This is a genomic window from Lacrimispora sp. 38-1 (assembly GCF_049890855.1).
Taxonomy (GTDB): Bacteria; Bacillota; Clostridia; order Lachnospirales; family Lachnospiraceae; genus Lacrimispora.
Genome location: NZ_JBANEW010000097.1, coordinates 1 through 98,401 on the forward strand (window position 1 = coordinate 1; position 98,401 = coordinate 98,401).

At 41.5% G+C, this 98,401-nt stretch carries 79 protein-coding genes and 2 tRNA genes; 35 read left to right on the forward strand and 46 right to left on the reverse strand.

What is annotated here, in order from left to right:
* Positions 1-54: 54 nt before the first annotated feature.
* From V7D18_RS25150 to V7D18_RS25170, 5 genes are all read right to left on the reverse strand, one after another.
* The gene (locus V7D18_RS25150) at positions 55-1,590 is read right to left on the reverse strand and encodes a sodium/proline symporter (protein WP_426158538.1); all 1,536 of its coding nucleotides are present in this window, start codon (positions 1,588-1,590) and stop codon (positions 55-57) included.
* Between the two features lie 216 nt (positions 1,591-1,806).
* The gene (locus V7D18_RS25155) at positions 1,807-2,397 is read right to left on the reverse strand and encodes a TetR/AcrR family transcriptional regulator (RefSeq protein WP_426158540.1); all 591 of its coding nucleotides are present in this window, start codon (positions 2,395-2,397) and stop codon (positions 1,807-1,809) included.
* 155 nt (positions 2,398-2,552) lie between these two features.
* Positions 2,553-3,818: a serine dehydratase subunit alpha family protein gene (locus V7D18_RS25160; protein ID WP_426158541.1), complete on the reverse strand. Its 1,266-nt coding sequence runs from the start codon at positions 3,816-3,818 to the stop codon at positions 2,553-2,555.
* Positions 3,819-3,846: 28 nt separating this feature from the next.
* Positions 3,847-4,353: an L-2-amino-thiazoline-4-carboxylic acid hydrolase gene (locus V7D18_RS25165; RefSeq protein WP_426158543.1), complete on the reverse strand. Its 507-nt coding sequence runs from the start codon at positions 4,351-4,353 to the stop codon at positions 3,847-3,849.
* Between the two features lie 24 nt (positions 4,354-4,377).
* Entirely contained in the window at positions 4,378-5,679 is a 1,302-nt protein-coding gene (locus V7D18_RS25170) for a hypothetical protein (RefSeq protein WP_426158545.1), read from the reverse strand.
* 296 nt (positions 5,680-5,975) lie between these two features.
* Here V7D18_RS25170 and V7D18_RS25175 point away from each other — a divergent pair, with 296 nt between their 5' ends.
* Entirely contained in the window at positions 5,976-6,620 is a 645-nt protein-coding gene (locus V7D18_RS25175; RefSeq protein ID WP_426158547.1) for a GntR family transcriptional regulator, read from the forward strand.
* A 14-nt stretch (positions 6,621-6,634) separates the two neighbouring features.
* A complete protein-coding gene (locus V7D18_RS25180) occupies positions 6,635-7,612 on the forward strand; it encodes a phosphotransferase family protein (protein ID WP_426158549.1) in 978 nt (325 codons plus the stop codon).
* Between the two features lie 34 nt (positions 7,613-7,646).
* Here the strand turns inward: V7D18_RS25180 and V7D18_RS25185 are convergent, their stop codons facing one another.
* The 3 genes from V7D18_RS25185 to V7D18_RS25195 all read right to left on the reverse strand — a co-directional run bounded on the left by V7D18_RS25185 (position 7,647) and on the right by V7D18_RS25195 (position 11,999).
* On the reverse strand, positions 7,647-8,810 hold the full coding sequence (locus tag V7D18_RS25185) for a YibE/F family protein (RefSeq protein WP_426158551.1): 1,164 nt from the start codon (positions 8,808-8,810) through the stop codon (positions 7,647-7,649).
* Between the two features lie 95 nt (positions 8,811-8,905).
* Positions 8,906-10,414, reverse strand: coding sequence for a metallophosphoesterase (locus V7D18_RS25190; protein ID WP_426158552.1), 1,509 nt, complete (start codon positions 10,412-10,414; stop codon positions 8,906-8,908).
* 226 nt (positions 10,415-10,640) lie between these two features.
* Entirely contained in the window at positions 10,641-11,999 is a 1,359-nt protein-coding gene (locus V7D18_RS25195; protein WP_426158554.1) for a citrate/2-methylcitrate synthase, read from the reverse strand.
* Positions 12,000-12,253: 254 nt separating this feature from the next.
* Between V7D18_RS25195 and V7D18_RS25200 the strand changes: the two genes are divergently transcribed.
* From V7D18_RS25200 to V7D18_RS25220, 5 genes are all read left to right on the forward strand, one after another.
* Positions 12,254-12,907 carry a trimeric intracellular cation channel family protein gene (locus V7D18_RS25200; RefSeq protein WP_426158556.1) on the forward strand — a complete coding sequence of 218 codons (654 nt, stop codon included), beginning with the start codon at positions 12,254-12,256 and terminating at the stop codon, positions 12,905-12,907.
* A gap of 16 nt (positions 12,908-12,923) precedes the next feature.
* The gene (locus tag V7D18_RS25205) at positions 12,924-13,619 is read left to right on the forward strand and encodes a TIGR01906 family membrane protein (protein ID WP_426158558.1); all 696 of its coding nucleotides are present in this window, start codon (positions 12,924-12,926) and stop codon (positions 13,617-13,619) included.
* A gap of 85 nt (positions 13,620-13,704) precedes the next feature.
* Complete coding sequence (locus tag V7D18_RS25210; RefSeq protein ID WP_426158560.1) at positions 13,705-15,249, forward strand: serine hydrolase; 1,545 nt, start codon at positions 13,705-13,707, stop codon at positions 15,247-15,249.
* Positions 15,250-15,261: 12 nt separating this feature from the next.
* Positions 15,262-16,347 (forward strand): sensor histidine kinase, encoded by a 1,086-nt coding sequence (locus V7D18_RS25215; RefSeq protein ID WP_426158561.1) that lies wholly within the window; start codon positions 15,262-15,264, stop codon positions 16,345-16,347.
* Positions 16,340-17,050, forward strand: a complete 711-nt coding sequence (locus tag V7D18_RS25220) for a response regulator (RefSeq protein ID WP_426158563.1) — start codon at positions 16,340-16,342, stop codon at positions 17,048-17,050. Before V7D18_RS25215 ends, V7D18_RS25220 begins: the two co-directional genes overlap by 8 nt.
* Here V7D18_RS25220 and V7D18_RS25225 read toward each other — a convergent pair.
* The 10 genes from V7D18_RS25225 to V7D18_RS25270 form a co-directional block, all read right to left on the reverse strand.
* Positions 17,047-18,039, reverse strand: a complete 993-nt coding sequence (locus tag V7D18_RS25225) for an exonuclease domain-containing protein (protein ID WP_426158565.1) — start codon at positions 18,037-18,039, stop codon at positions 17,047-17,049. The genes V7D18_RS25220 and V7D18_RS25225 overlap by 4 nt on opposite strands.
* 13 nt (positions 18,040-18,052) lie before the next feature.
* Positions 18,053-18,265: a DUF3006 domain-containing protein gene (locus tag V7D18_RS25230; protein ID WP_426158567.1), complete on the reverse strand. Its 213-nt coding sequence runs from the start codon at positions 18,263-18,265 to the stop codon at positions 18,053-18,055.
* A gap of 29 nt (positions 18,266-18,294) precedes the next feature.
* Positions 18,295-19,383 (reverse strand): ComEC/Rec2 family competence protein, encoded by a 1,089-nt coding sequence (locus tag V7D18_RS25235; RefSeq protein ID WP_426158667.1) that lies wholly within the window; start codon positions 19,381-19,383, stop codon positions 18,295-18,297.
* 152 nt (positions 19,384-19,535) lie between these two features.
* A complete protein-coding gene (locus V7D18_RS25240; protein WP_426158569.1) occupies positions 19,536-20,483 on the reverse strand; it encodes a cell wall-binding protein in 948 nt (315 codons plus the stop codon).
* A 112-nt stretch (positions 20,484-20,595) separates the two neighbouring features.
* Positions 20,596-21,591 (reverse strand): aldo/keto reductase, encoded by a 996-nt coding sequence (locus V7D18_RS25245; protein ID WP_426158570.1) that lies wholly within the window; start codon positions 21,589-21,591, stop codon positions 20,596-20,598.
* A gap of 258 nt (positions 21,592-21,849) precedes the next feature.
* The gene (locus tag V7D18_RS25250; protein ID WP_426158572.1) at positions 21,850-22,659 is read right to left on the reverse strand and encodes an alpha/beta fold hydrolase; all 810 of its coding nucleotides are present in this window, start codon (positions 22,657-22,659) and stop codon (positions 21,850-21,852) included.
* A gap of 60 nt (positions 22,660-22,719) precedes the next feature.
* On the reverse strand, positions 22,720-23,244 hold the full coding sequence (locus V7D18_RS25255) for a permease (protein ID WP_426158574.1): 525 nt from the start codon (positions 23,242-23,244) through the stop codon (positions 22,720-22,722).
* Between the two features lies 1 nt (position 23,245).
* Complete coding sequence (locus tag V7D18_RS25260; protein ID WP_426158576.1) at positions 23,246-23,725, reverse strand: permease; 480 nt, start codon at positions 23,723-23,725, stop codon at positions 23,246-23,248.
* A 13-nt stretch (positions 23,726-23,738) separates the two neighbouring features.
* Entirely contained in the window at positions 23,739-24,200 is a 462-nt protein-coding gene (locus tag V7D18_RS25265) for a MarR family winged helix-turn-helix transcriptional regulator (protein WP_426158577.1), read from the reverse strand.
* A gap of 97 nt (positions 24,201-24,297) precedes the next feature.
* Complete coding sequence (locus V7D18_RS25270; protein ID WP_426158578.1) at positions 24,298-25,047, reverse strand: GntR family transcriptional regulator; 750 nt, start codon at positions 25,045-25,047, stop codon at positions 24,298-24,300.
* Between the two features lie 256 nt (positions 25,048-25,303).
* Between V7D18_RS25270 and V7D18_RS25275 the strand changes: the two genes are divergently transcribed.
* The 5 genes from V7D18_RS25275 (at position 25,304) to V7D18_RS25295 (ending at position 30,113) form a co-directional block, all read left to right on the forward strand.
* Entirely contained in the window at positions 25,304-26,329 is a 1,026-nt protein-coding gene (locus tag V7D18_RS25275; protein ID WP_426158580.1) for an alcohol dehydrogenase catalytic domain-containing protein, read from the forward strand.
* Between the two features lie 35 nt (positions 26,330-26,364).
* Positions 26,365-27,411 carry a DctP family TRAP transporter solute-binding subunit gene (locus V7D18_RS25280; RefSeq protein ID WP_426158581.1) on the forward strand — a complete coding sequence of 349 codons (1,047 nt, stop codon included), beginning with the start codon at positions 26,365-26,367 and terminating at the stop codon, positions 27,409-27,411.
* A 33-nt stretch (positions 27,412-27,444) separates the two neighbouring features.
* The gene (locus V7D18_RS25285) at positions 27,445-27,963 is read left to right on the forward strand and encodes a TRAP transporter small permease (protein WP_426158583.1); all 519 of its coding nucleotides are present in this window, start codon (positions 27,445-27,447) and stop codon (positions 27,961-27,963) included.
* Between the two features lie 9 nt (positions 27,964-27,972).
* Positions 27,973-29,265 (forward strand): TRAP transporter large permease, encoded by a 1,293-nt coding sequence (locus V7D18_RS25290; protein WP_426158585.1) that lies wholly within the window; start codon positions 27,973-27,975, stop codon positions 29,263-29,265.
* Between the two features lie 146 nt (positions 29,266-29,411).
* Positions 29,412-30,113 (forward strand): 4'-phosphopantetheinyl transferase family protein, encoded by a 702-nt coding sequence (locus V7D18_RS25295; RefSeq protein WP_426158586.1) that lies wholly within the window; start codon positions 29,412-29,414, stop codon positions 30,111-30,113.
* A 121-nt stretch (positions 30,114-30,234) separates the two neighbouring features.
* Here V7D18_RS25295 and V7D18_RS25300 read toward each other — a convergent pair.
* The 4 genes from V7D18_RS25300 to V7D18_RS25315 form a co-directional block, all read right to left on the reverse strand.
* Positions 30,235-30,308, reverse strand: a tRNA-Arg gene (locus V7D18_RS25300).
* Positions 30,309-30,391: 83 nt separating this feature from the next.
* A complete protein-coding gene (locus tag V7D18_RS25305) occupies positions 30,392-31,279 on the reverse strand; it encodes a DUF3881 family protein (protein ID WP_426158588.1) in 888 nt (295 codons plus the stop codon).
* Positions 31,280-31,457: 178 nt separating this feature from the next.
* Positions 31,458-32,792, reverse strand: a complete 1,335-nt coding sequence (gene gdhA / locus V7D18_RS25310) for an NADP-specific glutamate dehydrogenase (RefSeq protein WP_426158589.1) — start codon at positions 32,790-32,792, stop codon at positions 31,458-31,460.
* Between the two features lie 174 nt (positions 32,793-32,966).
* A complete protein-coding gene (locus V7D18_RS25315) occupies positions 32,967-48,389 on the reverse strand; it encodes a doubled motif LPXTG anchor domain-containing protein (protein ID WP_426158590.1) in 15,423 nt (5,140 codons plus the stop codon).
* 406 nt (positions 48,390-48,795) lie between these two features.
* Between V7D18_RS25315 and nudC the strand changes: the two genes are divergently transcribed.
* The gene (gene nudC / locus V7D18_RS25320; protein ID WP_426158592.1) at positions 48,796-49,662 is read left to right on the forward strand and encodes an NAD(+) diphosphatase; all 867 of its coding nucleotides are present in this window, start codon (positions 48,796-48,798) and stop codon (positions 49,660-49,662) included.
* On the opposite strand, the gene V7D18_RS25325 is transcribed toward nudC, so the two are convergent.
* Positions 49,663-50,295 (reverse strand): DUF3267 domain-containing protein, encoded by a 633-nt coding sequence (locus V7D18_RS25325; RefSeq protein ID WP_426158593.1) that lies wholly within the window; start codon positions 50,293-50,295, stop codon positions 49,663-49,665. It abuts the gene before it with no gap.
* Positions 50,296-50,364: 69 nt separating this feature from the next.
* On the opposite strand from V7D18_RS25325, the gene V7D18_RS25330 reads away from it, so the two are divergent.
* Positions 50,365-51,174 carry an MBL fold metallo-hydrolase gene (locus V7D18_RS25330; RefSeq protein WP_426158595.1) on the forward strand — a complete coding sequence of 270 codons (810 nt, stop codon included), beginning with the start codon at positions 50,365-50,367 and terminating at the stop codon, positions 51,172-51,174.
* 4 nt (positions 51,175-51,178) lie between these two features.
* Here V7D18_RS25330 and V7D18_RS25335 read toward each other — a convergent pair whose 3' ends face one another.
* A complete protein-coding gene (locus V7D18_RS25335; protein ID WP_426158597.1) occupies positions 51,179-51,652 on the reverse strand; it encodes a flavodoxin family protein in 474 nt (157 codons plus the stop codon).
* Positions 51,652-52,212 (reverse strand): PadR family transcriptional regulator, encoded by a 561-nt coding sequence (locus V7D18_RS25340; protein ID WP_426158599.1) that lies wholly within the window; start codon positions 52,210-52,212, stop codon positions 51,652-51,654. Before V7D18_RS25340 ends, V7D18_RS25335 begins: the two co-directional genes overlap by 1 nt.
* A 181-nt stretch (positions 52,213-52,393) precedes the next feature.
* On the opposite strand from V7D18_RS25340, the gene V7D18_RS25345 reads away from it, so the two are divergent.
* On the forward strand, positions 52,394-53,224 hold the full coding sequence (locus V7D18_RS25345) for a pentapeptide repeat-containing protein (RefSeq protein WP_426158600.1): 831 nt from the start codon (positions 52,394-52,396) through the stop codon (positions 53,222-53,224).
* Positions 53,225-53,305: 81 nt separating this feature from the next.
* On the opposite strand, the gene V7D18_RS25350 is transcribed toward V7D18_RS25345, so the two are convergent.
* The 7 genes from V7D18_RS25350 to V7D18_RS25380 form a co-directional block, all read right to left on the reverse strand.
* On the reverse strand, positions 53,306-54,583 hold the full coding sequence (locus V7D18_RS25350; protein WP_426158602.1) for a DUF4038 domain-containing protein: 1,278 nt from the start codon (positions 54,581-54,583) through the stop codon (positions 53,306-53,308).
* Between the two features lie 21 nt (positions 54,584-54,604).
* Positions 54,605-56,458, reverse strand: a complete 1,854-nt coding sequence (locus V7D18_RS25355; protein ID WP_426158604.1) for a beta-glucoside-specific PTS transporter subunit IIABC — start codon at positions 56,456-56,458, stop codon at positions 54,605-54,607.
* Positions 56,459-56,659: 201 nt separating this feature from the next.
* Positions 56,660-57,766 (reverse strand): LacI family DNA-binding transcriptional regulator, encoded by a 1,107-nt coding sequence (locus V7D18_RS25360; RefSeq protein WP_426158606.1) that lies wholly within the window; start codon positions 57,764-57,766, stop codon positions 56,660-56,662.
* Positions 57,723-59,195, reverse strand: a complete 1,473-nt coding sequence (locus tag V7D18_RS25365; protein ID WP_426158607.1) for an FGGY-family carbohydrate kinase — start codon at positions 59,193-59,195, stop codon at positions 57,723-57,725. Before V7D18_RS25365 ends, V7D18_RS25360 begins: the two co-directional genes overlap by 44 nt.
* Positions 59,192-60,136, reverse strand: coding sequence for a transketolase family protein (locus tag V7D18_RS25370; protein WP_426158609.1), 945 nt, complete (start codon positions 60,134-60,136; stop codon positions 59,192-59,194). Before V7D18_RS25370 ends, V7D18_RS25365 begins: the two co-directional genes overlap by 4 nt.
* Complete coding sequence (locus tag V7D18_RS25375) at positions 60,133-60,951, reverse strand: transketolase (protein ID WP_426158611.1); 819 nt, start codon at positions 60,949-60,951, stop codon at positions 60,133-60,135. The genes V7D18_RS25370 and V7D18_RS25375 overlap by 4 nt, the downstream gene beginning before the upstream one ends.
* Before the next feature lie 16 nt (positions 60,952-60,967).
* Complete coding sequence (locus V7D18_RS25380; protein ID WP_426158613.1) at positions 60,968-62,368, reverse strand: L-fucose/L-arabinose isomerase family protein; 1,401 nt, start codon at positions 62,366-62,368, stop codon at positions 60,968-60,970.
* A gap of 159 nt (positions 62,369-62,527) precedes the next feature.
* Between V7D18_RS25380 and V7D18_RS25385 the strand changes: the two genes are divergently transcribed.
* Positions 62,528-63,541 carry a LacI family DNA-binding transcriptional regulator gene (locus V7D18_RS25385; protein ID WP_426158615.1) on the forward strand — a complete coding sequence of 338 codons (1,014 nt, stop codon included), beginning with the start codon at positions 62,528-62,530 and terminating at the stop codon, positions 63,539-63,541.
* Between the two features lie 116 nt (positions 63,542-63,657).
* Here V7D18_RS25385 and adhE read toward each other — a convergent pair whose 3' ends face one another.
* Positions 63,658-66,273: a bifunctional acetaldehyde-CoA/alcohol dehydrogenase gene (adhE, locus tag V7D18_RS25390; RefSeq protein ID WP_426158617.1), complete on the reverse strand. Its 2,616-nt coding sequence runs from the start codon at positions 66,271-66,273 to the stop codon at positions 63,658-63,660.
* Positions 66,274-66,721: 448 nt separating this feature from the next.
* Here adhE and coaW point away from each other — a divergent pair, with 448 nt between their 5' ends.
* Positions 66,722-67,564 (forward strand): type II pantothenate kinase, encoded by an 843-nt coding sequence (coaW, locus tag V7D18_RS25395; RefSeq protein ID WP_426158619.1) that lies wholly within the window; start codon positions 66,722-66,724, stop codon positions 67,562-67,564.
* A 77-nt stretch (positions 67,565-67,641) separates the two neighbouring features.
* Here the strand turns inward: coaW and V7D18_RS25400 are convergent, their stop codons facing one another.
* The 4 genes from V7D18_RS25400 to V7D18_RS25415 form a co-directional block, all read right to left on the reverse strand.
* The gene (locus V7D18_RS25400) at positions 67,642-67,833 is read right to left on the reverse strand and encodes a hypothetical protein (protein ID WP_426158621.1); all 192 of its coding nucleotides are present in this window, start codon (positions 67,831-67,833) and stop codon (positions 67,642-67,644) included.
* A gap of 88 nt (positions 67,834-67,921) precedes the next feature.
* A complete protein-coding gene (locus tag V7D18_RS25405) occupies positions 67,922-68,428 on the reverse strand; it encodes a DUF4446 family protein (RefSeq protein WP_117419188.1) in 507 nt (168 codons plus the stop codon).
* Between the two features lie 24 nt (positions 68,429-68,452).
* On the reverse strand, positions 68,453-69,397 hold the full coding sequence (locus V7D18_RS25410) for a ParB/RepB/Spo0J family partition protein (RefSeq protein WP_426158623.1): 945 nt from the start codon (positions 69,395-69,397) through the stop codon (positions 68,453-68,455).
* A gap of 2 nt (positions 69,398-69,399) precedes the next feature.
* Positions 69,400-70,170, reverse strand: a complete 771-nt coding sequence (locus V7D18_RS25415; protein WP_117419186.1) for a ParA family protein — start codon at positions 70,168-70,170, stop codon at positions 69,400-69,402.
* 228 nt (positions 70,171-70,398) lie between these two features.
* Between V7D18_RS25415 and V7D18_RS25420 the strand changes: the two genes are divergently transcribed.
* The gene (locus tag V7D18_RS25420; RefSeq protein WP_426158625.1) at positions 70,399-71,349 is read left to right on the forward strand and encodes an alpha/beta fold hydrolase; all 951 of its coding nucleotides are present in this window, start codon (positions 70,399-70,401) and stop codon (positions 71,347-71,349) included.
* A gap of 70 nt (positions 71,350-71,419) precedes the next feature.
* Here V7D18_RS25420 and rsmG read toward each other — a convergent pair whose 3' ends face one another.
* The 8 genes from rsmG to rpmH form a co-directional block, all read right to left on the reverse strand.
* On the reverse strand, positions 71,420-72,151 hold the full coding sequence (gene rsmG / locus V7D18_RS25425; protein ID WP_426158627.1) for a 16S rRNA (guanine(527)-N(7))-methyltransferase RsmG: 732 nt from the start codon (positions 72,149-72,151) through the stop codon (positions 71,420-71,422).
* Between the two features lie 10 nt (positions 72,152-72,161).
* Positions 72,162-74,063 (reverse strand): tRNA uridine-5-carboxymethylaminomethyl(34) synthesis enzyme MnmG, encoded by a 1,902-nt coding sequence (mnmG, locus tag V7D18_RS25430; RefSeq protein WP_426158629.1) that lies wholly within the window; start codon positions 74,061-74,063, stop codon positions 72,162-72,164.
* Positions 74,064-74,086: 23 nt separating this feature from the next.
* Positions 74,087-75,466, reverse strand: a complete 1,380-nt coding sequence (gene mnmE / locus V7D18_RS25435; protein WP_426158631.1) for a tRNA uridine-5-carboxymethylaminomethyl(34) synthesis GTPase MnmE — start codon at positions 75,464-75,466, stop codon at positions 74,087-74,089.
* Positions 75,467-75,559: 93 nt separating this feature from the next.
* On the reverse strand, positions 75,560-76,225 hold the full coding sequence (gene jag / locus V7D18_RS25440; protein WP_426158633.1) for an RNA-binding cell elongation regulator Jag/EloR: 666 nt from the start codon (positions 76,223-76,225) through the stop codon (positions 75,560-75,562).
* A 12-nt stretch (positions 76,226-76,237) separates the two neighbouring features.
* The gene (locus V7D18_RS25445; RefSeq protein ID WP_426158635.1) at positions 76,238-77,518 is read right to left on the reverse strand and encodes a YidC/Oxa1 family membrane protein insertase; all 1,281 of its coding nucleotides are present in this window, start codon (positions 77,516-77,518) and stop codon (positions 76,238-76,240) included.
* A gap of 19 nt (positions 77,519-77,537) precedes the next feature.
* Positions 77,538-77,753: a membrane protein insertion efficiency factor YidD gene (yidD, locus tag V7D18_RS25450; RefSeq protein ID WP_117419179.1), complete on the reverse strand. Its 216-nt coding sequence runs from the start codon at positions 77,751-77,753 to the stop codon at positions 77,538-77,540.
* Positions 77,754-77,757: 4 nt separating this feature from the next.
* Positions 77,758-78,105, reverse strand: a complete 348-nt coding sequence (gene rnpA / locus V7D18_RS25455; protein WP_117419178.1) for a ribonuclease P protein component — start codon at positions 78,103-78,105, stop codon at positions 77,758-77,760.
* Between the two features lie 72 nt (positions 78,106-78,177).
* Positions 78,178-78,312, reverse strand: a complete 135-nt coding sequence (gene rpmH / locus V7D18_RS25460; protein ID WP_013274848.1) for a 50S ribosomal protein L34 — start codon at positions 78,310-78,312, stop codon at positions 78,178-78,180.
* 247 nt (positions 78,313-78,559) lie between these two features.
* Between rpmH and V7D18_RS25465 the strand changes: the two genes are divergently transcribed.
* The 6 genes from V7D18_RS25465 (at position 78,560) to V7D18_RS25490 (ending at position 85,087) form a co-directional block, all read left to right on the forward strand.
* The gene (locus V7D18_RS25465; RefSeq protein WP_426158639.1) at positions 78,560-79,444 is read left to right on the forward strand and encodes a glycoside hydrolase family 43 protein; all 885 of its coding nucleotides are present in this window, start codon (positions 78,560-78,562) and stop codon (positions 79,442-79,444) included.
* Positions 79,441-80,301, forward strand: coding sequence for an AraC family transcriptional regulator (locus V7D18_RS25470; RefSeq protein ID WP_426158640.1), 861 nt, complete (start codon positions 79,441-79,443; stop codon positions 80,299-80,301). The genes V7D18_RS25465 and V7D18_RS25470 overlap by 4 nt, the downstream gene beginning before the upstream one ends.
* A gap of 172 nt (positions 80,302-80,473) precedes the next feature.
* Positions 80,474-81,787, forward strand: coding sequence for an ABC transporter substrate-binding protein (locus V7D18_RS25475; protein WP_426158642.1), 1,314 nt, complete (start codon positions 80,474-80,476; stop codon positions 81,785-81,787).
* Positions 81,788-81,856: 69 nt separating this feature from the next.
* A complete protein-coding gene (locus V7D18_RS25480) occupies positions 81,857-82,762 on the forward strand; it encodes a carbohydrate ABC transporter permease (protein WP_426158644.1) in 906 nt (301 codons plus the stop codon).
* Positions 82,763-82,775: 13 nt separating this feature from the next.
* On the forward strand, positions 82,776-83,618 hold the full coding sequence (locus tag V7D18_RS25485; protein WP_426158646.1) for a carbohydrate ABC transporter permease: 843 nt from the start codon (positions 82,776-82,778) through the stop codon (positions 83,616-83,618).
* Between the two features lie 23 nt (positions 83,619-83,641).
* A complete protein-coding gene (locus V7D18_RS25490; protein WP_426158647.1) occupies positions 83,642-85,087 on the forward strand; it encodes an MGH1-like glycoside hydrolase domain-containing protein in 1,446 nt (481 codons plus the stop codon).
* 89 nt (positions 85,088-85,176) lie between these two features.
* Here V7D18_RS25490 and V7D18_RS25495 read toward each other — a convergent pair whose 3' ends face one another.
* Positions 85,177-85,806, reverse strand: a complete 630-nt coding sequence (locus tag V7D18_RS25495; protein WP_426158649.1) for an ECF transporter S component — start codon at positions 85,804-85,806, stop codon at positions 85,177-85,179.
* A 458-nt stretch (positions 85,807-86,264) separates the two neighbouring features.
* On the opposite strand from V7D18_RS25495, the gene dnaA reads away from it, so the two are divergent.
* The 11 genes from dnaA to V7D18_RS25550 all read left to right on the forward strand — a co-directional run bounded on the left by dnaA (position 86,265) and on the right by V7D18_RS25550 (position 98,216).
* Entirely contained in the window at positions 86,265-87,641 is a 1,377-nt protein-coding gene (gene dnaA, locus V7D18_RS25500) for a chromosomal replication initiator protein DnaA (RefSeq protein WP_426158651.1), read from the forward strand.
* Positions 87,642-87,899: 258 nt separating this feature from the next.
* Entirely contained in the window at positions 87,900-89,021 is a 1,122-nt protein-coding gene (gene dnaN / locus V7D18_RS25505) for a DNA polymerase III subunit beta (protein ID WP_426158653.1), read from the forward strand.
* A 68-nt stretch (positions 89,022-89,089) separates the two neighbouring features.
* On the forward strand, positions 89,090-89,296 hold the full coding sequence (locus V7D18_RS25510; RefSeq protein ID WP_104439514.1) for an RNA-binding S4 domain-containing protein: 207 nt from the start codon (positions 89,090-89,092) through the stop codon (positions 89,294-89,296).
* A gap of 114 nt (positions 89,297-89,410) precedes the next feature.
* Complete coding sequence (gene recF, locus V7D18_RS25515; RefSeq protein ID WP_426158654.1) at positions 89,411-90,496, forward strand: DNA replication/repair protein RecF; 1,086 nt, start codon at positions 89,411-89,413, stop codon at positions 90,494-90,496.
* Positions 90,497-90,520: 24 nt separating this feature from the next.
* Positions 90,521-92,434: a DNA topoisomerase (ATP-hydrolyzing) subunit B gene (gene gyrB / locus V7D18_RS25520; protein WP_426158656.1), complete on the forward strand. Its 1,914-nt coding sequence runs from the start codon at positions 90,521-90,523 to the stop codon at positions 92,432-92,434.
* 14 nt (positions 92,435-92,448) lie between these two features.
* The gene (gene gyrA / locus V7D18_RS25525; protein ID WP_426158658.1) at positions 92,449-95,022 is read left to right on the forward strand and encodes a DNA gyrase subunit A; all 2,574 of its coding nucleotides are present in this window, start codon (positions 92,449-92,451) and stop codon (positions 95,020-95,022) included.
* A 337-nt stretch (positions 95,023-95,359) separates the two neighbouring features.
* Positions 95,360-95,785 (forward strand): RrF2 family transcriptional regulator, encoded by a 426-nt coding sequence (locus tag V7D18_RS25530; protein ID WP_426158660.1) that lies wholly within the window; start codon positions 95,360-95,362, stop codon positions 95,783-95,785.
* A 117-nt stretch (positions 95,786-95,902) separates the two neighbouring features.
* Entirely contained in the window at positions 95,903-96,745 is an 843-nt protein-coding gene (locus V7D18_RS25535) for a fumarate hydratase (RefSeq protein WP_426158662.1), read from the forward strand.
* Between the two features lie 24 nt (positions 96,746-96,769).
* Positions 96,770-97,321, forward strand: a complete 552-nt coding sequence (locus V7D18_RS25540) for a Fe-S-containing hydro-lyase (RefSeq protein ID WP_426158663.1) — start codon at positions 96,770-96,772, stop codon at positions 97,319-97,321.
* Between the two features lie 8 nt (positions 97,322-97,329).
* Positions 97,330-98,043, forward strand: a complete 714-nt coding sequence (locus V7D18_RS25545) for a lysophospholipid acyltransferase family protein (RefSeq protein WP_426158665.1) — start codon at positions 97,330-97,332, stop codon at positions 98,041-98,043.
* A gap of 85 nt (positions 98,044-98,128) precedes the next feature.
* Positions 98,129-98,216: transfer RNA gene (locus V7D18_RS25550), tRNA-Ser, on the forward strand.
* The last annotated feature ends 185 nt before the right edge of the window (positions 98,217-98,401 follow it).

The window sequence follows — 98,401 nt, forward strand, 5'->3', positions numbered from 1 at the left end:
CAAAAGAGCTGCGCAGCCTGATATATCAACTGCACAGCTCTTCATACTGTCTTGCTATTTTCTAACTGAGTCAAATTCCTTATATATTTGACCATCAGGCTCAGGGGTTAACAAAGATACGATGATTATCGCCGCGCATGCGACGGTAAATGCAGGAAGAAGCTCATATATGTTAAAGATACCGCCCATGGGACGTACCAGATACTTCCATATGAATACCATCGCTCCGCCTGATATCATACCAGCAACAGCCCCATAATAATTACTTCTTTTCCAGAACAGGGCAAACAGCATGACCGGTCCAAAGGAAGCTCCAAAACCAGCCCAGGCAAAGGAAACAATGGTAAATACCGAACTATCCGGATTCCATGCTAGGAACACTGCTATCAGCGCCACTCCGATTACGGTCAGCCGGGCTGCCAGCATGGAAGTTTTATGGCTTACCTTAAGTTTTAAAAAGTCCTGCATCAGATTCTGAGATACTCCTGATGCGGCTGTTAAAAGCTGGGAATCAGCAGTTGACATGGTACATGCAAGAATACCTGCAAGCACTACACCTGCCAATACCGAAAAAATAAAACCATGGCTTCCCAGAAGACCAGCCAGTCTGATAATAACTGTCTCCGCTTCCGACCCGGAAGCAAATAGCGGAATATGACCTGCAACAGAAACACTGTATCCGATGATTCCAATAAGAATTGCCACAAACATGGAAATCACAACCCAGGTAGAAGCAATGCGTCGGGAAGTTGTAAGCTTTTTCTCATCGCCGATTGCCATAAAGCGAAGAAGTATATGGGGCATTCCAAAATAACCCAGCCCCCATGCCATAGTTGACACTATATTCAATACACCATAGGGAGAAGACGTCTGGTCTGCCATATTATGCGCTCTGCTCATACTTAAATACCCGTCCAGAGCACCTGCATTCTCCATAACCTTATCCCAGCCGCCAGAGACTGATATTCCGTAAAATACGATAATAACGAGAGAAATACTCATAACAATACTCTGAACAAGATCCGTAGTGGATACCGCCATAAAACCGCCCATTACGGTATATCCAACGACCACAATTGCGCCAAGAATCATGACAGTATGATAATCTACATGAAACAGGCTGTTAAACAACGTGCCAATGGCCTTAAAGCCGGAAGCGGTATATGGAATAAAGAATACCAGAATGATAACAGCAGATATACACATTAATACGTTTTTTTCATCCCGGTAACGCCGGGAGAAAAAATCCGGAATTGTAATGGTATTGCACACTACCGAATACCTGCGGAGACGTTTAGCAACCAAAAGCCAGTTTAAGTAAGTACCTGCTGCCAGACCAATTGCAGTCCAGCCCGCATCTGCAATTCCAGTCATATAAGCAACTCCCGGAAGTCCCATCAGCAGCCAGCTGCTCATATCAGATGCCTCTGCACTCATGGCGGTCACTAACGGTCCCAGCTTCCTTCCTCCCAGATAGAATTCATCAGCAGAGTCGCCTCCGCCCTTTTTGCTGTAATAAAATCCGATATAGACCATAGCCACCAGATAAACCAGAATGGCAGACAATATGCCAACTTGCCCTGTACTCATAACGTTCCTCCTCGTTACACATTTATTTCTGCTGCTTTTCTCATAAAACCCAACAACAATGGGTGTATTATAGCATCAACAAAAATAGAACGCAACGCAGAACGAAGTATAGACTAAATACTGTACTTTTTTATATAAAATGAAATTATTCTTTTATTTTATAATGATTTTCAGCCGTACAATAGTTAAATATAAACATAATACAAGTATGCAAAATTATTTTTCCGGCAGAAATCCGCTTAGAAACGATGGCAGCACAGATGCACTATACTGTCTAAGCGGATATTCTCCCCCGCACAGACACCAGTCATATAAAAGCGCCCGTTCGCAGAGAGCGTAGAGCTTCACCATTTCACTGACGCTCATTTTAGTCCCAATCTGTCCTTCTTCCTGACCCCGGGCTATGATTTTCCTTAAAAGTTTGTAATAGGTCCGGTTGTGGTCCAGCAAATGCTTTTCACCACTGGTAACCAGCTGTGTGGACAACAGCCTTGCCAGAAGATCGATGGAAATACTGTTCTCTATCATCGCAAACAGCTCACTGTTTAGCTGCAGCAACTTCTCTATAGCCGGGAGTTCAGAATCCAGCTGCGTTTTCAGTTCTTCATATTTATCATCAAATAAAACACTAAGAGTGCTAAGAAGAGCATCTTTTCCATCAAAATAATGATAGAACGATCCTTTTGAGGTCTTGGAAAGCTCTATGATTTCCTCCACCGTTGTATCTTCATATCCCTGTTCATAAAACAGTTTCCAGGCAGCGCTTACGATTTTCCCCCTGGTATTGCGCACACTTTTCTTTGCCACGAGACAATTCCTCCTTATTTTCATCCTGAGATGAAATTACACGATTCAGTATATCATAGGAGAGGAAAAAACGTCTATGAAATAAAAATGTTATCGTGACCATATAGCCGTCACGATAACATTTTACAGAGGAGGAATTTTATTTTATTTTATTTTTATCTGCCTATCATAATATTAAGTATCTCTACATCGGTGGACTTCATACCAAGACGCCCCATTCGTCCGATATTTTTTAAAGTTTGTTCATAGTCTTCCTCAACCAGTCCCTCCCCAAACGGGAAAGAGTGATTGCGGATTGCCATTTCATAGCCGAGAATACCAGCATCAACAGCGCTGGAAATTTTTGCTGCACAAGAATCTTTTGCTCCATCACATACAATACCTCCAACATTTCCAAGAGCATTGATCAGCGTTTTACCAATGATATCATAATCCGCACCCTGGAGATAAGCGATTCCGCAGGCAGCCGCAGCTCCGGCAGAAACAGCTCCGCAGTATGCAGATAAATTCCCGATATATCGTTTTTGGTGCAGAGATAAAAGGTTGGTAAGAACAAGCGCCCTGATAAGGACCTCTTTTTCTGCATTTAATTCCTTTGCATAAACGACAACCGGCATCGTACAGGTGATCCCCTGGTTACCACTGCCAGAGTTGATAATAACCGGCATGGCGCAGCCATCCATCCTGGCATCGGAACCGGCTGCCGCAGCTGCTCTGGCTTTGATTCTGATATCATCATTAGATAGAAGCATAAGTGTCCGGCCAACTTGTGAGCTCCAGTCCTGAGTCAATCCAACCTCTGATATGGCGGAATTATACTCAATCTGTCTGTTTATAATATCTTCAACATCTTTAAGATCTGCCTCATTTGCGAATTCAAGGATCTCCCTGATATTAAGCTGTGATTTATCCCCGGAATCCTCAATTTGTATACCCTGCTGCCAAAATACAATCTGATTGTTTTTCTCAATTTTAGAGATATGATTATGTTTTGTCTGAATCTCCACGGCTGCAGACTCAGACCCTGCAGTCAGATAAGCACGTATAAAAAGATTTTCTTCCCCTTCTTCCAGTTCGCAGGTGCAGAGCCCCTGTTGGTTTAATTTTCTGGTCAGTTCAATATCTTCTTTGCCGGCCCCGCTTATCACTTCAAGCTCAGAATCAGGATTACCAGCCACAACGCCTAAAATAGCCGCCACTTCTACGCCTTTTTGTCCGCCGGAATTAGGAACAACAACACCCTTTACATTTTTAATAATATTTCCGCTGCAGCGAAGAAGAATGTGATCAGGCATTTGGCCAAGTACTTCCCTTGCTTTTGCAGCAGCAAGCGCTATGGCAATTGGTTCTGTACATCCCATGGCAGGAATCAGTTCATCCTTTAAAATTTTTAAATAATTATCATACTGAGTTTTTTTCATAGAAGTGTTCTCCTTAAAGGTGCGGTGCCTATTTCTCTTTTTTGTAGAAAGAAACATCGCAGGTTTTACAGCCCTTTGCAATGGTATCACCTAAATGGAATTCATATCCCATTGCGTTTGCGATACCCCGGTCGCCATCCATGGCCATATCACATAATTTCTCACAGGTTGCATCGTCAAACCCCAGGTCCTGCCAGGCTTTTAACAGCGGACAATGGTGAAATTCCAGATCCACTCTGTCTTTATCTTTTGTCTTAAAAGTTATTTCAAATGTTTTTTGAAGAGTTGGAGAAAGAAATGTGTCAGCAAAGACAGATACATCTTCCGGATCCGCACATTTTTCTCTGATGTCTTTTCCCTGGGTATTTCCTGTTTCAGAAATTGCCTGGCGAATGACTTTTTCCATTTCTTCAGCCATGCCGGCTTCACAGCCCTTTGTATAGGTAAGGCCTGTCCATGTGGCGCGATGGCCGATAGCACCTCTCTGAATATCTACTACTGTATCCCCTTTGATCGTAATTTTGTTCTCAATCATGTTTTTATCCTCCTGATTTTTTAATTATTTAAAGAATATTGCCATTACCAGACCTGCAATTAAAACCGACCCGGAAGTTGCACTCACAAAACCTGATACCAGAGTTTTTGGAAGCATGTGTTCTTCTAATATTTTGTATTCCTCATCATTATCAGAAAGCACCTTAGCTGCCTCCACACTTAAGGTATAGCTGGCCGGAAAACCGCCTGCCAAAGTACCGAGCCCAATCGCAAATGACATTGGTGCACTAAGTCCCAGCTTTTTGCCTACCGGAATAGAGAATACCGCCACACCTATTACTGCCAATACAATCAGTACTGCAAAACTTTTTAATAACTGCACCAGAGTATCGGGAGTTACAGACTTTAACTGTGAAAATACAAACATCATAATTATGGTGTATACAAAACCCATGCTGCGGGAACGTACCAAAACATTTTTATCAATAAAGCCCAAAGCAGTGCCAAATACACCCAGAAGCAATGCCCACACAAATTTTGAAACATATCCCATTGTAAGTTTATCAAGATAACCCGCCATAACCGTCAGAGTCACAATAAAGAATAAATGGGTAAAATCACTTTTAAAGCTTTCTGGCATCTGGGGAAATATATAACTTTTCTTTGTTTCTTCCGTTTTTGACCCGCCTGCCAAAGCAGGCTTGCCAACAGTCATCTTCCCTTCACGAAACGCCTTTAAAACAGTTTTTCCTTCCATTTTAAGACATAAGCTTGTAAGTGGGTATCCCGCAAAACCCTGTAAAACATATACTGCCATTGCCAGAATTGCCAATTCCTCCGTTGGCGCAACGCTCTGCATCATCATGGCAGCTACAAAGCCTCCCGTAAGTGGCGGTGCAGCGATTGCAGCCGTCTCGCTGCCAATCAAAAAGCTGCCAGCTGTTAATATGACCACGAGAATTCCCAGCATACCCGCCAAAGTTACAACAACCGTTTTCCACTGATCAATCAGTTCCCTGATATTGAGCATGGTGCCCAGATGAACCACCATAATCATAACGAGAAACGTAGGAAGATTGGGAGCTATTCCGCCTAGCTGCAGGATATCCTGCGGGAAGTATGTCCAGAATCCAACGACAAACAAAATCGCTGTAATAAACATGGACGGGACGAAAGCTTTGGTAGCCAGTGAGAATAATTCACCGACGATCAGTAGAACTAACATGGTAAGAAATGCTGTCTGTGTGTCCATTTTGACCTGACCAGTGGCCACCTGGTAAACGCCGAAATAGAGGAACGATACAATCATGACAGCCAAGAGGAGGTACCCAATTAGATGTTTTTTAAAACTCGTCTGCTTATCCATACCTTATTCCTTTCTTGTTTTGGTTTTAATACACTGTGTACTTGCGCTAATCATATCACGAGTTTATCGCTTAATCAATACTTTTTATCAACTTCTACATATTTAACTATTTTTTATCATTAAATATGTGAATATAGCACAATTATTTTACATATAATTAACATAATTTGGATTTGTGATATGATTAGTTCGACATGGATTATACTGTTAATCATATTATACCCAGTTAATATTGACTTAATTTTACAAGAAATGTATAATAAAGGGACTTATGTCGCAACAAAAGGGGGATTCATATGTGTGAAAAAAACTCCGATACATCGCTAAAACAACAGGTGCATGATGCATTGATTACTGATATTATCAATGGAGTATATTCCGGAAGTACAATACTTACGGAAAAATTTTTAATGGAAAAGTATAACGTTAGCCGTGCGCCAATCAGAGAAGCGCTTACACAGTTAACTGCTACACTTATTCTTACAAGCATTCCAAGACAGGGTTATAAGATTTGCCAGCCAACCCCTGAGGAAATATATGAGATTGTAAAATTCCGTTCATCTCTGGAGTGTTCATTCTTACGTAATCTTTCAGCAGGCATTGATCGTGAATGGATCCAGGAGCTAAGAACCACCTGTATTAATTATACCAATTGCGGACCCAGTGATTTTATAGGAAAGTGGCATTTAAACTGCGATTTTCATTTAAAGCTTTTCTCTGTTTACGGCAACCGCTATGCTTATAAACAGCTTCAGGATGCGTTAAATATTCAAACTATCTACTTTATTCAGAAAAAGCAGTATGCCAGCATGGATTTACATATGGCCCTTATTGATTATATTGAAAAAAATGAACTTTCTATTGCTGAAACAATTTTAAAAGCAGATATTGAGAATCTGTTAATTCCCACTGCGGCACCAATTGATAATGGCAATTATTGAAAGGATGGTGACAGATGAACAGTCTTACTAAAAATGTTCAATCAGAAGAGACTCTTCGTTCTCTCATTCACCGCGCATTCCCTCATGCATTCTGTACTGGCACAGAGGAGCTGACAGAAGGATATTTTAATGTAGCATACAAAATCTTCCTGGATCAGACTCCCTCCTGCATATTAAAGATAGCGCCTCCAAAAGAGGTCCCTGTTATGTCATACGAGAAGAATATTATGATGAGTGAAGTCCTTGCCATGCATACAGTCAGGGAACAGTCCGATGTACCGGTTGCAGAGGTTCTGTTTTACGACGACAGCCTTACCCTGATTAATTCTCCATACTTTTTCATGGAGATACTGGAAGGAGCCAGTTTACACTCCATTCTTCCCAGCCTTTCTTCGGAAGTACAGTCGGAGATTCATAAGGAAACCGGCAGGTGGAACCGAAAAATCAACGAAATAAAGGGCAGTAAATTCGGCTATCCCGGACAGCCAGCTTTACAGGGAAGCAACTGGCATCAGGTTTTTTCCCTTATGACCGGGCTGGCTTTTTCAGATGGAGAACGCCTGTCCATTGACTTAAAGATATCCAGGGAACAGTTATTTGAGGATTTAGATAAAAGCAAAGAAATCTTTGATGAGGTTAAGGTACCAAGACTCGTACACTGGGATTTATGGGATGGGAACATCTTTGTAAAAGACAACCGGATTACCGGTTTGATAGACTGGGAAAGAAGTCTCTGGGCAGATCCTCTGATGGAAGCAGGATTCCGCACCTATGGCACAGACAGGGATTTTTTCAAGGGTTATGGCATTGACCGCCTTTCGGAAAAAGAATACTTACGCGCACTCTGGTATGATGTTTACACCATGCTCCTGGTTTCCCAGGAATGTGATTACCGCCAATATGAAACAATGGATATGTATGACTGGGCTTCCGGTCATCTGGTCGATAAATTTAACGAGCTTCACCGTGCCATACATTCCATGCCCCTGTGATTTTGCCGGCTTCCATCCGGCAGACCTGACTGTATCAGCGGTTTATCCCCCATTTTACAGCTGTAAAAGATGCCATCAGTGATACAATCGGAATCGTCAGCACAACTCCCAGACTTCCGGAAATCCCCTGCATGATCTCTATTACCATGTTATTTGAATTGATAATCTGAAGATAAGGCAATTCGTAGGCATAGTTTAACAGCAGTGTGCTGACCCCGCTTCCCACAAATGCAAGAATCAACGTATTCACCATGGTTCCCATGGCATCCCGGCCCACATTCATGCCGGAACGAAACAGGTCTTTTGCTCCCAGCTCAGGATTATTGGCATGTATCTCAAAGACAGTTGACGATATGGACATTCCTACATCCATTACTGCGCCAAGTGCAGAGATCAGTAATCCGGAAAAGAGCAGTTCCCCTACACGGATTCCACGAATATTTTCCAGTACTGTCAGGGATTCGATATCTGATACATTATATCCTGAGATATGGGCCGCTGCTCCGAACAGCCATGCCGAAACTCCGGCAATTACAACTCCGCTGACTGTTCCAGCTACAGCACATAAAGTTTTTCCAGACCAGCCGCCCAGTAAATACATCGTAATGAATGTAGTGACTGCCGCAACCAGAACTGCTGCAAAAAACGGGGAATAACCCTTATAAATCATTGGTATGTAAAGCCAGATGATGCAGATAAAAGTAAAAACAAGACCTATACAGGCATAAAAACCTTTCCGTCCTCCAATTAAGCAGACAACCGCCAAAAACAGCAGCACAAATCCCAGAACAGCCCACTCCCTGTCCACGCTGTAAACCGTATGTATGGAGATATCACCGGATACGCTTTGGATCACAATTACATTCATTTCAGGTTCACAGACCGCTCCGAACAGATAGCCATTGTTGCTGGTTGCTTCAACCATTTTTCCTTTCATTGATCCGGAACAGATTTCAAGCAGAACCTTCTGCTGACCGGTCCTGCTGCCATCTTCCTGCAAGTTATCCGCAAGCACCTCTATGACCCGTCCGCGCTCAAACGTTCTTCCTTCTGTTGATATGAGACTGGCAATATCAACGTTATTAAAGTGCACCAAAAAAAGGATGAATCCTGCTATAAATGCTGCAAATACAACCCACTGAAGCCACCTCTTTTCCTGAATTTTCCATGTCGGTTTTTTCTGCTCCTTAATTTCCATATATGGCAGCTCCTTCCTCACCGGTTACTTTTATATTTTTGCCATAAAACCGGGACACTCTGACTCAGTCATATGCCCCGGTTTTTTCTGCCGCATTATCTTCTGGATGCGTTGGTCTTTTTTAACTCGTAGGTATCATCTATTTTCTGAACCTTCCCGTCCGCAATTTCATAAGTATCAATTGCAAAGGTGCTGCTGTTAATACGAATTACGGAATAAGTAGGATTCCAGTTCTGGCTTCTTGCTGCAATATAATCCTGTTTACTGGGGATCAGTTCATAAAATTTGCTTCCCGTTGCAGAATTGGCTTCCATATAGAGGGTACCGTCACCATTTGTCACACCGCCGGTCATTGTATTTGCAATGGTGTAGCAGTTATTCTGGGCCTGATAGGAAGCATCCGAATAAGGGAATACATTTCCAGCCTCATCTTTTACATTATCCCAGTCATAGAAGTTATAGTTGGAATGAGTTTTAGAGTCAGACTTTAATAAATAGCTCCTGGAATAGGTATGGTCATGCCCCTGCAGCACAACATCCACATCATATTTATCCATAAGGGGGGTCAGCTGGGTCCGGAGCACAATCCCGTCAGAGTCCGAGTGATCAAGACCGCTTCCATAAATATCCTGATGAATCATTACAATTCTCCAGTTTGTATTGGGATAAGTTTCAACTGCCTGACGCATGGCCTGTTCATGCTCCGCGCAATTATAGTTATTGGTATTGAGTATCACATACAGAGCAGGACCGTACTTATAGAAATAATCACCGCCTGCCGTAGTCTTTCCCAGCTGCGTATCATTTGGATTATTAAAATGAAGACTATAGCTTTCATTGGTGGAATCATGATTTCCGATGGTCGTGGAAACAGGAAGGGATTTCATCCAGTCCGCATTTAAAAAACCTGCATATTCCGTTTCATTTCCCAGATCTTTCCCTTCTACATTTTTATTAATCTGATCTCCTGCAGAAAGTATAAAGCTGATATTCGGATTTGCATTCATTGCAGTATTTAAAGTCTTGTTCCAGCTGAAAGCATCATTGCGGGCAGCCGTATTTATATCTGATTTATTTTCCAGTTTATCTCCTCTGGAGGTGGTTTGTCCTTTTGAAGCACCAATTTGTGGATCACCTACGTAAAGCATGGAATAGCTGTTAAAATTATGGGTCTTAAAAGAGGCCGTTTCTGATGGTTTGCCATTTTTATAATACCGATAATAATATGTAGTATTCTCAGCCAGAGAATCCACCGTCACCCGGTTGCTCTGATATCCGTCAACAGCCTGTACCGCCCTTCCTTCATATGCAGCTGACTGGCCCATATCACTGCGCCTGGATATTTCAACCCTGGGAGTAGCCGTACCATCGGTTTTGGAGTACCATGCAAAGTTTAATTTTGTCTCGTCTGTACCTGGTGTGAGGGCTATTTTTTCATAATCCCGGCTCACTTGTCCATCCCACTTCTGCGTCCATGCATCCCATGCCTGATCAGTGGTGGAATCAGAAAAGTGTTCCGTTGCCGCATATACGTATCCCCCCGCCAATGCCGCCGTTATGGCAGCTAAAATAAAAGCAGCTGCATAATTCTTTCTGCTCTTCATACTTAAATCCTCCTTATACTCCACGGTTTGATGTTCAATCGCAATGTTTTCTGAATGGAAGCGCCTCTCATTTTCTAAAGCATAAAACGACTGGTTATAATATTCAAGATACTTTTCGAAAGCTTTACAAACTATATCCAGAATTTACATATCTGTCCAGAGAACGACAATCCATCAGGAAACAAAAAAACAGGCACTGCAGCCTGCTTTTTTATCTGTTCTGAAATCATCTCAAATCCAGAGGATTATACTCCTCTTCCTGCATTACACTGACATAAGCCGGACGTATAATTTTATCCATGTTTATCAGCTCCTCAATCCGGTGGGCACTCCAGCCCACAATTCTTGCAATTGCAAAAATGGGGGTAAATAATTCCTTCGGAATGTCCAGCATACTGTAAACAAATCCGCTGTAAAAATCAACATTGGCACTGACTCCTTTATAAATCCGGCGTTCTTCGCCGATTACCTTAGGTGCCAGCCGTTCTATGGCTGAATAAAGGTTAAAGTCTTCCAAACGGCCCTTTTCTTCAGAGAGCTGTTTCACAAATCCTTTGAATATTTCCGCTCGCGGATCCGATTTGGAATAGACTGCGTGTCCCATGCCGTAGATCAGACCTTTCCGGTCATATGCTTCCTTATTAAGCAGTTTCCTTAAGTACTTCTCTACTTCCTCTTCATCCTTCCAGTCATGAACCTCTTTCCTTAAATCTTCCATCATTTCAACAACCTTGATGTTCGCACCGCCGTGTTTTGGTCCTTTCAGCGATGCCAGAGCTGCTGCCACCACACTGTACGTATCGGTTCCGGAAGAGGTTACCACATGGGTTGTAAAGGTGGAATTATTACCGCCTCCGTGTTCCATGTGAAGAATAAGGGCCAGATCAAGAACATGAGCTTCCACTCTGGAATACTTCATATCAGGCCGCAGGAGCCTTAAAATGTTCTCTGCTGTGGACAGCTTTTCATCCGGTCTGTGGATATACATGCTTCCGCCGCGCTCATAGTGATTAAAAGCATGGTACCCATAAACTGCCAGCATCGGCATCACACTGATTAACATCAGGCTTTGGCGAAGCACATTTGGTACCGATATGTCTCCTGCTTTTTCATCATAGGCTGAAAGCGTCAGAATACTTCGTGCCAGAGTAGACATCATGTCATGACTCGGCGCTTTCATCACTACATCCCTGACAAAATTAGTAGGAAGGGTCCGGCTGAAGCCTAATGTCTGCGAAAAGCGGTCCAGCTGTTTCTTATCTGGTAAATCTCCGAATAAAAGAAGATAAGCGATCTCTTCAAACCCGTACCTTCCCTCCTTCACTACTCCGTTTACCAGATCATAAATATTATATCCCCGGTAATAAAGCTCTCCATCGCAAGGCACTTTCTCTCCGTCTATGGTTTTACTCGATAAGATCTTTGACACTTTGGTCAGTCCGGCAACCACTCCGTTGCCGTTTTTATCTCTAAGCCCCCTCTTTACATCGTATTTGTCATAGGATTCCAGGTCAATCCGTTCATCATTTAAACAGATATCCGACCATTCCTGTACATTTTTTTCAAATTCTTTCTGATCAATCATGCAAACACCTCTTTCTGAAAACAGATCATCAAGTTCCGCCGTTTTACCAAATGCCTTCCCCGCTCCTTTCCTGATGTAAATATATTCCAATTGTTCACTTTTGAACTTTTTCATATAATATATAATTTCAGAAAAAAAATCAAGTTATTTTTTGTTAACAGCTGGATTTCTCACTGCTTTTGTATATTGACAAACACTCCCTCAACTCTTATACTTGCCTTAATTTCCCTGTTGGGAATAATCGGAGGTTATCCATGAAAATAGAATTATCTCTGCTTTTCTTTGTGGAAGCAATCGGTACCATTGCCTTTGCTTCTTCGGGGGCTATGGTAGCCATAAAAAAACAGCTGGATTTACTTGGGGTCATTGTTCTCGGTGTTACGACAGCAGTAGGCGGCGGGATGCTGCGGGATATTATTATTGGAAATGTTCCTCCTGCCCTGTTTAAGGACCCAGTTTACGTATTACTTGCCTTTATTACGGTTATGCTTCTATTTATTACAGTAAGGATGAATCAGAAATTCCTCTCCGGCCGCCATATGGAAACCTTCGAAAAAGTCATGAACATCTTTGACGCCATAGGTCTGGGTGCATTTACTGTAGTAGGAATTGATACTGCCATTTTAGCCGGCTATGGAAATTATCATTTTCTCATTATATTTCTTGGAGTCATCACCGGCGTTGGAGGCGGGATCCTGCGCGATATCATGGCAGGCCAGACTCCCTATGTTTTAAAAAAGCATATTTACGCCTGTGCTTCTATCGCAGGCGCTATCCTGTATGCCGGTCTTATGAACCACATCAACCCAGACATTGCCATGCTGGCAGGAGCCGCGGCCGTCATTATAATCCGTTTGCTGGCCACCCGTTTTTGCTGGAATCTGCCTACTGCCGTTAAAAAACAATAAAATCAGGAGGTTACACATGAACCGTTTACTTCAATATATTACAGGCATTATTTTTTCAATCTGCCTTATGGTGGTACTGTTATTTACATCAGTGGAGGCAGCCGTTTACTGGACACCCGGATACTTTGAAAAAGAATATTCCAAATATAATGTAACAGAGGCGGTCTCCATGACAATGGAGGATCTTCTGGACGTTACAGATCAGATGATGGCATATTTAAAAGGCATCCGGCCGGACCTTCACGTAGAAACCACAATGGGGGGTATCCACAGAGAATTTTTTAATGCCAGGGAGATCGCTCACATGGAAGACGTTCAGGGGCTGTTTTTAGGTGCCATGTCCATCCGAAGGGGATGCCTTATGATAATGGCACTATGCCTGGTTATTCTTATGCTCTTAAAAACGAGCTGGAACAATACCTTTCCCAGATCAGTTCTGACAGGAAGCGGATTGTTTTTCATAGGTTCTGCCGTTGTTGCAGGAATTATATCCACGGATTTCACCAGATATTTCATATTGTTTCATCATATATTTTTCAGAAATGATTTCTGGATGCTTAACCCAGAAACCGACATGCTGATTAATATAGTGCCGGAAGGTTTTTTCAGGGACACTGTATTTTATATTGGATTTCTCTACTTTTTTTCTGTCGTGATACTATTGGCTATATGCGTTCTTCTTATGCGTAAAAAGGGGAAAAATAGCAAATAATCTTTACTTGTTACTCCAAATCACCTATACTGTAAGTTGAAGTATTGCATGAAACCGAAACCTGACTATGGAGAGATTATAGAGTATGACCCAATTTATTAAAAAAGTTTCAAGCTTTTTCCTGTGCCTGTTTTTGATTGTCTCAGCTTTCCCAGGAACTGCAATGGCAGCTGCTGACTGGCCGGACAACATATCGGTACAGGCGGATGGCGCGATCTTAATGGATGCGGATACCGGAACGATTCTCTGGGGACAGAATATACACAACCAGTATTTTCCTGCAAGCATTACGAAGGTGATGACTGCCCTGCTGGTTATAGAAAACTGCAGGCTGGATGACACGGTTACGTTTTCCCATGACGCTGTCTTTAATGTGGAATCCGGAAGCAGCAATGCCGGAATCAACGAAGGAGACCAGCTCTCTGTGAAAGACTGCCTTTATGCTCTTTTGCTGAAATCCGCCAACGAGTCTGCCAATGCTCTGGCAGAGCATGTTGCGGGAAGCAGGGAAGCCTTTGCAGACATGATGAATGCCAGGGCAAAGGAGCTGGGCTGTACAAACACACATTTTGCCAACCCCAGCGGTTTAAACAACCCGGAACATTATACTTCCCCCTACGATATGGCACTCATTGCCAGAGCAGCCTTTAATAATCCCATCTTTGAAGAGATCGATTCCACCACCTACTATAAACTTCCGCCTAATTCCATTAACAAAGAGGGACTTGCCATCTATCCGGGACATAAGATGATGAGGAAAGGCTCCCCTTATTACTACCCTGAAATTGTCGGCGGAAAAACCGGCTATACCACCCTTGCAGGCAATACACTCATTACGTGTGCAGAAAAAAACGGGATGAAGCTCATCACTGTTATTCTGAAGGGATCCACTCCCCAGTACTGGGCTGATACCCGAAATCTGCTGGAATTTGGCTTTAACAATTTTACCTCATTAAAGGCAGCTGACTACGAAAAAACCTATAGCTCCATAACCAATGATTTAAACTTCAGCGGGCTCTCCATCACCAAACCGGAAGCTCTTGTACTGGATCCGGACAGCCGGATCATATTGCCCAAAACCGCAGACTTCTATGATGCTCAGCCGGAACTCAGCTACGACATATCAGGTGACGATCCGGATAATGCAATTGCCAGGATTAACTATCGCTATCAGGATCGGGTAGTTGGATCAACCTTTCTGGAAATCAATAATTCCCTGGTGGAATCTGCAGTGAAGTCAAAGCTGGACGATGCACCAGGAACCGCTTCAGAAACTTCACCGGCCGCAGTGGACGCTTCTGCAGGGAAAGACGCAGCAAAGCTGAAAGCGGACCGTGCAGCCCAGGCTTACAGAGAAAAAGCTTTAAGACCCTTTGAAATCCCCTTGTCAGCCTGGCTCATTCTTGGCAGTGTGGGGGGGGCCATGGTTATCGGCGGTTTGATAACATTTATGATTTACAGAAAGCACAGAGAGGAACAGGACTCTCTGATCCGGAGGGAACAACGGCTGAAACGGCTGAAAGATTCCGGAGTATCGGCAGACGAATTCGACTCCCTTCTGCAACAGCGCCGCGGCATCTATACCACAAGAAAAAAAGGCTGGAGAAAAGGAAGGTTTAAATTCCGGTAAATGGGAGGAGTTATGAAAAAGACCATGTCAAAGAAAGAACTGTTGTGGAACATTCTGATCACCTTCTTAGCACTGACGGGAGCGACCATTGTTTCCTATCTGCTGGTCTTTGTCGGCGGACACACCTCGAACGTAAGTATCGTCTATATGATGGCGGTTGTTTTAATCTCCCGTTATTCAAACGGATATATTCCTGGGGTTATAGCCTCCTTTATCAGTGTAATCTGTGTTAATCTGGTATTTACATATCCATTCATGCACTTAAATTTCACCATGGATGGTTATCCAATAACGTTTATCGCCCTTATGGTGATATCCAGTATTACAAGTGCCACCACCACGCATTTAAAGCATCAGAACAAAATTATTCATGACAGGGAAAAGCTTCTGATGGAAGCGGAAAAAGAGGCAATGCGGGCCAATCTGCTGCGGGCTATTTCTCACGATCTCAGAACACCTTTGACAGGGATTATCGGTGCCAGCAGTTCATATCTGGAGAATTATGATACCATGTCTGAAGCGGAAAAGGCTAATCTGGTAAATGGTATCCGGGAAGATGCCAACTGGCTTCTTAACATGGTAGAAAACCTGCTGACTGTTACCAGAATCCGGGGTTCAAAAGCGCAGGTAACAAAATCGCTGGAACCTCTGGAAGAAGTGGCATCGGAGGCAGTCATGCGTTTTCATAAGCGCTTTCCTGATGCCGGGGTAAAAGTGTCTGTACCGGAAGAACTGGTCATGGTCCCCATGGATGCTACACTCATCGAGCAGGTTATTATTAATCTCCTGGAAAATGCGGTATATCATTCAAATTCCAAAGATCCCGTCAGTTTAACCATATCAATTAAAGATAGAAATGCCCGGTTTGATGTTCGGGATCATGGTGTAGGTATCGCACCAGACAGACTGTCTACCATTTTTGACGGATATACCTCTTCCCCAAACAACAGCGGAGATTCTCATAAGGGTATGGGCATCGGTCTTTCTATCTGTAAAACAATAATAGCCGCACATAACGGCACAATAACTGCAGGCAATGAATCACTGGGAGCAATCTTTACATTTACATTACCATTGGGAGAAAATACTTGTGAATAAATTTACAATAGCACTTATTGAAGATGAAAAGAATATTTCAGGTTTTATTGAGAGTACGTTGCAAAGACATGATTATAAGGTAATCTGCGCAGTGAACGGAAAAGACGGACTGGCTCTGATCAGTTCCAACTGTCCGGACGTAATTTTGTTGGATCTGGGACTTCCTGATATAGACGGATTGGATATCATAAAAAATGTAAGGAGCTGGTCTGCTATTCCTATCATCGTCATTTCCGCCAGAACTCAGGAACAGGAAAAGGTTGCCGCCCTTGATTACGGTGCCGATGACTATATCACCAAGCCGTTTGGGACCAGCGAGCTTCTGGCAAGAATCCGTACAGCCCTGCGTCACGGTAAGTCTACCGTCAGCACGGTTGACGGGTCTGTCGTACAGGTCCCATATCAATGCAGGGGGCTTATTATTGACTTCGCAAAACGCCTGGTCACACTGAACGGACATGTAATCCATTTGACACAGATCGAATACAAGCTGGTGTCCCTGCTGGCAGAAAACTCAGGCAAGGTGCTTACCTACGACTACATTATCAACCACATCTGGGGACCTTATGCAGACAGCAACAACCAGATTCTAAGAGTCAACATGGCTCATATCCGGAGAAAAATTGAATTAAATCCAGGGGAACCAAATTATATTTTTACAGAAATAGGAGTAGGCTACCGAATGCGTGAAAACGAATATTAAGAAGGGGGAAATGCTCCCCTCTTCTTGTTCTGCTTGCGGACTTTGGTTTTTTCCACCCGCTTCTTTTTCGTCTCGTCTTTTTTCTCATAGATCTCGCTGATCTCATTCTCGCCAATCAGTTTCATGGTCTTAACCACATAGATCATTCCCTCATCGTTGCGCCTCAGCCTGATTTTCCCCTTTACATTTCCGTGAACAGGGCAGCAGCCCAGAGCGGTATAAAATTTTTGATTTACAGAGAACCAGCGGATTTTTTTTCTCAGCATCCGATTGCATTTACAGCAGATTAAATCTGTTACGGTCTTATCCTCAATGGCCGCCTGCTTTGATTCAAAAGGCCTTGAGATATATTTGGAATATCCGGGAAAAACCAGATAGACCTCTTCTTCTTTGTTTGAAGGAAGACAGTAATAATCGGTTGACCAGTATGCCTCCACCCGTTTAAAATCCATTTTGCTCATAATACGCCCTGTATAATGGGCATCATCCATCGCTCTGTGAAAGGGACGCTCTTCCATGACTCCTGATTCAAAAACTGCCACGTCAAGAGAAACCCTGTCTTTCCCATCTCCCTCCAAAAGACTGTAAAGCTTTTGAATATCATAGTAAAGGAGCGGTTTTTTAAAGGGGTTTAACAATTTATAATAGGTAATATTTCGCTGGAGCTCAGTTAAATCCATGGAACCCCAGGTACAAAATACAGGATCATCCCCGCACCAGAGAATGAATTCTTTTACAGCCTCCTCAAAGCAGATTCCCTCTTCCATCAGAACCTGTTGATCCATATGGGTCACTTCCAGAATCTTTTCATGAAGTTCTGTGTATACCCTGGGCTTAATCAGTCTCCGGTATTCTCCTGTTTCTTCCATGGCCTCATTCAGCCTTACTGCTCCGATTTCAATGATTTCAAAGGGAAAATGATCGACTGCTTCCTCCTTCCCTCCGGCATTCTGGTTCCATTCCAGATCCAGTACAATGTAGTTTTTCATATATTCAAATCCTTTATTTTATGAGTCTGTTCAGTTTTTCACGCATCTTCTGTCTGCGCCTTTTTGTTTCTTCTGCGTCAATCTGGAAAGCTCCGTTTATATCTAGCAGAACATCACCTTCTCTGGCGTCCTTTGGAATCTCCTGTAAAGATAGTTTAACCATACTACCGCTTTCCTCCTCACAGATCGCAATATCCTGTTCGATCCGGTCTATGATATATTGCATAAGCGTTCCCCCTTCATACCCGTTATCATTTATGGATTACAGCTTTTACACGGCTCTAACCCTTTATTGATCAATTCTTCTCTGGTTCCTGTATATCGTTCCCGGTTCTCCTCCTTTATGGATTTTGCCAGTTTACAATCCGGAAGATGAAATTTCCCTGTATTGGTGTTGATGATATACTCTCTGACGGTATCCGTCTCTTCCGGCTGCTTTGAAGCTCCAGGCTGTCCCGGAATCCGAAGACCGGTTCCGTCACTCTCTATGACAATAGTTCCAAGCTGATCAGTCCGCAAAACATTGATCCCCTGTTTTTTTAATAAGTCCAGCGTTTCTTTATGAGGATGCCCGTAATCATTGTTCTTCCCGCAGGAGATAACCGCATACCGGGGACTCACTGCATTAATAAATTCCGGTGATGATGAGGTACTGCTGCCATGATGAGATACTTTTAAAACATCTGCTTTTAACGGAAGCCCGCTTAACAGAATATCCTGCTCTGCTTCCTTTTCTGCGTCTCCGCATAAAACAAAGCTGGTTTCTCCATATACCAGTCGTATGCCAATGGACCAGTTATTTAAATTATCCCCATAATCCCGGCTGGGGGAAATAATCTGAAAGGAAGCTTCTCCCAGACTGCAGCTCTCTCCCACCTCTGGTATGGTGACCTTTAAGTTTTTATCTGCAATGGCATCAAGCAGCTTCTCATAAATTCTGGTTGTGTGCTCTTTCTCCGGCAGCAAAACATTTTTTACATCAAATTCGCGGATCACTCCTTCCAGACCCCCAATATGATCTGAGTGAGGATGCGTTCCAATCACATAATCCAGACTTTTTACTCCCTGTGCCTTTAAATAATTGATAACAGTGTCCGTCTGATCCTTTTCTCCTGCATCAATAAGCATATAATGACCGTTTGCTTCAATAAGGGTGCTGTCTCCCTGACCTACATCAATAAAATGCACAGCGAGATCAGCCTCTGTCTTTTGATCATCAGTCTCTCCTGGTACGGCAGATTTAGAAGCACCTGTTCCTGCTGCTTTGTAAACGCAGCCTGTCAGACAGATCATACACAGAACAGCTGCCAGTGCCAGAATCCGCTTTACCTTGTTTCCAGCCATATTTGTTGTCATATCCATCTGCTCCTTCGTGTTATTATATGATAGAATTCCTCATCCTACAAGCATTTTTCCTCCGCCTGTCAATCCGGAACTAATTTTCCCTCACACCAAAAACGGACTGCAAAAAGCAGCCCGTCCATATAAGATCACCATCAGGGAAGCCGTGCTCCATCAGATCCGACTTTCGCTCCATCAGGTGCAGTACCATCAGTAAGCATTTGTCCGGTCTCCGTATCACAGTAATACTGCTTCCCATTCCAGTCGATCCAGCCCGTTGCCATATATCCCTTTTCATTAAAGAAATACCATTCTCCGTTAATATTCTGCCAGCTGTTTTTTGAATAGCTTCCATCCCCATTCTCATACCACCGGCCTGTCTGATCCTGTTTCCAGCTTCCTGCAAAATTGGTTAAGTTTGAACTGGCGGCATCCTTACTAACGAAGTTGAATGTTGATTCCACCCAGTTTCCTTTATTTTTCGGATTCTTCGCATTTACCGGGCGTACCTGGAACGTATAGTTTCCTTCTCTCGTCAGGAAACATCCAAGCTCCATACTTGTTTTATCCGTTGTCTTTGCAGCTCCTACACCTTTTCCATCGCGGTAAAGCTTAACCTCATAGCTTCCTGCCCCCACACACGCTGACCAGTTTGCCACATGATTGTCGCTCCAGCTTACAGAGCTGACTGGCTGTGTAAATTCACCTGCAAAAGGTAAATCTATGGTAACAATCAAAGTCTGATTATAATCTTCCTTTTTCTGCTTTACATATGTTCCGCCTTCAATTGTATAGCTTCCATCCTTCGTGTCGAAATAATAATCGTCCTGGCAGTGCAGGGTTACTTCCAGTCTGGGAACATCATTTTCATACCACTTGAATCCATCGTTTATAAACTCACACTTATCAACATCAATCTTATCACTTTTTACCGTAACTTCCGCCTGCTGTTCGGAAATGGTTCCTCCCAGTACAATATCCGCCGATACCGTCATCTTTACCGTTGTGATCTTCTTTCTGGAAGCGGCTGATGCAGTGGTACAGTTCACTCCTGTAACCAGTGCCGCCGTAAGCATCAGTGCCATAATCTTCCTCATATTCATGCAGCATCCCTCACCTTTCTATCTCTTTTATTACAAATCAAAATTATGTATATCAGATTCCATTATACCTCATATAAGAGAATTTGTGAATGGTGGTGAGCGTTAATTCCTGTCAGACTTTACGGTCAATTGCAGTCATTGCCAGTGCGCTATGTCTTTTACCAGCTATTTTACCGGGTTCCATGGCCTCATCAAGCAGCTTCATCTCTTCTGAATCAAGACGAATGGAGACTGCCCCCATATTATCTTCCAGATACGCGCGGTGCTTTGTACCGGGAATGGGTACAATGTCATCCCCTTTATGTAAAAGCCAGGCCAGTGCAATCTGTGACGGCTTCGCGCCTTTTTCAGCTGCGATTTTGAATACGACGTCGGCTGCCTGTTTATTTATATCATAGTTTCTGCCCTTAAAGCGCTGATCCGAACGTCTTGCATCCCCTTTTGGATATTCTTCAGCTCTCTTCACATTTCCCGATAGAAAGCCCTTTCCAAGCGGACAGTACGGGACCAGCCCTATTCCTAATTCGCGTAATACCGGAATGATGTCCGGCTCCAGATTTCGTTCCCATAAAGAATATTCACTTTGCAGTGCAGTAACCGGGTGAACGGCATGTGCTTTACGGATATTTGCAATACCTGCCTCAGAAAGTCCAAAGTATTTCACTTTCCCCTCTTTTACCAGTTCCGATACCGCTCCGGCAACTTCTTCAATCGGAACGCCCGGATCAACGCGGTGCTGATAGAGAAGGTCAATATAGTCTGTATTCAGACGGCGCAGGCATCCCTCTACAGCCTTTTTAATATGCTTTGGATGACTGTTCCAGCCAATCAGTGTGTTTCCCAGAAAACGGCAGCCAAACTTTGTAGCAATAATTACCTGTTCTCTGCGGTCCTTAAAAGCCTTTCCTAACAATTCTTCATTAACAAAAGGACCGTAACTCTCTGCCGTATCATAGAAATTGCAGCCGATCTCCAGACCGTGGTGAAGAGTAGCAATCGATTCCTTTTCATCTGCCGGTCCATAATACTGGCTCATTCCCATACAGCCAAGACCAACAGCGGACACCTCAAGTCCCTGGCTTCCCAGTTTGCGTTTTGTGAGTTCCATAAAATAATACCTCCTGTAAAATTAAGGTTAATAATTGAATTATCATTCAATTGACTATAGTATCACCAATTCATAGATTACTTTTATTTCATTATATTAATATCGGCAAATATTGGATAAATATAAATATTTTACACAATTCTTTTCTGAAGGTACAAAAACCATGAATCCTCCTTAAAGCATAAAAAACAGGGCAATTGTAAGAAAAAACCAAATCATTTCTTCTAACCGCCCTGTTTAATCTATATGCTCTGATATTTACTCTGCGAACTCCGCCAGTGCCTGATTGAATTCATCCTTCTGATCATAGAATGCGCCATGCCCGCTGAATTCAAAAGGCATAAGTACTGAATTTTTAATATACTGATGCTGTATTTCCCCCAATGAGAAGGGTACTACTTTATCATGAATTCCATGAATAATCAGAGTAGGTACACAAATTTCTGTCAGATCCTGGAACAAAACCTCCTGAATCCATGTATTCGCAACCTTAGCCGTTGCCCAGCCGGCCGCCTGCAGTCCGACCTGCAGAAACCAGTCTGCGAATGGTCCTGTTATATGCTGAAAAAAGAAAATATCTCCAAAATTCCTAAGCATATTAGGCCGGTCTTCATAAGTTCCATTTATAATATCCGTCACTGTTTCCAGATCAAGCCCATAGGGGAAATTCTGCCGTTTGATCAGGCTGGGGGCTGCTGCTGCAAACAAAGCCAGCTTCGATACCCCATGACATTTATGCCTTGCCATATACCGGATTGCTATGGCACCCCCGGTAGAATGGCCCGCCAGGGTAATGTTTTTTAATCCCAGTGCGTCAATTACTTCTCTCACATCATCTGCAAGTCTGTCATAGTCGTACCCGCAAAATGGCTTATCCGAATCTCCAAAGCCCCTTGTGTCAATCCCAATGCAGCGAAAACCCAAACCAGGGAGCACATCAAACTGATATTCAAACAGCTTGCGGCTCCCCGGCCAGCCATGAAGAAACAGGATGGTTTTTTCGCAGTCCGGATTCAAATCCTCTACATAAATATTTACATTTCCGTCAACAGTGATATAGTAGCCCATAATCTCATTTCTTAACCTTTTTGGTTTATACTATTCAAAAAATGTAAGTCCGGTACATGATTATGCCATAGTTTCAGAATTTTTATAGATCTCTTCAATTTCTCCTTTGGATATTAGTTTTGTCAGTAAAAATGCAATCAGAATAATTCCCGGTATATCAATGGCAAGTCTTGTAAGGGCGAATTTTAACCCCAGAGATTCAATCTCAAACATCAGCATGGGAATTTTCGTAGTAGACCATGCGCCGATAAAAACCATGAGATTTAAAAACTTCACTCCTTTTTTCATAAAGACCGCAGCCACCGGAAACGCTCCATAAAGAGGTCCTGCTGCTGCCGACCCGATAAGAAAGGCCAGCAATATGCCTTTTATTCCAGACCCTTTTCCCATATATTTAACCATGGTGGTTCTGGGCACCCATACATCAAGAAGGCCAAGAAGCAAAAAAATAGGCGGTATAACAAAAAACATCTGTTTTAACTGCAATCCCGCATTGTTTACAGATGAGGCTGCCGCCTGCCGGTCAAATATTGCTATCAATCCTATCACAAGTATCATCAGAATAGCGTACCTGTATCGTTTCATATCACCCTGTCACCCCCTGAATTAAAAATGCCACAGCAAAAGAAAAAATAAACGCCAGTATGTTACGGTATAAAGTCATTTTTTTTCCAAAATACTTCATTTCAACCGGCATCGTAACAATTCCAACCATGGTCAGTGTAGATACAAACGCGCCAATCTGCATAAAACCCGCTCCTGCCTTAAGAAGCATAGAAGCTGTAGGAAATGCCACAAAAGGCGGAATCATGGTAATGGAGCCAACCACAGCAGCAAGCACAACCCCAACCCAACCGGATTCTCCACCGATCAGTCTGGATATCAGACTGGTGTTTAAATAAGCAAGCAGCACACTGATTAAAAGTATCATAGTCAGCAGCTGAGGCAGTATATTCTCCAATGATTTCCATGACTTCTTAAGAGCAGTCCTCGTCTTTTCCTTGTCTTTCCGAAAGGAGACACCCAATCCAATCAAAGCCAGTCCGTAAAAAATATAGGTCTCCATCAATCTCCTCCTGTCATTCTTCTGATAGCATATCCACTTGCTCGCCGGCTTCCTTTTCAAATACAACAACCAGCCGGTCAAGGATTTTCTCTAAATACTCTTTTTCTTCTTCACTGAGACAATCAAACAATTCTGCCGACCGCTCTTTATTCTCCTCAGCCTGACCTGCCGCTTTCATTCCCTGTTCTGTCAGGGTAATATGAAGTACTCTTCTGTCAGTATCAGAAGGAACCCTGATAATACAGCCATCGCGCTCTAAACGGGCAAGAAGCTCGCCAAGAGACTGAGAACGGATATCAAGCAAAGCGGATAAATCTTTTTGTGTTATCTGGGGATTCCTTTTTAAAATAGACAATACTCTTCCCTGTCCTCTGCAGGAATCACTGCAATGCTTAGATTTCCTGTGATGACTCTGATGCATCAGCCGTCCGATCCTGAAAAACTTCTCCATTAGTTCTGTATTGGGATTCATCATTAAACTCCTTTCAAAAAATAGTAAGGTACCTTTGTTTTTTTATTTTAAAGGTACCTTACTATTTTGTCAATAATATTTTTTTATATTTTATTCCCGATCAGGAAAAATCCTTCTGTTTTAAGAAATCTGACTCCCAGATATTGGCAGCATTTGATGTTGTGGGAATTTCCGTTTCAAATAAATCCGGATATCTGTTCAGGAGGGATTGGAACTCCGATTCTTTATTGGTAATATGCTCATGAATCAGTGTCTTTAAGCTGGCGGAATCTTTTTTTATTATTAATTCAATCATTGTCATATGCTGTTCCAGAGTCTGGCGCAGCGTAGTCATATCAGATAAAGACAAAAGCCGGATTCGTGAATAATGACCCGACATATTTAATACGGTGTTAAGGCAGAACTGATGCCCTGTAGCCTTAAATGGAATGCTGTGCATAGTATCATCGCAGGCCAGAAACTCTCTGGCATCAAAAAGTTTAATGGCTCTCTCCTGAGCTTTCATCGCAGTCTTCATTTCTTCAATATCTGATTCCTGGTAAATCTCAAGGAATTCTTCGACGACACGTTCTTCAATACAGGAACGCAAAAATCTCTCATCCTTTACACGTGCGGCATTTATTTTCGAAACAATGGTACCTTTTTTAGGTGTTGTAACAACCAGTCCTTCCTTTTCAAGCTGTATTAATGCATCACGGATCGGAGATCGGCTTACATTTAAAAACTTCTCAAGTTCATTTATATTAATAGTCTCTCCCGGTTTAATATATAGATCAAGAATTCTTCTGCCTATAAAATCATACACCGTTTTATCCGCAGCTAAGCTTGTCTGGCTATCCTGTTTTCCCATCTTTACTCCCTTCCATCATATATACTAATTAAAATACATGTTAATTATATAACAACTTTGTTTGATTTTCAAATTCTATTCAATATCCGAATCTGGGTAATATTCACAAATTTTTATCTACACTTTTAGTATATTTGATAAATTGACACACCTACATAATAATGATATAAAATTAGTGTATCGTGATATATTTATCTTATATATCAGTTAAATATATCAGAAATGAAACAATAAGTATTTTACAAAGGAGGGTCATATGAAACAAATTTCAGTAAAGGCTCCATTACGGTACAGCATTGAGGATACAGAGTGTCCAAAACCATCAAAAGGGGAAGTGCTGATCAAAATGAAAGCAGCTGGTGTGTGCGGTTCGGATTTTCATTTATTCCTGGGTGAGAATCCAATGGCAGAGTTTCCCCGCATCCCCGGACATGAAAATGCAGGTATTATCGAAGAGGTTGGCGAAGGCGTGACAAAAGTTAAGAAGGGGGATCATGTAGTTGTGGATCTGGTAGTTGCCTGCGGGACCTGTAAACAGTGCAAAAGCGGCAGACGAAACATATGCAGAACAGTAAAAGCAAGGGGTGCTGCTGTAGATGGCGGCTGGAGGGAATATTTTATTGCTGCCGAGCATGAAGTTTATGTGCTACCGGAAGATCTGCCATTTCAGGATGCTGCCCTGATCGAACCCTTTGCCATCGGTGGCCACTGCACCAAAAGAGCCGGTGTGCAGGGAAGTGATGTGGTTCTGGTTTTGGGTATGGGAACAATCGGAACCATTATTCTGCAGGTTTGTAAAGAAAAGGGCTGTACTGTTATATGTGCTGATATAAAAGATAATTTTTTAAATCGGGCTAAGAATTTCGGAGCTGACTTTATTATCAATACCAGGACGGAGGATTTGAACAGCTGTATACAGGAATATACAAACGGGGAAGGCGCAGACGTAATATTTGATGCAGCCGGATACCCAGGTTCACTTACCATGCTTTTACAAAAAGGAATTCCTGCTAATGGTGCCCGTATCGTGCCTCTGGGCTTCTGTACGTCTGAAGAAAACATAACCCAGAGCATGATTAACGGAAGAGAACTCTCTATTATCGGAACCCGTATGTCTTCGGGACAGTTTGAGCCGACGATAGAAAAATTCCATCAGAAGGCCTACCGGCTGGAGGGAATCGTCAGTGATATTATTTCATTTTCTGAAATTGACCGGGTATTTAAAAATATGCAGAACCCGCCGGAGGATATGGCAAAAATGGTGATTTTATTTGGGGAATGATTCATTATTTCAAGCACATATAAGGAGAAGTTATTATGAAAAAAAAGATTACAGCTATTATTTTATCCGCAATCACAGCATTTTCACTCACAGCCTGCCATAGCGCGGGCAGTACAGGAACCAGTACTGCCGCTGTTTCGAAGGCAGAAACCTCCGAAAAACCGGTGACGATTAAGGTTGGAGATAACTGGAGTGCAACGCACCCAATGGCTGCCGCTCTGGACAATGTATTTAAACCAATGGTTGAAGAAAAAAGTAACGGCAGCATCAAGGTTGAGCTTTATCATTCCGGAACATTAGGTAATGAGGGTGACTTATGGGATGGCGTTCGTAACGGAACCATCGAAATAGCAATAGTAGGAACCCCAATGAATCAGGAATATCCAACAATGCTGATTTCCGACTGGCCCTTTTTATACCGGGATTTAGACCATGCAAAAAAAGTATGGACAGGAAGTATTGCAGAAGATATCAGCAAAGAATTTCATGAAAAATTCCCCACTGCCTATATGCTGGGATGGGGTCCGAACAGCGCCAGAACATTTACCAGCAATAAACCGCTTACCAGTGTTGATGATTTTAAGGGGCAGAAATTCCGTATGCCAAGTAACCCAATTCATGTCGGCATAGCAGAAAACCTTGGCGCTTCCGCTCAGGTAATACCGCTTGGTGAATTGTTCTCTGCACTGGAAACGGGTGTAGTTGACGGACAGGATAATGGAATGGTAACTGTAATTAGCGAGGCCTTTTATGAAGTGCAAAAATATATTTACGAAACAAATCATATTATATCAACTCTGGAAATTGTAGCCTCTGCCAGTTTTATGGATGGGTTAAGTGAGAACCAACAGCAGATAATACGTAACGCTGCAAAGTCTTCCTGTGAGACAGCATGGGATGAGTACATAAAAAGTGTTGACACAGACCGTCAGTTCTTAAAAGATCACGGAGTAACGGTAACAGAGCTGACTACTGAGGATAAAGAAAAAATTATTGAACAGATTAAGCCTCTCACAGATAAGCTTTACTCCGAAAATCCTTGGGCAAAGGATTTAACGGAAAAAATTAAAGCAGTCCAGTAACCTTACATTTATCTAAATTCACAGGAGGTGCCTATGAGCCGGCTGTTAAATGCCCTCTTTAAAGGAATTGAAGTCTTAATATCCATTGCCCTGGCGGTGATGATAATACTTGTTTTTACAAACGTAATACTGCGTTTTATTTTTGATACTGGTTTTGCCTGGTCGGAGGAGATTGCCCGGATCAGTTTTATCTATCTGGTTTATTTAGGATCAATAGAGGCCATGCGCGACAACCGTCACCTTCTGATTGATTCCGTTCTGATCCGGTTACCGTCCACAGCCCAGAAACTGCTTTATACAATGATACAGGGTCTTATTATATGGCTGATGATCTCTCTTACTACGGGAAGTTATGGTCTCATGCTGCAAAACTACCATAACAAATGGGTTGCAACCGGTCTCCCTGTATGGGTTGTATACCTTTCCGGTTTCATCATGGGAATATCCATTTTACTGCTGGCTGCAGGAAATATTTTTAAACTATGGGTATTAAAACGTACGGTAAAAGATCTGATAACCCCGCAGGATGAAAGCGCTGCAACGCTTGAATAAGGAGGAACCATGTCAATCTTAATTTATTTTCTGGTATTTCTGATAGGCGGAATTGCTATTGGTCTGCCCATCGCATTTGCACTTATCCTTTGCGGAGTTGCCACCGCAATGGTACTTGGAGGCAACAATGTTAATCCTCAGATCATTGCAGCTCAGCTCATGCGGGGAACCGACAGTGTCACCATGATGGCCCTTCCATTTTTTGTTCTTGCCGGGGAACTGATGAACCGGGGAGGACTTACAAACCGGATCATTAAATTCTGCAATATTTTCGTGGGACGTTTTCGCGGAGGTCTGGGATATGTAACCATATTAGCCTGCCTGATGTTTGCAAGTCTTGTAGGTTCAGCGGTTGCAAGTACTGCTGCTCTAGGAGCAATCCTCATCCCCATGATGGTGGACTCCGGATATGACCGTGCAAAATCTGCAGGTCTGGTGGCAAGCGCGAATCTTGTAGCTCCAATTATGCCGCCTTCTATCCCCATGATCGTATATGGTGTTGCAGCCGGGTGCTCAATTAAATCACTGTTTCTTGGCGGAATTGCCCCTGCAATTTATTTAACAATTATTATGTGCAGCGTCTGGTTTATTGTTACCCGCAAAGACAATTTAAAAGCAGATACAACAAAATATACCATTAAGGAAATCATGAAAATATTTATTAACGGGTTATGGGCATTATTATTGCCACTTATCATCTTATTCGGTCTCAGAGGCGGTATATTTACTGCTACGGAAGCTGGTGTGATTGCAGTTGTCTATGCCATTGCTGTGGGTATTTTTGTTTACAGAGAGCTTAAATTTAAGGATTTAATAAAGGCTTTCGTAGCTGCTGCCAAAATGTCCAGTGTTGTTATGTTCCTGGCTGCCACTGCACAGGTTGCTGCCTATATGATGACGATATCACGGATTCCACAGATGCTGACGGAATCATTACATGGACTTACAGAGAATCCGGCACTGTTAAACCTGGTACTGCAGATTATCATCATTATCATGGGAACCTGCATTGATGTTGTTCCAACCATCTTAATTATGACTCCTATCATGCTACCGCTGATTCACGCTGCCGGAATCGATCCTGTCTATTTCGGTGTGGTATTCACCCTTGCTAACGTACTGGGTCTCACTTCTCCGCCTGTAGGTCCTGTATTAAATGTGGCCTGCGCTACAGGAAAGGTAAGTATGGAAAAGATTATAAAGCCTGTCATGCCCTACTACATACTTCAGGTTATCCTGGTATTTGCGCTTATTTTCTTTCCGCCGTTAGTAACTGTGCCGCTGAAATGGTTTGGAGGTTAATAAATACATTGAGTAATTGGATTTCTTATGAATGCCTGGAATTTTCCAGGCATTTATTAATATATTTATGACATATTCTTTTAGATTTTAATATGGTATAATGTTTGGGTAACTACCAAAAATTTCCAAAGAATTGAGTACTTGTTATGAATCATGCCTATGAACTATATATACTTTCCATTGAAAATATTGATAGCAGCATTGTAAATAAATTTATACAGTATCTTAGCCCGGGACGTCAAAAAAAGGCCAGAAACTATCGTCTGGAAGCAGACACTGTTCGAACTGTCTGCGGTGAGATGCTGCTGCGGTATGCTCTTTCTCAAAGATCAGGCTCTTCTTTACCAGAAATCCCACTCCACTTTACTTATAATCCCTATGGTAAACCGCTTCTGTCTGATTATCCTGATGTGTCATTTAATATTTCACATTCGGGCAACTGGGTAGCTTGTGCCATTTCAGACTCCGGGATAGGAATTGATGTTGAACAAATAAGCTATGATATCGATTTAAACATTGCCAATCACTATTTTCACCAGAAAGAAATACAAATAATTCGTACAACTGCGGCGCCTGAGTCTTACCATCATTTTTTTCGTTTTTGGACAGCAAAAGAAAGTTATTTAAAATGTGTTGGGAAAGGGTTGGGTGATCCGCTTAATAACTTCTATGTTTCAGATAACACAATTATTTTAGAAGGCCAGATAACCCCCTGGCATATTTACTTTTATGATACGTTAAACAATTATGCTCTTTCGGTTTGCAGCAGCTCATCTTATACAGAGCCTGTATTACCTGCTTTAGTTTCCATAGAAAACATTCTAAAATGCTTATCAATAAACATTTGATTAACAAACAACGTTGGAAGAATAGCTTTATTTCCCCAAACTCTGTATATTTACTTGCTTTATTTAGAAATCCAGAAATTCAAAAAGGCACCAAAACCATTACGGCTTCGGTACCTTATCCCGTTCCCGAGGTGATTTGAACACCCGGCCTACCGCTTAGGAGGCGGTCGCTCTATCCAGCTGAGCTACGGAAACATCTCTGTGCTGCAGGCAGCCTGCAGCACAGTTCAAAACTTATTATATGCAAATTTAAAGAATTCGTCAAGTCATTCTTGGATTTATTCCTCTGATTCCTTGAATTTTACAGTTCCCTGCATCCAGATCTGTCCTTTGAATCTGCGCCCGATTTCCGGTGTTCCTGTTAAATCTTTTTTCGCTATGCAGACATGGAATATTAAATCACTGCACTCAAGAGTAAAATCGTATACCTCTTCTTCCGTAATCTGGTTTTTCATCTCGTCGATCTTGATGATCTCACCAATTACAGAATACTGGTCACATTCTACACCGCACGGCATAAAGCACGAATCAATAATCGAATACAAGTCTTCCTTCATCACACGCCTTGATGCCTGTGAATAGAGATCAATATCTTCAATTGTCAATGTCTCCATGGCATCTTCATCACCGTTCTTTGCGGCTTCTAACAGATTATTGCGGTCCTTTGCGGCTACTTTCGCTTTTTCTCTCTGAATATCTGACTTCTGAATGGGGAGAAGAACCTTTCCGCTGACTGCAAGACCTGTAAGGCATGAATAACTGGTATCCATGGAATGATGGTCTATGATCCGTTCTCTGCATTCAAAGGAATTGTCTATATAAAAGATCAGAGAAATTCCAACTTTATATTCGTCTAAAAGCCCGGCATAGGTTTCCCGTTCCGTGTGACGCTGTATGGAGCATGATACTTCCGAAGTTATATCACTGCTTTTTAAATAGGGGTAATAGTACATTCTTTGAAACTTTCCATCCCGGTCCATCTCTCCATAGATGGCAATCCCCATCCCGGGCGCTACTTCTCTTCGGATTTCACACAGATTGGACTCTTCGTCAATCTGTATCCTTCTCATATCGGACAGATCTTCACAGAGCCTGTCTAACAGCTTATCAATATCCCTGTCTTTTTCATAAAGACTGAAACCAATGGTTCTTAAGAATTTATGCATAGAATCATCACCTGCTTTCTGTTTTTCTAAGATAATTTTCAGGAAAACAATAAGGCGAAGAATACTCCGCCTCAAGCCTTACGGTTTATTATATACTAAAACATTTGAGAATTCCAGTAAAATTTTTGTTGTTAATAAATTCAGTTCCGTACCTTTAAAAAAAGGTACGGAACCGGTCTTATACGATACCCTGTGCCATCATGGCTTCTACTACCTTCTCAAAGCCGGCAATATTGGCACCTGCCACATAATTTCCCTTCACACCGTAGCGTTTTGCAGCTTTTGCAGTCTTCTCATAGATTCCCACCATGATGTCATGAAGCTTCTTGTCCACTTCATCAAAGCTCCAGGAAAGCCTTAAACTGTTCTGGCTCATCTCCAGTGCAGAAGTTGCCACACCGCCTGCGTTAGCTGCCTTACCAGGCATAAACAGCATTCCATTCTCAAGGAAGAAATCTGTTGCCTCTCTGGTAGAGGGCATGTTCGCGCCTTCTGCAACTGCAAAGCAGCCGTTGGCCTTCAGCGACTTCGCATCCTCTAAATTCAGCTCGTTCTGAGTTGCACAGGGAAGGGCAATATCACATGGTATGGTCCAGATCCCCTTACCTTCCGTATAAACGGCAGAAGCGACTTCATTGGCGTATTCCTTAATCCGTCCTCTGCGAACTTCCTTAATTTCCTTTACTACATCAAGTCGAATGCCGTTCTTGTCATAGATGTATCCGTTGGAGTCACTTAAAGCCACAACCTTTGCCCCCAGCTGGATCGCCTTTTCTGATGCATATATAGCCACGTTACCGGATCCGGAAATAACCACATTCTTTCCTTCCAGCTCTCTGCCATTACGTCTGAGCATCTCGTCAAGTATATAAATGAGACCGTAACCGGTTGCCTGGGTACGCACCAGAGAGCCTCCGTAGGTAAGTCCCTTTCCTGTAAGAACTCCCTCATAAAGCCCGGTCATGCGCTTATATTGTCCGTATAAATAGCCGATCTCTCTGGCTCCGACGCCAATATCTCCCGCCGGCACATCCTGATTGGCACCAATGTATTTGGATAATTCGGTCATAAAACTCTGGCAGAACGCCATGACCTCTCTGTCTGATTTGCCCTTGGGATCAAAATCTGATCCGCCTTTTCCTCCGCCGATGGGAAGACCAGTTAAAGAATTTTTAAATGTCTGTTCAAAGCCTAAAAACTTTAAAATACCCTGATTCACAGAAGGATGAAGTCTCAAACCTCCTTTATAAGGCCCGATAGCACTGTTAAACTGTACCCGAAATCCTTTATTCACTCTTACCTGTCCGTTGTCAGCCACCCACGGCACACGAAAAGAGATAATACGTTCAGGCTCTACCAGGCGCTCCAAAAGTGCGGCTTTTCTATATTTTTCCTCATTTGCATCAATGACAATTCGCAGAGAATCAAGAACTTCCTTTACTGCCTGGTGAAATTCTCCTTCTCCTGGGTTCTGCTTTACAACCCTGTCATAAACTTCATCCACGTAAGACATAATTTTCTTTCCTCCTAAGATAATAAATAATGCAGTATTGTTAATAAAATAAAGTTATTCCCAATGTCAAAGCAAGGCCGGAACTCCTTAAAGTTCCGGCCTTGTCTACCCGCCATAACTTTTTAAAATTATAGCAAGTTAATTTAGTAAAGTCAATAAACCACTTTCTTTTATTTACTTATCTGGTTTCTTTTTTTTATTAAGAGCCGCATAGAGTGCCAGCATGAATCCTGACAGTGCCACCATGACCTTTCCGGCATTGGATTTTCGCTCCCCTGTCTTAGGTAATTTTGCCAGAGGTACGTTTCCGTCATCAACCGTAACCATATCAATCTGGCTTTCACCTGGCATGTTTGCCAGAGGCACCGGATCCGGTATAATCGTCACCGTGCTTTGAGGCGTACGGGGTGTTGGATCATCATCATCATCGCTTCCTTCGCCGCGTATTCTCTCATCCTGAATGGTAATTGTAAAGCTGTTGATCCCATCAAGAGTCAGAGGCGGGATACTGGAATTAATCATGTATCTGGACGGCGCTCTGGTTTCAATAATCGTATACGTGTCTGCGGGCAGACGCTTGATCAGATACTGTCCGCTGCTGTCTGTTTCAAATCTGGAAGCCTCTTTTTCATTCGCTGTATATCCTTCGAACGAACCATTGTTAAGCTTCACATAGCTGCCCTGTGAGGTTTTGATTATAAACTCTGCCCCACCCAGCTTAATATCGGCAAACACAGCATTTGTCTTAACCACAATCACCTTTGATGGCTGATTCTCAATCGCACCCTTTGTCTTTTCAAATAAAGAGGGTTTTATATAAAGCTCGCTCTTTTCAGACTGGCTTAAAGTAAATTCACTGCTCCACGGCTGTGTACCAAGTAAATACCCTTTTGGCGCTTTCGTCTCTGTGATCCGGTACGTTCCATAAGGCAGATTTGTGATCACTGCCTTCCCCGAAAGGGTAAATACAATGGAATTACCAGTCACATTTTCCGGCGTCCAGGCTGCTCCATCAGAAGCTGCCAGCTTACGGTAGCTGTCCCAAGCTCCCGGTACCATGGTAGATAAATTGGTCAGTGTAAATTCTGCTCCTTCCAGTCTCTTATTCGTATCTTCGCTGTCTACCTTTTCCAGGCTCAGGCTTCCTGTGCTGATCTGATTTGTTACTGTTAATATTACCTCAGATCCATTGTCTACAGAAACGGCTTTGCTGTTATCCTTTAAGATGCTGACCTTTCCTTTTTCGTCCACTCTGATGTAGAACGGTTCAATGGTATCATAACGGTCAGACGCATCCTCCCTGATCTGGTAATCTCCGTGTTTTAAGCCAAGGCTTAAGCTGCCGTCGTCACCTGTAACAAATGTTCCGCTTCCGGCATCCTGCTGCGTGTGGAACCGGCTGGCCCCGAATACCGATAAAATTCCGTTATCTTCATATTTTCCAGGCCCAAGAATATGGAAGCTGATTCCACTTATGCTTCTTTGCAGGTTATCCGTTTTCTTAATCTTTATAACAAATTGTGCACGGTCATTCACCACCTGGTTATCATCCGTCAGCCGGGCATTTTTCTGGTCTTCTGAAAGAGTAAAGTCAAATTCTGCCTTACCGTTTAAGCTTAAATAACCTTCCGGAGCTTTCTCCTCTTTCAGCGTATAGGTACCATAAGGTATCCTTTCAATATCAACGTGGCCATTAAACGCTGTAAACCGAATGCTGGTTCCATTTTTTTGTACATCACGGATTCCCATGGCACCCAGTTCTTCTTCGCTCATCTTAAGAAGCTTTTCTGTGAAGTCTTCAAATGCACCTTCTACCTGGGTTGTTTTCTCTGTTAAAGAGAATTCAGCCGATGGAAGAAGTTTTTCTGTCACGCCATCCACTTTGTCAAAGGTCAGATTTCCGGTCCCATAATCATTGAAGACAAGCGCACTGCCATCTGCTGTTACTATACTGGCTTCACTGTCTGCCTTTAAGGTGACTTCATAGACCCTGCTGCCTGCTACATATCCAGCCGGAGCTGTCTTCTCTTTTACATAATAGGTTCCAAGAGGCAGCATCTGGGACTCTCCCATTCCATCATTTCCTGTTGTCATGGTACCGGCAAGTGCTGTTAATCCATCATCGGAGTAAATCTCAAATACAGCTCCGGAAAGATGCATTTCATGGTTATGGGATGCAGCCTTGTTGATCCGTATTTTAGCCCGGTCTCTCACATCATATACTGAAATCCTGTCTGTATTACCTGTTTCCAGTACGGAAACCTCCGTATCTGCAGACACACTGTAGTTTTCCGGTGCTTTGATTTCTTTTAAAATATAACTTCCTGCAGGCAGACGTTTTACCGTTACAGTTCCGTCACTGCCGGTTGTAAATGCAGATCCCTCCTCTTTTTTGTCTGTCAGTCCGGTAAACGAGTTGTTTCCGTCAAGTGTTACATACTTCCCTTCTGAAGTCATTAAGACAAATTCAGCATTGGAAAGCAGGGCATTTGTTGACTTATCCCGTTTTTCAATTATCAGCTTGTGGGGTGTATTGGCAACCGCACTTTCTCCAGTCAGGCTGATACCTTCCGGTTTTTCCAGCTTAAATTCTTTTGTAAAGCCATGGCTCCCGCCAAAGAGATATCCGCTGGGTGCCTGGGTTTCTTTCAGTGTATAGGTTCCGTAAGGTATCTGTGTTAATATTCCCTGTCTGGAATCTTCTGTCCCATCAACCCGGAAGTTTATAGAAAGAACACCTCCATCTGTTCTGGTTGTTACGGAAGAAACACCAAGCCCTGTCACATGTTTCAAATACTCTTCAAATGCTCCTTCTACCAGAGACGTGCCGCTCAGTTCAAACCATGCTCCCGTAATCAGGTTCTTACTTTCCCCATCCATCTTTTCAATGGCAATCGGTGCAGTCAGTACCTTATTGGTCACTACAACATTGATTTTATTCTGTTGCTGACTGTCCAGGACGATTTCCGGTCTGTCTTTTCCATTCAGTAACGAGACAGCTCCGTCCTGACCGATTCTGACATAGAACGGTTCTATGGTCTGATAACCAGGCGCAGGAAGCTCTGTAATCTCATAATCGCCGTAAGGCAGATTCCAGGTAACAACTCCCTCATCACTGGTCTGTTTTACTTCATAGCCGGAATGATCCGGATCGTTTATTTTAAACTTATTTTTGATAAATGGGTTCCAGGTACTGCTTTCATACGTTCCTGGTCCTGAGATGGAAAATGAGATACCCTTTACTGCATCATTTCCGGCATTATCCGCCTTTCTGATGCTTAAACTGTATTCTGTTCTGGTATTCTCAATAACATTTCCTTCTATTTTGCTTAATTCAGCTTTCTGTCCTTGTGAACGGATTTCAAATCCGGTTTCTCCAAGCTTCTTTGAGATATCATATCCGTCGGGAACCTGAAGCTCTGAAAGAGTATAGCGCCCAAGCGGTATTCCGGTAATGTTCACCAATCCATCAGTAACCTTAAAGCTGACGCCCTGCTCCGTCTCCTTTACATCTGCTATTCCAATGGAGACAGCATCTTTTTTCATCGACGCAATCAATGCATTCCATGCATCTTTGACCACATCACTCTGCTTTTCAATCTGGAACACGGCACCGGTAAGCTTCTCCCTGGTGAGCCCGTCAATCTTTGTAAATTCCAGTGACCCGGTTATATAAGAATCCTCTACAGTAACCGTGCTCATAATGGGATCAGCCTCAGTCTTAAACTCCTTGCTCTTAAGAATCCATGCCTTTTGACCCTGGACCTTATAGGAATCCATGGATACCATATCGCCGGATACAGCATTGGCAATCTGGTAACCTGCAGGAGCACTGTCTTCAACAATAATATAGTTCATGTAATAAAGAAGCTCGCCTGCATTCCATACTGCCTCACCGTCTGTAAGGACTGTTTCGCCAGCTGCTGCCGGACTTTTAAGCACACTGGGATCAGTGATCTGTGTATTATTGAAGGAATCCATTTCCTGGTTTGTAAAAGGACCATATACCGTAAAATGAGCTCCTGCCACTGGATTTTGTGCTTTGTTCGTCTTCTTTACCGTTACGTTTCTATACGGAACAAAGCCTATATCCTTGGTTGTATCATATTCCCCTGATGTTGACCATAAGAAGAAATCCTCTGAGGAATATCCGTTTTTCGTTTCATTAAAGTTGCTGTCACGGCTTTCATTGTAGTTTACTCCGCCTTCCAGCAAGGTCTTCGGAAGTCTGGATCTGCCTGCTTTTTTATTTTCCCCGTCTGGCAGCATGTCAGGTTTGGCAAGCTTCAATACCAGATCCTCGAAACCTTTTGGCATAGTCCCCTCACTCACTTCAATCTGATAATGAGCCGGATCATCTCCCTTTAAACTGGTTAACAGCAGAGACTTGCCGCTATACCACTCATCCTCCGTGCTCTCCGTGAAATCTGAGCCGGTGAGTCCGTATGGTTTCGCAGGTGTCAGGTTGTCAAATAAAAATCTGGCATCCCCGGTTCCCGGTTCCATGGAAATCTGGTCATCCCCGTTTTTGCTGTACTTCAACAGGCTGACATTAAAGTAACCGCTCTGAAGCAGAGGGAACAAATCCGTAAGAAGATGATCATTTTTTATGCTTTCATTCTGTATTCCGTTGTCATCATCATCAATCCAGATTCTGCCTGAAACCTTTACTTTTCCAGGAACCAGAAGTACCTGGACGGAATTGCTGGTCTGTACCTGGGAGAACTTCTTTTCTTCACTCTCAAGGCTTGCTTCTTTATAGCTGTAGGCTGTGGCAAAATCATTGACTGCATAACCGTAAGCGGTCTCTTCCAGCTCTTTTGCCGTACTGTAAGGCACTACCGTCTTATAGGTGACAACCAGGTTCTCGCCTGGTGCCAGATAAAATTCAGGATCTGTGATCTTAATGCGGATGGCGGTAGGATCACTGGAACTTCCTGACCAGAATCCGGAGGAGTTGTCATTTAACATCGCAATCTTTCCGGCATTTGCATTATCCTTACTTTCAAATGCTTTATTGGAATACGAAATCTCATAATCAAATCCCTGAACCTTTCTTCCCGAACTTCCTGTATCTTTTCTGTTTTCAATTGCAATGGACTGAATGCTGTCATACTTCAATCGGAAGTCACTGAGTCTTTCAAAATTACCTGTACTGAAATCCCCTTTCACCGGCAGAATATCCATAAGCTGCAGCTGGCTGACATAATCCTGCGCCGAAGCATTGTTTACCATAAGCCGGTATAATACGGTTCCGTCGTACTGTGTAAGCTCCGTATCCTCTGCCGATTTTGCTACCTTTCCTGCCGTAGTTCCTGATACATATCTGGTATCTAAATTTCCTTTTACCTCTTTATAAAGCTGGATACCAGTTCCGGTGCTCATGGTATTTTCCGCTGAATCAGAAGCATAACCGTAGCTGCGGTATTTTTCATCTGGCAGCAATGCTCCGGCGGGTAAATCACTGCTGGGCCACTTGGTTCCTGAGCTGGTATTAATCATAAAGGATGCGCCGGTATGGTTCAAAGAAAATGCCGGCTGCAGTACATCACTGGTTACGAACAGAGTATTTAATATGTTTTTACCATAATTAATAATATTTCCTGCAATTTTTGCCTTCACCGATACTGTAACAGATTCGCCCTTTTCCAGATTTCCATTCAGACGGATAAACAGGGTCTCCCGTCCGGTATCCGGATCCACTTTTCGTACAGTCTTATCAATGGTCACACCGCCCGGGGCTTTCTCCACTGTGATTGCCGTCAGTAACCGGTCTTCTCCGGAAGTTTCTCCTGAAACAGTTACTCCCAAAGGAACCAGATCAACAAGTACCGGTTTTTGAATAGGCGCAATTCCTGTATCACTGCTTGTAGTGGCATTGGTTACCGTAAGCGTATAGGTAAGCATATCACCTGGCTGTACTCCCTTAACAGGATTTACATTTTTGCTCACCGACAGAATTGGAGCCTGGCTTTGAATTACTGAAATATCGCATAACGCTTCTGCCTGACTGGCTTCCTGACCGGGGTTTAACGTTCCGTTTACATCCCATTTCCGGTATTTCATGGATACACTTGCATTATTACGGATAAATTTTATATCCTTCTTATAGCTTCCGTCAGCAAGAGTTGCGTCCTGACGGTTCAGCTTTGCCGAAACCGTGATAGTTCCCGGTACAAAATCCTGCCCCAGTGTATAGGCGTTTTTCGTGGATCCCTTTAACGTATCATCCCGGTAGCTGATCTTAAATGACTTCACCTTCCTGCTGCCAACCGGCTTAATTTCACCGATCTCACCATCCCCGGAAACAATTACGCTCTGCACCTCTCCGGTCTGATTTCCATCAAAACCATAGAAGGTTACATCTGCCACGATCGTTCCTGTTTTTCCTTCTTTCAGCCGGTTTGTCTGCGCGGCTTTCCCTGGTTTAACAGAAAGAATGGTATATTTTTCATCGCTGTATTCTTTTTCATCAAGAACATTTTTTCCTGAATCAAGCATGGTCAGCCCCTGATCGGTGACTTCATACTGATCAAGAGGAATGGTATTAACAGCTCCGGGTGTAAGGGTATAGGTAACCATCTGACCGTCATTCCACCATAAATCTTTTAAAGAAGCAGTCTGAGTCGTCTTTTCAAGGGATACCCCTGTTTTCTGCTTCACGTTGGTAAATTCGCAGGGCGGCGGAGTATTTCCTTTTTCAATGGTTACTTCTTTCTTATAAACAGTTCTGCTGTCATCCGGATTGATCACATATCCATCTGTATTCGGCGTGATGGAGGTTTCTTCAATCTCATAGGTTCCAGGAAGCAGCATGACTGTAGTTCCTGCCTCACCATAAGGTATTGAAACAATATCACCTGTTTGTTTCCCAGTTTCTTTATTTGTAATCTTTACAAACGCGTTCAGTGATCCGGACGGATTATCCTGTTTGTTACTATCATTTTTAAACAGTTTTAATGGCAGCGCTTCCTGATTATGCACCGTGAACTGATATACACCAGGCGCTTTGGTATTATTACCAGAGAGCACATATAAATCCAGTCCTGGTCTGGTCTCGCCGTTCTTAATTAAATCTGCGGTTACCGGGAGTATGGTTCCACTCTCCCCTTCAAAAGCTTCCAGACGGAAGGTATCAAATCCATGATCCTTTACAGGCACTTCATACAAGCCGTAAGAATATCCCGACTCCTGTTTCAGCCCCCGGAAGGAAAGCTTACCCTGGGAATCTGTGGTTCCCTCTGTTACATAGCTCCAGGTATTTCCGGCTTCTTTTTTATAAAGCTCAAAGGTTATTCCTGCTTTTACCGCTTCTGTCTTGCCGTCTCCGCTGTATTTGGTAATCTGGAAATCAATTCCTCCCTGATTTTCTACGGTAATCTCCGTAGTTTTTCCAGTTTCCGCTTTCAGTCCCTGTTCCGGAATTGCTGTCCCAATGGTTAGATATCCCAGCGGGGCATTTGTCTCCTTAATATAATAGGTACCCGGACTGTTTTTCTTTGTTGAAAGTAAAAATTCATAGATTCCGCTTGTTCCGATTTCCTTAAAATCTCCCACATAGGAAGTCAGTGCCTGATCAGAATATAAGCTGAATGCCGCACCTGTCAGTTTCTTTGAAGGATCTGCTGCATCCACTTTGGTAATGCGGATTCTTGCTTTTGCATACTGATTTTCAACTCCTATGGCAACCGGAGTCTTAGTTTTGAAATCAGAATCCGTTCCTGCCTGGATATAGCCGTCAGACCACAGCCTTCCATTGGTCACTCCTGTTTCACCAGTCAGCATCCAGTCAGGATTTTCCCGCTCTTTCACATAGTAGGCTCCGCCTTCCGGATTCTGTGCCAGCAGCACCTTACCCTCTGACGAATAATAGCCATCTGCTGCCTCGAAGTTATTAATCGTGACTGTTACAGGCTGATTATTCTCATCATATACCGGCTTATAGGCCTTTTCCGCGTCAGAATAGGTGAATACATCAAATACCACCTGAGATGGAAGCTTTGTTTTTATATCCTGGTCATTTATAAATCCTTCGCCAAAATTAAGTTTCTTTATTATTGTCAGGGTAACCTTCATACGGTTTTCAAAGGTTACTTCCGCATTATGATAAGATCCGGTCATATCTCCGGTCACGGCAACTACCAAAGGTGCGGTATCAACCGTATACCCATCCGGCGCTTTCATTTCCGTAATGCGGTACCAGCCTGGCTGGCAGTTATTAAGGACATAGGAACCATCCCCCTGATCTTCCAGCGTTGTGGTCAAAGCTCCAAAGCCATCCACCGGTTTTTCGTAAGCCGGATCTTCCACATTTCTTAGTAAGCCTCCGTCAAAATCTGTACCAGTGCGGAACTTCATATATTCCAGACGGAATGCAGCACCTTTCATGGAAGCACCGCTTTGATTATTCTCACCGTCTGTTTTATGTAACGTAAGCTGTGCCAGTCTTGGATTTTTAATGGTCAGAGAAGCCAGCTGGCCGGTAATCCCATCCGTGACAGGAACCAGAGTTACTTTATTCCCGTCTGCCACCGGCCTGTAACCAACCGAAACTGAAAGTTGTTCAAAATAATTATCTGCTGCCGTCTTTTCAGCACTGCTTCCCAGTGTCTCACTGATGACAGTATAAGTGCCACTTTCAAGTCCGTTTAAAACAGCAAGATATCTTCCGTCCCCCTGCTTCTGTGTAACAGCAGTAACCTGACCTCCTGAAGGAGTTTTTAATGTAAATGTGATACCGGAAAGTCCCTCCGGCCTATCTCCGTTCCATGCAGTCTTTTCTATCTCAAGCATTGGCTTTTGCGGATTGTAAACAGGCACTGTCAGAGACGAACTTGCTACGGTAAAGTACCTCCAAAGCCCGCTGTCACCGGTATACATGGTGATATATAGTTTCTTCTGCTCTGTAGTTAAGGTTTCCTTCATTCGGTAAAGACCGGAAGGAAGTCCTCCTGGTATAAGAATCTTACCGGTATTGTCTGTAGTATAGGTACCATATTTCTTGTAATCGTATCCGGACCCATTCCACTGATACTGCCAGACTTCAAACGCAACCCCTGAGAGAGGTGTTTTCTGAATATTCATTCCTTCCAGTTCATCGTCTGTTTTATGGAATGTACCAGTATCCGGGATATAGCCATATTTTTTAAGAGTTACCGGATATTCTTTGGAAACCTTGTTAATTAACCGGAAATCCGGATCCGTTTTGCTGCTGTCCCAGAAATACTGATCATCAATCCAGTCATTGTTAATTGGTACTGTAACCGTTAAAAGATGAAGCGTTGCATCCATTGTAACCTTAGATGGCGCATAAATCTCTTCCAGTCCCAGAACCAGCGTTACCGGATCACCATCTCCATTATATTGAAGGATATGCTTCGGATCCTTACCCATTGCTGTAATTTTATCGCTTAATTCATCCAGTCTGATGGTTTTTGACAATGCATAGCCGGTTTTATAGGTACCGTCAGATTCCAGGCCTGTTTCCACCACATCAATTGGCATGAGTTTTTCATTATTATCCGGATTTAACAGCCATATCTGGAATTTCACACCGCCAAGAAGAGTAGGTTCTTTTCCTGTGCTCTCATCCTTCAGCCATTTGTTTAAAGCAACCTGAAAATGGTAATTTTCAAGTCCGGTTCCTCCGTTAGAATGCTGATTGGTGATTACCGCTATTTTATCATTTCGTTCGCTATGATAAGTATGCCGGATATCATCATATCCGCTGTACCCTGAATTATTGGGAACAAATACAGCAGCGATTTTCCCGCCTTCCTCCAGAATATATCCTGGTGCCGCCTTATCCTCAACCAGCCAGTATACATATCCATCCTCCAGTATAGCGGTATCAAACTGACCACTCACCCGCTCACCCGTCTGTGGATTTACGCGGGTGCCACTTTCATACTTTCCTTTCTCCTCAAATCTGCTTTCATCTGCAAAATCCTTCATTTGAACAGAGGATAAATTCTTTGTATCAGCAACCATCTTATAAAGCGTAAATCCTGCACCATTTACCATGTGGCGCTCATCATGGGTTTCTCCTCCAACTGTTGTCCCGTCGCAGGTTTTCCATATATTAAACTGAACCCAGGATTTATAATTGAACAGTGGATCCGTATATCTGACCAGTGAATCTGCATTAGCCGGAAGATCCTTACCGCTAAACATAACCGCATTATAACGGTTCTCCAAATCCGCCACCGGCAGACTCTTTCCCGTCTGCACTTTGTCAGGAGGAAGAGGTTCTTTATTCCCCATATTTAATTCAAAAGGCAGTTTGGATTCACTTCTTGTCGGAACCCGGACTTCTGCTACATAATAGATATCATTCCGGTCAATATCGTTAAAGGTAGCAATTCCGTCAAATTCATTTGTCACCTGTACCTGTACAAAATCAGCAATATCCGGCTGATTTCGATTCACTTTATAAAGAGCCAGATTTACATTTCCTAACGCTCTGTTCACCTCATAGAACTGATCATTCCAACCATCGCGCCAGTATTTCTGGGTACGAATGGTCAGCTTTGGCTCATTTTTAATAACAAGAGGTGCTCCCGATGGCTCTCCGTTTACAGTGGAAATAGTTTTTCCCTCTTTCAGTGTGGTTGTCAGCACTTCAAAAGATGGAAGATATCCCGAAGGTGCTGAGATTTCAGCAATCACATAGGGTATCCGGTTTCCACTGTCATCAAAGATGCGCAGCTTACTGCTGTCAAAAACCGCCTGACCGTTGGTCCCGGATGTCTTAGTCTGAATGGGATTTTTAATACTGTTTGCCCAATCATCCTCACGGAACTGAGATCTTAAATAAATTCCAAATACAGCGCCGCTTACTGACGTATTTCTTAAGGCATCCTTTTTGGTAACCATCACTTTTCCGTAATTCTGATAGTTTTCCAGAGACTTGCTTCCATTCAAATAGATATTCATTTTTTTATCTGCTGCTGTCTCTGCTGCTGTTACCGCTGCCGGTCCGTAATAGACCGCCCCGTTCTGAATGATGTAACCATCATACTGTCCATCTGACTTGTTGTTCATCAGGAACAGCGGATTGATAATATCCGAACCCAGAATTTCCCTGAAGTAATATGTTCCCGGTGCCATGACCGTATCGGTATTGGAAACAATTGTGTTTTTATTGCCTGGAAGTGTAACTGCTGTAAAATGATCCCCATCTTTTTGATAAACTTCAAAGGTGATCTTAACGTTACTGTCCATGCTTCCACTTGAATTATATTTAACCTTCTTTAAATTAACTGATTTGAACGGTTTATTATAAAATTTTAAATGGGTGGTAGTGGCATCTTTGGGATACCAGAACCATTCTTTCAGCTGTTCCCTGTTAATCGGTCCGTCTGGTGTAGTAAACTCCCGGATCTCTGTTCCAACATAGTTTGCCGGTGTCTGTACTTCTTCTACCCGGTATGCTGTTCCAGGATCCAGAGAAACAAAGGTTCCCTCCAGAGAAACGGTTCCTTTAAATACTTCCGCACCATCCAAAATTCTTGTAATACGGAATGTTGCAGTGATTTTTTTGCTGTTATCAGTTATGTCATACTTATGAAGCCAGTAAGGCACTTTCTGCGGTATGTTATATGCCTTCACACTGGTATCAGACTCCCTGCTGACTGTATAAGGTCCGATGAGAGGTGTCTTTATTTCATTAATAATTGCATTATCAACAGTTTTCCCTGCCTCTTCTGCCTCCAGACGATCCGCACTTCCCACCTCACTCCAGTAATAATCTTTGGTGATATCCAGATTTCCGGCAGTAATTATTCCACTTTGATCTGTGACATAGATTTTTCCAGGAGTTACTTCGCTGTAATTATTCTGATTTTTATCAGCGGCATATAGCTTAAACTGGTATCCGGCATTGGAATTATCTGTATTGATCCAACCCGTTGACCACTGATTTCCAAACGTCCAGGTTTCTTTCTGGAGCTTTAAATTTCCCTGTCTGTTATTTTTAATTTCAAGTGAAGTTGTTTTTAATGGTACGAGAGTGAATTCTTTATAAAGACAGGTTTTACCATTTTTAATTTCTGTAGTGAACCCACTTCCTGCAGGATTGCCATCCGAATATCCATCCGGAAGTTCTTCCGCCACTCTGTACCGAATTATATGACTGCTGCTGTCATAAACTGGAAGAACTGCTTCAAATCCGCTGTTCCCATCCAGTGAATAGGTATCCCTGGAATTTACGGAAACTCTGGACCAGCTGCTGCCATCTGTAGTGGATTCAAACCAGAAATGGTTGTCAAAATTACCTTTAACCTGCTGGGGAACTGCCTCATAAGCTCCACTGTCCTTTTGAAGCAGCTTTGTTACCTGTACCTTTGCTTCATTTAATGTATTAACAAGGTAATTACCGCCATCCTTTAAGACAGAAGTTTCCCCCCTCTTTACTGTCACAGGGTATTCCTCCGTGTCCATGATATATCCGTTGGCACTTTTTTCCCTGACAATGTATTCGCCAGGTGTAACCGGTTTAAACCGTACCAGACCGTTCTCGTCTGACTGAACCGTTGTTACTTCATTTAATGTACCGTTTATCTTCTCATAAAGTGTAAATTGTGCACCGCTTAAAGGACTTAAATCTGCATCTTTCGTGTCAACACTATTCCAGGTGCGCGCCTTCTTATAAAATTCGATGGCACCCTTTCCTACAACGTTATTAACTACTTTGACTTCCTTATTCTCACCTGCCTTAATGGTGAACTTAATCTCCTGACTATCTCTAAAGGTCTGGGAATCCACCATTGCATAACTGTATTCTGTTCCTGCTGGTTTCCTTCCTTCTTTAATCACATAGGTCCCAGGATCAGCCTGAATCTGAATATAGCCTCTGCTGCCGGTTGCATATGGTATGCTCTCTCCAGCTTCAATGGATGGATTAACCGCTATTGGTCCTCTTTCTAAAGCATTGCCATTTGGATCCAGAACCGTATAATTGGCATAAGGTGTCTCATTCCCCGTGGAATCCACAGAGTAAATCTCAAATTCAGCAAATCCGGGATATTCCTTTTCCATTGTCAGATCATAAGGCTTTAAAACACCGATTCCTTCATCCAGCATTTTAGTTAACTGAATGACTGCGGGTTTATTTACTTCATGAACCGCTACCGCTGCTTCAGAATCATCTTTCATAATCTGAGTGGTTCCCAGCTTAATATATTCCAGATGTGCCTTGTTTAAAACGGTAAATACGGAAGAATCATTCACACGAGGGTCATTGTATTTCAAAATAAATGGTTCAAATGGATACCTGGCTGTGACCAGATAAGAGCTGTAGGTCGGTGCCAGTTCCGATACATAAATATGATCAGCCCCATTTTGCCCCTGGGATTTATAATTATCTATTACAATGGATCCATCTCCGTTTTGTCTAACAGGTATGCTGCTACCGTCTCCCCATACTGCAGTGACCGATATAGGTTTCATTTCTGCCGGAGCTTTCGGCGTTGTTATAGAAAGTGTATCTGTTATATGGAAAGAATTTTCCTTAAATCCGGTACGTCCGTAAGTCTGATAAACAGTTCCATCAGGCTGTCTTGATATCTCACCAAGATTTCCATACATCCCCACCTCTATCATATAGGTGATATCAACATACTGAGGATTCCCGTCATCATCCTTAATAATAGTATAAGACTGATCCGTAGGATAAACTCTCTTTTTAATATGCCACTCATCATCAGAGATCAGTTGCAGCTCAGTCTGTGACGGCTGTCTGGCATAAGTAACTGTTGGAATATTTCCCGGATATGTAATGTTTTCCTTATCCGTCTTATCTGCAACCTTTACATCAGCATGAAACGCTACGCTGTTATCGGAAAGGGAAAATTTCTCTCCAACCGCCCTTTTACCGTTTCCGTCTATGTATGCGTTGATAATTATATTATCCGACTTTCCGGGACGGATGGTATGATTCTCATCTCCTGCCTGGATTGCATAGACACTCTTATCGCTGTCTGAAGTATAGAGTTCTACCTTCCCGCTCTGTTCCTCCAGTGTAATACCGGCAGGAACCGTAAAATAAATGACCGCATTTTCATATGTATCGAACAGGGACAGCTTTCCGCCTGCTGCATATTCATAAAGCGGTGCAGCCTGCATCGTATAGGTGATGGTATAAGTAAAAAGCTTCCCTGCCTTTATTTCTCCAGTCATGCTCTGGTCAAGATTTATTTCTACCGTTTCTTTTTTATCCGTTGCATCTTCTCCATAATAGCTTAAAGCTGTATCATATGGAGAAAGCTTTGCCTCGTCGCTTACTTCCATGTTTAATAATGTAATTCCATAACTGGGAACTACCATGGAGAAAGAAGGCTGAACAAATAATGAGGTCAGACTGAAGCTATTTTCTTCCTCTTCCCCGTCTATTCCCATTAAGGCAGACTTTTCTTCACCAGATAAAACACGGCCATCTCCGATAGAAACAATATCAGCACTATCATAGCTCTCTGTTTGCGAAACTGCTTCCGAAGGGGTAGCAACTGTTTCAAGTGCCGCTGCAAGTACCGGAACCTGGTGCCTGGAAATAGAAAGTATTTGACTTTCTATTTCATTTTTACTAATAGAAATGTCGTTGCCGGTTGCGGAATCAACGGAATTATTACTATCTTCCTGCGGCTTCACATCATCTTTATTATCAATTGCTGTTTCATCTGATACGGTATCTGAAGATTCATCTTCATTTTCCTGTGTCTCTGCAGCATCTGATTCCTTCTCAGTTGAAATAACAGCTTCGGTTTCGGTAGTTACAGTATTATTATCATCCTTAACCGCTGAATCCGTTTCCACTGCCTGTGTTTCTTCTGCTGTTTCTGCGTTTGTTCCTGCTGCTGTTTCTCCGGATGTTTCCGCGTTTGTTCCTGCTGCTGTTTCCCCGGATGTTTCCGCGTTTGTTCCTGCTGCCGTTTTTGCTGCAGAAGCACCCCCGGATGCGCTGTTTCCGGTATTCTGCAAAGCGGTTTCCTCCGCATTTTCACCAACAACCGCATACTCATCCATCTGGGCTTCTGTAATAACAAAATTGTCACTTACTACCCTGAGACGGAATTCACATTCCCGGTCCTTATATCCGTTTACACCAATGATCTGAACATTCTGAAGGATAGATTCCTGTTTAATACGGTCTGAATCATCAGTCTGGGGAAAAGGTTCACCGTCAAGGGCATCAGAAACTACCACAAGGTACATGGCCTTACCTGTTTTTCTTTGAAAAATCAAGGTTTTGCCTTCCAGTTCCTCATATAATTTTCCCATAACCAGATCTTTTTGTTCCCCTTTAAATGGGATTAAATCTTCTTTTAATTCAGGTCTTTCGTCAATATCCTTTTTAAGGACTTTTTCTATGGCAGACTGGGTAACTTTAACATCTATTACCTGCTTTGCCTGTGACGGCGTTGCTTCTGACGGAGATGCCTTGGACGCATTGGATGGAGTAGCCGTTTTCCGTTCTGTATACTCTGCCGCATAAACCGTAGTAGCGGTGAGCTGTGATACATTTCCCGAAACAATGGCTATTGTTAACAACCAGGCAATAATCCGTTTTAAGCGATGGATTTTTTTCATTGCTCCCTTCATTTTCACACCCTCCTTTTATATTTTTTCTTTTTCATTCAGTCTTCTATATGCAAGCCACCAAATGGCAATATTTCCCTCTCTGTCAGTATACCTGAGACTGGTTACAAACCAGTTATTTTTGTTTACTTATTGATTTTTAACTAAATATTTTTTACAATGTTTTTTTCACTACTTTGTATGATTTATTTAGTAAAATAAGTACATTTTTTGTTATATTTTTACATAAAATTGTTATTTTACTATAACTGTTAACTTCAATATTTTTATTGTTTACATCTGTGTTCTAGTACGTTTAAAACAATAACATGTCTGCTAATCCTGAAGCTGTCTTGACAGAACGCCTGTTTAATTCTAAAATAAGTTCATCTGTCTATTTAATAATTACGAAAAAGAAGGTCTTAAACATATGATTCAGGATATTTTCCCCCACGTATTCCATAACGAATTTGAAATTAAATCACCCACTGCTGACAGCTATTTTTTCTACTTTTCAGAAGGAAGTATCTGTCTGACTGAAGGTAAAACCAAAACAATCCCACGGTTTTCTGCATTAAAAGAAGAGGACCGAGGCCGCTTCATGTCCCATTGTGATTTTCTGTTCTCCATCGATCAGATGGATTTTTTTCTGACTGATGAAACCAGTGTAACTCTTGCAGATACTCCTGGTCTGAGCCTTTATAAAAACAGCATAATACGGGAATTAACCCCTATGTGGGTATCTTTTTCTGCAGTATGTGCTTCCCAGCTTCACCGGTTCTACTTAACCAACCGATATTGCGGATGCTGCGGATCGGAGATGATTAAAAGTAAAAAAGAACGGTCTATGATCTGTTCATCCTGTGGTAACACCGTCTATCCAAAAATAGCGCCTGCTGTTATTGTGGGGATCATTCATGATGGAAAGCTTCTGCTTACGAAATATGCAGGCAGGGAATACACCCGTTATGCACTTCTGGCCGGATACACAGAGTTTGGTGAAACCCTGGAAGATACGGTAAACCGGGAAGTCATGGAAGAAGTAGGGCTGCGTGTTAAAAATATCCGTTACTATAAAAATCAGCCCTGGGGCTTTTCTGATTCCATTTTAATGGGTTATTGGGCGGAGCTGGATGGTTCTCCACAAGTCACGCTGGATGAAACTGAATTATCCACAGCAGTCTGGATGGCACCTGAGGATATCCCCGACGATTTCACCAATATCAGCCTGACCCACGAGATGATTCTGTTATTTAAGAATGGGAAAATAAACGAAACACAGGAAGGAAAAGCATGATCAGGCTTTCCTTCCTGTGTTTCTATAAAAGGTTGCATATCCATTAGTAATAAGACTTCCCTCTTTGGGAACCTGTGAAAGAATAAGAAGCACATTCAGTACATCAACACATGCACCTCCTGCGTTTAATACACTCAGAAAAATAAAATAGCCATTCAAAAGACCGGTAACAGCAAGAAGAAACGGAACAGCAAACGAAAGGATAAACAGAGGCATAAGTGATATAACAACCATTCTTTTCTTTGAAAGTAACTCTTCCGTAAAAACAAAACCAAACAATCCGTTAAAACCCCAGTATGTCTTATCTGATTTCCATACTTTTGGTATAAATACTGCATGAATCAATTCATGAATCAAAAGGTATAAAAACATTCCCAAAAGATAATATACAACCTCTATACCTATGGATATCTCCAGGGAAAAACCCTGCGGTCCGGAAAGCAGCCTCTTAAATGGAGGATATAAATAATAACACCATACGGCTCCGGTTATCATCAGAAGAATGCTGATGGGCATAGACCACAGAATTGCTGCTGAGACAGACTTTGGTTCTTTTAAACGAATCCACCCCCGCTCCTTCAGATACATAGTTCTGTCGTCATTTTCCGGCGGAATTTTCTTAATAAGCTTCATTGTCACCTCAAATAATATATTTTAATCTTTATATATTGTATCACATAAATACGCCTTAAGGAGTACATTATGAAATTAACCGTTTTAGTTGATAACAATACATTAATTGATAAATACTTTTTAGGAGAGCCTGCTGTAAGCTATTATATCGAAGATGAAGATGAAAAAATATTGTTCGACACAGGTTATTCCGATGTATTCATAAACAATGCAGTTAAACTGCAGATTAATTTAGCTGATATAACAAAAATCATTTTTTCTCATGGTCATAATGATCATACCGGCGGGTTTCATTACTTAAGTGATCAATACGATTTATCTCATGTAAAACTTTTTGCCCACCCAGATGTTTTTATGGAAAAGAGAGATACCGGAGAGTCTATTGGTTCGAATCTTACGGTAGATTCAGCAGCTAAAACCTGTAGATTATCTGTTACAAAACATCCGGTTCCTATAAGCAAAAATATTATTTTCTTAGGTGAGATTCCCCATATTCATTCTTTTGAAACAAGAAACCCGATTGGAGAGCAGAAGATTTCTCATAATCAGTACCTCGATGATTACGTCCTGGACGATTCTGCCCTTGTTTATAAATGCATTAAAGGTCTGTTTATCATTACAGGATGCTCACACAGCGGTATCTGCAATATTATCGAATACGCAAAAACTGTTTGTAAAAATGATACTGTTTTAGGAGTAATTGGAGGCTTCCATCTTTTTAATACAGACACAAGGCTTGAGCAGACAATTCAGTATTTCCTTGATAATAATATTCGTGAACTATACCCATGCCACTGTGTCTCATTTAAGGTTAAAGCTGAAATAAACAACCGCCTCCCCATACATGAAGTGGGTGTTGGTCTGACAATAACCATTTAATAAATCATAAAAGCCCCGATGCCCACTTCACAGCACTGTCAATGCTCTCCAGATTCTTCTTAGGATCAACATAAGCAGTTTCACCAATGAATTTATTTTCCGGCAGCGCTTCTTTCAGTTTGGCAAAGCACTTCACTGCCCCGCCACCTCCATGGCTTGCAAAAATCGCAATCCGTTTATTCCTGATTTCATAATTGTTTATAAAACTTCTTATGGGCGGTGCAAACGATCCCGCCCAGACCGGAGTTCCGATTATAATCGTTTCATACCGGCTAAGATCAATGCTTTTGTTTATCAACGTTGGTTTATCTCCAAAAACAACACTTTTTCCACCCCAAAAATACTTTCCAAGGCCCTCCGTTGGATACTTCTTGCTTGTCTTCAATTCAACGATATCCGCGTTTAATGTCTCCCCTATTTTTTCGGCAATCAATTTCGTATTTCCCTCAAATGAAAAATATACAACTAAAACGCTCATTATAATTCCCCTTTCTCAGATATAATTTTCCTGGCTTCTACCGCCCAATCCTTCATTGCAGAATAAACATGAACACCGCAAAGCGCAGTCAGGCGGCTATAAGTACAATCAATACCCTGATCCCTGAACTGGCTGATCTGCTCCATATATCTGTTCATGTCTTTTACCAGTTCCTCATTTCTCCTGATAAAATCATCCAGATGCCCAATCAATACTTCCGATTCGGTATTCTCCCCAAAAGAAACTTTAAGAAGAATCTCATAACGAAGCTTCTCAATCTCCGGCTTCTCACGCATCCAGTCCGAGAGCTCTTTTCTTCCTGCTTCGGTAATACTGTATACGATTTGCCCCCGTCCGTTACCGTGTTCTCCATTGTCAGAGCAGACAGCTAACCCCTGTGCAACCAGCGTCTTTAACGTGGGGTATATCTGTCCATAGCTTTCCTGCCAGAAATGACTGTATTCATTTTCCAGCCATTTTTTTATTGTATAACCGGTCAGCGGCATACGGGCAAGCATTCCCAGCATTACATATTTGGATTTTCCCGTGTTTTCTTTCATATGTGCATCTCCTTTTGAAATATAGCATTATGATATATCAAGTTGATATATAAATCAAGCAAAAATTTTATAATCTTATTTCTTTTACTGCAACAGCCTTGCCCCTATGATATAATATCTACGAAAAGATATTATATAAATACACATTTAACTAAAACAGAAATTTTAAGGCGGATTCAAAGTGACTAATAAAAATATTGATAACAAATATGCTGATTATGCGGCAAAACTAAAAATAGATTGTAAAAATTGCAGTGGTTTATGTTGTGTTTCTCTATACTGTACAAAAACAGATGGTTTCCCTTCCAATAAAGACGCCGGTACGCCATGTGTCTATCTTGATTCTGATGATAGCTGTAAAATACACACAAAACTCTCTGAAAAGAATTACAAAGGTTGTCTGGCCTATGACTGTTTCGGTGCAGGACAAAGAACCACTCAACTCTGTTTATCAAAAGGTACCTGGAAAACAGGCCCAAAACAGGCAGACATGATTTTTGAAATGTTTATGACTGTATTTCAACTTCATCAGATGCTGTGGTATCTGGTTGAAGCATATTATTTAACAACAGATAAACATTTAAAATCAGCTATTGATGAGCTTATAATTGAGAATGACCAGATGATAGAGAAGCTTCCAGATTATAGTTCAAAGATTGACCTTTCAGATTACAGATTAAAGGTAAACACAGTTTTAAAACGAATAAGTAGCACAATTTCACAAGGTACATCATCAAATAACCATTCTGGAATGACGTATCTGGGAAAAAACTTTAAAAAAGCAAATCTGGATGGAAAAGACTTCAGCATGTCACTGATGATTGCAGCAAATTTTACGGGGTGCAGTTTGAAGAAAACGAATTTTTTGGGTGCAGATATCAGGGATGCAAACTTAAAAGATACGAATTTAAGCGAGAGTATTTTTTTAACACAAATGCAGATTAATTCTGCTAATGGAAATAAAAACACAAAACTTCCTGACAGTTTATGCCGTCCGGCATCCTGGATATAACAACATTAGAATAGTAAATTTTAAGAAGAAAAAATACAGGAGAAAGTTCATTATCACTTCCCCTGTATTTTTTCATATCTCTTAATGTCCTTCAAGTACTATAAGTCCATCGCCTTTAAAGTTATGCATGGGCACAGATGTTTTTCCCGCCTCTGAAGCCAGCCTGATTCTTGCCGTTCTTCCCGTGATGAGATCCACTGCTTTACCGGAATACCCCTTAAGTTCCTTATCGATTACGATCTTTGTTGAATAAGGAACATAGATCAGGTACCGCTCATCACCAGTCACAGCCATCCGAATCTGCTCTGACTTTCCAAGTAAAAGCTCCTGTGAGGGTATCAGTTCTCCGATACGATTGGTTTCCAGAAAGTTTGCAATAAACCCGTAATCCCAGGCTCCGGGAAAATGAATTGCCTCCCAGGCAGGAAACGCTTCATCAAACCCCTCACCTAACACCGGATTTGCCCTCTTTCCTGTTTTTTTCCAGTTCCAGATTCCATGGGCTCCATACGTGACGCCAGCACATGCACCGGACAGAATTCCGCTCCACGCTGCCTTTCGTATGTCATACGGCTGAAAACGTCCGTACATCTTCCGGCTGTATCCCATCTGCTCATAGCAGGGTTCTGCGTTCACAACCGGCTTTACCGGATAATCCCTGTAAAATTTTTCTGCTAGCAGGTATGCCATATCCTGTCCTTCTGCAAAATGCCCGGACTGATACATATAAAAGTCCAGCCGATCTAAAAACTGCTCCGGTATATAATCATATCCTCTCTTAATATGCATTGTTTTCAATGACTGGGGCGATTTCTCACATACGGTCTTCAACGCTGTTTCGTAATAGGAGACTGCTTCATCCGTATCAAAGTCCGTATCACCGCTGATCACATAAATAGGTTCAAACTCATCAAATACTTCCACTGCTTTTTCTGCATAAGTACTGACAAACTCCTCCGGCATCACGTTAAAATCTACCAGTCTGCTCCCCCAGGTTCCCGGAACATAATTAAGCCACAATATCACCAGTGCCAGCTGAAATCCCTTATCAACAGCCATACGGCACATCTGCCTTGCTCTGGAATAATACGCTTCATCCCACCTCGTAAAATCAAATTTCTGTCCATCCTCTGTATAAAACGGATATATTCCTACATCGGACATACATCTGTCCCATTGCGGCAGAGTATTAATCTGGAGTACATTAAAGCCCTGTGCCCAGCGTCTTTCCAGATATTCTTCCCATTCCTCCAGTGTGATTGAAGTAAATGCGCTCCATACCGTATCTGCCAGATAAAAGAAATCCCGGCCATCCAGTGTAAAATTCCTCTTGTTCTCATGTATCTTAAGTCTGCTCATGGAAAACCTCCAAATCTTCTGTTACCTGGGAATACAGCGAATCATAACATCTCCTGCCACAGCCATTTTTGCCTCTGCAGTTAAAACATCTGCATACTCGTTGCTGTTTGTTACCAAAACCATGGTAGTGACATCATAACCTTCCCGCTTCATGCTGTCTAAATCTGCTTTTAACAGAAGATCACCTTTCTTAACTCTGTTTCCGGCTTTTGCTATAAGTTCAAAATATTTACCTTCCAGTTTTACCGTATCTAAACCTACATGGATAAAAACTTCTGCGCCCAGGTCTGTCTTAATTCCAACTGCGTGTGGGTATGCGGTTTCAACCGTTCCATCACAAGGTGCATAAAAAGTCCCCTCAGCCGGTATAATTGCCAATCCTTTTCCTAATCCCCCTCCTGCAAATACCTCGTCCTTCACTTCTGATAATGAAATGATAGTTCCATTTACAGGTGCCGCAAATTCTTCTTCCTTTTTAGCCAGATGGACTGAAGACTCTGAAGTTTCATCTTCAAGAAGCATATTATCATTGTACCCAAACAGATAGGTACAGATGGCAGAACCAAAGTATGCAATGGCACATGCTGCACAGAATCCCGCGAAACCGACTCCAATATAACCTGTCATTGTGAGAAGACTTGTACCTAAGACTGTAGGGGCTCCTGCACCTACTGCTGCGGTAATTGCTCCTGCAATACCAGAAAAAAATGCTCCGATAAAGAACGGCCTTTTATACTTTAATGTTACTCCGTATATTGCTGGTTCTGTAATACCTGCAAGTACAGCAGAGATTGCCGCCGGACCTGCGATATCCTTAACCTTTTTGCTTTTAGTCTTTAAAAATACCCCCAGTGCGGCTCCTGCCTGAGCAAAGTTATTAGGTCCTGTTATTGTAAACAAAGTATCTCTTCCGGTCTGTGCAATGTTATTTATAACAATTGGAATAAATCCCCAGTGAAGTCCGAACATAACTGCTGCCGGCCATATAAGCCCCAGTATAAATCCTGCTATAACCGGATTGACTGCGACCATGGCAGTATAACCTCCCGCCAGCATTTTTCCCGCAAAATCAGAGATGGGACCAATTACGAGAAAAGTAGAAGGTACCATAATTACAAGAGATAAAAGCGGTGTGAAAATATTTTTAACTATATCCGGAAGAATTCCCCGAAGCCCTCTTTCCAGCCTGGAAAGTACAAAAACGGAAAGAATAATTGGTATTACTGATGAAGTATAGCTCACAAGAACTACCGGAATATTTAAAAATGTCAGAGACTCCTTTGCAGCAAATGCCGCAGATAAGTCCGGATACATTAGCGCAGACGCTATAGCCACTGACACAAAAGGATCCGCCTTAAATTTTTTAGCTGCTGTATAGGCAAGAAAAACCGGAAGAAATGTAAATACACCATCTGCCGCAGCAAATAAAATCCGGTAAGTTCCCATATCCTTTGACAACCATCCCATCGTAGTAAACAGAATGAGAAGTCCCTTTAACAAGCCGGCCCCTGACATTGCTCCAAGTATGGGTGCAAAGATTCCGGAAACAGTACTCATAAACAAATTTATGACGTTTTTATCATTATTACCTTTGCCCTCTGAACTCATATCCCCGGCTTTAATGGCAGAAGTTGCTAATATGGAATCGTAAACATCTCCCACAGCATTACCGATCACTACCTGAAGCTGACCTCCTGCTTCCACCACCGTTATGACCTTTTCCGTCTGACTCAGTCTTTTTTTATCAACTTTATCCGGATCCTTAATCTGGAACCGCAGTCTGGTTGCACAGTGAATCAGCGAATTAACATTATCCGCTCCCCCTACGCTGGCCACAATCTGTTTCGCCAGCTCATCGTAATTTTTCTTAGCCATGATTATCCCTCCTGAGATTGAGTCATACCCTTTGAACCTTCTTCATAAAACGTTTTGTGATTTCATACTAACACCCGTTTTTTTCTCAATCAATCCCCCTCGGACTTTTCTCAATATCAATCAAAATACCATATTATTACCCCATGTTTTTCCACTTTTTTTGTATAATTATGATAGGTTTTTAAATTTTCTTTAAATATATCATTTGTAAATATATTTGTTTTTATCAAATACACTCTCTCCCTCCAGCAGTCTGGTCTTGTAATAAACCCGGACCATTTCCCCTTCTTCATCCTCTATATGACGGATTAAATGACTCATGGCAGCTTTATGCCTCATCGTATGGGTACCCTTTATTAATGTAAGATTAATACCGGGTATACTAAGATTGGGAAGTGCATCAAACCCGATTAAGGATATTTCTTTCGGCACCCGGATATTTCTCTCTAAAAGGGCCTTGCTTACCCCCAGGGATATGACAGAGCTTTCAAGAACAAAAGCAGTTGTTTTTCTGATCCCTCCGTCTAAATACCGGTTCATTGCTTCATACACTTCATCAATCTGGTTGCCTAAGCGGATAATGCGGCTGCTCCCATCCCCGCAGTGCCGTTTCTCCATTTCTTCCACAAATGCCTCTCTACGCTCCAAAAAATTAAAGATGTCAACTTTCTCCGCAAGATAAGAAATGTAGCTGTGTCCCTTATCAACCAGATAATCAACAGCTCTGCAGATTCCCTCTTTATTATCAATAAGAAAGCTGTCCATACCCTGTTCATAAAACAGATTATCCCCTACCACCACAGGAATTTTAAGCTGGCCAAAGGGATAAATATCACTGTAATTCATTTCCGCTGCCATCATATAAATCCCCTTTACATCACTTCTCCTGCATTTATCCAGTAATTTCTCCAGGTTTCCTGCTTTTTCATAAAATTCCTGGTAGTCAAACCGGTATCCTGCTTTATTACAAATGTATTCAAAATCATCAAAAAGCAGAGGGTCCCGCCTGTTTTCCCTCTGCTTTAAAATAATTCCATGCTTAATATAGTTAAGCATCAGCACAGTCCCTTTACTTTCGTTGTACTCTGCCCTTAACCTGCTGTTATTTTTCTCTTCTTCCATCAGGATATAATTCTGAACCCTTTTTCTTGTTGCCGGTTTAACCCCCGGCTTATTATTTAAAACAAGGGAAACGGTCGCCGGAGAAATTCCAAGCGCCGCTGCAATATCCTTTGCTTTCACCCGCATTGCCGTGTCCTCTCTTTCATGATGTTTCAAAGCCACCGGCATTTTTGCAGACCAGATCAATCCCCTCCCTCCATCGGTTTTTTCTCTCGTTTCTGCTTTCCCTGTCCATATGGCTGTCATAAATATCATAATCAATATTCGTAAATATTTTATCCCTGTCATAAATTCCAGAGGCGATTCCTGCCATATAAGCGGCCCCGATTGCAGAAAGCTCCTCCTGTCTGGATACCCGCATTCTGATATCCGATATGTCAGATTGAAACTGCATCAAATAACGGTTTTTAGCAGGCCCGCCATCTGCACAAAGTTCCTTTAATACTTTTTTACTGTCCTTTTCCATGGCAGTCAGCACATCCGATACCTGAAAGGCAATGCTTTCAACAGCTGCTTTTACAAGCTCTGCCCTGCCCGTAGTACGGCTCATACCCAGAATCATGGCTCTGGCATTTTCCCTCCAGTACGGTGCGGAAAGTCCCGTAAATGCAGGAATGAATACTGCAGTATCCTTTTGGTTTGCTTTATGAACAAGCTCCTGTACCTCCTCGTCCGAAGAAATGAGACCCATCTCATTTTTCAGCCAGGAAATGACTGCTCCCGCATAATTAATATTCCCCTCTAAAACATATTCTACACGGCCGTTCATTCCCCATGCAAGAGAGGTTGCAAGACCTGCACTGCTTTTTATAAATGTATCCCCTGCGTTCATCATAATGGAAGATCCCGTACCATAGGTTGCCTTTGCCTGTCCCGGCAGATGGCATCCCTGACCAAATAAAGCAGCGTGGGAATCTCCCATTACCCCATATACAGGAATCGGAAGATCGAAGTATCCCTCAAAATCAGTATATCCAAAGCACGCATTGCTGTCACAGACTTTGGGGAGTGACTCTATGGGCACCCCAAACATCCGGCACAGTTCCTCATCCCATTCTAACGTATGGAGGTTAAATAACTGGGTTCTTGAGGCATTGGAATAATCCGTTAAAAAGCTGCTTCCCTTTGTAAGTCTGTAGACCAGATAGCTGTCCATTGTTCCCAGACAATACGGTTCCTTTAAAGAAACATTTTCTAAAAGCCACGCCATTTTCGCTGCCGGGAAATAAGGGGAAAGGGGGAGGCCCGTCTTCTCATAAATGACGGGACTAAAGTCCTTAAAACGATCAGAGATCCGGGCTGCCCGGCTGCACTGCCATACAACAGAAGGGGCAAGGGGGTCCCCGCTCCGGTTCCACACAGCAGTTGATTCTCTCTGGTTACTGATGCCTGCCGCTTCCACATTCTCTCTTCCTATGTCGGAACGATCCAGCACTTCCCTTACAGCTAAAATCATATTTTCATAAATTTCTTTCAGATCATGGGATACCCAGCCTTTTTCATTGACAATCTGTCTGTGCTTCCGGTCTGCCCTTTTGCACAGTCTTCCAGTCTGATCAAAAAGAACGGCTTTTGTTCCCTGTGTACTCTGATCTATCGCAATAACATATTTCATTTTACCAGCCCCTGACCTAATCCGTCTAATACAGTCTTTTTAATCCCCTCATCATCCAAACCATAATATTTAAATATTTCATGATTCGTGCCTGCAATGAGATGACCGTCAGGTAGCGCCAGGTTTATTACCTTTTTCGGACAGTTGGCAGAAACAATCTGAGCCACCATGCTCCCAAGACCGCCGTACGGGGAATGCTCTTCTGCTGTCACGATCAGATCAGCTTTCTCTGCTGCATCCACAACGGCTTTTTCATCTATCGGCTTTATGCAGTACATATCTATCAGGCCGATACGATACCCCTCTTTTTCCAGCTGCTTGGCTGCTTTCACTGCATAAGGAAGCAGTTCTCCGCAGGTTATGATAACTGCATCCGTTCCCTCTTTTATCACATTGGCACGATCCAGTTTAAAATCCATATCTTCTTCATATACATCCTCCGTTGCAGAACGACTTACCCTTACGTAAGCAGGTTTTTCATCCTCAAGAAGTGCCTCTATCAGCTTTCTGGTCTGAAAACGGTCACATGGGAAATAAACCCGCATATCCGGCAGACTGGCCATGGCAGCAATATCCTGGCAGGAATGATGAGTCATGCCCAGTGCTCCATAACTGACACCTCCGCTGATTCCGATTAACGTAACATTAGTCTTTGAATAAGCCACATCTACCTTTACCTGTTCGTAGCTTCGGGTGGATAAAAAGCTTGCCGGGGACGCTGCAAAAACCTTTTTTTTGCAGGATGCCAGACCTGCTGATACAGATACCAGATTCTGCTCCGCAATTCCCACTTCAACAAACTGGTTCGGGTACTGCTCCGCAAACGGTGCAAGGGATGCAGAACCTCTGGAATCCGAGCATACCACCACAATATCCTTATCTTCCTTTGCAGCTTCTGTCAGTGTATCACAAATTACCTGTCTGTTCGTTATCTGATTCATGCCAGCACCCCCTCCAATTCTTTCACAGCTTTTTGGTATTGCTCCTCTGTCATGACACCATGATGCCATTTCTTCTGGTTTTCCATAAATGACACCCCTTTCCCTTTTGTGGTATGGGCAAGAATTACAGAAGGACAACCCTTTTTTCTTTCTGCTTCCCTGTAGGCAGCAAGAAGCTGTAAGCAGTCATTGCCGTTTTCCACCTCTATGACATTCCATCCAAATGCTCTGAACTTTTCACCCAGATCATTGCTTTTCATGGTTTCCTCTGTTGTTCCACTGATCTGGAGGCCATTTAAATCAACTGTTGCACACATCTGGTCCAGTCCATAATGCCCCGCTGCCATCATAGCTTCATAATTAGATCCTTCAGCCATTTCACCGTCTCCCAGCACAACATAGGTTCTGTATGACCGGCCATCCATTCTGGCTGCCAGTGCCATTCCCACTCCCAGAGAAAGTCCGTGACCCAATGATCCCGAATTCATCTCTATTCCAGGTACAGCCATTGTGGGGTGGCCAATAAATTCAGAACCAAATCTGCTGAATGTATCTATGGCTTTCTGCTTGTCAAAAAATCCCCGGTCCCCCAGAGTTATGTATAGTGCATCTGTACAATGTCCCTTACTAAGCAAAAACCGGTCTCTGTCATCATTCTTCCAGTTTTGAGGACTGACATTCATTACTTCAAAATAGAGCACAGTTAAAATATCAATCACACTTAAATCTCCGCCAATATGACCGGCTTTTGACCGATATACTTCCTCAATTACATCTCTTCGAAGTTCATAAGCTTTCCTGGTGAGTCTGTCCATGTTTTACCGTCCTTTCCTATTCGCCCCGTATCCATGCTTTTACTTCTTCGTCATTGTTATCGTACAGATCCGGTGTAATACCAAGATATTTACATGCTTCATACAGCACCGGAACAACATTTTTATGAATGCCAACACAATGATGGATATAAGGTCCTTCCACGATTTTGGCTTCCAGCCTCTTTAGATTTTCAACCTCCACCCATACATAGGTTCCTTTGGTATAGGGACCCTCGATTCCTTTTGCATTGCCAAGAAGCAGGCTGTAATCTCCATTATCCCCATCAAAACGGCATAGCGTCATTTCACCCATTTTAGCCTGAGCTTCCACGGCTCCCGGATGGCTGAAAGCAAGTGGATACCCGATAGAAGGCTTACAGGCTGCGCAGGACAGGGGCCATGGACCACAGTGCTGCAGCAATTCTCCATTCTCATTATCAGGATGCCGCACAGTCCAGTCAGCGAAAAATGTCCTGGTTTCACCAAGCCCTGCCGCCTCACACATAATTGCTGTAATTGCACCATGAATATCCGTCTCACATACAACCGGAAGCCCCTCTTCGTTTAACAGACTGTTTGCTGCACAGGGCATAATTCCAATTTCATCCTGGAGTACATTCCAGCACTGTAAAGCAATTGCGTTGCACCCGTAGCGTTCTGCCAGAGTTCTCATAGCTGCCTTCAGGGCTGCCACCGTCTTTAAATCTTCATCTTTTATGACCACATTAAAGTTTTTCTTACAATAATCCACTATCTCCTGAATCCTGTTTTCATCCTCTTTTACCCGTTTCATTTCTCCGATAAGCTCCGGCATGGGGATGGGTGCCAGCTGAATATTGTATTTCTCAAGCAGTTCGCCTTCATTGCACATTGTAGACCAGAAATCAAAAGGTCTTGGTCCGATCTGAAGAATGCGGGTATTTTTAAATGCCTTTACCACGCTGCATACTGCCAGAAAATTAGTAACTCCTCTGTAAAATGCTTCATCCTCCAGCCGGCAGTTACATAAATATGTAAAAGGAATCTTAAATCTCCGTAGAACCTTTCCGGTTGCAAATAACCCGCACTGACTATCCCGAAGGCGGATTCCATTTTCATCCGGTCTTTCATCTCTTGGTCCCCACAGCAGAACCGGTACGCCGCATTCTCTGCATAATCTGGCCACTTCATATTCTGTTCCAAAATTCCCGTGGGGGATAAACAGACCATCAATCTTTTCAGTCCTGAATTTTTCTGCTATCTTTATTCTGTCATCTTCCTTATGCAGCAATCCATCCTCTGAAATATCCGTGATATCAACAAAAGTAACTCCCATTTCCTCCAGTTTCTTTCTGGTTAAATCCGCATACTTTACTGCGTCCGGCGCAGAGAATATACTCCTTCTGGTGGGCGCGAATCCCAATACTATATTTGTCATATACATGTCTCCTTTTTTAACTATTACCCATATTATTTACTGGAGAAAGCTTAATTACAATTAATAATTAAGTAAAATATAGTATTTTATTGACTTAATCCACTTAATCTGTTAAGTTGATAAAAAAAGAGTTTATCTGTAAGAGAGGAATCCATCCTGATGTCCATAACAGCAAAGGAGCTTGCTAAACTGCTTAATCTTTCAGAGGCTGCAGTCTCCATGGCTCTTAATCATAAGCCAGGTGTCAGCACCCAGACGAGGAAGAAGGTCATAGAGGCTGCCAAAGAACATGATTATGACTTTTCAAGAATAAAAGAAACCACCGTGAGTACCAGCCCCCACGGCATGATACAATTTATCATATATAAGAAAAACGGTGCCGTTGTTTCAGATACCCCTTTCTTTTCCCAATTATCAGAAGGAATTGATGCCGGCTGTAAAGAGGCCTGTTATTACCTGAATATTTCTTATCTTTATGAAGAAGATGATATTTCTTCCAAAGTCTCAGAGATGGTACGTCTGGGCTGCCGGGGCATTCTGCTTCTGGGAACAGAGATGGCGGAAGAAGATTTCAAACCATTTTTAAATCTCCCTGTTCCTGTCGTAGTCGTAGATACCTGTTTTGAAAACAGGAGCACAGACTGTGTCATAATTGATAATGTACAGGGTGCTTTTTTTGCAGCAAACTATCTGATCAGAAAGAGAAAAAAACAACCGGGATATTTAAAATCCTCTTATCCCATTAAGAATTTTGAGCAAAGATCTGACGGCTTCTACCAGGCAGTCAGAAAGAACGGTATGTCCGTTTCCAATTCAAAGGTTTACAAATTATCTCCGTCAATGGATGGTGCCTATGCTGACATGACGGCTATTTTAAAACAGGGAGAAACTCCGTCAGACTGTTACTTTGCAGACAATGACCTTATTGCAGCCGGCGCCATTAAAGCATTAAAAGAAAACGGATACCGGGTTCCACAGGATGTCGCCGTGATAGGTTTTGATAATATGCCCTTGTGTACCTTCCTGGACCCACCCCTCACAACCATTCACGTACCCAAGCAATATATGGGAATGATGGCAGCAAAGCGTATGGCAGAGCTTATTCAGACCAAATCCTCTTACCCTGTAAAAATCGAGATCAGTACCACTCTGGTCCTTAGAAAATCTACTTAATACTCAATGAAAAAAGGACAACGAAAAAAAGAACAGATTTGAACTCAATCCAAATCTGCTCTCTTTTTCATTATCCTGTCAAAAGATAGTGTTACTATTCTTATGTCAGTTTATATTTATTTACCGTAGTAAGCCTTTAAATACATTTCCTTAATTTCGCTGAACAGCGGATATCTTGGGTTTGCACCGGTACACTGATCATCAAATGCATTCTCAACCATCTCATCCAGTGTGTCTAAGAAGTACTTCTCATCAACACCGTAATCTTTAATCGTTGCCTTAATGCCTACTGCCTTCTTTAATTCTTCAACCTTGGCAATAAATTTCTTCAATACTTCCGCATCATCTCTGCCGTCGACTCCACAGAAGCGTGCGCATTCTGCATATCTTGCAAGAGTATGGGGATACTGATACTGCGGGAAGGTACCCATCTTAGCCGGAACTTCTGAAGCATTGAATTCCATAACCATAGTGATTAACAGTGCATTTGCCACACCGTGAGGAATGTGGTGGTAAGCTCCTAATTTATGAGCCATGGAGTGGCATACTCCTAAGAATGCATTGTTAAATGCCATACCAGCCATACAGGAAGCATCTGCCATCTTACATCTTGCCTCTACATTGGTTCCATCGTTATAAGCAGTTGGAAGGTATTCAAATACATTTTTCATAGCCTTCAGTGCAAGACCATCGGTATAGTCAGAAGCCATCACAGAAGCGTATGCCTCCAGTGCATGAGTCAGAACATCAATACCAGAAGCACTGGTCAGACCCTTTGGCTGGCTCATCATATTGTCCGCATCAACAATGGACATATTGGGCATTAACTGATAATCTGCAAGCGGATATTTTACTCCTGTATTCTGATCTGTGATAACAGCGAAAGAAGTTACCTCAGAACCAGTACCGGAAGAGGTTGGGATTGCTACAAAATATGCTTTCTCGCCCATCTTCGGGAATGTATAAACCCTCTTACGGATATCCATAAAACGCATTGCCATATCCTGGAAGTCCACTTCCGGGTGCTCGTACATTACCCACATGATTTTCGCAGCGTCCATGGCTGAACCGCCTCCCAGTGCGATGATTGTATCCGGCTGGAATGCCTTCATAGCTGCCGCACCAGCCTCTGCATTTGCAAGAGTCGGGTCAGGCTGAACATCTGAGAATACCGTATAAACTATGCCCATCTCATTCAGCTTATCGGTAATTGCCTTGGTATAACCATTCATATAAAGGAAAGAGTCTGTTACTACAAATGCTCTCTTTTTGTTATAAATATCCTTTAACTCACTAAGCGCAACCGGCATACATCCCTTTTTAAAATAAACTTTCTCCGGATTTCTGAACCACAGCATGTTCTCTCTCCTCTCAGCAACGGTTTTAATATTCAGCAAATGCTTCACACCAACATTTTCAGAAACAGAGTTTCCTCCCCATGAACCGCAGCCCAGAGTCAGAGACGGCTGTAACTTAAAGTTGTAGATATCGCCGATACCGCCATGAGAAGATGGAGTATTAACCAGAATACGGCAGGTCTTCATTGCAGCTGCATGTTTTGCCATCTTTTCCGTTTCATTTACATTCACATAGAGAGAAGCAGTATGTCCATAACCGCCGTCTGCAACCAGCTGTTCTGCCTTTTCAATGGCCTCATCAAAGGTCTTCGCTTTATACATTGCCAGAACCGGAGACAGTTTCTCATGTGCAAATTCTTCCTCAAGATGTACGCTTTCTACTTCACCGATTAAAATCTTTGTTGATTCCGGAACTTCAACACCTGCAAGCTTTGCTATGGTATGAGCCTTCTGACCAACAATCTTGGCATTTAAAGCACCATTGATAATAATGGTTTTACGTACTTTTTCAATTTCATCGCCCTTTAAGAAGTAGCATCCTCTTGCTGCAAATTCTTTCTTAACCGCGTCATAAACCTTTTCAAGAACAGTAACAGACTGCTCAGAAGCACAAATCATACCATTATCAAATGTCTTAGAATGAATGATGGAGTTAACTGCCATCTTAATATCTGCTGTATCATCAATAATAACCGGTGTATTACCTGCACCAACGCCCAGAGCCGGCTTTCCGGAAGAATAAGCAGCCTTTACCATTCCAGGACCGCCTGTTGCCAGAATGATATCTGCACTTCTCATAACCTCGTTGGTCAATTCCAGGGAAGGTACATCAATCCAGCCGATAATTCCTTCTGGTGCACCAGCCTTAACAGCAGCATCAAGAACTACCTTTGCAGCTGCAATTGTACAGTTCTTCGCCCTTGGGTGCGGGGAAATGATAATTGCATTTCTTGTCTTTAAGCTGATCAGTGTTTTGAAGATGGCAGTTGAAGTTGGGTTTGTGGTAGGAATAACAGCGGCTACCAGACCGATTGGCTCTGCAATTTTCTTAATTCCAAATGCCTTATCTTCTTCAATCACACCGCAGGTTTTCGTATCTTTATAAGAATTATAGATATATTCAGCTGCATAATTGTTTTTAATTACTTTATCCTCTGCAACGCCCATCCCTGTTTCTTCAACAGCCATCTTTGCAAGAGGGATTCTTAATTTATTTGCAGCACTGGCTGCCTCATAAAAGATTTTATCAACCTGTTCCTGAGTGAAGGTTGCGAATACTCTCTGAGCTTCTCTCATAGCCTCCATTTTTGCGATCAGGGTATCTACACTATCAATTATCTGGGGAACCTTAACCAGTTCTTCTTTTTTTGCCATCTTGATTTTCCTCCATTTTATAAGTATCAATCCCATTGGTTTCTTGATCGATATTTTTTTAACGATCTTTATGGTTTTATTATATTCTATCGTTATTTTTTTGTCAATGTGATAACTCACAAAAATATACATCGTTCGATACTTTTTTTATATATAATTTATAAATATTTTTTTACTTATATAAGAATCGCTCTGAATATACTAATTCTTATAAAATAAGGGGATTTATGGGATTATAGTGATATAAAATAATCAATAAACCCTTACATCCTGAATTTTCATTGTTTTTAATCCAAACAGATTTATAAAAGCCCCAGCCTATATCCGGCTTTTATGAACACATTTAAGAACTTGGCATTTACCTATAATTATGGTATAGTTAGCCTTAATACCTGCTTCTAAAAGGTCCGGCAGGCTAGATCAGATAACGAGATTTAAGGGGACATATATGAAAATAACCATTGGAATTGATCTTGGCGGAAGTACAACGAAGATTGTAGGTTTTCAGGATCATAAATTAAAAATACCCACATTTGTAAAAGCGGATAATCCTATTGCTTCCTTATTTGGAGCTCTGGGCAAATTTATCTATGATAATAACATTCAGTTGAATGAGATAGAAAAAATTATGATAACAGGGGTAGGAAGTGCTTATGTGGAGCAGCCTCTTTATGGAATTCCCACCTATAAGGTGAATGAGTTCACCTGTAACGGATTAGGCGGTCAGTATTTTACCGGATTAAAAGATTTAATTGTGGTAAGTATGGGAACCGGTACTTCCCTGGTGCAGGTGAATGGTGATTCCATCGCTCATACCGGGGGGATCGGTATAGGTGGTGGAACCATCCTCGGTCTTTCCAGCCTGCTGTTAAAAACTCAGGATATCTCCCATATTATGGACCTGGCAAGCAGAGGTAATTTAAGCAATATTGATTTACAGATTCAGGATATTTCAAGAACCCCTCTTCCCGGACTGCCATTAACTGCAACGGCATCAAACTTTGGAAAAGTGAGAGGTTTTGTATCGGATGAGGATATTGCCATCGGAATTATTCATATGGTACTCCAGGTAATTGGAAAGTCGGCCATTCTATCATCATTAAACAGCAATATTAATGATTTTGTTATGACAGGAAATCTTTCCAAATTTCCTCAATGCAGGGAGATCTTCCAATCCCTGGAGACCATGTTTGATGTGCACTTTATTATTCCTGAACAGGCGGAATACGGAACTGCAATCGGTGCGGCTCTTACAGAAGAACATCACCTGGAGATGACTGAAATCCGTTAATCAGAATAAAATTTCTCTTTTTTCACTGGTTAGTGACTGGATCACAGCTTTGGCATTTTGTAAATAAAAGACTTCCATTAAGTTATCGTCAACCAATACATTCTGCTCAAAGCTGGTCCATATTCTTCAATCATTGCTGCTCTTGCTTCTCTTCTTGTATCCAGAACCACCTCGCACTGAAGACGAATCCAGGTTCCATGACTCATACCGCTGATCTCAATTTTAGGGTTTTTCATCATTTGGTCAAATGATATAAATCTTTCCCTCAAACAGGCATATCGCTCATCCAATTATAAGATTTATTTACTTCGTTACTTTAAAAAAATTATATTAAAAAACACGGTAAAAACCGTGTTTTTAAGAATGATATCCCAACGCCCGTTCCAGCGCCTCTTTTTCTTCACTTCCCAAAAGTACCTCTGTTTCTCCTCTTTCTACTTCTTTAATGTAGACATAACACCCTTCTCTGCTGTGAACAGAATTCAGCACAAAACCGCTGTTAGTATAATCAAGCAATGCCATAGTAAAGCTTAAATTACCGCCCATTCCTTTAAACGCGTTATATTTTACAAGACCAAACTTCTGAAATGCACTTCTGTAATTTTTGTTTGTATTTCGCAGGGAGTCTTTATTGGCACGATCCTCTGATTTTAATTGGGCAATATCCTCCATTTGTTCCATAATAATGCCCTCAAGCGTTTCTGCGTCCTTGCCCCTCATAAAAAAATCATATCTGCGATATAGTTTTCTAATCTGAATAATACATATAATTACAACGATCAGTAATATTAATGTAAGCACGGATAATCCTATGATCAAAAAAGCAGGATCAACCGGCAGCTGATTCAATATACTGTTATCCATTCTTTCGTCCTCACTTCCATGATGTTATCTTATGGATTCTAATAACTCTACTATTCTTTCCAATTCTGCCTCAGAATAGTACTCGATTTCAACTCTTCCTTTATTTTTATCTTTACGGTTGATGCTGACCTTCGTACCCATGGCAGTTTTCATTCGATCTTCCAGTTCCCTGAAAATTAACGAAATGCTTTCATCTTCTTCTCTGTTTTCCTTTGGTTCTTTCTTTTTTGATAAGGATTTTACAAGTTTTTCTACTTCCCGGACGCTTAAATTCTCAGCTACAATCTTCCCTGCAAGCTGATACTGTAAGTCCTGATCCTCTACTGCTAACAATGCTCTGGCGTGTCCGCTGCTGATCTGATCCTGAATCAGCATATCCTGAATACGTTCATCCAGCTTTAATAATCGCATACTATTAGTTATGGTAACCCGGTTCTTTGCTACCCTGGCTGCGATTTCTTCCTGCTTTAATCCAAACTCCTGCATCAAAATAGAATAAGCTCTGGCTTCTTCTATCGGGTTTAAATCTTCTCTTTGAACGTTTTCTATCAAAGCAATTTCCATAGTCTGCTGTTTTGTATATTCCCGGATTACTACCGGTACTTCTTTCAATCCAGCCAGCTTCGCCGCCCGCCATCTCCGTTCTCCTGCGATAATTTCATAAAAATCGCCCTTCTTTTGAACCAGAAGAGGTTGTAGAACGCCATATTCCTTCATGGATTCAGCTAATTCAATCAGCGCTTCTTCGCGAAATTCTTTTCTCGGTTGATTGTGATTGGGCTCAACCATAGAAATTTTTATAAACATTTCCTTTCCTGTTTCTGAATCTGCTTTTTCTTTATCAGAAGATGCAGCGGTATGGTCTGCCTCTTTATGATTTCTTAATTCCTGTTCCTCTGCTGCAGATTCCATTACTTCATCTCCAAAAATCGCACCAAGCCCTTTTCCTAAACCTGTTCTCTTTGCCATATCTAGATCTCTTCTCCTCTGCTGATAACTTCTGCCGCCAATAACCGGTAGCTTTCCGCTCCCGCTGATCTGGAATCATATAAATTGATCGGCATTCCATGGCTGGGAGCCTCTGCCAGTCTGACATTTCTGGGTATGATTGTTTTATAAATGTTCTGATTTAAATTGTTCTTTACACTTTCAACAACTTCCAACGAAAGATTTGTTCTCGCATCATACATGGTAAATACCACACCTTCCATTTCCAAAGAAGGATTCAGTTTCTTTTTTACTAAATTCACTGTTTTTAATACCTGACTAAGTCCTTCCAATGCATAATATTCACATTGAATGGGTACTAGTACAGTATTTGCTGCAGTTAAGGCATTAATTGTCAATAGACTCAATGACGGAGGACAATCTATAATAATAAAATCATAGTTTTTCTTGACTTTTTCAAGATATGACTTAAGGAGTATCTCCTTATTTTCGATTTCCAACAGTTCTATTTCAGCTCCTGCCAGATCCACATTCGATGGCAATAGATCAAGATTTTCCTGAACGTTAGTAATTAAACATTCTTCTATCTCACACTCTCCTACCAGCAGATCATATACGGTACGCTCAATGACTGACTTATCCATACCCAGTCCGCTGGTTTCGTTTCCCTGTGGATCAAAATCCACAGCTAATACCCGCTGTCCTGACTCCGCAAGACAAGCTGATAGGTTAATTGCAGTAGTCGTTTTACCGACTCCGCCTTTCTGGTTTGCTATCGCAATGATTCTTCCCATTTTTAATTTTCTCCTGTAACAACGTCCGGAAATTGCAGTTCAAACTAGAGTATAACATACTTTATTTTTTTTTCCTATGGTTTCAAGTAAAAAAATACAGAAAATACAAAAAATGTTTCACGTGAAACATTTTTCCAAGTTTAAGAATAAATTAATATGTTAGCCGTTGTAAGTCCATATTGATTATATTATAATAGGAAGAGATTATCCGCTATCAGGAGGTAAATAATGAAAACCACGAGTAAATTACTAACTCTGCTCATTCTTTCGGCAAGTACGGCTGCAACTACTGCAGTTATTAATAAATTTGTCAAACTCTCTGCATCCTCTAAAAATATACTAGCAGATGCAAAATCTTTATGTTACAAATGGAGATTCGGTAATATTCATTATACAAAGTCCGGCACAGGAAAACCGCTTCTTTTAATACATGATTTAACCGCTTGCTCCAACGGCTATGAATGGAGCAGCATGATTTCCTTATTAAAAGAACAGTATACTGTCTATACCATTGATCTACTGGGTTGTGGCCGTTCAGAAAAACCAGATCTCACATATACAAACTATCTGTATGTACAGATGATATCTGATTTTATTAAATCTGAGATTGGGCATAGGACAAATGTAATTGCTACAGGCGGCTCCTCTGCTCTGGCACTTATGGCATGTAATAATTCTCCAGAACTATTCGATCAGATTATGCTGATTAATCCGGAAAGCCTTATGATGTGCAGCCAGATTCCCAATAATCATTCCAAAATATATAAGTTTATTCTGGACCTTCCGATTTTGGGAACTCTCCTATATCATATATCAGTGAGCAGGCAATCCATAACAGAAGAGTTTACCAGAAATTATTACTTCAATCCTTATTCTATAAAAAATTCAATTATCGATGCATATTACGAATCAGCTCATTTAGGAGATTCGCCAAAGTCACTTTATGCCAGTGTCAAGTGTAATTATACAAAATGTAATGTGACGAATGCATTAAAGAAAATAAACAATAGTATTTACATTACAGGTGGTCAGGAAATGGATCATATCAATGATATAATTATGGAATATCAAAGATATAATCCTGCCATCGAAAGTTCCTTGGTATCAAAAAGCAAGTATCTTCCACAATTGGAGAATCCAACCAGTTTGTATCAATTAATACAAATGTATTTTCTATAAAAAAATGTTTCACGTGAAACATTCCTTCAGAGATTATTATTTATCTCCTGGATGTTTCACGTGAAACATTTTATTTTAGCGGTTCTTTCGAGGGTAATCCAGCCTTCCTTGGATATTTCTTAGAAATTGCGTTTGTTTTTATGACTTGTATCAACGATCTCTCTGCTTCTGTACCGGGCAGTAAAAATCGTTCTGTTTTTTCAATTTTTCCACTAAGTAAAAAAACTGCATGCTTTGCTTCTGTTAATTCCTCATCTATCTTACCAGACTTGTATGGAATAAAACAGCCACCTACATTTACGAATGGCATACAATATTCCGATAGAGTGCTTAAATTTGCAACTGCCCTGGAAACACAAAGATCATATTGCTCTCTGTGTTTCACATCCCTGCCCAAATCTTCTGCTCTTCCATGTATGGCGAAAATATTATCTAAACCTAATTTTTCTATGACTTCATTTAGAAAATTTATCCGTTTATTTAGAGAATCCATTAAAGTAATATTAAGTTGGGGAAATGCTATTTTCAAAGGTATTCCAGGAAAGCCGGCACCCGTCCCCACATCAATTATATGATAAGCTTTTGTATCGAGATCATTGACTACTTTAATAAGAGATAAGCTGTCAACAAAATGTTTTGATATTACTTCATCCATCTCGGTAATTGCAGTGAGATTCATTACTTTGTTCCATTCAACTAATAGTTCATAATACTTATAAAATTGATCTAATTTATTTTTTTCCAAATTAATAGATAATAAGTTCAATTCGCTTTGAAACTTCTCATAAAAAGCTTCTGCCATGTTATCTTCCTCACTCCTTCTGATCCATGTTTTTATGATACTTCATTTGTTCTAAGTAAACCAGAAGTACAGAGATATCTGCAGGAGAAACGCCTGATATTCTGGAAGCCTGACCAATAGACATGGGTTTATATAAATTCAGCTTCTGAATGGCTTCTCTTCTCAATCCTTTTACTTCCCCATAATCAAATTCCGCCTGCAGCTTTCTGTTTTCCAGCTTTTTATATTGTGCCACCTGCTGCTTCTGTCTGCGTATATATCCTTCATATTTAATATTGATATCTACCTGCTCCATCACATCTTCAGGAAGAGGAACTCGTTTACTATCAATATCAGTTAACATAATATAATCAAGTTCTGGTCTGCGCACCAGCTCTGCCAATGTTGTTCCTGTTTTTAGCGGGGTGCTCCCGTGCTTCTCTAAAAACTCCTGAACTACCCCGGATGCTCCGATATTTGTTGATTCCAGACGTCTGATTTCTGAATCAATAGCCTGCTCTTTCTTTAGCAGCTTCTCATACCGTTCCTCACTGACCAGACCAATTTTATGTCCGATTTCCATCAAACGAAGATCTGCATTATCCTGACGGAGTAAAAGCCTGTACTCAGCTCTGGAGGTCATCATCCGATATGGCTCTAAGTTTTCCTTCGTTACCAGATCATCAATCAGGACTCCTATATATGCCTGGGAACGATCTAATACAACCGGTTCTCTTCCCAAAATCTTCATAGCAGCATTAACCCCAGCCATAAATCCCTGAACCGCTGCCTCTTCATATCCGGAACTTCCATTAAACTGACCACCGCTGAATAAACCGCTTACAGCTTTAAATTCCAAAGTCGCATTCAGCTGCCTGGAATTGATACAGTCATATTCGATCGCGTAAGCATTTCTCACAATCTTAACGTTCTCCAGTCCCGGAACCGTTCTATACATGGCATACTGAACATCCTCAGGAAGAGAACTGGACATTCCTCCCAAATACATCTCATTGGTATAAAGTCCTTCCGGCTCAACAAATACCTGATGACGGTCTTTATCCGGAAACTTTACTACCTTATCCTCAATAGATGGACAGTATCTTGGCCCTGTGCCCTCAATTGCACCAGAATACAGAGGAGAACGATCCAGATTATTCCTGATAATTTCATGTGTGCTGTTGTTCGTATAAGTAAGCCAGCAGGATATCTGCTCCTTCTGGATGGATTCAGGGTCTGTAGAAAAGGAGAATGGCACTACTCTCTCATCGCCCAGCTGTTCTTCCATTTTGGTAAAATCAATACTTCTCTTGTCCACTCTAGCAGGAGTACCCGTTTTAAAGCGTCTCATTTCAATTCCATTGGCCTTTAAGGATTCTGTTAAGTGATTGGCTGCCTGGAGTCCATTGGGACCTGTATAATTGCTTACATCACCGTAAATGCATCTGGCTCTTAAATAGGTACCAGTGGCAAGTACAGCAGCCTTGCAGCGGTAAATGGCTCCGGAATAAGTCTTAACCCCTGTCAGTATACCATTCTCAGTTATAATTTCCGATACCTCTGCCTGTCTGATGGTCAGATGATCAGTGTTCTCCAGAACCCTTCTCATGGATCTGGAATAGTCCTGTTTATCAGCCTGTGCCCTTAAAGAATGAACAGCTGGTCCCTTGGACTGGTTAAGCATTTTTGACTGAATAAAGGTCTTGTCAATGTTTTTTCCCATCTCTCCGCCTAAAGCATCCAGTTCTCTTACCAGGTGGCCTTTTGAACTTCCTCCGATATTGGGATTACAGGGCATCAGGGCAATGCTGTCCACACTTACCGTAAACATAATCGTCTCAAGGCCCAGCCTGGCACATGCCAGGGCAGCCTCACAGCCGGCGTGACCAGCGCCGACCACTACTACATCATAAGACTCCTCTAAATACTGCATTTTTATCTCCTCTTTTCTGATCGTTACTTACCCATACAGAATTTGCTGAATATTTCATTGACCAGATCATCCTCTACTGACTCTCCCAGAATGATTCCAAGCTGTTCGTACGCATCCATTAAGTCAATGGAATAGAAGTCCTCAGCCATTCCGTCATTTATGCTTTGCTCTACCATACTAAGACTTTTTAAAGCTTCCTCCAGTGCATTTTTCTGTCTGACATTTGTGATATAAACCTGGTCATTAAAATCAATTTCACCTTCATAAAACATCGTCTTAATCTCATGCTCCAGATCTTCTATCCCTGAGCGGTTTCTCGCAGAAATTGTAATAACCTTATGACTGGTTCTTTTATTTAACAGATCCGGTGTCACCACCATGGACAAATCTGACTTATTTAAAACAATAACAGCTTTTCTATCGTCGATAAAAGATAATATCTCATCATCATTCTCATCAAGCGGACAGGAACCATCCACGACATAGATGATCAGATCAGCGCCTTCTGCCGCCTGTCTGGCCTTTTCAACTCCTATTTTTTCCACTACATCCTCTGTATCACGGATACCGGCAGTGTCTATCATATTCAGACTCAGATCCTCAAGCATAATCTGTTCCTTTAATGTATCACGGGTCGTACCAGCGATATCTGTAACAATAGCACGCTCCTCGCCTACAAGAACATTAAGCAGCGATGATTTACCTGCATTGGGTTTACCCAATATGACCGTCTCGATCCCTTCGGAAAGTACTCTCCCATTCTCAGAAGAACGGATCAGACGTTTTAACTCTTCTTTTAAAGGTGCAATTGCATGAAGAAGAGTTTCCTGATAACCATCCAGAGATATATGCTCCGGATCATCAAGTGCCGATTCAATAAATGCAATATGATAAATAATAGTATCTCTCAATGCGCGGACACGCTTGGAAACGGCTCCCTCCAGCTGACTGACAGACGATTTTAAAGCATACCGGTTTTTCGCATTAATTACATCAATGACAGCTTCTGCCTGAGTTAAATCGATCCTTCCACTTAAAAATGCCCGTTTTGTAAATTCCCCCGGCTCAGCCGGCCTTGCTCCATACTTTAATACTGTCTCCAGTATCTTTTTTGTAACCAGAACGCCACCATGGCAGTCAATCTCAACCGTATCCTCTCCGGTATAACTGCCTGGCCCCCTCATAATTAATACCAGAACCTCATCAATCAGTTCTTCTCCATCATAGATAAATCCGTAATGAATTGTGTGGGATTTTTCATCAGAAAGCTTTTTAACCCGTTTTCCTTTCCCCTTAAAAATCCTGTCTATAATCTGAAATGACTCCTCGCCGCTGATCCTTACAATTCCGATTCCGGAACTGGACATCGCTGTGGCAATAGCCGCTATTGTATTCATTTTCATATTCTGTCACCTGTTTAACGCCAGTCATTATACCGGCGTGAGAAAAGGGTTGAGGGTGCCTTCCGACAGCCCCAACCCCTCATTGTTGTTTGACTATTTATCTCTATCCTGATACCGTTCTTTTTTTATATGTTCCTTTTTCAAGGATATTACCACATGTCTGAATGGTTCTTCTCCGTCACTTCTGGTAACAACAAACTTGTCATTCTGAAGTGCGGAATGAATAATTCTTCTCTCATACGGATTCATAGGCTCCAGAGAAACCGGTCTTCTGGTACGCTTTACTTTGTAAGCAATGTTCTTAGCCAGCGTTTCCAGAGTCTCTTTTCTCCGCTCTCTGTAGTTTTCCGTATCCAGTTTCACACGAATATATTCTTCGCTTTCCTTATTTACAACAAGACTTACCAGATACTGCAGAGAATCCAGAGTCTGTCCTCTTTTTCCAATCAGAATTCCCATGTCATCGCCTGACATATTGATGGAAAGTTCACGTTCACCCTCATCAAATGCTGCTTCCATGGAAACACTTATATTCATTGCACCAAATACATCGGAAAGAAAGGTCATTGCCATGTCCTCCAAGGTTTCTTTCTTCCTTGCGCGGATGACAGCAGGCTTTGAACCGATAAATCCCAGAATACCATTACTTCCTTTATCAACAATCTCATACTCCAGTTTATCACTGGTTGTCTCCAGTTGGATTAATGCTTTTGTAATCGCTTCATCAACGGTCTTTGCTGAAACTGTAATCATATCCATAGGTCACCCCTCCTATTTGCTGTGCTTTTCATTGTACTTCGAAACCATACGTGCCTTGGCAGAAATGCTGTTAGGATCAGAACTTGTGCTTTGATAGTAATCAGTGGAAGCCTTTACCTGCTCCTTCGCTTTTTCTATTTTAGCACTCAGTTCTTCTTCTGCCTTCTCATTGGCAGCCTGAAGATTCTTAAGGCTTGCTGTAGCATTCTGAGAAACACGCTGAGGTGGAAGACCTTTTTTTGCACGTTTTTTATTCGCCTTATCCAGATTCTTCTTAATCATCTCATCCATATCAATACGGTTTAAATGACGGTTAATTAAAACCTGCTGAATAATCTGGAACACACTGGATGCGATCCAGTAAATACCGATACCAGATGCAAATGTGAAACAGAAGAATACAGACATTAAAGGCATCACTGTATTCATGCTCTTCATGGACTGAGCCATGGCATTATTCTCATCAGCTCCAGTTTTAGGCTGATTCACAGTCATAAGCTTTGTACTGAACCACTGGCTCGCACCTGCGAGAACAGGAATCAGGAGAGCAAGACTTAAATGGAACCCGCCTCCGGTTGGAAAAATAACACTTGCCGGTGTCGATGCCAGATTAATTCCAAGGAAAGAATTCATATGCTCAATCTGAGCGGCATTGGAAGTAATGGTATCCTGGATGCTTGGATAAAGGGTCTTTAAGGCATTCCACTGATCCGGATTAAGCTGGTATAAAAAATCTACCATTCCATTACTGGTATTTAAATCCCCGATTCTTGATAAGGTAATCTTATGATCAGCTGCAAACTGTGTCAGCTGTGAAACGTGATCTCCTCCAAGAGAAGTAATTGCGGTCACTACATTAACAAATACAGCCTTCACACTCTGTACGTATGCAGGTATATGATAAATAACCTGATAAAGAGCAAACAGAATGGGCATCTGGATCACCAGCTGGACACAGCCTCCAGTCATGGATGTTCCGTATTTTTCATAAACTGCCTGCATCTCCACGTTCTGTCTTCTCATGGATTCCTGATCAGTTTTTCCTTTATACTTTGCCTGAACGGCGGTAAGTTCCGGCTGCATAACGCTCATCAGCTTGGATGATTTCTGCTGTTTTAACGTCAGCGGGAACATTAAAAGCTTTGTTACGAGAGTAAATAAAATGATACATAAACCAATATTCTGGATTCCAACTGCAGAGGTCATCTGGAAAAGCAGATCCATGATCACACCCAGAACAGTTGCAAATGGTCCCAGAAAGCCTCCTACCTTAGTGAGTACTAAGAATTCCAATGAACTACCTCCTCATCATTTACGGAACTGGATCATAACCGCCTTTTGCAAAAGGATTACAGCGAATGATTCTTTTGCAAGCCAAAAACGTACCTTTAAACACACCATACTTTTGGAGTGCCTCAATGGCGTATTGAGAACACGTAGGTGTGTAAATACAGTGAGTTCTTATCTTCAGAGGAGATAAATATTTCTGATATCCTCTGATCATCAAAATCATGATTTTTTTAACCATAAGATCACTTCGATTCTTTTTTTAAAATGTTATGAAGTCCGCACAAGTGCAGATATGCACTTTCGATTGTCTTGTATTTTTCTTCTTTTGCCGCTGTTCTCACAACGACCACGATGTCCAATCCTGTCTCAACCATTCCTTCATGAAGCCTGAAGCTTTCTCTGATTAATCTGGTTATATGATGCCTGACAACACTGTTTCCTACCTTCTTGCTTACCGAAATACCGATTCTTGTATCCGGCCTGTCCGTCTTTAAAACATACATGACAAGAAGTCTGTTAGCAAGGGATTTTCCGCTCTGATAAACTTCCTTGAAATCCCTGTTTTTTTTAATCGAATTAAAATGTTTCATTCAACTCTTTCCTTTTCCGTTTTTCTGGAATTTGAGAAAAGAAAAGGCCACAATTACTTGCGGCCTGGTCCATTAAGCTGATAATTTTGCTCTTCCTTTTGCTCTTCTGGCAGCTAAAACTTTTCTTCCGCCGGGAGTGCTCATTCTGGCTCTGAAACCATGAACTTTTGATCTTTGTCTCTTTTTTGGCTGGAACGTCATTTTCATAATCTACGGACACCTCCTCTTGTTACAATAGCTTATCATAGGCAATATGATGAAACATATTGAGACTATTTTAATTAAACATCATATCAATTATATAGAACAAAGCATGGTTCGTCAAGGGAAAAATATAAGTTTTCATTTGACTGCTAATATTTTCCACATTCCCTGTTTATACAGTATAATAAATAAAACTATATAATTTCCCAAAAGGGAATCACCAAATATTAAAAAAGGATGGGATATTACAATGAAAAGTGAACAAATCAACATCAGAGATCCTTATGTACTGCTGTCCGACGGTATTTATTACATGTACGGAACCCGGGCAGAAACCTGCTGGATGGCCGCTACCGGCTTTGACTGTTATACCAGCACAGACTTAATTAACTGGGATGGCCCCCATGAAGTTTTTCATAAGCCGGAGATTTTTTTTGCTGACAGAAACTGCTGGGCTCCGGAAGTTCACTGTTATAAAGACTCTTATTATATGTTTGCCACATTTAAAGACACTAAAAATTATGGCGGAACTGCCATTTTAAAAGCGGACCATCCTCTGGGACCGTTCACATTACATAGTCATAAACAGATCACTCCGACTGATTGGGAATGCATTGACGGAACCTTTTATGTAAGCCCTGATGGAACTCCCTACATGGTTTTTGTACATGAGTGGGTTCAGATATCGGACGGATCTATCTGTGCAGTAAAATTAAGCAGTGATTTAAGCCATGCCATATCAGAACCTGAACTTCTTTTTCATGCCTCTGAGGCAAAAAGCTGGGTAGTAACAATTGAAAATAAAAACAGGCCCGGTAAACATTATGTCACCGATGGACCTTTCCTTCACCGCACTAATAACGGCCGTCTTCTAATGCTGTGGTCAAGTTTTGGAAAAGAAGGATATACCCAGGCCATTGCTTATTCTGATAACGGAGATATTACAGGAAACTGGATACAGCAGGAAACTCTGCTTTTTGAAAAAGACGGCGGCCATGGCATGATCTTTAAAGACAAAAAAGGAGAACTCATCCTTACCCTGCATACACCAAACGAACACAGAAAGGAGCACCCCGTTTTTTATAGTCTTAAGGAACATGACAACACTTTAATCGTTAAAGGATTATATCAATGAAAGAGGTTATTTTCACAGGAAAATGTCAGGGCATTGGTATCAGCCATGTATCAAGAGACTGCGATCTGGCTGAAACCATAGGATTTTATAAAAATGAATATCAGATTTATTACATTCTCAATGGAGAGCGTTATTTTTATTATGGTGACCACAGCTACCGTATGGGAAAAGGCACACTGACCTTTATTGATAAGAAACTGATCCCTTTTACCAATGTAATCGGCGGAAACTATCATGAAAGAGTTCTGATTGAACTGGAAGAGTCCTGGCTTCGTCTTGCAGGCAGTGCAATGGAACTTAACCTTCTGGAATTTTTTCAGAATAATCACGGTGTTCTCCAGTTAGATGAGAAACAGCAGAACATTCTGGAGAAAAAGCTGTTCCGGATGGAATCTGCAATGAAAAATCAGAAACCCTATGGTGCTTCAGAGGTAAAAAACCTGCTGCTATCCTTATTTCTCATGGTCTTAAATGGTGCCGGAACAAAACCGGAAGTCTATTATATGCCAAAAAGAAAAATGATGCGCTATGTAAAAGTTGCAGAAATCATACAGTATATTATGATTCATTATTCAGAGATCTTTGGTCTGGAGGACCTGTCTAAAATTTTTTATTTAGATAAAAGCTATCTGAGCCGGATTTTCAAAGAAGTAACTAATTTTACTGTCAATGAATTCATCAATTGCCAGAGAGTAGACCATGCCAGAATTCTGCTTCTTGATGATGATCTGTCCATGGAAGATATTTCACAGAAACTGGGGTATGAACGGCTGTCCTACTTTGACCGCGTATTTAAAAAATATACAGGATTATCGCCTCTGCAATATAGAAAATCAAAGAAAAACAATGATGTTTAGTCAATTTAGTGCAAATAAATGGTTTTTTTCGATGTATTGAGGCATTCTTCCAAATGTATTGTAATTGCTTCTGATTAATATTAAAATATACCCATATAAAAGCAAATCCGGATTTCATTATTAGTACATTTTCACAATATTTTTTTCAGAGCAATCACTATTAGGAGGATTTATGAAAACAAAAAAGCTTACTGCACTGTTTCTGTCTGGTCTGATGACTTTTTCTCTTGCCGGCTGCTCCGGAAACAAACCTGATGCATCTTCTGAGTCAGTTTCCCAGGCTACAGGAAAACAGATAACTCTCCGCATGGCGTGGTGGGGTTCTCAGACAAGACATGACGCTACAAACAAGGTTATAGAGCTCTACGAATCACAGAATCCAGGTGTACATATTGAAGCAGAGTTTTACGATTTTGACAGTTACTTTACCAAGCTTGATACTTTAGTTGCAGCTGACGATGTCTGGGATATATTTCAGCTGGGCGGAAACTTCCCCAAATATATTAAAAGCATAGAACCACTGGATGGATATATAAAGGACGGAATTATTAATACCAGTGATACTACGGAAAATTTTCTGGCAACAACAAAGGACAGTAACGGTTCTCAGATTGGTATATCCATTGGTACCAACACCTATGGAATTGCTTATGACCCGGAATTATTCCAAAAAGCCGGCTTGTCTGAGCCTGACAATGACTGGACCTGGGATGACTGGAAAAAAGACTGCATCACCATAAAAGATAAACTGGGTATTTACGGAAGTTCAAAAATTGATCATTTTATAGCAGGTGTAACCATGCGTGCCTCTCAGACGAAAAAAGATGCGAATTTCTTTAAGAAGACCAATGATGGCATAGAATCAGAAGATCCCGCTCCCTTTGCAGATTACTTAAAGATGATCAAAGAACTGACAGATGCCGGGGCCTATCCGGATGCCGGGGCTATAAAAGAAATTAAGGACATAGAGGGTGATTATCTGGTAACCGGAGACGCAGCTATGACCTGGGTTTCCTCCAATCAGGTTTCTTCCATTGTTCATGCCTCCGGAAGGGAAATTAAAATTGCCCCAGTACCAAGATTAGCGAAAAACGGTCCTTATGGAATGGGAATTCAGTCCTCACAGCAGCTTTGTATTTCCAGTAATTCCAAAGCAAAAGAAGAAGCCGCTAAATTTATTAATTTTTTTGTCAATGACATAGAAGCAAATAAAATATTAAATGGTGAACGTGGAGTTCCTATCATGTCAAAGGTAAGAGAGGCTGTTATTTCACAGGCAGATGACTCCGGCAAAATCATTTATGAATTTGTTGATAAAGTAGGAAATTTTCCAAAAGAAAACAGCAATGTTATAAGCCCTGATCCTAAAGCTGAAATTGAAGATCAATATAAGCTTCTGATTGAAAAAGTACAGTATGGCGATGTAACACCGGAAGATGCTGCAAAACAGTTTATGGATTTTTCCAAGTCAAAATTTCAGCCTTAAGTATAATGAAGAGGCAGGTAAGGATTCTCTTTGCCTGCCTTTCCTATGGAAAAAAGGAGGTAATTAACAATGAAAGAACAAAAAATCAACTGGAAAAAAATCCTCTATCATAACAATACCGTAGGCTATATTTTTTCCTTCCCTTTTCTTTTTGGATTTTTTGCATTTACATTGATTCCAGTTCTCGTATCAATGTATTATTCCATGACCAACTATAAACTGGGGCAAAATCCGGTATTTGTAGGACTTGATAACTATAGAAATTTATTTACAGATGACCGATTCCTGAATTCTGTAAAAGTAACTCTTATATATGTCATTACTTCCGTTCCCTCCAAACTGATATTTGCCCTTTTTATCGCATATCTTCTGACTCAGAAACGGCGGGGAGTAACCTTTTACCGCTCTTTATACTACGTGCCATCCCTGATTGGAGGAAGCATTGCCGTTGCTCTTGTCTGGAAAACCATTTTTTCAAGAAAAGGCCTGGCGAACACCATTCTGGCCTCACTTGGTTTTCCAAAACTCTCCTGGCTGGGTGAACCCCATCTGGCAATGGGAATACTTGTTCTCATGTCAGTCTGGCAATTTGGCTCTTCTATGATTATTTTTGCTGCCGGATTAAAGGAAATATCTCCAACTTATTATGAAGCTGCTGAAATTGATGGCGCAGACAAATGGCAGAGATTTACAGCAATTACCCTCCCATGCCTCTCCCCCATTATTTTATACAATCTCATCATGCAGACCATCACTGCCTTTATGGCATTTACCCAGGCTTTCGTCATTACACAGGGCGGTCCCAATGATTCCACTAATTTTTACGCACTCTACGTTTACAATCATGCCTTTAAATGGTCCAATATGGGATACGCCAGTGCCATGTCCTGGGTCATGCTGGCTTTAATAAGCATTATTACATTCCTGCTTTTTAAGACATCAAAATTCTGGGTATTTACAGAAGCAGACCAATAAGGAGGATCATAACATGACAAACAAACATAAAATACAGACTTATGTCTATCATTTATTCGTCTGTGTTCTTGGATTGCTGATGATTTATCCGGTTCTCTGGATGGTCAGCGGCTCGCTTAAGAATAATACAGAAATCTTAAATGGAGGGATGAACTTATTTCCACCCCAGTGGAGATTCTCCAATTTTTTCACTGGCTTTAAGGGTTTCGGAGGTATTAGCTTTCAAACTTTTTTTACCAATTCGTTTTTTGTTGCATCTGTTTCCACCCTGGCAACTGTTCTGTCTTCATCCTGTGTTGCCTATGCGTTTTCCAGGGTAAGCTTTAAAGGACGAAACATCTGGTTTATGTCCATGATCTGCACCATGATGCTCCCAGCCCAGATTATTCTGGTACCCCAATACATTATTTATAACAAACTTGGTTTTGTAGGGACCTACCTTCCTCTCATACTGCCCCATTTTTTCGGCCAGGCATTTTTCATCTATCAGATGATGCAATTCGGTTCCGGAATTCCAAAGGACCTTGATGAAGCTGCAATTATAGACGGCTGCAGCAAATATTCGATATTTACCAGAATTTTTCTTCCTCTTTTGAAACCATCCATTGTAACCACCGTCATCATTCAGTTTTACTGGAAATGGGATGATTTTATGTCTCCCATGATTTATTTAAGTAAACCCCGCATGTATACTGCCTCTGTAGCAATAAAAAACTTCGCAGACTCAACATCCACAACCGATTATGGATCAATGTTTGCCATGTCCACGCTCTCATTGATCCCCGTATTTCTGATCTTCTTATTCTTTAACCGTTATCTGGTGGAGGGAATCAGCGGAAGTGGTATCAAAGGATAATTAACATACAGAGAGGAAAAAACGTGAAAATCGAAACAAGTGTATCATTTCAGACTTCCAACGAACTTTTGCAAAAGCTGATGGATTCAGCAGAAAGAAAAATTCTAAACAACTTAAAAATGTTTGAGAACAGGCTCGTCCTGATAGAAGGAGGAGGATATGAAAAAATATGGCTGGAAACCCAGCCTATGGGCGGAGAAATGTATGCCAAACGAAACATGGAGGCAGCACTTAATAACCAGCTCCTTTTCATGGAACATCAAAGACCGGATGGCCGGCTTCCCGGAAGCATTGCTTTAATCGACAATCGGATCACTCCTCAGTTTGATAAATTCCAGGGCTTTTGTTTCCCCTCTTCTGCCCTTAATATGTATTACTTAATGGGTAAAGATGAAGAATATTTAACTCTCCTTTACCTTACTTTAGAAAAATTTGATTCCTATCTATGGAGAACCAGGGATTCAGACGGAGACGGCTGTCTGGAAAGCTGGTGCAAATACGATACAGGCGAGGATCACGCACTTCGCTATTATGATGCTCCCGATTCCTGGAGTAAAGAAACTCCTCCCACAGATTGTAAAGCAGTTCCCATGGCCTCCCTGGATATTATGAGTTTTTCTTACTCTGCCAGAGAAACCCTTTCCATTATCAGCTCTATACAAGGTAATGAAAACCGTAAAAGCCAATGGAAAAGAAAGGCACTGGCCATCCAGAAAGCCATAAAAGACTATCTCTGGATCGAATCAAAAGATGCCTGCTTTGACCGGGATAAAAATCACAATATTATAAATGTTCTATTTCACAATAATTTAAGAGCCATGTACTGGAACAGTTTTACCAGGTCCATGGCAGAACGTTTCGTTACAAAGCATTTATTAAACCCAGATGAATTCTGGACATATATGCCGCTCCCATCCGTCGCAGTAAATGATCCTCTTTTCCGTAATATAAAAACAAATAACTGGAGCGGACAATGTGAGGCCCTGACCTATCAGAGGGCCATCCGGGCTCTTGAGAATTATGGCTATGATTATCTGATCCCGCAGCTGGGTGAAAAACTATTTAATGCCATTGGGAATTCCTGTGTTTTCGTTCAGCAATATGATCCATTTACAGGCTCGCCATCCCTGATATCGCTGGATGGTCTGCAGGATTCGTATGGACCAGCCATGTTATCGGTTATGGAATATACATCCCGTATGTATGGTGTACACTTAGAACGGAATCATATTTTCTGGGGAACAGCTGGAGGATATGAAAGTAACTATGAACAGATCTGGGGAAATCACACTTTTAGAATTCAAAATAATGAGAATGGCTCTCTGGCTTTTATTGATGGAAAAAAAGTATTTCAGTCAGGAAAAGATTTAAAAATCATAACTGATCTTACCGGTAATCTTCTTTATATAAAGCAATTGTCTCCTGATGCTGACATCAGAAACATAAAAACATACGGAATATCCCCTTAAAGCAAATAAAGTCTCCGGAATGATTCAATTACCGGAGACTTTATTAATTCTTATTATAACTCAACAAACGTGATTAATTTATTAATTTATTAATTTCTCATTACCTTAAAAAGCGCCTGAGTGATGGCAACAGTCAGAATCGCCGCAACGATTGCCTCCGGAATCCCATTAATACAGATTATTCCAATAATCACTGAATAAATTCCTTCCGTCAGACCCTTAGCTGCCTGCCCGTACTCTTTACCAAAAAGAAAATAGATCAGATTCATTACCAGCAATGTGTTGGTTAATGATCCGGCAACTCCTGCCGCCGCAAGTGCTGCAGTCAGTCTAAACTTACTTCCCTTTAAGGCTTTTAATACTCCTTTAAACACATAATACGCCACAATTCCAATTAAAATTCTTGGTACCATACAGATAATCAGGCTTCCCAGATTGCCTCCATACTCTCCCACTTTTACAAATGGTGAGAAGACAAACGAGGTTGGATTTGGCATGTTGGTGTTTTTCCACAGACTTGTCAGTCCAAAAATCATTCCCAGAAATCCGCCATATTTTGGTCCAAGTATTATGGCTCCAATAATGACCGGAACGTGAATGATGGTGGCGTTCATAAATCCCAAAGGAATATATCCGAAGGGCGTAAACGCCATGATGATGATAAGGGCAACAAATATGGCTGCCAGTACCATGTCGCGTGTTTTGTTTCCAGTATTCATATTTTTCCTCCTGTGCTACTGTTCTTTTATAAGATACAATGCATCTGGTTACATTTGCATTATACATAACTGACCATTATCCGTCAATCCTGTCTATTAAATCGACATTTCTTTGTTAATTTACATAAAGTTATCAACATTATGGGGATAACTTGTGGAAAACTCTCTGGATATAATCTTGATAACCTTTTTTTGTGCACATGCCTGTCCTGAACATTTTGATAAATTCAGTATTTCCCGGATGTGAATAACTTAACTTTTAAAATCCCGTTTTTTGTGGACAACTTTCTCTCTGGATGCTTATCAACAATCCATAAACATCTAATTCACAGCCCTTTCACACACTTATCCACAATTTTTTACTATTATCATTGAAAATTATTACAAAATAGTATAGAATGAACAGTAGATTGGGCTAATGCGCATATTTGCATTTTAATAGATGTAGGAGACATACAATGTTAGAAAAGTTAAAGGAAAAATGGGACGAAATCTTATTGAATTTAAAAGAAGAGCACGAAATTACAGAAGTTTCTTTCAAAACCTGGCTTCTCCCGCTAAAAGTTCATACCGTTGACGGAGATAAGGTAATCGTCTCGGTACCGGATGTAGAATTTCTGGGATACATCCGCAAAAAATACGGGTTTCTTCTAAAAATAACCATAGAAGAAGTGACTGGCTTCGAATGCAGCGTCGATTTTGTTGTGGAAAATCAGATTCAAAAAGAAGCAGCTCCCGCTCCTGCAGGCAATACACTTATTACAAATACAGTGAATGCGGTCAGTCAGTCCGCAATCATAAACGCTAATTTAAATCCGAAATATATCTTCGATACCTTTGTTGTAGGTGCTAATAATAATCTGGCACACGCAGCATCCTTAGCAGTTGCAGAATCCCCCGGTGAAATATATAACCCTCTTTTCATCTATGGAGGTGTGGGACTTGGAAAAACTCACTTAATGCATTCCATCGGTCATTTCATATTAAAGAACAATCCGAATGCAAAGGTTCTTTACGTAACCAGTGAGAAATTCACCAACGAGCTGATCGATGCGATCCGAAACAAGAACAACTTCTCTCCTACTGAATTCAGGGAAAAGTACAGAAATAACGATGTTCTTTTAATCGATGATATTCAGTTTATCATCGGCAAAGAAAGTACACAGGAAGAATTCTTCCATACATTTAATGCATTATATGAATTAAAGAAGCAGATTATTATTTCATCTGATAAACCGCCAAAGGAAATAGAGACACTGGAAGAACGTCTCCGTTCCCGTTTTGAATGGGGTTTAACAGTGGATATACAGTCTCCTGATTACGAAACCAGGATGGCCATTCTTCGCAAAAAAGAAGAGATGGAAGGCTACAACATCGACAATGAGGTTATCAAATACATAGCAACCAATATCAAATCCAACATCCGGGAGCTGGAAGGCGCCCTGACAAAAATCGTTGCACTCTCACGCCTTGATAATAAGGAAATCACCGTAGAGCTGGCTGAAGAAGCCTTAAAAGATATTATATCTCCTAATGATAAACGAGAAGTCACTCCTGAACTGGTTATTCAGGTTGTTGCTGACCACTATGGTCTGACTCCTCTTGACATCTGTTCTCAGAAACGAAACAAGGAAATCGTATATCCACGTCAGATTGTGATGTACCTCTGCCGTGAGATGGTTGGAACCCCTCTGCAGTTGATTGGAAAATTCCTTGGAGGAAGAGATCATACCACCATCATCCATGGTATTGAAAAGATCTCCGGAGATATAAACAAGAACGAATCCTTAAATAACACCATTGAGATATTAAAAAAGAAAATTAATCCACAATAAGGTGTGAATCATCTGTTAATTTCATGTGGATAATTAAGCGGCTCATAAGGGTTCTGATCAGTCTGTGGATAACCCATTATTTTTCCTCACGTTTTGTGGACGTTATTCACATTGTTATGAACAGGACAAGTTAAGGCTTTATAACGGTTATCAGGGCTTTTACACAAACCCACAGCCCCTACTACTAATACGACGAAATTAAACTATATTATTTATCTATTTATTGTTATTTTGAGAGCAAAGGAGTTATCAACAATTATGAAACTGACATTTAAGCAGGATGCCATTTTAAATGGCATTAATATTGTATTAAAAGCAGTTCCCAGCAAAACAACCATGTCCATCCTGGAATGCATCTTTATTGATGCCAGCGGTTCTGAAATTAAGCTCACTGCCAATGATATGGAACTTGGCATCGAAACGAAGGTGGATGGAACCATCCTGGAGAGGGGAAAGATTGCTCTGGAAGCTAAGCTTCTATCAGAAATCGTCAGAAAGCTGTCCTCTTCCGGTGATTCCATGGTAACCATTGAAAGTGATGAAAAATTTACCACAACGATTTCCTGTGACAACTCTATTTTCCATATACAGGGCCGGGATGGTGAGGAATTTGCGTACTTACCTTATATTGAGAGGGATCACTATATCTGTTTATCACAGTTTTCCTTAAAAGAAGTAATCAGACAGACCATCTTTTCCATCGCACCGAACGACAGTAATAAGATGATGACTGGAGAACTATTTCAGGTTACCGGAAACCAGCTGAAAGTGGTTTCTCTGGATGGTCACAGGATTTCCATTCGGAATATTGAATTAAAAGATACATATCGTGATATAAAAGTCATTGTTCCTGGCAAGACTCTAAATGAAATCAGTAAGATACTTGGGGGGGACAACGAAAAAGAAGTTCTTATCTTCTTTAGTACAAACCATATTTTGTTTGAATTTGATGATACAATCGTTGTATCCCGTCTGATTGAAGGCGATTATTTCCGTATTGATCAGATGTTGTCCAGTGATTATGAAACAAAAGTCAGTGTAAACAAGAAAGAACTTTTAGACTGCCTTGACCGGGCAACTATCCTGGTAAGGGAAAATGATAAGAAACCTCTGATCATCAACATTGAAGACCAGGAAATGGAACTTCGCATGAATTCCAGCTTTGGATCCATGAATGCTCAGGTAGCAACTCATAAAACTGGCAGTGACATCATGATTGGATTTAATCCAAAGTTCTTAATCGATGCATTAAGGATCATTGATGATGAAGAAGTGACAGTATTTATGCTAAATCCCAAATCCCCGTGCTTTATCCGGGATGAAGAGGGAAAATATATTTATTTAATTCTTCCTGTTAACTTTAACGCGGCAGCTGTTTAAAATCATTGCAGGAGCGTCCTTTGGACATACCTTTATGTCCAAAGAGCGTGGACAAGAAAGAGGAAATCATGGAAACTATAAAATTAAGGGATGAGTATATCAAGTTGGGACAGGCTTTAAAAGCTGCCGGTCTGGTAGGATCCGGTGTTGATGCGAAGTTTGTCATTGAGGACGGTCTTGTTTCCGTAAATGGACAGCCTGAATATCAGAGAGGAAAGAAATTAAGAAGCGGAGATATGGTCACTTTTGATGGTAAGAGCATTAAAATTGAGTAATGCTGCCCAGCCATACCTTTATGTCCAAAAAGCGTGGACAATAGAGAGGAACGCCCTGGGGGCATACCTTTATGTCCAAAAAGCATGGACAATAGAGAGGAAATCACAACATCCATGATCATTGAATCGATAGAGCTTAAGAATTATCGCAACTATGATGAATTACATATGGATTTCAGTCAGGGAACCAATATACTCTATGGGGACAATGCCCAGGGGAAAACGAATGTCTTAGAAGCAATCTATGTCTGTGCTACGACAAAATCCCACAGAGGCAGCAAGGACAAGGAAATTATACAGTTTGACAGGGATGAGTCGCATATCAAGCTAAACGTCAGAAAGAATGATATTCCATACCGGATTGACATGCATTTGAAAAAGAATAAGGCTAAAGGCGTGGCGGTAAACGGCGTTCCCATCCGCAAAGCCAGCGAATTATTTGGAATCGTCAACGTTGTATTTTTTTCACCGGAAGACTTAAATCTCATAAAAAACGGACCGGCAGAAAGGCGCCGGTTCGTTGACATGGAATTATGTCAACTTAACAAACTGTATGTACACTCACTGGTCCAGTATAACCGGATTGTGACACAGCGAAATAAATTATTAAAAGATCTGGCATTTCGCCCGGACTATGAAGAAACACTGGATATATGGGATATGCAGCTGGTGCAGTATGGGAAAGAGATCATTCTTTACAGAAAAGAATTTGTTGAGAAACTTGGAATGATTATTGAACCCATCCACCGTAAACTTTCCGGCGATAAAGAATCTTTGCGTATTCTCTATGAGCCGGATGTGGAGGCAGAATCTTTTGAAGAAACATTAAGGCGAAGCAGAGGTCAGGATTTAAAGCAGAGAACCACTCTGACAGGCCCCCATAGGGACGATTTAAGTTTCATGGTTAACGGCATTGACATCAGGCGGTTTGGGTCTCAGGGACAGCAGCGGACAGCAGCATTATCTTTAAAACTGGCAGAAATAGAACTGGTAGAAAATATTGTGCATGATTACCCCATTCTTTTGCTGGATGATGTATTGTCTGAACTGGATAACAGCAGACAGAATCAATTACTGGCAGGAATTAATCATATACAGACTGTAATTACCTGTACGGGACTGGAAGATTTTATAAATGACCGGTTCCACATTGATAAAATATTTAAGGTAATAAACGGTACCGTAGACAATGAAAATTAACGATTCAGGAGGAAGCGTACGAATATGAGTCAAGAATATGGTGCAGATCAAATCCAGATATTAGAGGGGCTTGAGGCAGTAAGAAAGAGACCCGGTATGTATATCGGCAGTACATCCATCAGAGGACTTCATCATCTGGTATACGAAATCGTGGATAACGCGGTGGATGAAGCTCTTGCAGGATACTGTGACAGCATAGAAGTAGTCATTCATAGTGACAACTCCATAACAGTTGTGGATGATGGACGTGGAATCCCGGTAGGAATTCAGAAGAAAGCAGGCATTCCTGCTGTTGAGGTAGCGTTTACCATTCTTCATGCCGGCGGAAAATTTGGCGGAGGAGGATATAAGGTATCCGGTGGACTTCACGGAGTAGGAGCATCGGTTGTAAATGCTCTTTCCCAGTGGCTGGAAGTAGAGATCCGTACAGAAGGAAAGATCTATAAGCAGCGTTATGAGAAGGGGAAAACCATGTACCCTCTAAAGGTAATTGGAGATTGCGATCCCGAGGAACATGGAACCACGGTAACATTTCTTCCTGATAAAGATATTTTTGAGGAAACTGTATTTGATTATGATACTTTGAAAATACGTTTAAGAGAAACTGCTTTTCTGACTAAGAATTTAAAGATCATTCTTCGTGATGAGAGAGAGGATTCTCATGAACATGTATTTCATTACGAAGGCGGAATTAAAGAATTTGTCACCTATTTGAATAAAGGGAAGACTCCTCTTTATGATCAGGTATTTTACTGCGAGGGAACGAAAGACGGTGTATATGTGGAAGTAGCCCTGCAGCACAATGATTCCTATACAGAAAATATTTACAGCTTTGTAAATAACATCAATACGCCGGAAGGCGGAACCCATTTGATTGGATTCAAGAATGCACTGACAACCACGTTAAATGATTATGCCAGAAAAAATAAGCTGTTAAGAGAAAGTGAGACTAATTTAACCGGTGAAGATATCCGGGAAGGTATGACAGCTATTATAAGTGTAAAGATTGAAGAACCGCAGTTTGAGGGACAAACCAAGCAGAAGCTTGGAAACAGTGAAGCAAGAGGTGCGGTAGATGGTCTTCTTAGAGAACAGCTGACTTATTATCTGGAGCAGAATCCGGGAATTTCAAAGACTATCTGTGATAAATCTATTCTGGCTCAGAGAGCAAGAGCGGCTGCGAGAAAGGCAAGAGATTTAACCAGAAGAAAAACAGCTCTTGAAGGTATGGCGCTTCCAGGCAAACTTGCGGATTGTTCTGATAAGAACCCGGAGAACTGTGAGATCTATATCGTAGAGGGAGACAGTGCGGGCGGTTCTGCAAAGACAGCCCGATCCAGAAATACCCAGGCAATCCTTCCTTTGCGCGGTAAGATTTTAAACGTGGAAAAAGCAAGACTGGATAAAATTTATGCCAATGCGGAAATCAGAGCCATGATTACAGCTTTCGGAACCGGTATTCATGATGATTTTGATTTAACCAAATTAAGATATCATAAAATCATTATCATGACCGATGCCGATGTAGACGGTGCCCATATCAGCACTCTGCTTTTAACCTTTTTATACAGATTCATGCCGGATCTGATCAAAATGGGTTATGTATATCTGGCACAGCCGCCGTTATATAAAATTGAGAAAAATAAAAGAGTATGGTATGCTTACAGCGATGAAGAACTGGATTCCATCTTAAAAGAGGTGGGAAGGGACAATAACAATAAGATTCAGCGCTACAAAGGTCTGGGAGAGATGGACGCAGAACAGCTTTGGGAAACAACAATGGATCCGGAAAGAAGAATTCTTTTAAGAGTCAATATGGATGAAGATTCCCAGTCCGAAATGGATTTAACATTTTCAACCCTGATGGGTGACCAGGTAGAACCAAGACGTGAGTTTATCGATGCGAATGCCAAATACGTACAGAATCTTGATATTTAATTGGAGGAAATAAAATGGAACCAAATATCTTTGATAAAGTTCATGACGTGGACTTAAAAAAGACCATGGAAAAATCGTATATCGATTATGCCATGAGCGTCATTGTTTCCAGGGCACTGCCGGATGTCCGAGACGGATTAAAACCGGTTCAGAGAAGAGTCCTGTATTCCATGATTGAGCTCAATAACGGTCCGGATAAGCCACATCGTAAATGTGCCCGTATCGTTGGTGATACCATGGGTAAGTATCACCCTCATGGTGACAGCTCTATTTATGGAGCCCTGGTAAATTTAGCCCAGGAATGGTCCACCAGATATCCTCTGGTAGACGGGCACGGAAACTTCGGTTCTGTGGATGGAGACGGCGCAGCTGCCATGAGGTATACAGAAGCCCGTTTAAGTAAAATCTCCATGGAAATGCTTGCAGATATCAATAAAGACACCGTTAATTTCAGTCCGAACTTTGATGAGACAGAGAGGGAGCCGGATGTACTTCCATCCCGTTACCCAAATCTTCTGGTTAATGGTACATCAGGCATTGCAGTAGGTATGGCAACCAACATTCCTCCTCATAATCTGAGAGAAGTCATTGGAGCTGTTGTAAAAATTATAGACAACCAGGTGGAAGAAAACAGAGAAACCTCTATGGAAGAGGTTCTGGATATCATTAAAGGACCAGATTTTCCTACAGGTGCAACCATCCTGGGAAAACGGGGCATAGAAGAAGCTTACCGTACAGGAAGAGGCAAGATTCGTGTAAGAGCGGTCAGTGATATTGAAGCTATGCCCAACGGAAAGAGCCGTATAATCGTTACGGAGCTTCCTTACATGGTTAATAAAGCACGTCTGATTGAAAAAATTGCAGAACTGGTAAAAGATAAAAAAATTGATGGTATTACGGACCTTCGGGATGAATCAGACCGTACAGGTATGAGAATCTGCATTGAACTGCGCCGTGACGCCAACGCTAACGTAATTTTAAACCAGCTCTTAAAGCATACCCAGCTTCAGGATACATTTGGTGTAATCATGCTGGCCCTTGTAAAAAATCAGTCCGGTGTTCTTGAACCTAAAGTATTAAATCTGGTTCAGATGTTAAGTTACTATCTGGAACACCAGAAAGAGGTTGTAACCAGAAGAACCCGTTACGATTTGAACAAGGCAGAGGAACGTGCCCATATCTTGGAAGGATTGCTCATTGCCCTGGATAATATTGATGAAGTGATTCACATCATCAGAGCATCACAGAATGTTCAGGTTGCAAAAGCAGAACTTATGAGCAGGTTCGGTTTAAGTGATCCTCAGTCCCAGGCAATCGTTGACATGCGGTTAAGAGCTCTTACAGGTCTGGAAAGAGAGAAGCTTGAAAACGAATACAAAGAGCTGGAAATGAAAATTGCAGAATTAAAAGCTATTCTTGCAGATGAGAAAAAACTTCTTGGAGTAATCAAAGAGGAGATCAGCATCATTTCCGCAAAATACGGGGATGACAGAAGAACCTCTATTGGATTTGATGAGTTTGATATGTCTATGGAAGATTTAATTCCTGATGAAAATACCATCGTTGCCATGACAAAGCTGGGTTACATCAAGAGAATGTCCGTAGATAATTTCAAGAACCAGAATCGTGGCGGAAGAGGGATCAAGGGTATGCAGACCATCGATCAGGACTATATTGAAGATTTGATGATGACAACGACCCACCACTATCTCATGTTCTTTACCAATACGGGAAGGGTTTACCGCTTAAAAACATATATGATACCGGAAGGAAGCAGAACTTCCAGAGGAACTGCCATAGTAAATCTTTTGCAGATGCTCCCGGGAGAAAATATTACAGCCATTATTCCCATGAAAGAATATGATGATGACAAGTTCTTATTCATGGCGACCAGAAACGGTATGGTTAAGAAAACACCGATGATGGAATACGCCAATGTCAGAAAGAACGGTCTTCAGGCAATTGTTCTTCGTGAAAATGATGAACTGATTGAAGTGAAAGCTACAGACGATACCAACGATATATTCCTGGTGACGAAAAAGGGACAGTGTATCCGGTTCCATGAAAAGGATGTACGTGTCACAGGCCGTGTTTCCATAGGTGTAATTGGTATGAAGCTTAATGATGATGATCAGGTAGTTGGAATGCAGATGGATTCTCAGGGACCAAAGCTATTGATCGTTTCTGAAAATGGAATGGGTAAGAGAACTCCTATTGAAGAATTTACTCCTCAGAGAAGAGGCGGTAAAGGTGTTCTGTGCTACAAGATTACAGAAAAGACCGGTGATATAGTAGGGGCCAAGCTGGTTCAGGATGATCATGATCTTCTTCTGATAACAACAGAAGGAATAGTAATCAGAATTTCCGTTAATGATATCTCTGTTATTGGAAGAAATACTTCCGGTGTAAAACTGATGAACATTGACCAGGATTCAGATATTATTGTTGCAAGCATCGCAAAGGTAAGGGATGACGGAAGCAAATCTGAAGGAGAAGGTTTAGATGAACTGGATCTGGAAGATGCAGAGGAATTCCCAGAGACAGAGGAAAACTCTGATGTAACAGAAATTCCAGAAACAGAAGAATAAATCTTAGCATAAACAATATAGAAAAAACTGTCCTTATAATACCAATCACAAACAGAGGACTGTGAAAAAGTCTCAGGCTGCAGAAAATATTTTACTGCTTCCTGAGACTTTTTCTTTAGTCCCGATAAAAGGAGAAAATTTAGCTTGGAAACTGACCCAGGCGTGGCGCAGATAGCCGCACAGATTCTATTGCTTTTTATCAACCATCCAGGAGGCTATTAGAACTTTGTTTTTGGCCTCCTACCCTTGACAATCAGCATACAACTTGGTAAGATACAAACTGAAACTACAATAATTACAGATAAAGATGCAAGATTTAAGAGAATGGGGGATTAGCATGACAAGTGAATTTGCAGTCGCAGTTCACGGACTGGTATATCTGAATCAGAGACAGATTACCACATCCAGTGAAGAACTGGCTTCCAATGTCTGCACAAATCCTGCCCGTGTCAGAAAAGTTATGGCAAAACTGAAAAAGGCAGGTATCATTGCAACAAAAGAAGGTCTGGAAGGAGGATATCATCTGATTGGTGATCCGGACACAATTAATTTGAAGCAGATATGCGATGCACTTGATGTAGCCTTTGTATCGTCTTCCTGGAAATCAGGAGATGAGAACAATCCCTGCATGGTCGCTTCCGGGATGTCCGGAGTGATGGATGAAATTTATGGAGAACTCAATGATTTATGCAGAGACAGAATGGAGCAGATAACGATAAAAGATATTCATGAAAAATTAATCCGGAATCGGCTTAGTATATAGTGAAAGAAAGTGAGCGGGAGTGGTGAATGCCATTCCCCTTTTTTTATCTTGATTTCGTCATATGATTCGTATATGATTAAGTAAAGACAATGAATTACCGTTTATCTGGAGGAGATCATGATCAGAACCATAAGAGCAGAAGAAATCACAAAAAATATCAAGGAAATGTGCATAGAAGCAAATCATGTCCTGTCAAAGGATATGGAAGAAGTATTTTTTCAGTCAGCAGAGAAAGAAAAGTCAGCTTTGGGAAAACAGATTCTCTGCCAGCTTAAAGAAAACTTGAAAATAGCCAGAGAAGATCTCATACCTATTTGTCAGGATACAGGAATGGCAGTGATATTTTTAAAAATAGGTCAGGATGTACATATTGAGGGAGGTATCCTGGCAGATGCCGTGAATCAGGGAGTGCGCGAAGGGTATACAGAAGGGTATTTAAGAAAATCAGTAGTTGAACCCATTGAACGAATTAATACGAAGGATAACACCCCTGCAGTCATTCATTATGAAATCATCCAGGGAGACCAGATTGATATAACTGTGGCACCAAAGGGATTCGGCAGTGAAAATATGAGCCGTATTTTTATGCTGAAACCCGCCGATGGTCTGGATGGGGTAAAGGAATCAATTTTAACAGCTGTAAAGGAAGCAGGACCAAATGCATGTCCGCCAATGGTTGTGGGTGTCGGTATCGGAGGTACTTTTGAAAAATGTGCCCAGTTGGCAAAGCATGCGCTGACCAGAGACTTAGATGAAAAACCATCAGTTCCCTATGTAAAAGAACTGGAAACAGAGATGCTGGATAAAATTAATAAACTGGGAATTGGACCCGGAGGATTAGGTGGAACCGTTACCGCGCTTGCAGTCAATATTGAAACATATCCTACCCACATAGCAGGTCTGCCAGTAGCAGTGAATATCTGCTGTCACGTTAACCGGCATGCACACAGAATTATATAGGATTGGATAGAAAGGGAGGAAATCATGGATTATCATATGAAAGCGCCAGTAAGTAAAGAGGATGCACAAAAATTGAAAGCAGGAGATTACGTCTATCTTACAGGAACTATATATACTGCCAGAGATGCAGCACACAAAAGAATGAAAGAAGCACTGGATAACAATGCATCCCTGCCTTTTGATATTAAAGGCAATGTGATTTATTATATGGGACCATCCCCGGCCAGAGAAGGGCGTCCGATTGGGTCTGCAGGTCCCACAACAGCTAGCCGTATGGATCGATATACGCCCCAGCTTCTGGATCTGGGACTTGGAGCTATGATTGGAAAAGGAAAAAGGAGTAAAGAAGTTATTGATTCAATAATTAGAAATCAGTCCGTCTATTTTGCCGCAGTAGGTGGGGCAGGTGCACTTCTTTCCAAATGTATTTACTCATCAAAGGTAGTTGCTTACGAAGATCTTGGAACAGAGGCAGTCAGATGTCTGGAAATTAAAGACTTTCCTGTTATCGTAGTGATTGACAGTAAAGGTAATAATCTATATGAAACTGCGCTAGCACAATTCAGAGAGGAATAGACCAGTCCATGAACCGAATTTTCTATATGGTAGTAAGAAACTTTTACCGTGTGCCCCTGTGGTTCTATAAAATCAGGAAGATGGGCATTAAGGAGGAATATTATCCTCACAAAGAACGTTATGAATATATTCGCAATGTAGTAAAGAAAGTAAATAAATCAGGGCGTGTGGAGGTTGCCGTTCATGGAATAGAGAATCTTCCTTCTGAGAATGGATTTATTCTTTTTCCCAACCATCAGGGGCTGTTTGATATGCTGGCGATTATGGAAGCCTGTCCTAAACCATTAAGCGTAGTTGTAAAAAAAGAGGCCGCCAATCTGATCCTGGTTAAGGAAGTAGTAAAAGCACTGGATGGTTTCTATATAGACCGCCAGGATATAAAAGCTTCCTTAGAGATAATATCTAAGATGACAGAAGGGGTGAAAGAGAAGAAGAATTTTGTAATCTTCCCAGAGGGGACGCGCAGCAGAGAGGGAAACAGATTGCTGCCATTTAAAGGAGGTACGTTTAAAAGTGCGGTAAATGCCGGTTGTCCCATTATACCAGTTGCGCTGATTGACAGTTTTAAACCCTTTGATGAGAATTCATCCAGAAAGCAAAAAGTGGAAGTATGCTTTCTAAAACCCCTTTATTATGAGGATTATCAGCATTTAAAGACCACTCAGATTGCTGAATACGTGCACAATAAAATACAGGAAGAAATAAATCAAAAAATGGGTTGACAAGTCGAATTATATCTTGTATAATTGTCAATGCGTCTGGAAAAGATATACTTGATAGACACATCATATGGAGATTAAGAACTACGGAGAAATACTCAAGAGGCCGAAGAGGCGCCCCTGCTAAGGGTGTAGGTCGGGCAACCGGCGCGAGGGTTCAAATCCCTCTTTCTCCGCTCATTTCCAAATGATTATTTTTTTTCTTCTGGGTTGAAAAAAGTGGTTGACACTTATGTGAAACCATGATATTATATACCAGCTGTCAAAAAACAGTAAAAAAGAAAATAAAAAAAGTTGTTGACAAGATAGTAACGATATGATATGATTAACAAGTTGCTGTTGAGAAACAAAACAACAAAAA

Excerpts from the sequence above, each read along its gene's own strand:
- V7D18_RS25275 (WP_426158580.1), top strand. The coding sequence starts at position 25,304 with ATGAAACAAATTTCAGTAAAGGCTCCATTACGGTACAGCATTGAGGAT.
- V7D18_RS25355 (WP_426158604.1), bottom strand. The coding sequence starts at position 56,458 with ATGGCTAAGAAAAATTACGATGAGCTGGCGAAACAGATTGTGGCCAGC.
- V7D18_RS25335 (WP_426158597.1), bottom strand. The coding sequence starts at position 51,652 with ATGAGCGTTTTAGTTGTATATTTTTCATTTGAGGGAAATACGAAATTG.
- V7D18_RS25265 (WP_426158577.1), bottom strand. The coding sequence starts at position 24,200 with ATGATGAATCCCAATACAGAACTAATGGAGAAGTTTTTCAGGATCGGA.
- nudC (WP_426158592.1), top strand. The coding sequence starts at position 48,796 with ATGATTCAGGATATTTTCCCCCACGTATTCCATAACGAATTTGAAATT.
- rnpA (WP_117419178.1), bottom strand. The coding sequence starts at position 78,105 with ATGAAACATTTTAATTCGATTAAAAAAAACAGGGATTTCAAGGAAGTT.
- rpmH (WP_013274848.1), bottom strand. The coding sequence starts at position 78,312 with ATGAAAATGACGTTCCAGCCAAAAAAGAGACAAAGATCAAAAGTTCAT.
- V7D18_RS25175 (WP_426158547.1), top strand. The coding sequence starts at position 5,976 with ATGTGTGAAAAAAACTCCGATACATCGCTAAAACAACAGGTGCATGAT.
- V7D18_RS25200 (WP_426158556.1), top strand. The coding sequence starts at position 12,254 with ATGAAAATAGAATTATCTCTGCTTTTCTTTGTGGAAGCAATCGGTACC.
- V7D18_RS25190 (WP_426158552.1), bottom strand. The coding sequence starts at position 10,414 with ATGAAGAGCAGAAAGAATTATGCAGCTGCTTTTATTTTAGCTGCCATA.
- V7D18_RS25350 (WP_426158602.1), bottom strand. The coding sequence starts at position 54,583 with ATGAGCAGACTTAAGATACATGAGAACAAGAGGAATTTTACACTGGAT.
- V7D18_RS25290 (WP_426158585.1), top strand. The coding sequence starts at position 27,973 with ATGTCAATCTTAATTTATTTTCTGGTATTTCTGATAGGCGGAATTGCT.
- V7D18_RS25215 (WP_426158561.1), top strand. The coding sequence starts at position 15,262 with ATGAAAAAGACCATGTCAAAGAAAGAACTGTTGTGGAACATTCTGATC.
- gyrB (WP_426158656.1), top strand. The coding sequence starts at position 90,521 with ATGAGTCAAGAATATGGTGCAGATCAAATCCAGATATTAGAGGGGCTT.
- V7D18_RS25230 (WP_426158567.1), bottom strand. The coding sequence starts at position 18,265 with ATGCAATATATCATAGACCGGATCGAACAGGATATTGCGATCTGTGAG.
- V7D18_RS25225 (WP_426158565.1), bottom strand. The coding sequence starts at position 18,039 with ATGAAAAACTACATTGTACTGGATCTGGAATGGAACCAGAATGCCGGA.
- V7D18_RS25150 (WP_426158538.1), bottom strand. The coding sequence starts at position 1,590 with ATGAGTACAGGGCAAGTTGGCATATTGTCTGCCATTCTGGTTTATCTG.
- V7D18_RS25540 (WP_426158663.1), top strand. The coding sequence starts at position 96,770 with ATGGATTATCATATGAAAGCGCCAGTAAGTAAAGAGGATGCACAAAAA.
- V7D18_RS25285 (WP_426158583.1), top strand. The coding sequence starts at position 27,445 with ATGAGCCGGCTGTTAAATGCCCTCTTTAAAGGAATTGAAGTCTTAATA.
- V7D18_RS25365 (WP_426158607.1), bottom strand. The coding sequence starts at position 59,195 with ATGAAATATGTTATTGCGATAGATCAGAGTACACAGGGAACAAAAGCC.
- V7D18_RS25205 (WP_426158558.1), top strand. The coding sequence starts at position 12,924 with ATGAACCGTTTACTTCAATATATTACAGGCATTATTTTTTCAATCTGC.
- V7D18_RS25480 (WP_426158644.1), top strand. The coding sequence starts at position 81,857 with ATGAAAGAACAAAAAATCAACTGGAAAAAAATCCTCTATCATAACAAT.
- gdhA (WP_426158589.1), bottom strand. The coding sequence starts at position 32,792 with ATGTCTTACGTGGATGAAGTTTATGACAGGGTTGTAAAGCAGAACCCA.
- V7D18_RS25165 (WP_426158543.1), bottom strand. The coding sequence starts at position 4,353 with ATGATTGAGAACAAAATTACGATCAAAGGGGATACAGTAGTAGATATT.
- adhE (WP_426158617.1), bottom strand. The coding sequence starts at position 66,273 with ATGGCAAAAAAAGAAGAACTGGTTAAGGTTCCCCAGATAATTGATAGT.
- V7D18_RS25405 (WP_117419188.1), bottom strand. The coding sequence starts at position 68,428 with ATGGATAACAGTATATTGAATCAGCTGCCGGTTGATCCTGCTTTTTTG.
- dnaA (WP_426158651.1), top strand. The coding sequence starts at position 86,265 with ATGTTAGAAAAGTTAAAGGAAAAATGGGACGAAATCTTATTGAATTTA.
- dnaN (WP_426158653.1), top strand. The coding sequence starts at position 87,900 with ATGAAACTGACATTTAAGCAGGATGCCATTTTAAATGGCATTAATATT.
- V7D18_RS25380 (WP_426158613.1), bottom strand. The coding sequence starts at position 62,368 with ATGACAAATATAGTATTGGGATTCGCGCCCACCAGAAGGAGTATATTC.
- V7D18_RS25420 (WP_426158625.1), top strand. The coding sequence starts at position 70,399 with ATGAAAACCACGAGTAAATTACTAACTCTGCTCATTCTTTCGGCAAGT.
- V7D18_RS25210 (WP_426158560.1), top strand. The coding sequence starts at position 13,705 with ATGACCCAATTTATTAAAAAAGTTTCAAGCTTTTTCCTGTGCCTGTTT.
- mnmE (WP_426158631.1), bottom strand. The coding sequence starts at position 75,466 with ATGAAAATGAATACAATAGCGGCTATTGCCACAGCGATGTCCAGTTCC.
- rsmG (WP_426158627.1), bottom strand. The coding sequence starts at position 72,151 with ATGGCAGAAGCTTTTTATGAGAAGTTTCAAAGCGAATTGAACTTATTA.
- yidD (WP_117419179.1), bottom strand. The coding sequence starts at position 77,753 with ATGGTTAAAAAAATCATGATTTTGATGATCAGAGGATATCAGAAATAT.
- V7D18_RS25280 (WP_426158581.1), top strand. The coding sequence starts at position 26,365 with ATGAAAAAAAAGATTACAGCTATTATTTTATCCGCAATCACAGCATTT.
- V7D18_RS25495 (WP_426158649.1), bottom strand. The coding sequence starts at position 85,806 with ATGAATACTGGAAACAAAACACGCGACATGGTACTGGCAGCCATATTT.
- V7D18_RS25535 (WP_426158662.1), top strand. The coding sequence starts at position 95,903 with ATGATCAGAACCATAAGAGCAGAAGAAATCACAAAAAATATCAAGGAA.
- V7D18_RS25475 (WP_426158642.1), top strand. The coding sequence starts at position 80,474 with ATGAAAACAAAAAAGCTTACTGCACTGTTTCTGTCTGGTCTGATGACT.
- V7D18_RS25330 (WP_426158595.1), top strand. The coding sequence starts at position 50,365 with ATGAAATTAACCGTTTTAGTTGATAACAATACATTAATTGATAAATAC.
- V7D18_RS25465 (WP_426158639.1), top strand. The coding sequence starts at position 78,560 with ATGAAAAGTGAACAAATCAACATCAGAGATCCTTATGTACTGCTGTCC.
- V7D18_RS25160 (WP_426158541.1), bottom strand. The coding sequence starts at position 3,818 with ATGAAAAAAACTCAGTATGATAATTATTTAAAAATTTTAAAGGATGAA.
- V7D18_RS25240 (WP_426158569.1), bottom strand. The coding sequence starts at position 20,483 with ATGAATATGAGGAAGATTATGGCACTGATGCTTACGGCGGCACTGGTT.
- V7D18_RS25195 (WP_426158554.1), bottom strand. The coding sequence starts at position 11,999 with ATGATTGATCAGAAAGAATTTGAAAAAAATGTACAGGAATGGTCGGAT.
- mnmG (WP_426158629.1), bottom strand. The coding sequence starts at position 74,063 with ATGCAGTATTTAGAGGAGTCTTATGATGTAGTAGTGGTCGGCGCTGGT.
- recF (WP_426158654.1), top strand. The coding sequence starts at position 89,411 with ATGATCATTGAATCGATAGAGCTTAAGAATTATCGCAACTATGATGAA.
- V7D18_RS25185 (WP_426158551.1), bottom strand. The coding sequence starts at position 8,810 with ATGGAAATTAAGGAGCAGAAAAAACCGACATGGAAAATTCAGGAAAAG.
- V7D18_RS25545 (WP_426158665.1), top strand. The coding sequence starts at position 97,330 with ATGAACCGAATTTTCTATATGGTAGTAAGAAACTTTTACCGTGTGCCC.
- gyrA (WP_426158658.1), top strand. The coding sequence starts at position 92,449 with ATGGAACCAAATATCTTTGATAAAGTTCATGACGTGGACTTAAAAAAG.
- V7D18_RS25415 (WP_117419186.1), bottom strand. The coding sequence starts at position 70,170 with ATGGGAAGAATCATTGCGATAGCAAACCAGAAAGGCGGAGTCGGTAAA.
- V7D18_RS25235 (WP_426158667.1), bottom strand. The coding sequence starts at position 19,383 with ATGGCTGGAAACAAGGTAAAGCGGATTCTGGCACTGGCAGCTGTTCTG.
- V7D18_RS25385 (WP_426158615.1), top strand. The coding sequence starts at position 62,528 with ATGTCCATAACAGCAAAGGAGCTTGCTAAACTGCTTAATCTTTCAGAG.
- V7D18_RS25315 (WP_426158590.1), bottom strand. The coding sequence starts at position 48,389 with ATGAAGGGAGCAATGAAAAAAATCCATCGCTTAAAACGGATTATTGCC.
- jag (WP_426158633.1), bottom strand. The coding sequence starts at position 76,225 with ATGGATATGATTACAGTTTCAGCAAAGACCGTTGATGAAGCGATTACA.
- V7D18_RS25530 (WP_426158660.1), top strand. The coding sequence starts at position 95,360 with ATGACAAGTGAATTTGCAGTCGCAGTTCACGGACTGGTATATCTGAAT.
- coaW (WP_426158619.1), top strand. The coding sequence starts at position 66,722 with ATGAAAATAACCATTGGAATTGATCTTGGCGGAAGTACAACGAAGATT.
- V7D18_RS25170 (WP_426158545.1), bottom strand. The coding sequence starts at position 5,679 with ATGGATAAGCAGACGAGTTTTAAAAAACATCTAATTGGGTACCTCCTC.
- V7D18_RS25245 (WP_426158570.1), bottom strand. The coding sequence starts at position 21,591 with ATGGAACTCACAAAACGCAAACTGGGAAGCCAGGGACTTGAGGTGTCC.
- V7D18_RS25270 (WP_426158578.1), bottom strand. The coding sequence starts at position 25,047 with ATGGGAAAACAGGATAGCCAGACAAGCTTAGCTGCGGATAAAACGGTG.
- V7D18_RS25180 (WP_426158549.1), top strand. The coding sequence starts at position 6,635 with ATGAACAGTCTTACTAAAAATGTTCAATCAGAAGAGACTCTTCGTTCT.
- V7D18_RS25470 (WP_426158640.1), top strand. The coding sequence starts at position 79,441 with ATGAAAGAGGTTATTTTCACAGGAAAATGTCAGGGCATTGGTATCAGC.
- V7D18_RS25410 (WP_426158623.1), bottom strand. The coding sequence starts at position 69,397 with ATGGCAAAGAGAACAGGTTTAGGAAAAGGGCTTGGTGCGATTTTTGGA.
- V7D18_RS25255 (WP_426158574.1), bottom strand. The coding sequence starts at position 23,244 with ATGAAACGATACAGGTACGCTATTCTGATGATACTTGTGATAGGATTG.
- V7D18_RS25305 (WP_426158588.1), bottom strand. The coding sequence starts at position 31,279 with ATGCATAAATTCTTAAGAACCATTGGTTTCAGTCTTTATGAAAAAGAC.
- V7D18_RS25370 (WP_426158609.1), bottom strand. The coding sequence starts at position 60,136 with ATGAATCAGATAACGAACAGACAGGTAATTTGTGATACACTGACAGAA.
- V7D18_RS25295 (WP_426158586.1), top strand. The coding sequence starts at position 29,412 with ATGAATCATGCCTATGAACTATATATACTTTCCATTGAAAATATTGAT.
- V7D18_RS25340 (WP_426158599.1), bottom strand. The coding sequence starts at position 52,212 with ATGAAAGAAAACACGGGAAAATCCAAATATGTAATGCTGGGAATGCTT.
- V7D18_RS25485 (WP_426158646.1), top strand. The coding sequence starts at position 82,776 with ATGACAAACAAACATAAAATACAGACTTATGTCTATCATTTATTCGTC.
- V7D18_RS25375 (WP_426158611.1), bottom strand. The coding sequence starts at position 60,951 with ATGGACAGACTCACCAGGAAAGCTTATGAACTTCGAAGAGATGTAATT.
- V7D18_RS25510 (WP_104439514.1), top strand. The coding sequence starts at position 89,090 with ATGGAAACTATAAAATTAAGGGATGAGTATATCAAGTTGGGACAGGCT.
- V7D18_RS25325 (WP_426158593.1), bottom strand. The coding sequence starts at position 50,295 with ATGAAGCTTATTAAGAAAATTCCGCCGGAAAATGACGACAGAACTATG.
- V7D18_RS25250 (WP_426158572.1), bottom strand. The coding sequence starts at position 22,659 with ATGGGCTACTATATCACTGTTGACGGAAATGTAAATATTTATGTAGAG.
- V7D18_RS25260 (WP_426158576.1), bottom strand. The coding sequence starts at position 23,725 with ATGGAGACCTATATTTTTTACGGACTGGCTTTGATTGGATTGGGTGTC.